This is a genomic window from Corallococcus sp. EGB (genome assembly GCF_019968905.1).
Classification (GTDB): Bacteria; Myxococcota; Myxococcia; order Myxococcales; family Myxococcaceae; genus Corallococcus.
This window is the reverse complement of the sequence record NZ_CP079946.1, coordinates 9137971-9253313: the sequence shown is the minus strand read 5'-3', so window position 1 is coordinate 9253313 and position 115343 is coordinate 9137971. Positions and strand designations below refer to the sequence as shown.

At 71.5% G+C, this 115343-nt stretch carries 89 protein-coding genes and 1 pseudogene (2 of these 90 only partly in view); 49 read left to right on the top strand and 41 right to left on the bottom strand.

Annotation, left to right across the window (positions count from 1 at the left end):
- Positions 1-593: the 5' end (the start) of a GMC oxidoreductase gene (locus KYK13_RS37865; protein ID WP_223640157.1), read on the bottom strand. Its footprint begins 931 nt before the window's first position; only the first 593 of its 1524 coding nucleotides appear in the window; it begins with the start codon at positions 591-593; its stop codon lies beyond the left edge, outside the window.
- 171 nt (positions 594-764) lie between these two features.
- Here KYK13_RS37865 and KYK13_RS37860 point away from each other — a divergent pair, with 171 nt between their 5' ends.
- Entirely contained in the window at positions 765-1655 is an 891-nt protein-coding gene (locus KYK13_RS37860; RefSeq protein ID WP_223640154.1) for an alpha/beta hydrolase, read from the top strand.
- Between the two features lies 1 nt (position 1656).
- Here KYK13_RS37860 and KYK13_RS37855 read toward each other — a convergent pair whose 3' ends face one another.
- The 10 genes from KYK13_RS37855 to KYK13_RS37810 all read right to left on the bottom strand — a co-directional run bounded on the left by KYK13_RS37855 (position 1657) and on the right by KYK13_RS37810 (position 25983).
- Positions 1657-3105, bottom strand: coding sequence for a reverse transcriptase family protein (locus KYK13_RS37855; protein ID WP_223640151.1), 1449 nt, complete (start codon positions 3103-3105; stop codon positions 1657-1659).
- Positions 3106-3504: 399 nt separating this feature from the next.
- Positions 3505-5364 carry an SWIM zinc finger family protein gene (locus KYK13_RS37850; RefSeq protein ID WP_223640148.1) on the bottom strand — a complete coding sequence of 620 codons (1860 nt, stop codon included), beginning with the start codon at positions 5362-5364 and terminating at the stop codon, positions 3505-3507.
- The gene (locus KYK13_RS37845; protein ID WP_223640146.1) at positions 5361-11894 is read right to left on the bottom strand and encodes a HEAT repeat domain-containing protein; all 6534 of its coding nucleotides are present in this window, start codon (positions 11892-11894) and stop codon (positions 5361-5363) included. The genes KYK13_RS37850 and KYK13_RS37845 overlap by 4 nt, the downstream gene beginning before the upstream one ends.
- A gap of 12 nt (positions 11895-11906) precedes the next feature.
- Positions 11907-14636 (bottom strand): hypothetical protein, encoded by a 2730-nt coding sequence (locus KYK13_RS37840; RefSeq protein ID WP_223640143.1) that lies wholly within the window; start codon positions 14634-14636, stop codon positions 11907-11909.
- A gap of 54 nt (positions 14637-14690) precedes the next feature.
- Complete coding sequence (locus KYK13_RS37835; RefSeq protein ID WP_223640140.1) at positions 14691-18065, bottom strand: carboxypeptidase regulatory-like domain-containing protein; 3375 nt, start codon at positions 18063-18065, stop codon at positions 14691-14693.
- A 394-nt stretch (positions 18066-18459) separates the two neighbouring features.
- Complete coding sequence (locus KYK13_RS37830) at positions 18460-21651, bottom strand: AAA family ATPase (RefSeq protein WP_223640137.1); 3192 nt, start codon at positions 21649-21651, stop codon at positions 18460-18462.
- The gene (locus KYK13_RS37825; protein WP_223640134.1) at positions 21648-22898 is read right to left on the bottom strand and encodes a DNA repair exonuclease; all 1251 of its coding nucleotides are present in this window, start codon (positions 22896-22898) and stop codon (positions 21648-21650) included. The genes KYK13_RS37830 and KYK13_RS37825 overlap by 4 nt, the downstream gene beginning before the upstream one ends.
- A 234-nt stretch (positions 22899-23132) precedes the next feature.
- On the bottom strand, positions 23133-23537 hold the full coding sequence (locus KYK13_RS37820; protein ID WP_223640132.1) for a hypothetical protein: 405 nt from the start codon (positions 23535-23537) through the stop codon (positions 23133-23135).
- A gap of 137 nt (positions 23538-23674) precedes the next feature.
- Entirely contained in the window at positions 23675-24628 is a 954-nt protein-coding gene (locus tag KYK13_RS37815) for a cyclopropane-fatty-acyl-phospholipid synthase family protein (protein ID WP_223640129.1), read from the bottom strand.
- The gene (locus KYK13_RS37810; protein WP_223640127.1) at positions 24625-25983 is read right to left on the bottom strand and encodes a sensor histidine kinase; all 1359 of its coding nucleotides are present in this window, start codon (positions 25981-25983) and stop codon (positions 24625-24627) included. The genes KYK13_RS37815 and KYK13_RS37810 overlap by 4 nt, the downstream gene beginning before the upstream one ends.
- Before the next feature lie 295 nt (positions 25984-26278).
- Here KYK13_RS37810 and KYK13_RS37805 point away from each other — a divergent pair, with 295 nt between their 5' ends.
- Entirely contained in the window at positions 26279-26899 is a 621-nt protein-coding gene (locus KYK13_RS37805; RefSeq protein WP_223640124.1) for a hypothetical protein, read from the top strand.
- Positions 26900-26903: 4 nt separating this feature from the next.
- On the opposite strand, the gene KYK13_RS37800 is transcribed toward KYK13_RS37805, so the two are convergent.
- Positions 26904-27638, bottom strand: a complete 735-nt coding sequence (locus KYK13_RS37800) for a site-specific DNA-methyltransferase (RefSeq protein WP_223640121.1) — start codon at positions 27636-27638, stop codon at positions 26904-26906.
- 201 nt (positions 27639-27839) lie between these two features.
- Here KYK13_RS37800 and KYK13_RS37795 point away from each other — a divergent pair, with 201 nt between their 5' ends.
- Both KYK13_RS37795 and KYK13_RS37790 read left to right on the top strand, forming a co-directional pair.
- Entirely contained in the window at positions 27840-28628 is a 789-nt protein-coding gene (locus KYK13_RS37795) for an alpha/beta fold hydrolase (RefSeq protein ID WP_223640118.1), read from the top strand.
- Between the two features lie 13 nt (positions 28629-28641).
- The gene (locus KYK13_RS37790) at positions 28642-29076 is read left to right on the top strand and encodes a hypothetical protein (RefSeq protein ID WP_223640116.1); all 435 of its coding nucleotides are present in this window, start codon (positions 28642-28644) and stop codon (positions 29074-29076) included.
- 14 nt (positions 29077-29090) lie between these two features.
- Here KYK13_RS37790 and KYK13_RS37785 read toward each other — a convergent pair whose 3' ends face one another.
- Both KYK13_RS37785 and KYK13_RS37780 read right to left on the bottom strand, forming a co-directional pair.
- Entirely contained in the window at positions 29091-29786 is a 696-nt protein-coding gene (locus tag KYK13_RS37785; protein WP_223640114.1) for a molybdopterin-dependent oxidoreductase, read from the bottom strand.
- Positions 29779-30438: a cytochrome b/b6 domain-containing protein gene (locus KYK13_RS37780; RefSeq protein ID WP_223640112.1), complete on the bottom strand. Its 660-nt coding sequence runs from the start codon at positions 30436-30438 to the stop codon at positions 29779-29781. The genes KYK13_RS37785 and KYK13_RS37780 overlap by 8 nt, the downstream gene beginning before the upstream one ends.
- Positions 30439-30742: 304 nt before the next feature.
- On the opposite strand from KYK13_RS37780, the gene KYK13_RS37775 reads away from it, so the two are divergent.
- The 6 genes from KYK13_RS37775 to KYK13_RS37750 all read left to right on the top strand — a co-directional run bounded on the left by KYK13_RS37775 (position 30743) and on the right by KYK13_RS37750 (position 43028).
- Entirely contained in the window at positions 30743-33343 is a 2601-nt protein-coding gene (locus KYK13_RS37775; RefSeq protein WP_223640110.1) for a right-handed parallel beta-helix repeat-containing protein, read from the top strand.
- Positions 33344-33549: 206 nt separating this feature from the next.
- Positions 33550-35475: a penicillin-binding transpeptidase domain-containing protein gene (locus KYK13_RS37770; protein WP_223640108.1), complete on the top strand. Its 1926-nt coding sequence runs from the start codon at positions 33550-33552 to the stop codon at positions 35473-35475.
- 204 nt (positions 35476-35679) lie between these two features.
- Positions 35680-38175 (top strand): magnesium-translocating P-type ATPase, encoded by a 2496-nt coding sequence (mgtA, locus tag KYK13_RS37765; protein ID WP_255654127.1) that lies wholly within the window; start codon positions 35680-35682, stop codon positions 38173-38175.
- 78 nt (positions 38176-38253) lie between these two features.
- The gene (locus KYK13_RS37760; protein WP_223640105.1) at positions 38254-40848 is read left to right on the top strand and encodes an RND family transporter; all 2595 of its coding nucleotides are present in this window, start codon (positions 38254-38256) and stop codon (positions 40846-40848) included.
- A 33-nt stretch (positions 40849-40881) separates the two neighbouring features.
- Complete coding sequence (locus tag KYK13_RS37755) at positions 40882-42369, top strand: serine hydrolase (RefSeq protein ID WP_223640102.1); 1488 nt, start codon at positions 40882-40884, stop codon at positions 42367-42369.
- Between the two features lie 86 nt (positions 42370-42455).
- Positions 42456-43028, top strand: coding sequence for a glutathione S-transferase family protein (locus KYK13_RS37750; protein ID WP_223640099.1), 573 nt, complete (start codon positions 42456-42458; stop codon positions 43026-43028).
- A 3-nt stretch (positions 43029-43031) separates the two neighbouring features.
- On the opposite strand, the gene KYK13_RS37745 is transcribed toward KYK13_RS37750, so the two are convergent.
- The gene (locus tag KYK13_RS37745; protein WP_223640097.1) at positions 43032-43904 is read right to left on the bottom strand and encodes a LysR family transcriptional regulator; all 873 of its coding nucleotides are present in this window, start codon (positions 43902-43904) and stop codon (positions 43032-43034) included.
- A 140-nt stretch (positions 43905-44044) separates the two neighbouring features.
- Here KYK13_RS37745 and KYK13_RS37740 point away from each other — a divergent pair, with 140 nt between their 5' ends.
- From KYK13_RS37740 to KYK13_RS37720, 5 genes are all read left to right on the top strand, one after another.
- Complete coding sequence (locus KYK13_RS37740) at positions 44045-44800, top strand: SDR family oxidoreductase (protein ID WP_223640095.1); 756 nt, start codon at positions 44045-44047, stop codon at positions 44798-44800.
- A 92-nt stretch (positions 44801-44892) separates the two neighbouring features.
- Entirely contained in the window at positions 44893-46137 is a 1245-nt protein-coding gene (locus tag KYK13_RS37735; RefSeq protein ID WP_223640093.1) for a GAF domain-containing sensor histidine kinase, read from the top strand.
- A 29-nt stretch (positions 46138-46166) separates the two neighbouring features.
- Positions 46167-46451, top strand: a complete 285-nt coding sequence (locus tag KYK13_RS37730) for a hypothetical protein (protein ID WP_223640091.1) — start codon at positions 46167-46169, stop codon at positions 46449-46451.
- A 46-nt stretch (positions 46452-46497) separates the two neighbouring features.
- Entirely contained in the window at positions 46498-47295 is a 798-nt protein-coding gene (locus tag KYK13_RS37725; RefSeq protein WP_223640089.1) for an ABC transporter ATP-binding protein, read from the top strand.
- A gap of 90 nt (positions 47296-47385) precedes the next feature.
- Positions 47386-48327 (top strand): ferritin-like domain-containing protein, encoded by a 942-nt coding sequence (locus KYK13_RS37720; RefSeq protein ID WP_223640087.1) that lies wholly within the window; start codon positions 47386-47388, stop codon positions 48325-48327.
- A gap of 26 nt (positions 48328-48353) precedes the next feature.
- Here the strand turns inward: KYK13_RS37720 and KYK13_RS37715 are convergent, their stop codons facing one another.
- A complete protein-coding gene (locus KYK13_RS37715; protein ID WP_223640085.1) occupies positions 48354-49271 on the bottom strand; it encodes a CPBP family intramembrane glutamic endopeptidase in 918 nt (305 codons plus the stop codon).
- Positions 49272-49465: 194 nt separating this feature from the next.
- Here KYK13_RS37715 and hflX point away from each other — a divergent pair, with 194 nt between their 5' ends.
- On the top strand, positions 49466-50941 hold the full coding sequence (hflX, locus tag KYK13_RS37710) for a GTPase HflX (protein ID WP_223640083.1): 1476 nt from the start codon (positions 49466-49468) through the stop codon (positions 50939-50941).
- A 3-nt stretch (positions 50942-50944) separates the two neighbouring features.
- Here the strand turns inward: hflX and KYK13_RS37705 are convergent, their stop codons facing one another.
- Entirely contained in the window at positions 50945-51751 is an 807-nt protein-coding gene (locus KYK13_RS37705) for a hypothetical protein (protein WP_223640079.1), read from the bottom strand.
- Positions 51752-52283: 532 nt separating this feature from the next.
- Positions 52284-53996, bottom strand: a complete 1713-nt coding sequence (locus tag KYK13_RS37700; RefSeq protein ID WP_223640076.1) for a R3H domain-containing nucleic acid-binding protein — start codon at positions 53994-53996, stop codon at positions 52284-52286.
- Positions 53997-54148: 152 nt separating this feature from the next.
- On the opposite strand from KYK13_RS37700, the gene KYK13_RS37695 reads away from it, so the two are divergent.
- Together KYK13_RS37695 and KYK13_RS37690 are read left to right on the top strand one after the other, a co-directional pair.
- A complete protein-coding gene (locus tag KYK13_RS37695; protein WP_223640073.1) occupies positions 54149-55711 on the top strand; it encodes an ATP-dependent DNA helicase RecQ in 1563 nt (520 codons plus the stop codon).
- 182 nt (positions 55712-55893) lie between these two features.
- Entirely contained in the window at positions 55894-56379 is a 486-nt protein-coding gene (locus KYK13_RS37690; RefSeq protein WP_370645242.1) for a response regulator, read from the top strand.
- Here the strand turns inward: KYK13_RS37690 and KYK13_RS37685 are convergent.
- The gene (locus KYK13_RS37685) at positions 56313-56891 is read right to left on the bottom strand and encodes a GNAT family N-acetyltransferase (protein ID WP_223640070.1); all 579 of its coding nucleotides are present in this window, start codon (positions 56889-56891) and stop codon (positions 56313-56315) included. The two genes, KYK13_RS37690 and KYK13_RS37685, sit on opposite strands and share 67 nt — an antisense overlap.
- Positions 56892-57025: 134 nt before the next feature.
- Between KYK13_RS37685 and KYK13_RS37680 the strand changes: the two genes are divergently transcribed.
- The 10 genes from KYK13_RS37680 (at position 57026) to KYK13_RS37635 (ending at position 68515) form a co-directional block, all read left to right on the top strand.
- Entirely contained in the window at positions 57026-58336 is a 1311-nt protein-coding gene (locus KYK13_RS37680; protein WP_223640067.1) for a DUF2185 domain-containing protein, read from the top strand.
- An 80-nt stretch (positions 58337-58416) separates the two neighbouring features.
- Positions 58417-59127 carry a class I SAM-dependent methyltransferase gene (locus KYK13_RS37675; protein ID WP_223640064.1) on the top strand — a complete coding sequence of 237 codons (711 nt, stop codon included), beginning with the start codon at positions 58417-58419 and terminating at the stop codon, positions 59125-59127.
- Between the two features lie 133 nt (positions 59128-59260).
- Entirely contained in the window at positions 59261-59614 is a 354-nt protein-coding gene (locus tag KYK13_RS37670) for a hypothetical protein (protein WP_223640062.1), read from the top strand.
- 170 nt (positions 59615-59784) lie between these two features.
- Positions 59785-60870 (top strand): outer membrane beta-barrel protein, encoded by a 1086-nt coding sequence (locus tag KYK13_RS37665; protein WP_223640060.1) that lies wholly within the window; start codon positions 59785-59787, stop codon positions 60868-60870.
- Positions 60871-60987: 117 nt separating this feature from the next.
- The gene (gene kdpF / locus KYK13_RS37660) at positions 60988-61077 is read left to right on the top strand and encodes a K(+)-transporting ATPase subunit F (RefSeq protein ID WP_223640058.1); all 90 of its coding nucleotides are present in this window, start codon (positions 60988-60990) and stop codon (positions 61075-61077) included.
- 9 nt (positions 61078-61086) lie between these two features.
- Positions 61087-62805 carry a potassium-transporting ATPase subunit KdpA gene (kdpA, locus tag KYK13_RS37655; RefSeq protein ID WP_223640056.1) on the top strand — a complete coding sequence of 573 codons (1719 nt, stop codon included), beginning with the start codon at positions 61087-61089 and terminating at the stop codon, positions 62803-62805.
- A 2-nt stretch (positions 62806-62807) separates the two neighbouring features.
- Positions 62808-64868, top strand: coding sequence for a potassium-transporting ATPase subunit KdpB (gene kdpB / locus KYK13_RS37650; RefSeq protein ID WP_223640054.1), 2061 nt, complete (start codon positions 62808-62810; stop codon positions 64866-64868).
- A 26-nt stretch (positions 64869-64894) separates the two neighbouring features.
- The gene (gene kdpC, locus KYK13_RS37645) at positions 64895-65518 is read left to right on the top strand and encodes a potassium-transporting ATPase subunit KdpC (RefSeq protein WP_223640051.1); all 624 of its coding nucleotides are present in this window, start codon (positions 64895-64897) and stop codon (positions 65516-65518) included.
- A 1-nt stretch (position 65519) separates the two neighbouring features.
- Positions 65520-66683, top strand: coding sequence for a sensor protein KdpD (locus KYK13_RS37640; protein WP_223640048.1), 1164 nt, complete (start codon positions 65520-65522; stop codon positions 66681-66683).
- Positions 66680-68515 carry an ATP-binding protein gene (locus KYK13_RS37635; protein ID WP_223640046.1) on the top strand — a complete coding sequence of 612 codons (1836 nt, stop codon included), beginning with the start codon at positions 66680-66682 and terminating at the stop codon, positions 68513-68515. Before KYK13_RS37640 ends, KYK13_RS37635 begins: the two co-directional genes overlap by 4 nt.
- A 13-nt stretch (positions 68516-68528) precedes the next feature.
- On the opposite strand, the gene KYK13_RS37630 is transcribed toward KYK13_RS37635, so the two are convergent.
- Together KYK13_RS37630 and KYK13_RS37625 are read right to left on the bottom strand one after the other, a co-directional pair.
- On the bottom strand, positions 68529-68993 hold the full coding sequence (locus tag KYK13_RS37630) for a hemerythrin domain-containing protein (protein ID WP_223640044.1): 465 nt from the start codon (positions 68991-68993) through the stop codon (positions 68529-68531).
- A 108-nt stretch (positions 68994-69101) separates the two neighbouring features.
- Entirely contained in the window at positions 69102-70451 is a 1350-nt protein-coding gene (locus KYK13_RS37625; RefSeq protein ID WP_370645463.1) for a sigma-54-dependent transcriptional regulator, read from the bottom strand.
- Positions 70452-70680: 229 nt separating this feature from the next.
- Between KYK13_RS37625 and KYK13_RS37620 the strand changes: the two genes are divergently transcribed.
- The 4 genes from KYK13_RS37620 to KYK13_RS37605 all read left to right on the top strand — a co-directional run bounded on the left by KYK13_RS37620 (position 70681) and on the right by KYK13_RS37605 (position 73921).
- Positions 70681-71055: a hypothetical protein gene (locus tag KYK13_RS37620; RefSeq protein WP_223640040.1), complete on the top strand. Its 375-nt coding sequence runs from the start codon at positions 70681-70683 to the stop codon at positions 71053-71055.
- Positions 71056-71085: 30 nt separating this feature from the next.
- Positions 71086-71409: a hypothetical protein gene (locus KYK13_RS37615; protein ID WP_223640038.1), complete on the top strand. Its 324-nt coding sequence runs from the start codon at positions 71086-71088 to the stop codon at positions 71407-71409.
- A 180-nt stretch (positions 71410-71589) separates the two neighbouring features.
- Positions 71590-71943, top strand: a complete 354-nt coding sequence (locus KYK13_RS37610; protein WP_223640036.1) for a hypothetical protein — start codon at positions 71590-71592, stop codon at positions 71941-71943.
- A gap of 385 nt (positions 71944-72328) precedes the next feature.
- On the top strand, positions 72329-73921 hold the full coding sequence (locus tag KYK13_RS37605) for a methyl-accepting chemotaxis protein (protein ID WP_223640032.1): 1593 nt from the start codon (positions 72329-72331) through the stop codon (positions 73919-73921).
- 67 nt (positions 73922-73988) lie between these two features.
- On the opposite strand, the gene KYK13_RS37600 is transcribed toward KYK13_RS37605, so the two are convergent.
- The 3 genes and pseudogenes from KYK13_RS37600 to KYK13_RS37590 form a co-directional block, all read right to left on the bottom strand.
- On the bottom strand, positions 73989-74294 hold the full coding sequence (locus KYK13_RS37600; protein ID WP_223640029.1) for a helix-turn-helix domain-containing protein: 306 nt from the start codon (positions 74292-74294) through the stop codon (positions 73989-73991).
- A pseudogene (locus KYK13_RS37595) lies at positions 74291-74560 on the bottom strand (type II toxin-antitoxin system RelE/ParE family toxin); the annotation flags it as partial. The gene KYK13_RS37600 and the pseudogene KYK13_RS37595, both read right to left, overlap by 4 nt.
- Before the next feature lie 249 nt (positions 74561-74809).
- Complete coding sequence (locus KYK13_RS37590; protein WP_223640026.1) at positions 74810-76462, bottom strand: formate--tetrahydrofolate ligase; 1653 nt, start codon at positions 76460-76462, stop codon at positions 74810-74812.
- Between the two features lie 176 nt (positions 76463-76638).
- On the opposite strand from KYK13_RS37590, the gene KYK13_RS37585 reads away from it, so the two are divergent.
- On the top strand, positions 76639-77418 hold the full coding sequence (locus tag KYK13_RS37585) for a hypothetical protein (RefSeq protein WP_223640023.1): 780 nt from the start codon (positions 76639-76641) through the stop codon (positions 77416-77418).
- A 177-nt stretch (positions 77419-77595) separates the two neighbouring features.
- On the opposite strand, the gene KYK13_RS37580 is transcribed toward KYK13_RS37585, so the two are convergent.
- From KYK13_RS37580 to KYK13_RS37570, 3 genes are all read right to left on the bottom strand, one after another.
- Positions 77596-80292 (bottom strand): AsmA family protein, encoded by a 2697-nt coding sequence (locus KYK13_RS37580; RefSeq protein WP_223640020.1) that lies wholly within the window; start codon positions 80290-80292, stop codon positions 77596-77598.
- Between the two features lie 245 nt (positions 80293-80537).
- Positions 80538-80999: a fibril protein gene (locus KYK13_RS37575; RefSeq protein WP_223640016.1), complete on the bottom strand. Its 462-nt coding sequence runs from the start codon at positions 80997-80999 to the stop codon at positions 80538-80540.
- Positions 81000-81162: 163 nt separating this feature from the next.
- Entirely contained in the window at positions 81163-82080 is a 918-nt protein-coding gene (locus KYK13_RS37570) for an iron-containing redox enzyme family protein (RefSeq protein WP_223640013.1), read from the bottom strand.
- A 61-nt stretch (positions 82081-82141) separates the two neighbouring features.
- Between KYK13_RS37570 and KYK13_RS37565 the strand changes: the two genes are divergently transcribed.
- The gene (locus tag KYK13_RS37565) at positions 82142-83080 is read left to right on the top strand and encodes a dimethylarginine dimethylaminohydrolase family protein (protein ID WP_223640010.1); all 939 of its coding nucleotides are present in this window, start codon (positions 82142-82144) and stop codon (positions 83078-83080) included.
- 66 nt (positions 83081-83146) lie between these two features.
- Here the strand turns inward: KYK13_RS37565 and KYK13_RS37560 are convergent, their stop codons facing one another.
- Positions 83147-83899 carry a sterol desaturase family protein gene (locus KYK13_RS37560; RefSeq protein ID WP_223646946.1) on the bottom strand — a complete coding sequence of 251 codons (753 nt, stop codon included), beginning with the start codon at positions 83897-83899 and terminating at the stop codon, positions 83147-83149.
- Between the two features lie 358 nt (positions 83900-84257).
- Here KYK13_RS37560 and KYK13_RS37555 point away from each other — a divergent pair, with 358 nt between their 5' ends.
- Entirely contained in the window at positions 84258-84596 is a 339-nt protein-coding gene (locus tag KYK13_RS37555; RefSeq protein ID WP_223640007.1) for a hypothetical protein, read from the top strand.
- 43 nt (positions 84597-84639) lie between these two features.
- Here the strand turns inward: KYK13_RS37555 and KYK13_RS37550 are convergent, their stop codons facing one another.
- From KYK13_RS37550 to KYK13_RS37540, 3 genes are all read right to left on the bottom strand, one after another.
- Positions 84640-85746 (bottom strand): hypothetical protein, encoded by a 1107-nt coding sequence (locus KYK13_RS37550; protein ID WP_223640004.1) that lies wholly within the window; start codon positions 85744-85746, stop codon positions 84640-84642.
- 30 nt (positions 85747-85776) lie between these two features.
- Entirely contained in the window at positions 85777-87300 is a 1524-nt protein-coding gene (locus tag KYK13_RS37545) for a VWA domain-containing protein (protein ID WP_223640001.1), read from the bottom strand.
- 138 nt (positions 87301-87438) lie between these two features.
- Positions 87439-90291: a PAS domain S-box protein gene (locus KYK13_RS37540; RefSeq protein WP_223639999.1), complete on the bottom strand. Its 2853-nt coding sequence runs from the start codon at positions 90289-90291 to the stop codon at positions 87439-87441.
- Between the two features lie 206 nt (positions 90292-90497).
- On the opposite strand from KYK13_RS37540, the gene KYK13_RS37535 reads away from it, so the two are divergent.
- On the top strand, positions 90498-92252 hold the full coding sequence (locus KYK13_RS37535; RefSeq protein WP_223639997.1) for a HAMP domain-containing sensor histidine kinase: 1755 nt from the start codon (positions 90498-90500) through the stop codon (positions 92250-92252).
- A gap of 12 nt (positions 92253-92264) precedes the next feature.
- Here KYK13_RS37535 and KYK13_RS37530 read toward each other — a convergent pair whose 3' ends face one another.
- Positions 92265-92780, bottom strand: coding sequence for a GreA/GreB family elongation factor (locus tag KYK13_RS37530; RefSeq protein ID WP_223639995.1), 516 nt, complete (start codon positions 92778-92780; stop codon positions 92265-92267).
- An 87-nt stretch (positions 92781-92867) separates the two neighbouring features.
- Between KYK13_RS37530 and KYK13_RS37525 the strand changes: the two genes are divergently transcribed.
- Together KYK13_RS37525 and KYK13_RS37520 are read left to right on the top strand one after the other, a co-directional pair.
- A complete protein-coding gene (locus KYK13_RS37525) occupies positions 92868-93149 on the top strand; it encodes a rhodanese-like domain-containing protein (protein ID WP_223639993.1) in 282 nt (93 codons plus the stop codon).
- 16 nt (positions 93150-93165) lie between these two features.
- Positions 93166-94053: a DMT family transporter gene (locus tag KYK13_RS37520; RefSeq protein WP_223639991.1), complete on the top strand. Its 888-nt coding sequence runs from the start codon at positions 93166-93168 to the stop codon at positions 94051-94053.
- A 14-nt stretch (positions 94054-94067) separates the two neighbouring features.
- Here KYK13_RS37520 and KYK13_RS37515 read toward each other — a convergent pair whose 3' ends face one another.
- The 3 genes from KYK13_RS37515 to KYK13_RS37505 form a co-directional block, all read right to left on the bottom strand.
- Positions 94068-95000 carry an alpha/beta fold hydrolase gene (locus KYK13_RS37515; RefSeq protein WP_223639989.1) on the bottom strand — a complete coding sequence of 311 codons (933 nt, stop codon included), beginning with the start codon at positions 94998-95000 and terminating at the stop codon, positions 94068-94070.
- 158 nt (positions 95001-95158) lie between these two features.
- Positions 95159-95731, bottom strand: coding sequence for a class I SAM-dependent methyltransferase (locus tag KYK13_RS37510; RefSeq protein ID WP_223639986.1), 573 nt, complete (start codon positions 95729-95731; stop codon positions 95159-95161).
- Between the two features lie 34 nt (positions 95732-95765).
- Positions 95766-96569, bottom strand: coding sequence for a prolipoprotein diacylglyceryl transferase (locus tag KYK13_RS37505; RefSeq protein WP_223639983.1), 804 nt, complete (start codon positions 96567-96569; stop codon positions 95766-95768).
- A 534-nt stretch (positions 96570-97103) separates the two neighbouring features.
- Here KYK13_RS37505 and KYK13_RS37500 point away from each other — a divergent pair.
- Both KYK13_RS37500 and KYK13_RS37495 read left to right on the top strand, forming a co-directional pair.
- Positions 97104-98516 (top strand): S8 family serine peptidase, encoded by a 1413-nt coding sequence (locus KYK13_RS37500; protein ID WP_223639980.1) that lies wholly within the window; start codon positions 97104-97106, stop codon positions 98514-98516.
- A gap of 110 nt (positions 98517-98626) precedes the next feature.
- Positions 98627-99037: a hypothetical protein gene (locus KYK13_RS37495; RefSeq protein ID WP_223639977.1), complete on the top strand. Its 411-nt coding sequence runs from the start codon at positions 98627-98629 to the stop codon at positions 99035-99037.
- Between the two features lie 319 nt (positions 99038-99356).
- Here the strand turns inward: KYK13_RS37495 and KYK13_RS37490 are convergent, their stop codons facing one another.
- On the bottom strand, positions 99357-99959 hold the full coding sequence (locus KYK13_RS37490; protein ID WP_223639974.1) for a malonic semialdehyde reductase: 603 nt from the start codon (positions 99957-99959) through the stop codon (positions 99357-99359).
- Between the two features lie 132 nt (positions 99960-100091).
- Between KYK13_RS37490 and KYK13_RS37485 the strand changes: the two genes are divergently transcribed.
- On the top strand, positions 100092-100481 hold the full coding sequence (locus KYK13_RS37485; protein ID WP_223639971.1) for a helix-turn-helix domain-containing protein: 390 nt from the start codon (positions 100092-100094) through the stop codon (positions 100479-100481).
- Between the two features lie 24 nt (positions 100482-100505).
- Here KYK13_RS37485 and KYK13_RS37480 read toward each other — a convergent pair whose 3' ends face one another.
- The 3 genes from KYK13_RS37480 to KYK13_RS37470 all read right to left on the bottom strand — a co-directional run bounded on the left by KYK13_RS37480 (position 100506) and on the right by KYK13_RS37470 (position 103104).
- Entirely contained in the window at positions 100506-101252 is a 747-nt protein-coding gene (locus KYK13_RS37480; RefSeq protein ID WP_223639968.1) for an SDR family oxidoreductase, read from the bottom strand.
- A 155-nt stretch (positions 101253-101407) separates the two neighbouring features.
- Positions 101408-102631 carry a PLP-dependent aminotransferase family protein gene (locus KYK13_RS37475; RefSeq protein ID WP_223639965.1) on the bottom strand — a complete coding sequence of 408 codons (1224 nt, stop codon included), beginning with the start codon at positions 102629-102631 and terminating at the stop codon, positions 101408-101410.
- A 2-nt stretch (positions 102632-102633) separates the two neighbouring features.
- Positions 102634-103104, bottom strand: a complete 471-nt coding sequence (locus KYK13_RS37470) for an Lrp/AsnC family transcriptional regulator (protein WP_014400605.1) — start codon at positions 103102-103104, stop codon at positions 102634-102636.
- Positions 103105-103452: 348 nt separating this feature from the next.
- On the opposite strand from KYK13_RS37470, the gene KYK13_RS37465 reads away from it, so the two are divergent.
- From KYK13_RS37465 to KYK13_RS37445, 5 genes are all read left to right on the top strand, one after another.
- On the top strand, positions 103453-104178 hold the full coding sequence (locus KYK13_RS37465; RefSeq protein ID WP_223639962.1) for a TetR/AcrR family transcriptional regulator: 726 nt from the start codon (positions 103453-103455) through the stop codon (positions 104176-104178).
- Between the two features lie 9 nt (positions 104179-104187).
- On the top strand, positions 104188-105183 hold the full coding sequence (locus KYK13_RS37460) for a 3-oxoacyl-ACP synthase III family protein (RefSeq protein WP_223639959.1): 996 nt from the start codon (positions 104188-104190) through the stop codon (positions 105181-105183).
- 42 nt (positions 105184-105225) lie between these two features.
- On the top strand, positions 105226-106782 hold the full coding sequence (locus tag KYK13_RS37455) for a long-chain fatty acid--CoA ligase (protein WP_223639958.1): 1557 nt from the start codon (positions 105226-105228) through the stop codon (positions 106780-106782).
- Between the two features lie 51 nt (positions 106783-106833).
- Entirely contained in the window at positions 106834-107889 is a 1056-nt protein-coding gene (locus tag KYK13_RS37450) for an alpha/beta fold hydrolase (RefSeq protein ID WP_223639955.1), read from the top strand.
- Between the two features lie 131 nt (positions 107890-108020).
- Entirely contained in the window at positions 108021-110009 is a 1989-nt protein-coding gene (locus KYK13_RS37445) for a triacylglycerol lipase (RefSeq protein WP_223639953.1), read from the top strand.
- Positions 110010-110060: 51 nt separating this feature from the next.
- Here KYK13_RS37445 and KYK13_RS37440 read toward each other — a convergent pair whose 3' ends face one another.
- Entirely contained in the window at positions 110061-110654 is a 594-nt protein-coding gene (locus tag KYK13_RS37440) for a DUF4276 family protein (protein WP_223639950.1), read from the bottom strand.
- Complete coding sequence (locus tag KYK13_RS37435; RefSeq protein ID WP_255654120.1) at positions 110651-111814, bottom strand: AAA family ATPase; 1164 nt, start codon at positions 111812-111814, stop codon at positions 110651-110653. Before KYK13_RS37435 ends, KYK13_RS37440 begins: the two co-directional genes overlap by 4 nt.
- A 223-nt stretch (positions 111815-112037) precedes the next feature.
- Between KYK13_RS37435 and KYK13_RS37430 the strand changes: the two genes are divergently transcribed.
- The 3 genes from KYK13_RS37430 to KYK13_RS37420 all read left to right on the top strand — a co-directional run.
- Complete coding sequence (locus KYK13_RS37430; protein WP_223639944.1) at positions 112038-113528, top strand: long-chain fatty acid--CoA ligase; 1491 nt, start codon at positions 112038-112040, stop codon at positions 113526-113528.
- A gap of 216 nt (positions 113529-113744) precedes the next feature.
- Positions 113745-114482 carry a response regulator transcription factor gene (locus KYK13_RS37425; protein WP_223639941.1) on the top strand — a complete coding sequence of 246 codons (738 nt, stop codon included), beginning with the start codon at positions 113745-113747 and terminating at the stop codon, positions 114480-114482.
- Positions 114479-115343, top strand: the 5' portion of a protein-coding gene (locus KYK13_RS37420) for a HAMP domain-containing sensor histidine kinase (protein WP_223639938.1). Its footprint extends 584 nt past the window's final position; only the first 865 of its 1449 coding nucleotides appear in the window; the start codon lies at positions 114479-114481; its stop codon lies off the right edge, out of view. The genes KYK13_RS37425 and KYK13_RS37420 overlap by 4 nt, the downstream gene beginning before the upstream one ends.

The window sequence follows — 115343 nt, the reverse complement described above, 5'->3', positions numbered from 1 at the left end:
TTCACCTTCTCGCGCAGGCGGACCTCGCCGGGGGACAGCGGGGCGGGGCCGGAGAAGACGGAGTCCGGCAGCGTGTCCACGCCGTCCGGGTTGCCCTTCAGCCCCATCCACCGCTCCACGATTTCGTAGGAGGGCGCCAGGTCCGCGTGCGACAGCGGCCAGTCCGGGCTCAGCCCGTCCAGGCTGCCCGCGTGGAAGTTGAAGTCCGACAGCCGGTAGAACTGGCGGCCGTGGCTCTTCACGCTGGTCCGGCCGCCGACCTGCCTCGCCCGGATCCACGCGAAGGGCGCGTCGTCCGGCGTCGTGTAGGGGTTGTCCACGTCATCCACGAAGGCGTGCGGATGGAACGGCCAGGCGAAGCTCGTGGACTGCACGGACTGACGTGACTTGCGCGATGCGTCCGACTCGATGCGGTAGCCCAGCTTCTGCTTCACGCGGTGCACCAGGTGAAGTGCCCGGTCCGCCTTCTCACCGCGGCCCGCCTCCAGTACCAACACCTGGAGTCCGGCCTCCGTCAGCTGCTTGGCCGCCCATCCACCACAGGCGCCCGAGCCCACCACCACTGCGTCATAGACCGTCTTCGACGTCTTCATGCCTGCTCACCCAGGACGGTCTTGTCTGCCGCCGCTGCTAAAGTTTGGCTAAACTGTAAACGAGGAGCCCGTTGGCGCCTATAGGGTCTAAGTGTTCGGGCGGTGCCAACACAAGCCGGGCCCGAGGCCCTGGCCCCGGTGCAGCTCGCTTGCTGTCGAAGAGGGACGGACATGGCTGGTGGGGTGTTGAAGCGGATCCGGTGGGGGCGGGTGCTGGGGGTGTTCGTGTTGCCCTGGCTGCTGGTGGCGCTGGCGCTGGCAGGCCGCGCGGCGTGGCGCTCGGAGCAGTACTTCCACTACGCGAAGCCCGCGGCGGTGCTGCCCCCGGACTTCGGTGACGCTCGCGAGGTGACGCTGCGCACGGATGACGGGGTGGAGCTGCGGGGCTGGTACCTGCCGTCCCGGAACAGGGCGGCGTGGGTGCTGGCGCATGGCCTGTCCCAGACGCGCATGGACCTGATTCCAGAGGCCCGCGCGCTGCGTGACGGGGGCTATGGCGTGCTGCTGTTCGACCTGCGCGCGCATGGACAGAGCGGCGGCGAGACGTCCACCTGGGGCGACAAGGAGCGCCAGGACGTGCGCGCGGCGCTGGCGTATGTGCGGGCGCAGCCGGAGGTGGATCCGGCTCGCGTGGGGGCGCTGGGGTTCTCCATTGGCTCCGCGGCGGTGGCGGAGGTGGCGGCGAAGGACCCGCAGGTGGCGGCCGTGGTGCTGCTGTCCCCGTTCAACACGCTGTGGCTGGCGGCGGCGTATGACTTCCGGCGCTTCGGCTTCGTGACGCAGACGGGGGCGCTGGTCCCGTTCTGGCGGCGGGGGATTGCCTTGGAGGAGGTGCGGACGCTCGACGCGGTGGACCACATCAAGCCCCGGCCGCTGTTCGTCGTCGCGGGGACGGAGGAGTCCGGCCAGCCGCTGTTGGATGAGCTGTTCACGCACGTCGCGCCGTACGCGCAGACGTGGCGCATCGCTGGCGCGTCGCATGGCAACTTCGCCGCGACCGCGCCCACGGAGTATCCGCGACGGTTGCTGGAGTTCGCGGATGCGGCGCTGAAGCCCCGCTGAGCTATGCCTGGGGGGGCGGGGCGGCTTCGAGCTTCGCGAGCTCATCCAGGTACATGCGGCCCTTCACCGGGTCCGTCATGTGGATGAACGCCGCCATGCCCTTGAGCTGCTCCAGCGACTCACCGTCGCGGCCCGGCTTGCCCTTCAGGCGGTTGTGGATGGCCGCGCGCAGGCGGCGCACCACGTCGCGGGGGACTCGGGCGGCGGGCGTGCCTTCCTTCGCCTCGTTCACCACGAGCCCCGTGACGCGCTGACGGCTGCCCTTGCGCGCGACCCGCGTCTTGTCCGGGTGCACCGTGAAGCCCTCGGCTTCCACCACGTCCTTCACCCTCGCGAGCAGCACCGCCACCGGGGCTCCCTGCGCCCGGCGCGCCTTGGGCGCCTTCGCCTTCGTCCAGGAGAAGGTCAGGTCGTCCGCGTAGCGCGTGTAGGTGAAGCCCAGCTTGCGCGACAGCGCCGACAGCCGCTTGTCCAGGCGCAGGCACAGCGCGTTGGTGATGGCGGGGGAGGTGGGGGCTCCCTGTGGCAGGGCCCGCGGTCCCTTCGCCACGTGCAGCGTCTTGCCCCGGAAGGACATGCGCTCGCGCGGGGCCTCCGTGGACATCAGCGCCAGCAGCGTGGAGGTGTTCTCCGGCAGGCCGCCCTTGCGCAAGAGGCCCTTCACCCGGCGCCACGTCACCGAGGGGAAGAAGTCCTTCAGGTCCACCTTCACCACCACGTCCGCGCCCTGGTGCGCCAGCGCGTTGGTGAGGATGGAGCGCCCCGCCACGAAGCCGTGCGCCGCGCCGTGCACCGGCAGCCGCTCCACGACGTTGGAGAGCACCCAGCGCTGAGCTTCCTTCAGCTCCGGCTTGGGCGAGGTGATGGTGCGCTCGCCGCCCGTGCGCTTGGGGATGCGCCACGTCACGTAGTTCGAGCCCGTGTCCACGTCGCGGTGGAACGCGAAGCCGCGCAGCTTGGACACGCTCAGGCCCAGCGCCTTCGCCAGGTCCTCCGCCGAGCCCAGCGCGGGCATGCCGTTCTGGCGCGCGCGCTCCTCGCGGTGCTCCAGGTCGAACTTGTCCGGCAGGCCGGCTTCGTTCCAGTAGATGCCCACGCCCAGGTGGTTCACGTGCGTGGCCTTCCACGCCTCGTGGGCCTGGCGCTCCAGCGCGCGGCGCTCCACCGCTTCGGCCTTCTTCTTCGCCTTCCAGGCGGCCTTCTGCTTCTCGTTCAGTGAGGAGAAGTCCACCTCGTCCGCGAGCGCGCCCTGCGACTGGAGCTGCGCGCGCACCCATTCGTCCGTGCCGCCGGCCTCGGTGATGGCCTTCCAGCGCGTGACGAGGGCGTCGTGCGCGGCCTTCGCGGCCTCGCGCTTCGCGACGGTGTTGGGGGCTGCAGCCGCAGGCGTGACTTCGGGAGCGGCCTGCGGCGGGGCGGCGGGGACGAACGACTCCATCTTGGCGGTCATCGAGTTACCTTCGACGGGCGCGGCGGCTCAGGGAGGGGCGACGGAGACGAATTCGAGCGGTCGAGGGAGGCCAGGAAGGCACCACCAGCTCACCTGGGGCACGGTAGCCTCACCGGCTCTCCCCTCCCGAGCACTACCGTCGGGGTGGGAAAACGGCGGCTGCGTCGTTGGTTCCGCTTCCCGCCCCGACGGTAGTGCTCGGGAGGGAGAGAGCCAAGAACAGGCTACCTTGCGGAGAGTGTCCAGCATTCCAACCAGAACGGCGCAACGCCGTTCCCACGCTCGAGGCGTTGAGGCTGATGCGGTCCAGACCTCTCTCGACCACTCGCTATTCGATTTTCGTCCGGCGCCACCATCCTTCCGGCCGCCCCGTCGGCGGCCGGGCCGTTGAGTGAGTGTTTACACCAGAGTCGAGGCCGCGTCGATGTAGCCGTCCGCGGTGAGTTTCTCCAAACGGCTGAAGTACGCCGTCCGGGCTTCCGTATCCGTGTCGAACCAGAGGCGCTGGTGGCGCGAGTCGCCCAGGCGGGGCCCCCAGGTGAGGGCCACCACCTTGCCGTCCAGCGACACGCGATACACCTGCTCCAGGCCCGTGTTCGGGTCGCGGCGCACGTAGGCCCGCGTCTCCGCGCGGATGAGCTTGCGGCCCTCCGGCGTCTGACGGAGCGCCTCCTCCTCGGCGCGGCGGCGCGCGTACGCCAGGCGCAGCGCGAGCATGTGCTCGCAGGGGCCTTCGCGCAGGCCGGAGCGGCGGAAGTGCGGGCAGCCGCAGCTCGCGTCCTTCACGCGGCCCTCCAGGTCCAGGGTGAAGCTGGGGAAGAAGCTGCGCACCGCCTCGCGGTCCACCACTTCGCCCTGGATGCGCGTGCCCTCGCCGACGAGGTCGTGCACCTGGGTGAGCTTCACTTCGCCGGCGCCCGGGCCGCCGTCGCCCAGCAGGCGGTGGGCGCGGGCCTCGCGCTCGTTGCCGTAGCGCAGCGCGGCCTCGTCCACCGGGGTGGGCATCAGCTCGCGCGGGCGGTAGGCGCCGCGGGCCACGTCGAAGAGGACGCGGCCCCGCAGGCATTCGAGCTGGAGCGCGGCGCGCACCTGGTCCTTCGGTGCTCCTGCGTCCTTCGCCAGCACCTCGAACGCGAGGGGCCCGTCCTTGCGCAGGCGGTTGCGCAGCGACTCCGCCAGGCCTTCCGGCACGTCACGCGGCATCAGCGCGTCGAAGGCGGCGGCGCTGGACCAGCCGCTCTCCGTCCAGCCGGTGAGCCCCAGCGTCAGCGTGGCCGCGCCCAGGTCGATGACCCAGAACACCGGCAGGCCCGGACCCAGGAGCTGCACGTGCACGCCCTTCGCGTGGGGCAACAGGCGCGCGAGCGCGGCGAGGCGCTGACGGCCGAAGGTGCGCACCACCGCGGGCGCGCTGCCCGTGTACGCGCCGCCGTGGCACTCCAGCACCTGCTCCCAGGGCTCCAGCACCAGCCGGGGCGGCGCGCCGGGGACCAGCTCGAAGCGCAGCGCGCGGGGCGCCTTCTTCGAGCGGCGGGTGCGCAGCGCGAAGAGCAGGTTGTACAGGTCGATGGGGGCGATGGAGCAGGTGGTGGCCGGCAGCGTCGCGGCGGACTGCACCTGGAGGAAGCCTCGCAGCCACGCGTGGGGGACCTCCACCGTGCGCGGGGCGCGGGGCTCCGCGACGGGCGTGGGCTTCGCCGTGGGGGCGACGTGGGCCTCCAGCATCACCGGGGCGTAGGCGCGCAGGCGATCCAGCCGGGCGGGCAGGTCCTGCGGCACGTCCAGGAAGGTGGAGCCGTGCGCGGCCTGGCGCTGGTCGAAGAGGCTGTTGTCGAAGGCGAGGCGCGCGTAGGCGCTCTCGTCGCGGGAGAAGACCTCCAGCGAGACCTGATCCGGATCCACCGTGAGGACGGGGTCCAGGACGGCGTCCTTCTTCTCCTCGCCCTCCAGCGCGTTGTCGAGGAAGGCCTTCTGGGCCTCCCAGATCTGCGCGCTGGCGCGCTTGCCCTGCTTCATCAGGTACGCGAGGTACGCGGTGCGGTCGCGGCCCCGGTAGCGCAGGTCGCTGGAGAGCACCGCGAAGGCGGCGGCCAGCGCGTCGCGGAAGAGGGTGGGGTCCTTCACCTGGCCACTGACGCCCACGGTGCCTCGCGAGCCCTCCAGGGCCAGCTGCACGCGCGAGGCGTCCGGCGTGACGACCACGTCGCTCTGCGCGGCGTAGCTCAGCGCGACGGGGTGACGTGCGGTTGCGGTGCTCACGACGGTTGACCTTCCTTCCGGGCGCGCTCAGCGGCCCGGCGTGCACGTTTGTGGGCGCGGTAGGCCGCCTTGCGCAGCTCCACCGACTGCGACTTGTCGAACGCCGCCGTCTTCAGCAGCGCCGCGGCTTCGTCTCCGCCCAGGCGCCCCAGCGCGGCCCAGGCGTCCTGCCGCACCTCCGGCTTCGGGTCGGAGGCCACGGTCTGGAGCGGCTTCAGGTCCTTCTTCGCCAGCAGCGCGGGGACCGCGAGTCGGCGGGCCTCGCTGGACGTGAGCGCGGACGGGGCCACCTTCTCGCCCGTGGGGCCCAGGGCCACCGGGTCGAAGGGCTTCACCTCCAGCGCCCAGGTGGCCGCCTCGCCAGGCACCAACGCGGCCAGCACCGACGCGGCGGCGGCGCGCACGGCGGCGTCCGGGTCTCCGAGCGCGGTGCGCAGGGCCTGCGCTTCGTTCGTGGCCTTCAGTCGTCCCAGCACTCGCGCCGCCTCCTGGCGCACGGCGGCGGGGGCCTGGGCCTCGCCCTTGCGGAGGATTTCGGCGGAGGTCGCGACCAGCTCCTTCGCGCCCAGCCGTGAGCCCGCCCAGAGCAGGCGCTCCCAGGCGGCGGCCAGCGGCTCCCTCTTCGAGGGCTGCGCGGTGGCCCACGCGGTGGCGGTGCGCCGTTCCGCGGCCACGAGCGCGCGGGTCAGCCCGGCGGTGTCCACGGCGCCAGCTTCGCGCGCGTCACCCGTCCAGGTGCCCACGAGCCGCGCGGCCTCCTCGCGGGCCTCCGGCTTGTCATGGCCGAACAGGGCGATGACCTCCGGCACGGGCATGGCGCCGCGACGGGCGAGGCCCCGGCGCAGACGGAGGCGCAGCTCCCGGTTCTCCAGCGTGGCCAGGCGGGGCACGAGCAGCGCCGGGTCGCCTTCGCTCGCCAGGTAGGTGGCGGCGGGCTCGGAGATGTCCTCGTGCTCGCTCTGCACGGCGAGGAACTCCACCCGCGTGCGCTCCTTCGGGAAGAGGACGTCCAGCGCCTTGCGGGCAGCGGCGCGCAGGTCGTCGTCGGCCTCGTTCAGCGCGGCGGCCAGCGCGGGCTCGGCGGCCGGGTCCCCGAGCTTGCCGAGCTCCTCCGCCACCGTGCGGCGCACGTCGTCGTCCGTCTCGATGTCGGCGAGCAGGGCCTCCAGCTTCACCCGGGCGCGCTCGCCGCCCAGGGCGCGCAGGCCGCGCACACCGGCTTCCTGGCGCAGGAAGACGTTGCCGTCCGTGGCCGCGGCTTCCACCTTCTCCTCGATGCGGCGGCGCTCCTCGCCGTCGGGCATCCGGTTGGCGAGCCGGCCCAGGGCCTCGATGGCGGCGACCACCATGTCCTCTTCCGCCGGTGCGTCCGGGGTGCCTCCGGCCGCGACCGTCTCCAGCTCGGAGAGGGCGCGCACGTCGCCCAGGGTGCCCAGGCCGAGCAGGGCCCGGCCTCGCTCGTGCGGCTCACCGGCGCGCGCGTACAGCAGCAGGGGACGCAGGGCGCTGGCGCGGCGCTGGTGGGCCACGCCTTCCGCGGCGGGCAGCATCAGCTCGCGGGCTCCGGCGCGGAGGATCTCCTCCAGCGGCTCCACCGCCGCGCCCTGTTCCACCACTCGCTTCGAGTAGTGCTCCACGGCCGCCGCGCGCACGGTGACGTCGCGGTCGTTGAAGAGCTGGACGAGCAGCGCGTCCTGGCCCTCGTTCCTGCCGTGCTCCAGCTCCTGGGCGGCGGCCCTGCGGACCTCGGGGTCCTGGCTCTTCACCGCCACGCGCAGGAAGCGCACCGCGAGCGCCGCGTCGCGCTTCTTCAGGTCGCGCTCGTGCTCCTCGAGCTTCTCCTGCTCCGGCGGCCACGTGAGCTCCATCGCGGCGGTCACGCAGGCGAGGCGCACCGACGGGGCCTCGTCCTCCACGCTCTGGCGCGCGAGCACGTCCAGCGCGTCCGCGCGGTGCGTGCGTCCCAGCGCCGCCACCAGCCGGGTGCGCTCCGGGCTCTCCGGGGCCACCGTCAGGCGCGCGGCCAGGGCGGCCACGGCGGCGGAGGTCCCCAGACGGGCCAGCGCCTCCTGTGCGCGGCAGGCCACGGCCGTCGTCTCCGAACGCAGGAAGGTGCCCAGCACCTCCACCGCCCGGTCATCGCCCCGGAACGCGAGCAGCTCCGCGGCGCGCAGCCGCAGGTCCTCGTGCTCGCTGCCCATCGCGCGGCCCAGGGCGTCCGTGACGCGCGGGTCGTTGGCGCCCGCGAGCCGCTCAATCACACCGACGCGCAGGTCCGCGTGCTCGCTGCCCAGCGCGGCCAGCAGCGGCTCCAGGCTGCCCGGCGGGCTCAGCTTCTCCAGCAGCTCGAAGGCGGACTTGCGCACCTCCGGCAGCGGCGAGTTGAGCGCGGCGGCCACTCGCGGACGGGCCTTGTCCCCGCGCTCCGCCAGCTCCTCCAGCGCCGCGCGCGCCACGTCCGGCGACAGCGAGGCCAGGGCCAGCGCCAGCGGCTCGTCGCTGCCGGCGGGGTACAGCTCCTTGAGGCCCGCGAGCGCGGCCCGGCGCACCAGTTGGTGCGGATCCTCCAGCGCGCGCAGCAGGGCGGCCACGGCGGCGGACGTGCCCGCGTAGCCCTCCTGCGTGAGCTTCACCACGCGGTCCACGGCGTCGCGGCGGACGCGGTGGCCTTCCTCGTCGCCCGCGGTCACCTGCCGCAGCAGGCCCACGTAGGCGCCGAAGGCGAGGCGGCGCAGGTGCTGACGCTCCGCCTGGGTCGCGCTCTGCGGCGCGCCGGTGCCCGCGCCTTCCGCTGGCTTCACCGCGGAGAAGAGGCGGCGCAGCCAGCTCTTGCCCGTGGCGGAGGCCGTGCCCTGCTTCTCCGGCGTGGACGGCTGGATGACGTGCGCGGCGCCGTCGGCCGTCTCCGGCTTCCAGGGGGCCTGGAGCGAGCTGGGCCGCGCGACCTTCTGCGCCTCGCGGAAGTAGTCCAGCGGCTTGTTGCGCAGCAACAGCACCTGGGCCGCCGCGTAGCGCTGCTCCGGCTGACCGCTGGAGAGCGCCTCGGCGAGGCCAATCACGCGCTTCGCCCGCTCTTCCTCCGCGGGCCAGTCCTTCATGTCGCCGGCCTTCTCCGGACGCGGCGGCAGCAGCACTTCGACCAGGTGCGCGCGGTAGGCCTCCGGCTCCGTGCGCAGCTCCAGCGCGCGGGCCGCGGCGTAGCGCACCTCCGGACGGCCGCTGGACAGCGCGCTCGTCAGCAGGTCCGGCGGTCCGCCCTCGCGGCTGGCGCGCAGGTCTCGCGCGAGCACGATGGCGAACACCATCTCCTGCACCTCTCGCGAGGAGTCCTCCAGGCCGTGCAGCAGGCCGCCGTCGCCCTCGTGGCCCAGGGCCGCGAAGGCGAGGATGGCGCCCAGCCGGATGGGCAGGTGCTCATGGCGCAGATTTCCCGTGAGCACCGGCAGCGCGCGCACGTCACCCAGGCGCGCCAGGCCGTCCGCGGCCCACGAGCGCGCCGCCACCAGCGAGTGGCCCAGCGCGTCCAGCAGTGCGCCCTCGTCGCCCCGGCGGCTGGCCGTGGCGAGGCCGCGCGCTCCCTGCTCCTGGAGCTCCGTCAGCTCGTTGGGCAGCAGCGTGGTGGCGTAGAAGCCCAGCAGGCGCCGCGAGCCGAGCGTGGCAAGCGCGCGCGACGCGCGGATGCGCAGGGGGACCAGGAAGCCGGGCGGGTACATCCGCTCCAGGTCCTTGTCCGTGATGAGCCCGCGCATGGGCTCGATGATGTCCTCCGCGCCGCGCGGGGCGAGCAGCTCCGCGGCCCGCACGCGCACCGGCAGCGCCGACGCCGCGATGCCCGCGAGCAGCGGTCCGTTCTCGTGGGGGATGAGCTTGTCCAGCGCCTCGAGCGCCGCGACCGCCACCTCCAGGTGTTCGTCCTGCACGCGCTTGAGGAGCGCGGAGCGCAGGGGCTCCGCCGGGGCGTGCACGGAGGCCTTGGCGGCCTTCTCGCGAAGGGCCGGGTGCGTGGTGTTGAGCGCGGCCAGGTGCGGCTCCGGCTTCTCCTTGCCGGCCAGCTTCACCCACGCCTCGTAGGCGGCGGTGGCCACGCCCACGTCGCGGTCCTCCACGGACTTCTTCAGCCGCTCCAGCGCCCAGTCTTCCGTCCCGCGCTGCGCGAGCACCTCCACCGCGCGGGTGCGCAGGTCCGGGAAGCGGCCCGCCAGCGCGCGGTCCAGCGCCTTCACCGGCTCCTGGTCGTTCCAGGCCCAGAGCGTGCGGAAGGCCTCGCCGCGCACCTTGGCGGACTCGTCCTCCAGCGCGTCGCCGAGCAGTCCCTCCGCGCCCTCCGCCTTCGCGCCCAGCTTCACCAGCCGGTCCAGGCCGCGCACGCGCACGTCCTCGTGACCGGAGCGCAGCGCGGCCTCCGCGGCGGACAGCGGCGCGTCCGCGTCCAGCGCCACCACGGCCGACAGCGCCGCCGCGCGCACGTCCCCGTCCGCGTCGTCCAGCATCCACACCAGCCGCTCGCGGGCTCGCGGATCCTGCAGCGCCTGGAGCGCGGTGGCCGTCTCGCGGCGGATGGTGGCGTCGGCCTCGCGCGACAGCTGGAGCAGCGCGCCCAGGGCGCGGCCGTCACCGAGCTGCGCCAGCACGCGCGCGCCACGCACGGCCGTGTCCGGCATGCGGCAGGCCATGGCGGCGAGCAGCGGCTCCAGGTCCGCCTCCGTCAGCGCCGCGCCCGCGGCCGCCTTGCCGAAGAGCTGCTCGCGCGAGGCGGCCATCTCCGCGTCGGTGGTGAACTTCGCCTCCGCGTCCCCGGCCGCGCGCTTGCGCTGGACCGTCAGCATGCGGGTCACCTCCCGCACCGTGCGCGCGAACTCCTCGTCCCTGGCCTCCAGCGTGGCGGCCAGCGCGCGGCGCTCCAGCACGCGCACCGCGAAGGCCACGCGGCGCACGTCCCGGTCCGCGTCGTCCAGCGCGCGCGCCACCAGCGGCTGCAGGTGCGGATCTCCCAGGAGGCCCGCCACGGACGCGCGCAACAGCACCTCCACCTTGAGGGCCGCGGGGCCGCGCTCGAACGCGAGCTTCAGCGGCTCCGTGCTGCCCTTGGGCGACACGGTGGTGAGCGCGTCCAGCGCGGCGGTGCCCACCTCCGGGTGGGCGTCCGGCAGCTTGCTGGCGATGAGCCCCGGCACCAGCGGCGACGCGCTGCCCACCTTCGCCAGCAGGCGCAGGCCCTGCACGCGCGTGTCCACGAAGCGCGAGTCCAGCGCCGCGCGGGGGGCCGCGAGCGGGGACTCCGTCTCCAGCTTCACCAGCGCGTCCAGCGCCGCGGCGCGCACCGTCTTGTCGTCGTCGTTGAGGCGGTCGCGCAGCTTCGGCCGCGCGGCGGTGCGGCCATGGTTGCCCAGCTCCGTGGCCGCCAGCCGGCGCGCCGCGATGTCCTTGTCCGAGGCCAGCACGCCCAGGACGAAGTCCAGCGCCTCCGGCTCCTGGAGCGCCACCGCCTCCTTCACCGCGGCCTCGCGGCGGGGGAGGGCGGCCTTCAGCGCCTCGTTGAAGGCGTCGAAGCCGTGGCCGTACGCCGTCGTCTCGTCCGTGGGCTTGCCGTCCGTGCCCAGCGTGATGCGGGTGACGCGGCGGTCCTCGCCGCCCACGAAGAGGTAGCCCAGCAGCTGCTTCGCCTGGCGCGGGTTCGCCGGGGGCGCGAAGGCCACCGCGTGGAGGGCCTTGCTGCCCAGCTCGAAGGTGCGCGGCTTGCGGCGCTCGTCCAGCCGCCAGACCTTCAGCCTGCCGTCGCTGCCCACGGACGCGATGCGCTCCGCCGGATCCTGGCCGGGCTCCGCCTGCGGCGTGGGCGGGAACACCAGCCCCAGCACCGCGCCCGCGTGGCCGCTGTCCTTGTCGCCGCGGACCTCGAACTCCACCGCGCCGACGAGGTAGCCGATGCGCAGCTTGCCGTCGTCACCCGCGGAGACGAGCCGCCCGTCGCGAGGCGTGAAGGCCAGCGCCCGCACCGCGCCCTCGTGGCCCGGCATGTCCCGGCGCGCGTCCGTCCCCACCGTGAACGAGCGCACCACGCCGTCGTCGCCCGCGCAGGCCACGTACGTGTGCGTGGGGTCCACCGCCACCGCGCGCAGCGGCTGCGAGGACGCGCTCCACTCCTTGAGCTTGCGCGTGCTGTCCCAGTCCCACGCGCGCACGAAGCCGTCCGCGCCGGCCGTGTAGAGCGTCTTGCCGTCGGGGCTCGCCGCCACCGCCGTGCAGCCGCCCGGGTGCGCGTTGTGGAGCTGGAACTTCACGGTGCCGTCGGTCAGCGAACCGAAGCGCACCGTGCCGTCCGCGCCCGCCGCGGCGAACTGCTCGCCGGAGAGCGCCACGCCCAGCACGTGGGCGGGCAGGGGGCTGGTCCACAGGACCTTGTTGTTCGCGGCGTCATACGCGGTCAGGCGGCTGTCCGCGGCGGCGCGGGTGCCGCCCACGATGAGCAGGCGCGCATTGGCGGCGAGCGCACGGACCTTCTCGATGTTGCCGATGGAGAGGTTGGCCATGGTGTCGTTGTCCTAGATGCCGCCGAGCTGCACGCCCGGGTGTGCCGCACGCAGTTGCACCAGCGAGGCCAGGCAGCTCTGCCACTCGCCCTTCGCCACGGAGCCGGTGAACTCGCCCAGCACGGGCGCCACCACGCGGGCGAAGCTCTCGTCTTCCAGGCCCAGGTCGCGCACCAGCTCCACCACGCGGCGCTTGGCCACGCTCGCGGACAGCCGGCGCTGCACGTCGCCTTCACGCGCTTCCTTCGCGCGCCCGGGCGGCAGGCCGAACATCATGCGCCGGAGGAACGTGCGCAGCGCCTCCACGTCGCTGAAGCGCGTGGTGCCGCCCGCCTCGCGTTCGTCCTTGCCGCCACCTGCGGGCTTCCAGCCCTCCGGCAGGTGCAGCGGCCGGTGCTTCTCCCAGAGCAGGCGCACCGCGAACAGGCCCACCTCGCGGTCCGCGCTCTGCATCAGGCCGGACAGCCGCTCCGCGCCGCCCAGCCGCGCGTAGTGCCGGCGGATGAGCTCCACGGCGACCTCGCGCGTGCTGCGCTTGGTGGACTCCGTGAGCGCGAACACCTTGCCCGCGTCCAGCTCCTCCGGCTGGAGCGTATGGCGCGCGTCCGCGCCCGGCTCGCCCGCGTTGAGCAGGGCGTCATAGGCCAGGTTGCGGATCTCCTTCGCGTCCGAGTCCGCCAGCTCGTACACGCGCGTCTGGTAGCCCCATGCGCGCAGCTCCGAGCGGGCGATGGTCAGCGCGAAGCGGCGCACGTCGTCGCGCGCGTCGAAGAGGGCCGGCCACAGCCGCTCGGCCGTGTACGCCTTGCGCGGCGCGCGGGGGCGCAGCTCGTAGGACTTGGACTCCGGCTGCTCCGGCCCGATGCCCGGGTGGTGGCAGCGCAGGTACATCTGCGCGAACGCGCGCACCGGCGGCGGCTGCTTCGCGCCCAGCGCCAGGTCGAACAGGCGCTCCAGGCCCGCGTCCGCGTCGCCCGTGTCGCTGAAGTCCGCGGGCACCACGTTCGCCAGCAGGTAGCGGTGCGCGAAGTCGTGCAGCTGCGGATCCGCCCGCCGCGCCAGCGCCAGCAGCCAGGGCACCGTGAGCTGCCGCGCGGTGAAGAGCTTGCGGTTGCCGAGCAGCTCCAGGGCCGTGCTCCGGTACTTCCCACTGAAGACGAGCGCCTTCACGCGCTCCACGTCCAGGCCCGGCAGGCTGTCCGCGCGGGTGAGCCACTGCGCGGCCTGACGGCCCAGGCGCGGGTGCGCCACCAGGTCCAGCAGCCACTGCGGCCCGATGTCCGCCGGCTTGTAGGTGGACAGGGCCTTCATCGCCACGTCCTCCACGATGCGCTGGCGCGACGAGCGCTCCTTCGCCTCCGTCAGCGTCACCTTCCAGAAGTCCGCCGGCAGCTCCCCGGCCGCGTACTTCGTGGAGACGTAGTTCTTCGCCCAGTTGAGCTGCTCCTGCGTGCCCCAGAGCAGCTCGCGCAGGAAGTCGTGGGTGATTTCGGCGCGGTCGAAGGACTGCTCCAGCGACCTCGCCGCGAACGCGGCGGTGGGCTTGGAGTTGAGCAGCCGGCCCAGCAGCGGCAGGCCCAGGTCGCGCGGCTTGTGCTTCTCCAGGGCGGCGGCGGCGAACTTCTTCACGTCGTCCTCGCCCTTCTCCACCAGGTCCGCCAGCCGGTCCGCGGGCAGGTCCTGCGCGTGGCCGCGCGCGTACTCGATGGCGTAGGCGCGGGCCTTGTCGCTGGGGGAGAAGAGCAGCGCGAGCACCGCCTCATGCAGCCCGGCCGCGCGCAGCTTGCCCTGGTGGAAGTCCGGCGAGCCCTGGAGCGTCTCCACCAGGAAGTCGTGCGCGCTGCCCAGCGGACGGCGCGCCAGGCGGTCCAGCCACGCGGGCGTCACCTTGCGCAGCGCCTCCGGGAAGTCCTTGCGCAGGCCCTGGATGGCGAACTTCGCGGCCGGGTCCGACTGGCACGTGTCCAAGAGGCGCATCAGCGCGTCCGGCGAGCGCTTCCACGCGTCCGGATACATGCGGTGCTTCACCATGTCGGCGGGCGGCTGGATGGAGAAGCGCGACGCCGTGTAGCCCTTGGTGTTGTGCGCCCAGACGTGGTGCGCCACCCAGCACTGCGACCACGTCGTCTCCGGGTCGTAGTGCCGCAGCACCTCCACCGCGAACTGCGGGTAGAGCTCCGGCACGGCCGCGCCCAGCTGGCGCAGGAAGCGCCAGGCCCGGCGCTGGAGGTAGGTGAGGGTTCCGCCGCCGACCTCGCGGTTGCGGCGGCCGCCGCGCTCGGTGTCGAAGCGCCAGGCCAGCACGCCGAACATCTCCGCGTCGTGGCGCGTCTCCGACAGCTTGTAGATGCGCTTGAGGCCCGCCCACAGGCCGAACCTCAGCGGCGCTTCCTTCACCAGCGTGATGAGGGCGGCTCTCGCGGGCTCGGTGTTCTTCTCATAGAGGGACACCAGCAGGTCCGCGAGCAACAGGCGCGGCGGCAGCGGCACGTCCTTCTGCGCGAGGAAGCGCTGCCACGCCTCATGCGACCCCTGGCGGCGGCCCGGCTTGTCGTCGCGGGCGCGCGCCTGCTCCAGGAGCTGCTTCAGCGCGTCGAAGGAGAGCGCGCCCTGCGGCAGCGGCGTGTCCGACGGACGGTCCGGCTGCTCGAGGAAGGCCAGCACGGACTCGGCCAGGTCCGGTGCCTCCGCCCTGGCCAGACGTTCGAGGTCTGCTGCGCTCAGCGCGTCGCTCGGGGTCATGCGTGGGGTTTAACACAGCTTCCCAGCCCCGCGAGGCATGTCGGACCCGCCGCCTCACCACGGCAACGCGGGGACCTCCACCTCCTGCACGTCGCCCGCGCCCACCGTCACGTCCTCGCGGAAGGACAGCCAGCGTCCCTCATGTTCTCGCAACACGAGAAGCGTGTAGGTCCCGGGAGGGAGGAAGCGCCAGACATTCCCGCGCAAGGTCTCGGGCATGACCGCCAGTTCGCGCAGCCACTGCACCTCCACGGCCGAGGTTGACTCGGAGGGGGCCGGGATGCGGCCCGGGATGAGGTAGGGCGTGCCCTGCGCTCCGCGCTCGCTCCAGCGCAGCGTCAGCCGGGTGCCCTTCGTTGATACCGGCAGGTCCATCCGGGTGACGCGTTGAGGCTCGACGTGCACGAGCTGGGGGAGGGCGGTGATGAAGTTCCTGCCCGCGAGCTTCACCGCGTAGTCGCCCGGCTTCAGGTCCCGGAACAGGGCCATGCCGTTGCCTGCCTGGGCGAACTGTAGTTCTGCCGGGTCCGTTTTCGAGATGGCGCTCAGGGTGGACGACACCGGGTTGCCCTGGGCGTCCCGCACCGCGACCTCCAGGCGGGTGGCGGCCGGGAGGCGCAGCTCGAGCGTGTCCTCGGTGGGGCCCACCGTGCGCTCCAGTGACGCGTGGGTCGACTCCTGCACGGTGAGCACATAGGGCCGGGGCTCCACGGCGGGCAGCTGGAAGGTGCCGTCCGGGCCGGTGAGGGTGTCCGCGAAGGACTCGGCGTGCTCCGCGTTGGCGACGTCCTGCTGGGGCAGCGACAGCGAGACGGTGACGCCGGCCAGCGGGGTGCCGGTGGCGTCGTCCACCACGCGGCCCTTGATGGCGTGGCCGGTGTCCACGCGCACCGTGCCCAGGTCCACGTCGCGGCCGGCGGGGACGTCCACGTCGCGCTGGGTGAGGGCGTGACCGGGCACCTCGAAGGTGAGGTGCTGGGGGCCGGGCTCGTTCACGAAGAGGGTGAAGGCGCCCTTCGGGTCGCGCACGGCCTCCTCGTTCACGGTGAAGCGGGTGATGGGCGTGCCGTCCTGCCGCACCAGCCGGCCGGTGACGCGGCCCTGGTAGGCCATGACGATGCGCACGTCCATGTTGCCCGCGCGGGCCATGACCTTGGGGCCCTCCTGGTCCTCCATCCACCGGTCGATGCGGTCGCTCATCTCCTCCGCGGTCTCGTCATGTGGCCCGAGGACGGAGGTGTCGTCATGGGGTGCGCCGGGCGGCCGGGGAATGGCGTAGCCCCGCTTCATCGCCACCAGCTCGTAGTCCCAGTCGCGCGCCAGCGGCTCCAGGACGAAGCGGCCGTCCGGGCCGGTCACCGCGGAGAGGGGGGAGTACGAGCGGCCGTCGCTGTCTGGGTCCTCCTTCGCGGTGGCGTCCACGGAGACGCCCGCCAGGGGCCGGCCTTCCGTGTCCACGACGATGCCGCCCACCCGGCCGTCCAGGTCCATGCGCAGCGCCAGCTCCACCGTCTCCGAGCCCCGCAGCACCACGCGGTCAGGCACGCGGCGCTCGTAGCCGCCGGTGGTGGCGCGCATCCACGCGATGTAGGTGCCCGGGGGCAGGCCCTGGATGACGAAGCGGCCGTCCTCGCCCGTGGTGCCCGCGAAGGTGCGGCGTTCATCCTCGTCGTCCGGGGCTTCGTCTGGAGCTTCGTCCGGACTTTCGTGAGGGCGCCTCGGCGGCGCTTCCTCCTGCTGTCTCACCAGGGAGACGTCCACCTCGTTGACGGGCGTGCCGTGCGAGCTCGTCACGGTGCCACGCACCGTGGCGCCCGAGTCCAGGACCAGCTTCAGGCCGGACGTGGGGGCCCGGGCCTGGAGCTGGCGCGGCAGGTAGCCCTCGGCCTCGACGGTGAGGGTGCCGGAGAGGGGCTGGTCCACCTTGATGGCGAAGTGGCCTTCCGCGTCGGTGGTGGCGTCGAAGGTGAGGGGCGCCTCGATGCGCGGGTGCATCACGATGAAGGAGCGCTCTTGCAGGGGCGGAGGCGCGCCCTCCGGACGCTTCCGGGGCGGTGGACGCAGCGACAGGGAGACTTCCGCCAACGGCTTGCCCGCGGCGTCGGTGACATGGCCCTCCACGAGGACGGCGGGGGAGAGGACGAACTCCAGTGGGGGGCCGCCCGCGGTCACGGTGCGGACCGCGGTGAGGTCCAGCATCCGGTCCGCCTCCACCTTGAAGGTGTAGTCGTGGGCCTGGAGGGGGCCCAGGCGCACGCGGCCGTCCGCGCCGGTGGTGCCGAGCTCCTGGAAGACGAGGGTGCCGAAGTGCTCGGTGAGCTCATGGGGAAGTTCGGTGCTCACCTCGGCGTTGGCCACGGGGGCGCCGGCGGAGTCGCGCACGGTGGCCTCCACGAAGAAGGAGGTGCCCAGGCGCAGCGTCACCTGGACCTCGCGCTGGTCCTCCGTGACCTTCACCGCCTCGCGCGCCTGGAGGCCGCCCTGCTCCGCCTCCAGGGTGTAGTCGTCAAGGGACAGGCCGTCGAAGGTGAAGTGCCCCTGGGCGTCGGTGGTGGCGACGCGCTCACCGCCGACCTCCGTGACGGTGGCGCCGGCGACGGGCTGCTCCCCATCCACCACCGTGCCCACGATGCGCCGGGGCGCGAACAGCACGATGTCCTCCGGCAGGGCGGCCGGGGCCACGTCCTCCATCCACTCGGAGAGCGTCCCGGGGTGGGCGGCGAGGAGGCTGTAGGTCTCCTCGGTGGGCAGCGGGCCCAGGGAGAAGCGGCCGTCCGCGCCCGTTTTCGTCTCGAAGGAGCGCGCCGTGCCCGTGTGCAGCAGGGTCACCCGGGCCTGGGCGAGCGGGGCGCCGTCCTCGTCCACCACGCGGCCGGTGAGCGTGTGGCTGGACTGGAGTTCCAGCGTCACGTCCCGGGTGCCGGTGACGACGCCCTCCAGGAGCCCCGCGCCCTGCGAGCCCAGGGCCCAGAGGGCGACCTTTCCCTGGGGCAGTCCCTCCAGGGTGAAGGTTCCGTCCCCGGCGGAGGTGGTGCGCGACAGGACGAAGGCGCCGCCCCGGCGGGCCTCCACCAGCTCCCGGACCCAGCGGAGGGCGGCGGCGGATTCGCAGTCCGCTGAGACCAGGGAGACGCCAGGCGAATCCGGGTCGCACGGCAGCTCCGTCAGGGTCTCCCCGGGGAGGCCCACGGAGGCGGAGACTTCGATATTGGCGACGGGGTTTCCCTGGAGGTCGACGACGCGGCCCCTGACCTGGAGGGCGCCCTGGGGAGGCGGGGGCGGTGTGGCGGGGAGCTGCCGGCGGTCGGCGCGGGGGGCGGGGGGCGGGCTGGACGCCGGTGGGGTGGGGCGCAACCCCCAGAAGGCCCCGGCTCCAATGAGGAGCAGGAGCACGCCCCCTCCGATGACCATCGCCGACGGCTTCCGCATGGCGCCCCTCCAGGGTGGGCGACTGTAGCAGGAGGGCTGACGCAGGCCTTGGCGCGGCCCGTCAGGTTGGTCGCTTCAGAGGCGACGGCGAAAAAAAGCAGGCCCACGCCAAGGTTTTTGGCGGCCGACGTATTTGAAGTCGAGGTGGGGATGCTGGGGGCAGAGCCACCGGGATCCAAGGGCTCGGGACGCAGAGCGGACCGGGCAGAGGGGGACACGGGTTTCGGGGGTCGATCTTCCGGGACTCAAGGTTTTTGGCAGTCGACGTCTTGAAGGAAAAGCAGGACGGATGCGGAGCTTTGGGGGCCGCATCCGAGAGGGGGACCCCTCGGGGGAGGGGTTGAGTTACTGGGAGCGCGTCGAGGGGGCGCGCTCCCAGTATTTTTTTGTGCGCCTACCCACCGGAGACGACCCGCAGACCTTCGCGGGGCGACTTCGAGGCGCCGGGCAGCTCCAGGACGTGGGCGCCCTCCGCTTCGAAGTGCTCGCGCAGCCACGGGTGGCAGGTGAAGGCGATGACCTGGTGGGCTTCCGCCAGCCTCGCGAAGAGCCGCACCGCGCCCCGGGCCCTTTCCGAATCGAAGTTCACCAGGACGTCGTCCGTGATGAGCGGCAGCGCGCCCCGCGTCTCTCCGAAGTCACGGATGACGGCCAGCCGGAACGCGAGGAACAGCTGCTCCCGCGTGCCTCGCGACAGCTGCTCCGCGCCCCAGTCCTTCGTCCCGTCGCTCACCCTCAGCTCGCGCGCGTCGCCGGCCGGGATGAAGACGCGGCGGTAGCGCCCCGCCGTCAGCTCCGAGAACAGCTCGCTGGCCCGTTGGATGACGCGCGGCTGCTGCTCCTCCTCGAACCTCCGGCGCGCGCGGCCCAGCAGCGCCAGCGTCAGCCGATCCGCCGCGTAGCGCGTGGCCAGCTCCGCCGCCTTCGCCCGCAGCGTCTCCTCCTGGATGCGCAGCCTCGCTACGCGGTCGTCGTTCTCCCACTGCGACAGCTGCGTCTTCAGGCTGCCCTGCTCCGTGAGCACCGCCTTGTGCCGTTCGCCTTCCGTCCGGTGGCGCTCGCGCAGCGTGGCGAGCTGGTCCTTCAAGCCCGCCTCACCGCCCGCCGCGTGCACCGCTTCGCGGGCTGCCGCCTCGTCCAGCCCCGTGAGCGCCTGCACGCGCTGGCCGTGCTCCCGGACCCGGCCCATCAGCTCCGTGTACCTGCGCGCCTGCACCGCGCGGCGGCGGAGGGTGGCTTCGTCCTGGCATCCGCCTTCCGCGAGCAGCGCCTCCCAGGCCTGGTCCTCGTCCAGCACCAGTTGGTCCAGCCGCGCCTTCTCCGCGAGCAGCTCGCCGCGCTGGCCGTCCAGGTGCCGCTGATCCGCCGCGCGGGAGCGCACCTCCTCCAACGCCACGGACACGCGCGCGGCCACGGTCTCCGCGGGGCCCGGCGGCAGGCCCGCTGCCCGGGCCTCCTGGAGCAGCCGCGCCGTCACCGCCTCGCACGCGGTCTCCGCCACGGTGAACTCCTCTTCGTCCGTGCGCAGGTCCAGCAGCCGCTGCCGCAGCGCCGCGGCGTCGTGCCACAGCGTCAGCGCCGAGGCCGCGGAGAGGGTCTCCGGGAAGCTGCGCGCCACCAGGAACGCCGCCCACTCCTCGCGCAGCACCTCCTCGCGCTGGCTCGCGCGCAGCCGCGCCTCCTCCGCGCGCTGGTCCTCGTGCACCGCCGCGTCCCAGGCCGTGCGCAGCGCGTCCTCTTCGCGCAGGAGCAGCTCGCGCCGCTCGGCCTGCGTCAGCAGCTCCGCGAGCTGTGACTCCTGCGCGGCCAGGTCCGCGAGCGACGCGCCCGGAGACAGCCCCGCCGCGCCGGAGGCATGCAGGAGCTCCCGCTGGAGCAGCTCCTCGCGCGCGCTCATCGCCGCCTGCGTCGAGCGGAAGCGCTCCTCCTCCTGCTGCCGCCAGCGGTGCCGCGCCGCCTGCGCCTCCAGGCTGGCCTGCCGCGCCGCCTCCACGCGATGGCGCACGAACAGCAACAGCCCCACCAGCAACAGCCCGCCCACCGCGCACAGCCCGCCCACCGACGGACCCGCGAGCCACGCCGCGAGCGCCGCGAACCCCAGCGCCACCAGGGCCGCCGCCACCACCCACGACAGCGGCAGCAGCGAGCGCATCGGCACCGCGTCCGTGGGGGCCCGCACGCCGTCCATCTGGCGGCGCTGCTCCATGCGCTGCTCGGCCAGGCGCTCCAGGTCCCCGCGCGCCGCGCGCATCCGCCCCACCGCCGCCTGCCGCTGCCGCACCTGCGCGGGCCGCGCATCGGGAAGGGTCTCCACCTCCGCCTGGACCCGCGACAGGGCCGCCGCCAGCCGCGCCCGCTCCTCACGCGTGCGCGCCTGCTCCGCCTCCGCCTGCGCGAGCGCCGCGTCCGCCGCATCCAACCGCGCCGCGAGCGACTCCAGCTCTCCCCGCGCCCGCGAGCCCAGGTCCAACGCGAGCAGCCCGCCCGCGTCCACCGCGAGCCCCAGCTCTCCCAGCGACTGCTCCAGCTGCCGCCGCCGCGACGTGAGCGCCGCCCTGCGCGCGGGCAAGCCGCGAAGCTGCTCCGAGTGGCCGGAGTACGTGGCCAGCGCCGCGCGCAGGGACTCGGCGCGTTCACGCACGGGCCAGGGCGCCGCCAGCCGCTCCCGGGCCTCCTCGATGGGGGTGAGCCTCTCGTGCAGCTGCGCCTGCTGGGCGCGGTACATCTTGCGCCGCTGGAGCACGTCCTCCAGCCGCGTCTCCGCGCCCGGCGGGAAGGTGTCCAGCGCCGGCAGCGTGGCCAGCTCCGCCCGGTCGCGCGCGAGCACCGCCAGGTCCGCCAGCGCGGACTCCAGCCGCGAGGCGTGGTCCAGCGCGTGCTCGGTGTGCTTGCGCGCCACCTCCAGCGCGTGGCCCTCCGCGACGCGCTCCGCCAGCAGGTCGCGCGTGGAGAAGTAGAGCGCGGGCCGGTCCCCCGCCTCTCGCAGCCTCTGCTGCACCTCCTCCAGGTCCTTCATCACCAGGTTCAGTTCCTTCTTCTGGCCGCGCGGCAGGTACAGCGCTTCCGAGTCCTTGCGCAGCCGCTCCACCGCCTCCGGCAACCGCCGGGCGCCCTGCATGCCCGCGGCGAACAGCGCCTCCGACACGCCTTGCTGCTGCGCGAGCCGCTGGAACGAGGACAGCTCGTCCAGACGGAAGGCGAACACCTCGTAGAACAGCTCGCGCGGCACGTCCGCCAGCGCCTGCTCCAGCAAGGTCTCCGGCAGCGGCTGGCCCTCGGGGCCGCGCACCGTGAGCGCGCCCTCCGACGCGCGCTTGCCACCGTGGCGGCGCACCACCAGCGGGCCGGCCGCCGTGTCCAGCCACAGCTCTCCGCCGAAGAGCGCGCCCTCCGGTTCGTAGCGCTCCGGCTGGCCGCGCTTCTCGAAGCCGAACAGCACGCCGCGCAGGAACGCCAGCAGCGTGCTCTTGCCCGCCTCGTTGGGCCCGTACAGCAGCGTGAGCCCCGGGCCCGGCGTCCCCGAGTAGCCCCGGAAGTGCCCGAAGCCGTCCACCTGGAAGCGGGTGATGCGCAGGCCCGGCTTCATGATGCCTCCTCGTGGAGCTGCTCCACGCCGCGCTGCCCGGCCTGCGCCACCAGCTCCGGCCGCGGCGCCTCCAGCGCGTCCACGCCCAGCCGCTTGAGCCGCTGCCCCAGCGTCGTCAGGTCCTCGTCGTCCCACAGCGCCGCGAGCGCCGCGCCGTCGTGGGACAGCGCCTCCGCCTCTTCCAGCAGCGTGCCCAGGAAGCCGCCTCCGGCGCGCACCGCCTCCAGGTCCACCTCCGGCCGGCTGCCATCGCGCAGCGACTCCAGCAGCACCGGCGGATGCGCCCGCGCCAGCCGCTCGCGCAGGTCCGCTTCCAGCTGCGTGCGCGCTCCGGGCCGCGCAAGCTCCCGGTGCAGCGGCCCGCGTCCGGCCAGCGTGAGGCGCACCGCGTGCCCGTCGAAGTCCTCCGCGCACCGCGACTCCACGACCTCCGTGGCCACCGCCTGGAGCATGTCCAGCGACGTGACGCCCGCGAGCGGCACGTCCAGCCGGTGCCACCGCACGCGATCCACCGGCACGAACCGCCTGCGCGCGACGCCGTCCTCCACGTCCACCACCACGCAGCCGCGCTCGCCCGTCTCGTGCACGTGCCGGCCCTGCGGGTTGCCCGGGTACACGGCCACGCCGCCTCCGGGCAGCAGGTGCTCCGCGCGCGTGTGCACGTGGCCCAGCGCCCAGTAGTCCAGCCCGCCCGCCGCCAGGTCCGCGGCCGTGCAGGGCGCGTAGTTCGCGTGGCCCGCGTCGCCGCCCAGGTTCGCGTGCAGCAGGCCCACGCTGAAGTGCTCGCCGGTGCGGCGGAACCTGGCGGACAGGTTCTCGCGCACCTCCACGTCCGGATAGGACACGCCCTGCACGTGGCACAGGCGCCGGCCCTCGCGTCGCACCTCCACGTCCTCCCACTCCGGGCCGAACACCTTCACCGACGCGGGCAGCCCCAGCGTGCCGGTGTCGCCGCTCAGCGGATCATGGTTGCCGTGGACGATGAAGGTCTGGATGTCCGCGCGGTCCAGCCGCGCCAGCTCCGCGCGCAGCGCCAGCCGGGCGCGCACCGAGCGGTCCTTCACGTCGAACAGGTCCCCGGCCAGCAGCAGGAACGTCACGCGCTCGCGCAGGCACACGTCCACGATGCGCGCGAGCGCATGGAAGGTGGATTGCTGGAAGCGCTCCAGGAGGGGGCCGTGCGTGGCCACTCCTCGGAATGGCGTGTCCAGGTGGAGATCCGCGGCGTGCACGAAGGAGAAGCGCATCGTGCGCCCACCGTACCCGAGTCCTGCCGCCTGCCCGACTTTCCCACCCCCTGGGGTGATGCGCTGGTGGACACGGAAGGTGTCCCCCGGTCCTACGCGGCGTCCGCCGGTGGAAACCCGGCGCGTGGGACGCGCGTCCAGGCCACTTGCGCTTCGCGCGAGGCTCCGCACGGAAAAGGTTCGAGGAAAGAGGGCGCGGGCGCGCCACGGAGGCCGCCCGCGCCGCTTCACGGCCTAGTGGGTGGTCTCGTTCCCCGAGCCGCCCATGCTGCCGCCGCCCCCCGTCCCGGTGCTGTTGTTGCCGCCGGACGAGTTCATGTCATTGCCCTGTGTCGAGGAGCCGCCCGAGCCGCCGGTGCCCTCCATGCCGGAGCCACCCGTGCCCGCGTCGTAGCCGGAGCCGCCCGTGCCCGCGTCGTAGCCGCCGCCGCCCGTGCCCTGCTCCATCGTCGAACCGGATCCGCCCGTGCCCTGCTCACTCCCCGAGCTGGTACTGGAGCCCTTGGTGCTGTGGCTGCTTCCGGATCCGCCCGTTCCGCCGCCCATGCTCTCCTGCGAGCGGTCGTTGCTCCGACACCCGGTCAGGGCCATCGCCCCGGCCACCACGCCCAGCACCATCCATCGCGTGAAACCCATCATGATCGACCCCCATGTTGGTGTGACGAACCGAAGGCTGGGGGCGGGGCGACGCGAGGGCATCGTCCGGGGACCCGGCTCCGCCAGGCCGTCCGCCCCACCGGCCGGGGAGCGGGCGCCTGGAGGGATGCTCGGGCGGATCACCCTTCGCGGCGCAGCACGAGCAGCGCGTACTCCAGGCCGCCATCGAGCAGCCCCTGTTGCAGCCACACGTGCTCGCGGCGCGACTCGGCGCGGGCGGCGTTGAGCGCGGCGCGCAGGCTGCGGGCGTCCGCGGGGCCGCGGGCCAGGTGTTCGTGGACGCGCAGCTCCGAGCTCAGCGTCCAGAAGCCCACCGCCCGCGCGGACACGTCGTCGTGGGCCTCCAGCTCCAGGCCCGCCTCGCGCGCGTCGGCGAGGAACGCGTTCACGCTGCCCAGGTGCCGGCTCCACGCATCCGCGGACGGGTGCACTGCGTCCGGGCGCACCCAGAAGCAGTCCGCGACGGCCAGCATGCCGCCGGGCCGGAGCCGGGTGTGCATGCCGCGCAGCCACTCCGCGCGGGGCGTGGCGCAGGTGTTCTCCACGGCGATGACGGCGTCATAGGCCTCGGGGTGGCGGGGCGGCTCGTTCGTGCACAGCCGGGGCTGCACGCGCGAGCCCACGCCGGCCTCGTGCGCGAAGCGGCGCACCTGCTCCAGGTGCGTGGGCACGGTCACCATCGCCGTCACACGCGCGCGGTGCTCCTGGGCCCAGTACAGCGCGCTGCCGCCCAGGACGCTGCCCACGTCCAGCACCTCGCCGCCGTCCGGGAAGGTGCCCATGGCGCGCGCCAGCTCCGCGAGCAGCGCCTCCTGTGAGCCGCGCAGGTGCTCGCGCAGCTCCGGCCCCGGCGTGCCGGGCGATGGCAGCCGGTCCACCAGGCCCGTGTGGCAGTACACGCGGGAGCTGGAGCCCTGGCGGGCGAGGCCTCGCGCGGCGAGGGCTTCATGCCAGGTCCAGACGTCGCCCGGGGTGAGGGGCGCGGGGCTGGCGGAGGACTCCGCGCCGTTCGCGTCCCGCGCGCGAGCGAGGAGCGGGGACGGCAGGAGGGTGGAGGCGCAGAGGGGCTTCATGGGTACTCCCGGGGCAGCAGGATGCGGAGCAGGGCGCCGCCTCCCGGTCCGTTGTGGCGGTGCAGCAGGCCGCCACTGGCGCGCAGCAGGCACTCGCTGGTGTAGAGGCCCAGTCCTGTTCCCTGGGGCTTGGTCGTGTAGAGCTCCTCCGCGGGCGCGTTGAGCCGCTCCGGAGGGAAGCCGGGGCCGTCGTCCTCGATCTCCACCTCCAGGCGTCCGCTGAGCGGTTCGGTGCGAGCCCGGATGAAGACGCGGGTGGCGCCCTGGTCGCCATTGCCCTCGCATGCGTTGACAACCAGGTTCTCCACCACCCGGCGCAGCGTGAGCGGTCCGCCGCGCACGAGCGCGCGAGGCGGCCGGGACGGCGCCAGCTCCAGGTGGATGTCCACGTCGGGGAAGCGCAGGGACACCTGGGCCTGCACGGACTCGAGCACCAGGGCCAGGTCCACGGCCTCCGGCTCCGTGCCGGCGAAGCGGCGGCTCTTGGCGCGCACCTCCTTCACCATCTGCTGGAGCTGGCGCAGGCTGTCCTGGAGCTGGCGGGCCTGGTCCTCGAAGCCGGTGCGCGCGAGCATTCCGCGCTGCGCGCCGAAGGCCTTCATCATGTCCGCGGCGGTGCCGGCCTCGTGCAGCGCCTGGTCCATGCCCTGGTGGTGGCCGAGGATTTCGGCCATCGCCTGGGTGAGGCGGCCCACGTCGCGCTCCTGCTGTTCGACGAGCTGCGCGTGCACGGCGGCGCGCAGGCGGTCCGCGTCCATGCGCGCCTGGGCGTAGCGCACGGCGAGCGAGCCCACGTAGAGCTGCGCGACCAGGGCCGAGGGGCCCACGATGGCGAGCGGCACCTTCCCAGGCTGTCCATTCCACGCGAGGGCCGCGGCGCCCAGCAGGGCCGCGAGCGTGCCCAGCAGGAGGAAGGGCTCGCGCCAGGTGACCCGGTAGTGCTGGCCGTGCACGGCCGAGGTGCCGATGAACAGCACGCCGAGGACGAGTGCCCCGGGGAGCACGGCGAGCGCCACGAGGCTGGCGAGGAAGAAGTGTTCCAGCGCCAGGCCGGGGAGCCATGCGAGCCAGCTTCCGGCCACCACGCGACGGCGGCGCGAGTACACGAAGGCGAACGCGACGCGGTGGATGGCGCAGGGAAGGAAGCACGCGAGCGCGGACGTGAGGGGCACGGCGAAGAAGGCGTGGACGCCGGGAGCCCACGCGACGAGGCCCACGAGCGCCGAGCCCCGCAGGAGGAAGCCCACGACGGGGCGCACGCGCAGGGACGCGAGGAGCCGGCTTGCGTCCTGGGCGCGCATCCAGCGGCGGAAGGCCACGACGCCGGGAGGGAAGGCCATGGGCAGGGCCTTCATGCGCGCGCTCCGGTGCCGGACCGCCATGGCGCGGCGCGGGCAGCACGGTGCCCGGACGGACGCGGTTCTCCACGGTACGGACGCATGCTGGTCAACCCCCCGGTACCAGGCACAGCCCTCGACACGGGAAGCAAACGGTGGCGGAGGCCTCCCGGTCAAACCGGGGGCACGGACATTGTTGGCCAGTCCTCCGTCCCTGGCTTCCTGGCCAGGGCGGAGTGGTGGCTGGAGGATTCCTCCTGGCTGGTGCGACAGTGCTTGGGAGGGCGTCCGGGGCGCGATAGAGGGGCGCCCCATGCGTGACAGAATCCAGACGGTGTTGCGGCAGCTGGCCCAGTCTCCCGAGTTGGAAGTGCGGTGGCTGCACACGGTGTCGCTGCTGGAGTTCATCGGCGCGCGGAAGATTTCGCGCACGGTGGCGGACCGGCATCCGTCGCTGGAGGTGCTGGGGCACCTGGCGGACGAGACGCGCCATGCGTTCACGTTCAAGCGGCTGGCCTGTGAAGTGGCGGGCCGAGAGGACGTGACGGAGTTCCTGAGCGTGGAAGCCGCGGCGACGTGGTTCCAGTCGTTGGACCGGCAGCTGGCCGAGTGGGTGACGTCGGTGACGGGAACCGCGGACGTGTATCTGCAGTACCTGCTCACCACCGCGGTGGTCGAGCGCCGCGCGATGGTGCTCTACCCGCTCTACAAGGCGGCCACCCGGCACGCGGTGGTGCGCGAGGAGCTGGGGCGCGTGGTGGTGGAGGAACAGTCGCACCGCCGCGCCATCGAGGACGCGTGCATGGAGCGCCTGACGAAGGCGGGCACGACGCTGGAGCCCGCGCTCGCGCTGGAGGAGCGCCTGTTCGAGACGTTCCTCACCCAGCTGGAGAAGGACGTGGCCCAGGCGCTCGCGGGAACGCAGGCGGCCTGAGCCCTTACGCGCCGTCGTCCCCGTCCGGCGGCGCATCCTCTCCAGCGCTGGACAGCACCAGCTTCCCGCCCGCCCACGCCGCCTGGAGGTTCCTCGCGCGGCGTGCGCGCTTGCGGCTCAGCTCCACGCCCACCGCGTCCAGTCCCAGTGCGTTGGCCACCGCGAGCGCCGTGCCGTGGCCACAGAACGGATCCACCACCGTGCGCGTCCGCGTCTGCTCCAGGATGAAGCGGCACGCCACCAGGCACGCGTTGAGCCCCATGCCCCGCGTCCACGTCACCTCGCCGGCTTCCGGCAACACGTCCGCCGTGGACTTCGCCGCGTCCGCCTTCAGCCCCCGGCTGAAACACAGCAGGTGCGAGTACGCCGGCCTCCCGAACGTCACCGTGCCCGGCGTCCGGCGGCACACCACCTTGTGCCAGAGCGTGTCGAAGCCTTGCGCCTCCGCCGCCTTCGACACCAGGTAGCCCTTGTCCACCCAGGCCCCGTCCTTCTTCACGTCCGACTGGTAGAACACCGCCACCCCGTCCGCCGGCACCCGCGACAACACCTTCGCCGCCGCCCCCACGAACCAGTCCTTCCACTGGGGCACCGTGAGCGACGGGAACTCGGAGACGTCCGGCATCGACGCCACCACCGAGCACCCCTCCAACACCGGCCGCGCCTCCAGCCACGCGAGCGCGTCCTCGCAGTACACCGTGCGCTTCGCTCCCGCCGTCCCGCTGCGTCCGTCCGTCATGACGCCCCCGAGTCTGCCGGAAGCGCCCACCCGCTCCCACCTCTCATTCCGCTCGCGCGCACCTACCCGCCAGGACTGCCCGCCTCCTGAACCCCCAGGCAACCCCCGAGCATGTGGACGGCCATGCCCCAATCGTGGCTTGCTACGCCTCCCCCGTAAGCCAAGACTTCTCAGTCTTTTCCCCCGAAAAGGACAGCCCCCATGCCCACGACGAACGCGACGGATGGAACCCCCCTGCACTACCGGGTGTTCGGGGACGGCCCTCGCGACGTGGTGCTGGTGCACGGGTGGATGGTGTCCGGCGCGGTGTGGGACGCGATGCTGGAGAAGCTGGACCTGACCGGCCTGCGGCTCATCGTCCCGGACCACCGGGGGACCGGACAGTCCGGACGTCCGTCGTCGGGGTACACGCTGGAGCAGTACGCCAGCGACGTGCTGGCGGTGGCGGACCACGCGAAGGCGCAGCGCTTCGCGCTCGTGGGCCACAGCATGGGCGGGCAGATCGCCAAGTGGGTGGCGGCGGATGCCCCCTCGCGCGTCAGCGGCCTGGTGCTGCTCAACACGGTGCCCGCGGCGGGCCTGCCGCTGCCTCCGGACGCGGCCGGGCTGTTCCGCACCTCCGCGGGTGACCGCGAGAAGCAGAAGACCATCCTGGGGCTGGCGTGCAAGCAGCTGCCGCCGGAGTCGCTGGAGGTCCTGCTGAAGGACTCGGCCGGCGTGTCCAAGGACGCCATCGAGCAGTGCTTCGATTCCTGGACGGCGGGCGGCTTCGCGCACCGGCTGTCCGCCATCACGGCGCCCACGCTGGTGGTGGCCACGGATGATCCGTTCCTGCCGCCGGTGTTCCTCAAGCAGGCGGTGGTGGGGCTCATCCAGAACGCGCGCATGACGCACCTGCCGGGGCCGGGGCACTACCCCCAGGTGGAGCGCCCCGCGGAGACGGCGGCGCTGGTGTCTGCGTTCCTCGCGGGCAACGCCGCGCAGGCCTGAAGGAGGACGTGCCATGGCCTGGGGGATGTCCTTCGAGCGCGATGCCGAGCACGACGTCGTCACCGCGACCTTCACCGACTGCATCCTGGCGACGGACGAGGACGTGCAGCGCTGGCGCCGCGACGTGGAGGCGCAGTTCGCGAAGTTCAACGGCCGCGTGGACCTGCTCATCAACCTGGATGGGCTCATCGTCCGCCACACGGCGGGGCGCACCTTCGGCAAGGTGCGCCGCGAGGTGCTGGAGCGCAACACGCACCGCTCGTACCGCTACGGCGGCGACGACACGACGCTCGTGTTCATCAACACCAGCGGCGCCATCGACGGCGCCGCCGTGAACCACTTCGCCACGCGTGAGGAGGCCCTGGCGGCCCTGCTCGCCGAGCGCGAGGGCCTGCGCAAGCGCGGCTTCACCCCGTTCCTGCCGGGCGTCATCAGCTCCAAGCGCTGAAGGGGGCCTCGCGGCTACACGCCGGCGAACCACTCGTAGCCGCGGTCCTCCCAGGTGCCCCCCGTGGCCTCCGGGAGGAAGCGCACGGTGGTGAGGTACTTCACCATCTTGTAGCCCAGCTTCACGCCCGAATAGAGGCGCAGGGGCGCGCCATGCCCGGGGATGAGCGGCGCGCCGTTCATGCCGTACGCGAGCACGGTCTGCGGGTGCCACGCGCTCGGCGCGTCCCAGGATGAGTAGTAGCCCTGGTCGAACGAGCGGAACTCCACGAACCCCGCGCGCGGATCCGCGCCCACGACCCGGGCCAGGTCGCTGATGCGCACGCCGTGCCAGGACGCCACGGCGCTCCAGCCCTCCACGCAGTGGTGGCGGATCCGATAGTCGGTCCGGGGCAGCCGCTGCAATTCCTCCAGCGAGAAGGCGCGCGGCCGGGCCACCAGTCCGCCCACCTCCAGCCGCCAGCCCTCGGGAGCCAGGGGCACGGACTCGGAGATGAAGTAGTGGGGGAAGTCGCCGGGCGGGGTGAGCCGTTCGACGGGCTCCTCGGGGGCGAGCCGGGCGGGGTGGAAGAGGGTGGATTGGGCGCGTTGGTTGAAGCGGTCCATGACGCCGAGAAAGCCTTCCCGCGGGCGCTGGGAATCGCAGGCGCTGGTGGCGAGCGCGGCGGCGCCGAGGAGGACGCGGCGGCGGGTGAGGAGGCGCTCAGGCATCGGGCTTCCTCCCGCCGGTGATCATCTCCCCGAAGGTGCGTGGGTGCAGGGCGACGAGGACGACGTGGCCCACGGTGAAGAACGCGAGCAGGGTGAGCATCAGCAGGTGCACGAAGCGCGCGGTGTCGTAGCCACCGAAGAGGGGGGTGAGCCACTGGAGCTGCACGGGCTTGTAGAGGACGAGGCCGGACAGGACGGACAGCGCGCCCATGAACAGGGTGGTGGTGTAGGCCAGCCGCTGGAGACCGTTGTAGAGCCCCACCTGCGCGGGAGCGGGGCGGAGCCGCAGATAGTACGCGAGCGTGGCCACGGCATCGCGGGCGTCCCTGCGTGGGAGGAACAGGCGGCGGCGCCACTCGCCACTGAGCGCGAGATAGAGCACGTACACGAACCCGTTGAGGGCCAGGAACCAGCCGAACGCGAAGTGCCAGCTCCGCGCGCCCGCGAGCCAGTCCCCCAGCCGCAGCCACGATGGCGGCACGGCGCCCTGGAAGGGATAGAGCGAGAAGGGCCGCCCCCGAGGCCCCATGCGCGGAAACGCGACGAGGATCTGCAACCCGCTGCCCGCGAGGATGGCGAGCAAGGGCACGTTGGCCCAATGCGTGAGCCGGATGGGCCAGGGCTGTGGACGGCGAGGCTCGGACGGGTGCACGCGGTGGAGACCATCACCTGGACACGGCCACGGGCCATCAGGCGGGAGGGTGGCGCGAGCGCTCATGGGAGCACTTCGCCGTCAGGGGGAATCAGGCATCCACGGGGGATTGCCCGGGTCGCCGAATGAATCGAGCAGTGCGGCGCTGAGCAAGGATTGCGATGACCCCGGCCCTCGGGTCGCGGGGGACTGGCCGGCATTGGACGGCGTGTAGCGCACACAGATGCGGCACTTCCCGTGGATTGGACGTGTGGGAACGACCCGGTATCGTCCTCCTTCCCGTCCGCCTTCCCCCGAGGATGCCGTGACCCTGAAGCCTGCCCATGCGTTGCACCTCGTGGGGTTGCTGTTGCTGAGCACGGTGGGTTGCGTGCAGGAGGAGCCCGAGTTCACGGCGCCGTTGTCCGGCGGAGTGCGGGTCGTGGTCGTGGCGCCCCGTGCGGTGACTCCCCTTCAGGTAGGTGCCATGGCGCTCACGGCGTCACGCACCGCGGGGGGCGTGGACCTGACGCAAGATCCGGAAGGGAGCCGCACCTGGGCCGGTAGCTTGAGGCCGGACGCCCGCGGGGAAGAGGTCTTCCTGGGCGCGAGCATCCTGGACGCTCCAGGCTCGATCACGGCCGAGATGAGGCTGGATGAGGGAATGCAGGTGCCCGTGTATGGCGAAGCGCTCGCGGTCCTGGTGCCCATGCTGGCGAAGCCGGGGCCCCCGGGATTGTCGAACCATGCGCCGAACATCCTCGGGGTGACCGGACCGACCGCGGTCGTCAAGGATGGAGCGACGGTGGCCCTGCTCGCGCACGTGAGCGACCCGGATGCGGACGCGCTCACCTACGCCTGGACCGCCTCCTCGGGCGTGCTCGACTGCGCGGAGGCTTCGTGCAAGTGGACGGCGGCCCTTCCCCAGGACGCCGATGCGCGCAACAAGGGCGCGTTGATCGGCTTGCGGGTCACGGACGCGCGAGGCGCGGAGTCCATGCTCCAGTTCCGGATCGCCGTGGGCTCCGTGCGCGGGCCGGGCTGGCTGGGCGACACGCGCTACAACCGCTCCCCCATCCCCTCCGAAGCGGGCGCCGCCCGGGACGTCAAGCTGAACGAGCCCTTCCAGGTCCAGGCGGCGGTGACGGACGAGGACGGCCCCCAGGACGTGCTGACGTACGCCTGGAGCGCGACGTGCGAGGGCACCTTCAATGACATCCATGCGGCCAGCCCCGTCTTCACTCCGACGGCGGAGCCCGCGAACTGCGGCTGCCAGCTGAAGGCCGCCGTGACGGACGGCTTCGGTGGAAGCACGGAGCAGCTGGTGAACCTGTGCGTGCGCGCGGAGGCGCCGCCGGTGGTGGACACCGTGTCGCAGTCCGCGACGGGCGCGCTCGCGGGTGAGCTCGTGACGTTCTCCGTGACGGCGACGGATCCGCGCGGCGAGGCGCTGACGTTCGCCTGGACGTCGAACGTGGGGGCGCTCGGCACGGCGGTGGGGAACGGCTCGACGAGCACGGTGGATTGGACGGAGCTCTCCTGCCTGCCCAAGGACGTGACGCCCACCGTGGAGGTGGTGACGACGAACGCGTCGGGCGCGAGCACGCGGCGGTCCTTCTCCGTGGCGTGGGCTGGCCGGCGCTGCGGCCCGGGCGAGTCTCCCTGCCCCGTCACGCTGTCACATGGCCAGGTGACGCTGCGCGAGGACTGCGTGGTCCAGAGCGCGATGTTCATCCCGGACGGCTACACGCTCGACGGCGCCGGCCACACCCTGACCGCGTCCGAGGAAGGGGCCGGGGACCACTACAAGGGCGCGGTGCTGCGCAACCGGGGCACGGTGGCGAGCGTGCGCGGCGTCACGGTGACGGCGCGGGGCCTGTCGGACGTGTGTGACGGGGATGCGGACCGGCTGCGCGGCATCCTGCTGGACGGCGCGAGCGGTACCCTCGAGGACACGGTGGTGGAGGACCTGAACCAGGCGGGCAACCTCGGCGGCTGCCAGGAGGGCTTCGCCATCGATGTGCGCAACCTCGGGCCGGGCGCCACGCCGGTGTCGGTGACCGTCCGGAACAACCAGCTGGTGGGCTACCAGAAGGCGGGCGTGGTGGTGCTGGGGCGCGTGGAGGCCACGGTGGAGGACAACGTCATCGACGGCCTGGGCCCCACGGAGCACATCGCGCGCCTCGGCATCCAGTTGGCGCACGGCGTCTCCGGTCAGGTGGTGCGCAACCAGGTCCGGGGCAACGCGTACCTGGTCGAGCAGGACTCCGGCTCCGGCATCCTCGTGTTCGGCGGCGAGTACTACGGCGCGGGCCGCGAGCTGTGCCACGACCTGCGCATCGAGGACAACGTGGTCACGGAGAACGACGTCGGCGTCAGCCTGCTCCAGGCGGTGGACCTCGACTTCACGCCACCCCCCGAGTCCCAGAACATCCAGGTGGTCGGCAACACGCTGACCAAGTCGGGCCTGACGAACGGCTACCAGGCCGCCATCTCCGACAACGGGACCGCGAACCTCTTCAGCCGCAACCGGATCAGCGGCGACGGTTACGACCCGGACGTGTACCCGGACAACGCCGTCTCCCTGGACGTGGCGACGCAGGGCGACGAGCGCCAGGTCGGCTTCGCCACCCCGGCGAGGACGCTGGACGTGGGGGCATGCTCGCAGGTGCTCGCGGTGCAGGGCTGGGACCTGGCGGGCAACCTGGCCCCGCTGTCCGTGCCGCAGGTGGCGTTGTCCGCGTCGGCTCCAGGCACGACCTTCCACCTGCTGCCGGACTGCTCGGACGCGCCCGTGACGGTGGTGAGCCTCAAGAACCCGCAGCGTGAAGGCCTCTTCTACCTCCGCGCCACGACGGCGGGCCCGCTGACCGTCACCGCGACGGGCGACGGGACGAGCAAGACCCAGGAGCAGACGGTCCGTTGAGCCACGCGGCGCGGGCGGGCATCCCGGTGGTCGTCACCAACCCCGGATGCTCGCCTCGGTGCGAGGAGCGCGGTGCCCGGCGCGCTCCGCGTGTGCACGGGTGGTGACTTCGGGTCCGGGTGGAGGAGTCGAGCGCCGGATGTTCGCCTCGGCGAGGCGGGCGCGGTACAGGGGGATGCGTGTACGGACGGGCGTTCAATTCCTGGGTGGGGCTCTGGCTCCTGTTGCTGCTTCCCGCGTGCGCGCCGCGAGCCACGAAGCCCACGGTGCCCGCCGCTCCCCCCGCGCCTGCCGCGCCCGCGGTGCCCGTCCCTGGCGCCGTCGAGGCCCTGGCCCGGTGGTACCTGGATGCCTGGGCGCGCAATGACGTGGCGGCGCAGCGCCAGGTGCTCGTGGAGGCGCCTCCGGACTTCGACGCGCAGCACGCGCGCTGGAGGCAGGACCTGGGCGTCATGGCCTCGCGCTTCGACCCGCCGACGCTCGAATCCCAGACGGGCACTGCGGCGGTGGTGAGGTTCCACGGCGTGCACACGCTGCGGGGACTGGGGGACTGGGAGGTGGAGTCCCGGCTGCGCTTCGAGCTTCGGGGCAGGCGCTGGGGCCTGCGCTGGACGCCGGAGGTGTTCCATCCCAACGCGCGGCCCGGGGACCGCTTCGGACGCACGCGGAGCTGGGGCCCTCGCGCCGCGTTGCTGGATGCGGGTGGGAAGCCGCTCACCCTGCCGGGCGAGGTGATCCGCGTCGGCGTCATCCCCGGCCGGGTGAGGGACCGCGCGGCCGTGGCCAACGTGCTCCAGGCGCAGCTGGGCGTGGACCCCGCGAGGGTGCTCGCCGCGCTCAATGCCGCGAGCGCGCAGCCCGAGAAGTTCCTCCCGTTCATCGACGTGCGCCAGGAGCGCTACCAGCAGGTGCGGGCCGTGCTCACGCCCGTGCCCGGCATCTTCTTCCGCAAGGTCCCCGCGCGGCTCACTCCGGCGGAGGGCTTCGCCGCGCACACGCTGGGCCGGGTAGGGGAGGTGACGGCGGAGGTGCTCCAGGCGCTGGGCCCGCCGTATCAGCCGGGCGACATGGTGGGGCTGTCCGGCCTGGAGCGCGCGCAGGAGCGGGCGCTGGCGGGGCTCCCCTCCGGCGAGGTGCGGCTCCAGCGCCGGACGGGCGGCAGCGAGGTGCTGTACCGCTTCGCCGGTGAGCCGGGGCGCGATGTCCGCACCACGCTGAGCCGGGGCGTGCAGGCCGCGGCGGAGGCGGCGCTCGCGGACGTCTCCCGTCCCGCCGCGCTGGTCGCGGTGAACAAGGAGACGGGCGAGGTGCTGGCGGTGGCCAGCCGGCCGCTCGGAGAGGGGTGGCACCGCGCGCTGATGGGGCGCTATCCGCCGGCGTCCACGTTCAAGCTCGTGACCGCGGAGGCGCTGCTCGAAAGCGGCCTGACGCCGGACTCCCGCGTCGAGTGCCCCCTGGAGATCACGGTGGGCCGCAAGCGCTTCCGCAACTTCGAGTCGGAGGTGCTGGGCACCACCACGATGCGCCGGGCGTTCGCGATGTCGTGCAACACGACGTTCATCCAGCTGGCGTCGAAGCTGGCCCCCCACGCGCTGGAGGACGCGGCCCGGCGCTACGGCTTCGGTGTCCCCTACGACGTGGGGCTGCCATCCCCGGGCGCCACCTTCCCCGTGACGGACGACGCCGCCGAGCGCGCCGCGGCCGCCATGGGCCAGGGCCGCGTGCTGGTCACGCCGCTGCACATGGCCACCGTCGTGTCGGCGGCGGACACCGGCGTCTGGCATGCGCCTCGCCTGCTGGCGGACGCGGACGCGGGCCCGGAGTCGCTGCTGGGCCCGGGCACGTCGGAGTCGCTCCAGGACCTGATGCGCGCGGTGGTGACGGAGGGCACGGCGAAGTCCGCCGCCAACATCATCGGGCTCCGGGGCAAGACGGGCACCGCGGAGTTCGGCATGGACGTGCCGCCGCAGACCCACGCGTGGTTCGTCGGCGTGCGCGACGGCATCGGCTTCGCGGTGTTCGTGGAGGGCGGCGGCGTGGGAGGCCGCGTCGCCCTGCCAATCGCGGTGCGTTTCCTCCAGGCGCTGGACACGTCCGGGGCCCTCACCTCCAAGGGCGACAACGCCAGCTAGCCCACGGAGCCGTCCCTCGGAGCGCCGTGCTCCTCCTCGCACGAATGGCTGGCCACGCCGCGGAGGACTGCCCACGTTGCGAGGATGGGCGGTGGAGGCTCGAGCGGCCAGGGGGCCAGGCCCGTGGCGCGGACCCTGCTCCATCCTGGTGGGCGACAGAGGTCCGCACCGGCGCGTGAAGGCCCGCCCGCCTGGAGCGAGCCGGTGGAGTCCCTCCGCGCCCGGCTGGGCAGCACGCTCCAGGGACTGCCGGAACAGGAGGCCGCGTCACGGCTCGAGTCCCTGGGCCCCAACGCACTGGAGGCCCGGCGCCATCGGCCGCTCCCCCTGGAGCTGCTGCTGCGGCTGGGCAACCCGCTGGTGCTGGTGCTGCTGGTGGCGTGCGGCGTCTCGGCCGTGGTCCATGACCTGACCAGCTCCGCCATCATCGCCGTCATCGTGTTGATCAGCGTGACGCTGGACTTCGTCCAGGAGCACCGCGCCAGCGATGCGGCGGAGCGCCTGCGCGGGGCCGTGGCCCTGCGCGCCCGCGTGCTGCGCGACGGCGTGGAGCAGCTCCGGCCCGCCACGGAGCTCGTCCCCGGAGACGTGGTCCTGCTGGCGACGGGCAGCCGCGTCCCCGCGGACGCGCGCCTCCTCGAATCGCACGAGCTGTCCGTGAACGAGTCGCCGCTCACCGGCGAGCCCTACCCCGTGGAGAAGGCGCCGGGCCTCGTCCCCGCGGAGGCACCGCTCGCGGAGGCGGGCAACACCGTCTTCGCGGGGACGTCGGTGCTGGGAGGCACGGGCCGCGCGCTCGTGTTCGCCACCGGCCGCGACACCGAGGTCGGTGGCATCGCCCGGGGGCTGGAAGCGCCCGGGCCCTCCACCGCCTTCGAGCGGGACACGCGCCGCTTCTCCCTCATGCTGATGCGGCTCACGGTCCTGATGGTCCTGTTCGTGCTCCTGGTGAACCTCACCCTGGAGCGGCCGCTGCTGGAGTCCTTCCTCTTCGCCATGGCCCTGGCGGTGGGGCTCACGCCGGAGCTGCTGCCCATGGTGGTCTCGGTGACGCTGGCCCGGGGCGCGCTGCGCCTCGCGGATCAAGAGGTCATCGTCAAGCGGCTGAGCGCGGTGCACGACCTGGGCTGCATGGACGTGCTGTGCACCGACAAGACGGGCACGCTCACGGAGGCCAACATCCGGCTGGAGCACACCGAGGACGCCGACTCCCAGCGCAGCGAGCGCACCCTCGCGTGGGCCTACCTCAACAGCCACTTCGCCACCGGCCTGCGCAGCCCCATGGACGAGGCCATCCTCGCCCGGCGATTGGCGTGCACGGAGGGCTGGCGCAAGCAGGACGAGCTGCCCTTCGACTTCGAGCGCCGCCGCGTGTCCGTGCTGCTGGAGAAGGACGGCCGCCGCGTCCTGGTGGTGAAGGGCGCGCCGGAGTCCCTGCTGTCTCGGTGCGAGGCGCGCGAGGCGGCGGACGGGACGGTATGGGCCCTGGACGAGGCCGCGCGCGGGCGCCTGCAAGCCCGCGCTGATGCCCTGGCCGAACAGGGCTTCCGGGTGCTGGGGCTCGCGTGGCGCGACGTCTCTTCGCAGGACGCGCCGATGTCTCCGGAGGACGAGGCGGAGCTCGTCTTCGCGGGCTTCGCCTCGTTCCTGGACCCGCCCAAGCAGAGCGCCCGGCTCGCGTTGGCGGGGCTCCGCGACGCGGGCGTCGAGGTCAAGGTGGTGACGGGCGACAACGCGCGGGTGGCGGTGCACGTCTGCCAGGAGCTGGGCCTGGAGGTGCGGGGCGTGCTCACCGGCTCGGAGCTGGCCCTGCTGGACGACCCGGGCCTGCGCGCCCGGGCGGAGGACACCACCATCTTCGCGCGCGTGTCCCCCTCGCAGAAGAGCCGCATCCTGCGCGCGCTCAGGCAGCGCGGCCGCGTGGTGGGCTACCTGGGGGACGGCATCAACGACGCGCCGTCGCTGCACGAGGCGGACGTGGGCATCTCCGTCGCGGGCGCGGTGGACGTCGCGCGCGAGGCCGCGGCGCTGCTGCTCTTGCGCCAGGAGCTGGGCGTCCTGCACGACGGCGTCCAGGAGGGGCGGCGCACCTTCGGCAATGTCATGAAGTACATCCGCATGGGGACCAGCTCCAACTTCGGCAACATGTTGAGCATGGCCCTGGCGTCGCTGGTGCTGCCGTTCCTGCCCATGCTGCCCATCCAGATCCTCCTCAACAACATGCTGTACGACGTGTCGGAGCTGGCCATCCCGCTGGACACGGTGGACGCCGAGCAGCTCGCGCGGCCCACCCGCTGGGACCTGCGCTTCGTGCGCATCTACATGGCGGTGTTCGGCACGCTCAGCTCGGTCTTCGACGCGGCGACGTTCATGGTGCTGCTGCGCGGCTTCCACGCCGACGCGACGCTCTTCCAGACGGGCTGGTTCATGGAGTCGCTGACCACGCAGGTGCTGGTCATCTTCATCATCCGCACGCGGGGCGGCGTGGCGCGCAGTCCTCCCGCGCGGCTGCTGCTGGTGTCGTCGCTCGGCGTGGTGGTGCTGGCCAACGTGCTGCCCTTCACGCCGCTGGGGCACGTCTTCGGCTTCGTGCCGCCGCCGCCCGCCATCCTCGTGTCGCTGGGGGCGCTGGTGGCGCTGTACCTGGGCTGCGCGGAGGTGCTCAACCGCGCGTTCTTCCGCCGCTTCGACACCGCCTGACCTCGTTCGCCGGGGCAGGGAAGCGCGCGGGGGCGGACAGCCGCTGCGACGGCGTGTCGGGTAGAGGGCCGCGGTCCCATGGCGCCCGGGCGCGCGGCGCCGGGCGTGGGCAAGCTCGGCCAGGCGGCCCCGGTCATGCGCGGGCCGCGGAAAAGGGGGGCGGCGGTGCATGCACGGCACGAGGACGCGGGGAGCTCCTCCCGCGACCGGTTCGCGCGCGCCTTCGTGGGCGCGCTCGTCCGCCATCGCCGCGCCATCCTCGTGTTCGCGGCGGCGCTCACCCTCGTGGGCGGCGTCCTGACGGTCTTCCTCTACGGCGACCTGCGCAGCGAGGTGGAGGAGCTGCTTCCGGCCAGCGCGCCCAGCGTGGTGGCCGCACACGTGCTCGGCCCCCGGCTGTATGACGTCACCCACCTGTCCGTGGTGCTGGAGGGCAAGGACCCGGAGGGCCTGCGGCGCTTCGCGGACGCGCTCGCGGCCCGGCTGCGCGCGCTGCCTCCGTCCCAGGTTCGCGAGGTGGAATACCGCGCGGACGCGGAGCTGGACTATGTGCGCCGCTTCGGCCTCTTCTATCTCTCCGTCAACCAGCTCGAGGTCCTCCTCCAGCGCGTCCGCGCGCGGATCCAATGGGAGGAGCGCCACGCGAACCCCTTCGTCGTGGACCTGGTGGGCGACGACACGCCCCCGTCGCTGGACCTGTCGTCCCTGGCCGGAGGCGTGGGCGGCGGGGCGCTCGCGACCGTGGAGCGCTTCAAGAGCGGCTATTTCCAGAGCGCGGATGGCCGGCGGCTGGTGCTGCTGATCCGCCCCCCGGAGGCCACCACCGGCTACGCCTTCAACCGTGCGCTGCTGGACCGGGTGGAGGCGGAGACCCGGGCCCTGGCGGCCGGCTTCCCCGGGGGGCCGGAGCGCATCGGGTTCGACGGTGAGGTCGCCACCATGACCGAGGAGCAGGCGTCGCTGCGCGAGGACCTGGCCGTCTCCGGCACGCTGGTGCTGCTGGGGGTGACGACGGTGCTGTGGCTGTACTTCCGCCGCTGGCGGGCGCTGGCGGCCATCGCGGGCTCGCTGGCCGTGGGGTGCGCCGTCACCTTCGGCCTGGCCCAGCTGCTCATCAGCTACCTCAACGCGAACACGGCCTTCCTCGGCTCCATCGTCGTCGGCAATGGCATCAACGCGGCCATCATCTTCATGGCCCGCTACCTGGAGGAGCGCCGCGCGGGACTGACCCTGGACGAGGCCCTGCCCCGGGCCTGGGCGGCGACGCTGGCGCCCACCTTCGTGGCGTCCTTCGCGGCGGGGCTGGCGTACCTGTCGCTGTCGGTGACGCACTTCCGGGGGTTCAACCAGTTCGGCGTCATCGGCGGGATGGGCATGGCGCTGTGCTGGGTCTCCACCTACGTCATGCTGCCGCCGCTGCTCGCCTCACTGGAGGGGCGGCGCCCCATGGACTTCTCCAACGTCCGGGGCGCGGCGCGGCTGACGTCGGTGCTGGCCCGCGCCGTGGAGCACCGCCGGCGCATCGTCCAGGGCACCGCGCTGGCCCTGCTGGTGGCGTCGCTCCTGGCCGTCATCACGTACCCGGGGCCGCTGGTGGAGGCGGACTTCAACAAGCTCCGCGCGCGAGAGAGCCAGCGGAGGGGCTCCCTCTACTGGGGCAAGCAGGTGGACGCGGTCTTCCAGACCTACCTCACGCCCATTGCCATCGTCGCGGACACGCCCCAGGACCTCCAGCGGGTCGTCGCGGCGCTGGACGCGCGGCAGCGGGCCTTCGGTGCCGACGCTCCGCTGGGCGAGGTGCGCACCGCGGAGACGCTGATGCCGCGGGACGTGGGCGCGAAGCTGCCGCTCATCCACGAGCTGCGGCGGCTGCTGCCGGAAGAGCGGGTGGCGCGGCTGTCCCCGGCGGACCGCGACCAGGCCGCTCGCTTCCTGCCCCCCGCGGATGCGCGTCCCCCCACGTGGGAGGACCTGCCCGCCGTGCTCCGGCAGCCGCTCACCGAACGGAACGGCACCGTGGGGCTCGTCGCGCTCGCCTTCCCCCGGCAGGTGGGCACCATCGACGCGACGTACGGGCGCCAGCTCACGGACCTCGTCCGGGGCGCCATCCATGACGCGGGCGTGCCCGCGCTGGCCACGGGGCGCCCGCTGCTCATCGTGGACATCAACGACTCCGTCCTGCACGACGGGCCCCGGGCCACGCTGCTCGCGTTCATCGCGGTGACGGTGTTGGTGTTCGCGGTCGTGCGGCAGCCGGCGTTCGCGGGGGCGGTGCTGCTGGGGCTGCTGATGGGGGTGGTGTGGCTGGTGGGGCTGGCCGCGGCGCTGCGGCTGCGGCTGAACTTCCTCAACTTCGTGGTGCTGCCCATCACCTTCGGCATCGGCGTGGACTACGCGGCGAACCTGGTGCTGCGCTACCGGCGCGAGGGACCGGGCTCGTTCACCCGGGTGATGGACGACACGGGCGGCGCGGTGGCGCTGTGCTCCTCCACGACCATCATCGGCTACGCGTCGCTCCTCTTCTCCGACAACCAGGCCCTGGCGGGCTTCGGCCTGTTGGCGACCCTGGGCGAGGTGTCCTGCCTCGCCGCGGGGCTGCTGGCCCTGCCCGCGTTCTTCTTCGTGCCCTCCCTGCCTCCGAAAGTGTCCGTGACGCAATCGCCCCGCGCCTGAGCCGTCTGGAGTCTCATGCGTGGGAGAAACCGGATGACCTGGAACCCGTCGCGCCTCCTGGGCGTGCTGGCCGTGGCCCTGCTGTGCGTCCCTGTCGCCGCGGGCGCCGCGACGCGGCAGCAGGAGCTGGACAAGTTGCTGACGCAGTACCACCAGCTGCGCCAGTTCAACGGCGCGGCGCTCGTGGCCAATGAGAAGGGCATCGTCCTGAAGAAGGCCTACGGCCAGGCCAACTTCGAGTGGAACGTGCCCAACACGCCGGACACGAAGTTCCGCATCGCGTCCATGACCAAGCAGTTCACCGCCATGGTCATCCTCCAGCTGGTCGCGGAGGGGAAGCTCAAGCTCGACGACACGCTGGTGTCGGCCCTGCCGGACTACCGCAAGGACACGGGCTCGCGCATCACCATCACCCACCTGCTCAACCACACGTCCGGCATCCCCAACTACACGAGCGCGCCGGACTTCTTCCCCAAGGTGTCGCGCAACCCCTACGCCGTCGCGGACTTCGTGAAGCAGTTCGCCAGCGGGGACCTGGAGTTCGAACCCGGCTCGAAGTTCGCCTACAGCAACTCCGGCTACTACCTGCTGGGCGCCATCATCGAGCGCGTCACCGGCAAGACCTACGCGCAGGCGGTGCAGGAGCGCATCTTCACGCCGCTGGGCATGAAGGACTCTGGCTACGACGTCGCCGCCACGGTGCTGCCCAAGCGCGCCAGCGGCTACGAGCTCACGCCGGGCGGCTACGCGAACGCCGCCTACCTGGACATGTCCCTGCCGTACGCCGCCGGGTCGCTGTACTCCACGGTGGAGGACCTCTACCGCTGGGACCGCGCGCTCTATGAGAACAAGCTGCTGCCGGAGGCCCTGAAGCAGAAGATGTTCACGCCCGGCCTGGAGAACTACGGCCTCGGCCTGTCCATGGACCCGCTGCCGCTGAACGACGGCAAGACGGTGCTCGCCACCATCGGTCACAGCGGCGGCATCAACGGGTTCAGCTCGCGCATCTACCGCGTGCCGGAGGGCCGGGAGGTGGTCATCCTCCTGGACAACACGTCGCGCGGCGACAAGCTCAGGGAGCTGTCCGCGGGCCTCCTCGGCGTGCTCCATGGTATTGCGCCCAAGGCGCCCCGGCAGGGCATCCGGGAGCTGCTGAGCATGCGGCTTTCCCAGGAGCCCATCGCGAAGACCGTCGCGCACTACCGCGAGCTGAAGGCCACGAAGCCGGATGCGTATGACTTCTCCGACAGCGAGCTCAACAGCCTGGGCTACGACCTGCTGCGGAAGGGACGCGCGGCGGACGCCGTCGAAATCTTCAAGCTCAACGTGGAGATGTTCCCGAAGGTGGGCAACGTCTACGACAGCCTGGGCGAGGCGTACCTCGCCGTCGGTGACAGGGATCAGGCGCGCGTGAACTACCGCAAGGCCGTGGAGCTGGACCCGAAGAACACCAACGCGGCGGCCGTGCTCCAGAAGCTGGGGGAGACTTCAGGGCAGCCCGCGACGAAGGCCGTGCCCTGACGCGCCGGATGTGAGCGAATGCGGCCCGCGCCCCGGGCGTCGTGTCCGGGGGGCGGTCCCACGTGGTGCTGACGAGAGGTGCCTGCATGAAGCTCTATTTCAATCCGCGCAGCCGGGCGGTCATTGGCAAGTGGATGCTCGACGAGGCGGGGGTCGAGTATGAAATCGTGCCCATCGACCTGGAGAAGCGGGAGCAGAAGTCGCCGGAGTTCCTCAAGGTGAACCCGGCCGGCAAGCTGCCCGCGCTGGTGGACGGAGCTGCGCGCGTGTTCGAGAACACGGCCCTCTGTCTCTACATCGCGGACAGGTATCCGCAGGCGAAGCTGGCGCCCGGGATTGATGCGCCGGAGCGCGGCCGGTACCTGTCGCTGATGGTGTACTCGACGTCGCAGCTGGAGCCGTCCATGGGCGACCACATGGCGAAGCTTCCCCTGCTGCCGCAGCGCGGGTGGGTGGAGTACCCGCAGGCGCTGGATGCCGTGGAGCGCGAGCTGGGGGACGGGCCGTATCTCTTCGGCGACTGGTTCACCGCCGCGGACGTGATGATCGGCTCCATGTTCATCTACCAGCGCATGCTGGGCGGTGCGACGGGCCGGCCCAGGCTGGAGGCCTACGTGGACCGCCTGATGGCGCGTCCCAAGTGCATGAAGCTGCGCTGAAGCTCAAGGCGTGGTGAAGACCCGCGACACCCAGTCGATGAAGACGCGCACGCGCGGGGACAGTTGCCGGTTGCGCGGGTACATCAGGGACACGGGCGTGGGCGTCGGCGGGTGCTGGGGAAGCACGGGCACCAGCGTGCCGCGCCCGAAGTCCTCCTCCAGGCGGTAGCGCGGCGCCTGGATGAGGCCCAGGCCCAGACGCGCGGCCGCGACGAAGCTCTCCGCGCCGTTCACGGTCATGGGGGTGGGCAGCACGACGTAGCGGACCTCGCTGCCCACCTGGAACTCCAGCGGGATGAGGCTCCCCGTCAGCGAGGAGCGGAAGCCCACCATGCGGTGCCCGCGCTGGAGCGCGTCGAGGCTCTCCGGCACCCCGTGCCGCGCCAGGTAGGCCGGCGACGCGCACGTCACCTCCTCCATCAGCGTCACCCGGCGGGCCACCATGTCGCTGTCCCGGGGCTCGCCCGCGCGCAGCACACAGTCGATGCCTTCGCGCACCAGGTCCACCAGCCGGTCGCCTTCGCTCATGTAGAGCTCGATGCCCGGGTAGCGCTCCAGGAACTCCGGCAGCCGGGGCAGCACGAAGCGGCGCGCGAGCGTCCCCTGCACGTCCACGCGCAACAGCCCCTTCGGCTGCGTGCCCGCGAACGCCCCGTCCGCCTCCTCCAGGTCCGCGAGCAGCGCCACGCAGCGCTGGTAGTACGCCTCGCCATCCAGCGTGGGGCTCACGTGCCGCGTGGTGCGCTGGAGCAGCCGCACGCCCAGCCGTTCCTCCAACTGCTTCACCGCGTCCGTCACCGACGAGCGCGGCAGCCCCAGGTCCTTCGCGGCCTGGGTGAAGCTCCGGCGCTCCACGATGCGCGTGAAGGCCTTCATGGCGTCGAACCGGTCCATTGTCCGCCCTGTCGAACAGTGATGCCGGAACAGAGCTGATTATCCGCGACGTGGAAAGGTCCATCTTGTCCTCACCTGACGCCCCGGCTCGGACGGAGGCGGACCCCGGAGGAGAAGACCCCATGATCCAGACGACGACCCAGACCCAGCAGAAGAAGACGGCTCTCGTGACGGGCGGCTCGCGCGGCATTGGCGCCGCGGTGTCGGAGCGGCTCGCTCGCGATGGCTTCAACGTCATCGTCAACTACGCGGGCAACCGCGACGCGGCGGAGGCCGTGGTGCGCAGGATTGAAGCGGCGGGAGGCCGTGCCTTGAGCATCCAGGCGGATGTCGCGGATCCGGCCGCATTCCCCCGGATGTTCGACCTGGCGCAGGAGGTGTTCGGCGGCGTGGACGTGCTGGTGAACAACGCGGGCGTCGGGAAGTTCATCCGCTTCGCGGACTTCGACGACGCGCTGTTCGACCAGCATGTGGCCGTCAACATCAAGGGCACGTTCAACGGCCTGCGTGAGGCCGCGCGCCGGCTGCGCGACGGGGGACGCATCATCAACTTCTCCACCAGCGTCCTGGGGATGCGGATGGAGAACTACGGCGTCTACTCGGCCACCAAGGCGGCTGTGGAGACGATGACCGGCGTCCTCTCCAAGGAGCTGCGCGGCCGGAACATCACGGTCAACTGCGTCGCGCCGGGCCCCACCGCCACCGAGCTCTTCTTCGACGGCAAGTCCCCGGAGCTGGTGGAGCGCATGGCGAGGCTGAACCCGCTGGAGCGGCTGGGCACGCCGGAGGACATCGCCGCGTCCGTCGCGTTCCTCGCCGGGCCGGAGGGCGGGTGGATCAACGGCCAGACGCTGCGTGCCAATGGCGGCATGGTGTGAGCGTCTGACCGCGCGGACGAGGGCCCGGGTGGCGTTGGGGGCGTGGCCCGCCGGGGGTGGTTGCAGGCGAAGGGCGTCCCCACTGTTGCCACATGGGGGATGCGAAGTCAGGACCGGACGGGAGCGCCTGGGGCGACCTGCGGCTGCGGGCGCTGGAGCAGCTGCTCGCGCTCCCTGCCGCCGAGCTGCGGCCCACGTTGGACTTCGCGGGACAGCTCATCGCGGAGCTGCTGCGCGCGGACAAGGTGGACGTCTTCATCATCGAGCACGCCACCCAGTGCCTGGTCGCGCAGGGCACGAGTGACACGCCCATGGCCCGCCTGCAGAAGTCGCTGGGACTGGACCGGCTGCAGCTGGCCAACGGCGGCCGCGCCGTGCAGGCGTACGAGACGGAGCAGCCCTTCCTCTCCGGGGACTTGAAGGACGACCCGGAGGAACTCCCCGGCATCAAGCACCGGCTGGGCGCGCGCTCCTCCCTGATTGTCCCCCTGCCCATCGGCATGGAGATCCGCGGCGTCATCAACGTCGTGTCGGCGCGCGAGGACTTCTTCACCGAGCACGACCTGCGCTTCCTCCAGGCCGTGGCGCGCTGGGTGGGCATGGTGGCCCACCGGGTGGAGCTGGTGCAGGAGCTGACGAAGCTGGCCGTGAAGCAGGCGCGCCGCAAGGCGGCCGAGGAGCTCATCACCGTGCTCGCGCACGACCTGGCCAACCACCTGCGGCCGCTGGAGGCCCGCCTGCTGCTCATCCAGCGGCGGGCGGAGCGGCAGCAGGCCGTGGATGACCACCGGGACGCGGAGGCCGCGACTCAATCGCTGCGCTCCCTCACCCGGCTCATCAACGACCTGCTGGACGTGGGGCGGTTGGACCAGGGGCTCTTCAGCCTGCGTCCCCAGCCGGTGGACCTGGCGGGGCTGGCCCGGGAGCTGGCTGCCACCGCGACGACGCCGGAATATCCGGTGCGCGTCGAGGCTCCCGAGGAACTGGTGACGGTGGTGGACCCCGCCCGCGTGCGGCAGGTGCTGGAGAACCTGGTGGCGAACGCGCGCAGGCACTCGCCGCCGGGCCGGCCCGTGGACGTGGCCCTGCGAACGCGGTCGCGTCCGGAAGGGGAGTGGGTGGAGGTGACGGTGTGCGACCAGGGGCCGGGCATTCCGGCCGAGCAGCTGCCCACGCTCTTCGAGCGCTTCACGCGGGGGACGGGCTCCTCGGGCCTGGGGCTGGGGTTGTTCCTCGCGCGGCGCCTCGCGGAGGCGCATGGCGGCACGCTGGAGGTGGTCTCCACGTCGCGGGCTGGGACGTGCTTCGGGCTGTCGCTGCCGGTGGTGGCGGGGTAGCGCGGACGCGGTTCTTGGAGGGCAGGACCATGGCTTCGGATTGGGCGGAGGAAGCGGAGCGGCAAGCGAAGGCGATGACGCGGGACCTGGTGGAGGTGGGCCGGTCCCGGGGCTTCCGCGTCACGTACCAGCGGCGCGAGGCGCGGTTCGCGCTGCGCGCGGGGACGGTGACGGCCTACTTCCCGGCGCACGACTACGAGGGACCGCAAGGCATGGACTGGCTGCGGCTGCGCATCGACGTCCTGTCGAGCGCGCGTCCCGGGCAGGCAGGCGGGCACGTGGAGCCAGCGGGGCTGGGGCCGGCGCCGCACTGAGGGAGGTCTCGCGTGCCGGGAGGGCTCGCACTAGGGTGCCGGGGCGATGAGTGACGCGAGCCGTGAGCCGGCGCCGAAGCTGACCCTCGAGGTGCGGGACCTGCACAAGTCGTTTGGCGGTCAGCCGGCGCTGCGGGGCGTGGACCTGGTGGTGCCGGAGGGCACGACCTGCGTGCTGATGGGGGTGTCCGGCTCGGGCAAGACGGTGCTGATGAAGCACATCATGGGCCTGATGCGGCCGGACCGGGGCGTGGTGCTGGTGGAGGGCGTGGAGGTGGCGAAGATGAACGAGCCCGAGCTCAACCAGATGCGCCGCAAGCTGGGCATCCTCTTCCAGGCGAACGCGCTGTTCGACTCGCTGAACGTCTACGACAACGTGGCGTTCCCGCTGCGCGAGCGCACGAAGATGTCCGAGCCGGACATCACCAAGACGGTGAATGAGACGCTGGCGAAGGTGGGCCTGTCGCACGCGGCCACGCGCTTTCCGGGAGAGCTGTCCGGCGGCATGCAGAAGCGCGTGGGCTTCGCGCGCGCGACCATCCTCCAGCCGAAGATCCTCCTCTACGACGACCCCACGGCGGGTCTGGATCCGCTCACCACGGCGGCGGTGAATGAGATCATCACCACGGGCAAGCAGCAGCTGGGCGCCACGTCGCTGGTGATTACACCGGACGTGGCATCCGCCTTCGGCATGGCGGACCACCTGGCGCTGATGCACGAGGGGCGCGTGGTGGAGTACGGCCCGCCGGACCACTTCCGTCAGTCGCAGCACCCGGAGGTGAAGGCCTTCCTGCGCAACTGGCTGCGGCGGCGTTCCGCGCAGGCGCAGGCGCCCCAGGCCTGACGCGCGAGCGTGTTAGGCTGCCGGGGCCCGAGGGCCGGCGGGTTCATGATGGAAGCAGGAGTCCGCATGTCTCGCGGCAGGTTGCGCCCCGTGTTCAAGCGTCTGTGGTTGCTCGCGCCCGTGGCCACGCTGGGGGTGGGGTGTTCCTCGACGTGGGGCTGTGACCCGGATGACAACTGGGAGCAGCGGCCTTTCTACCTTCCCGACAGGCTGCGGGACGGAAGCGTCCCCACGCAGGACACCTCCTGCGAGGCGCTATGCGACGCGGTCGGGAGCGGGGCCAGGGCGCCGTGCTCCCGCGTCACGCAGCCAGGAGATGATGGCGGCGTCGTCGAGATGGTGAGCTGCGAGGCGCCGTTCATGTGTGAGGGACGGAGGCCGGAAGGGCTGTGCAGTGATGGCGCGGTGGCCCAGGGGACGCCTGTGCTGGGAGCGCTGTTCGCGAGGATGGCGCACCTGGAGGCCGCGTCCGTGCCGGCCTTCGAGAGGCTCGCGGACGAGCTGGCCGCGCACGGGGCCCCCGAGCACCTGGTGCGGGCCGCGGAGCGTTCCGCGAAGGACGAGGTGCGCCACGCGGAAGCGATGGAGTCCCTGGCCCGGCGTCACGGGGCGCCCATGCCGGAGCTGAACGTGGCGCCGTTCCAGGCCCGCTCGCTGGAGGCGCTGGCGATGGAGAACGCGGTGGAGGGCTGCGTGCGAGAGACCTACGGCGCGCTCCTGGCGGGCTGGCAGGCCAGGAGCGCGGAGGACGCGCAGGTGCGCGAGTCCCTGGGCACCATCGCCCCGGACGAGCTGAGGCACGCGGAGCTGTCCTGGGCCATCGACGCGTGGGCGCTGGCACAACTGTCCCCCGAGGCCCGCGAGCGCGTGGAATCGGCGAGGCGCGAAGCCTGGCGTCAACTGGAGCAGGACGCGGCGGCCAGCCACCTCCCGGACGACGTGGCCCGCGTGTCGGGACTGCCCTCTGCGGAGGTGGCCCAGAGGCTGGTGCGAGAGCTGGCGTCCGAGCTGATGCCCGGAGTGTTGGCGTAGTCCGCGGGCCAATGCCGTTCCTCACTTCAGAGGGACGGCAGCTTCTCCAGCAGGCCGGAGCGCGTCAGCCAGAGCATCAGCGCGAAGCTGATGGTGTTGAAGGCCGTGTGGGCCACGATGAGCGGCAGCAGCCGTCCCCGGTACCAGAGGACGAAGCCGAGCCAGGCGCCCATCACGAACGTCTGGAAGACGGCCAGCGTGCCCTCGTAGAAGTGGCCCACGGAGAAGAGCACCGCGGCGCCCAACACCGCCGGCACCCAGCCTCCCAGCACCACCTTCAGCCGGGGCACCAGGAAGCCTCGGAAGACGAACTCTTCGAAGCCCGTCACCACCACCATGATGGCCGCGAAGGCCGGGATGCCCAGGCCCGTGTCCAGGAGCGCCGTCGCCACGCCCTTGCGTGCCTCCAGCTCCTGGCCCGCCAGCTTCAACGCCACCGCGACCGCCGCCAGCGGCACGGATGCCGCCAGGTGCACCACGTACGTCCCCACGAGCACCAGCCCGCCCAATAGCAGCTCTCGCGCCCAGCCCTCGCGCACCAGGCCCACCTGCGCGGGGCCCTGGCCGTTACGCCACAGGAGGACCGCCACCAGCAGGCACATGCCCAGCGCCCGGACGACCAGCGGCGCCATGGACAGCGAGAAGCCCTTCGTCATCTCCGCGTCCGACGCCACCCACGCGCCCGCGCCCGCGCCGGACAGCGCCACCACCAGGCCCAGCACGCCCCACCACGCCCCACGGCGCGAGGACTCCCAGGGCCGCAGGAGCATGAACCCCCACGCCAGGAGGGCCAGCTCCACGGCCAGGGCCGCTCCACGGCCCAGCCGGGCCACGGACGACGGCCCCAGCACCGCGAAGAACACGAACGCGGCCTCCGCCAGCGCCTGGCGCTTGGGAGGGGCATTCTCCAGCAGGACAGCGACATCACCACGCAGGGGCGTCATGAGTTCTCGGCGGGCGTCGAAGCGGACGCGCTTTCTCGCATGCATACCGTCGCACGAAGGCGCGTCCCGGTCCTTTCCGTCGTGAGCGTCGAACAGCGGATAGCCACCCGCCGCTTCCCTGGGGCCCGAGCAGGGCCCGTGAACGGCTCCACCCACCCGCTCATCCCGGCGCCCGACGTGTTACGAGCCCAGGCATGGCGAAAACCCTTCCCGAGCGCCCGCGCGCCGTCCTCGTCGGTGTCCAGCTTCCCGGGGTGACGGACGAGGCGCATGCCGCGGACCTCGCGGAGCTGAAGCGGCTGGTGCACACGCTGGGCTTCGACGCGGTGGCGACCGTGTCTCAGCGCCGGCAGCGGCTGGCCACCGGCACGGTGCTCGGCTCCGGAAAGCTCAAGGAGCTGGCCGCGCTCACTGGCGGCTCGGGCGTCATCCCCTCCGGCGCCCAGAGCAAGACGTCGAAGGCGCGGGAGAAGTGGGAGGCCGAATCCGAATCCGAGGACGAAGCCTCCGACGCCCTGAACGCTCCCGATGACGCGGGCGCGGACGCTGCGCCCGACGAGGACGACGGCGACCTCCCGGACGCGGACATGGCGCTGGACACGGACGCGGACGCGGACACGGGCGCGGAGGCCCCTGCCATCGAGCCCGGTCCCCGGCCCACGGTGGTGGTCGTGGACCACGAGCTGTCGCCCAGCCAGCTGCGCAACCTGGAGCGCGCCACGGGCGTGCAGGTGCTGGACCGCGCGGGCGTCATCGTGGACATCTTCCACCGGCATGCGAAGAGCCACGAGGCGCGCATGCAGGTGGAGATCGCCCGGCTCAACTACCTGGCCCCGCGCCTGCGTGAAGCCCCCGGCGGCCGCGAGCGCCAGCAGGGCCGAGGCTCTGGCGACTCCGCGCTGGAGCTGGACCGCCGCCGCATCCGCGACCGGCTGGCGGAGCTGCGCGAGGGTCTGGCGGCCATCCAGAAGGACCAGGACCAGCGCCGCTACGCACGTCGTGATCAGCTGCGCGTGGCGCTGGTGGGCTACACGAACGCGGGCAAGTCCTCGCTGATGCGCGCGTTGACGGGCAGCGCGGTGCTGGTGGCGGATCAGCTCTTCGCCACGCTCGATACGACGGTGCGCGCGATGCAGCCGGAGACCCGTCCGCGCATCCTCGTCTCCGACACGGTGGGCTTCATCCAGAAGCTGCCGCACGACCTGGTGGCGTCCTTCCGCTCGACGCTGGACGAGGCGCTGGAGGCGTCGCTGCTGCTGTACGTGGTGGACGCGTCCGACCCCACCTGGGCCGCGCAGCTGGAGGTCACCCGCACGGTGCTCCGGGAGATTGGCGCGGACGTCGTGCCGGGCAAGCTGCTCTTCAACAAGGTGGACCGGCTGGACGAGGCGGCCCAGGAAGCGCTCCGGACCGAACACCCCGAAGCCATCCTCCTGTCCGCGCACCGGCCGGACGACGTGGCCCTGCTGCGCCGGGAGATCATCGCCTTCTTCGAGGCCTCGATGGTGGAGGCGGACCTGGTGATTCCCTACGCGCGGCAGGCCCGCATCGGTGAGGTGTACGAGCACACCACCGTGGTGTCCCAGGCCTACGATGAGATGGGCAGCCGGCTGCGCGTGCGAGGACTGCCGGGCGCCATCGCCAGGCTCACCCGGTCATTCCAGGAGTAGGCCTCAGCGCACGACGGGCACGGTCACCGGGTCCTTGTCATCCACGGTGACCTCCACCTTGCCCACGCGCCACAGCACGGGCTGGAACGAGAGGCTCAGGCGGTGTCCGTCCGCGGTCTCCACCAGGGCCGTGCCTTCCTTGGGCAGGTAGTTGCCCACTTCATAGAGCAGCGACGTGAGCGTGATGCGGTCCGTGCCGTTCGGCCCCTTCAATTCTCCCGGACCATCGAAGACCAGCGTCGTGCCGCCGATGATGGGCAATCCGTCGCGCTTCCCGACGCGACTGTTGATGTGGAAGGAGTGCTCCTCGCGGCCTGGGACCTGGCCCTCGACGTCCGCGAACAGGCGTGTCTCATCCGAACACGTGCCGTAGCCCACCTTCGCCTGGAGGGTCCGGCCGTCCACGGCCAGCTCGCGCAGGTCCGCCTGCATCTCCAGCAGGTCCTCGCCGCCGCGGTACTCCAGCACCGCGCGTCCGGTGAAGCGCAGGCCGTGCACGTCACAGCCGCTGGACGGGAAGGACACGACGACGGCGTCGGTGACGGCGTCCACGGCCTCCACGCGGGCGGTCGCGCAGGCCACCGTGGAGGACAGTCCTGCCACGGCCTGATTCAGGAACGAGCGCCGGGGTTCGCCGCACGTGTACACGGGCATCAGGCCCAGCATCTCCAATGCGCCGCGCACCTGGTGCGTGGAGGCCGCCAGGCGTTCCACACGGGCCTTCGCGTCGTCGATCTCCTCCGGGGTGGGCAGGTTGTCCCCACAGGCGGTGGCAAGGGCGGCGAGGGCAAGGCAGGCGATGCGGCGCATGAAGGGCTCCGAAAGGCGGTGCGGCTCCCTCGCGCCATCGCGAGGGACCGGACCCCGGGCCTTCAGCAACCGTCATGCCCCCCACAACCCCGCGAATCCCCAGGGAAAGGGGCACCCATGACCTCATGCGGCATGTGCAGCGTGCTGCGCACTCGATGGCGCCCCTGTCCGGGCCCGACTGGTCCAAACCTGTCCGACAGTCGGACAAGTTGGAGCGGTCCGCCTCCCGCCGGCCCTGGTCCAAACCTGTCCGACAGTCGGACCGGTTCGGGTAGGGCCATCGTCCGCCCGGCTTGGTCCAAAACCTGTCCGACAGTCGGACCGGTTCACCCGGTTCGCATCTCGCCCGGCTCCGGGCCAAAACCTGTCCGACAGTCGGACCGGTTCACGTGGCCCGCCTCCCGCCAGCCCTGCTCCAAAACTTGTCCGACAGTCGGACAAGTTGGAGCGGTCCGCCTCCCGCCGGCCCAGGTCCAACCCTATCCGACAGTCGGACCGGTCCGCGGGGTCCGCCGCCGGCAGGGGGCAGCGCTCAGTTCCGAGAGGGCTGAGCCTCACCTTCAGCCGGGGCAGGCGCCGCTGGATCCGAGTCCTCGTCATCCCCGGCTTCTTCATCCGCGGACAGGACGCCGTCATCCTCCAGGTCGTCATCCTCCGGCTCTGGCGCGTCCTCGTCCTCCGGCTCGGTGCTGGAGACTTCCGTGAGGGCGGTGCCCAGCGGGTAGATGACCAGGTGGCGCAGGGGCTCGCTGCCCACGCTCACGGCCTCCAGGTGGTTCTTCACGACCAGGGTGTGCTGCACCTTCCGCAGGCGCGACGGGCGCGGCGCCAGCGGCAGGTGGATGCCCTCCTCGAGCACTCGCCGGATGCCCTCCTCCGCATCCGCGACCGCGGCGTGCACATCCGCGGGATCCACGCCCTCCAGCAGGTGGAACTCCGTGCGCAGCGCGCGGCGGATCTCCGAGGAGCTGTTGCGCTTGATGGCCACCACCCGCGCGCCCACGCGCTCCGCCGCGCGGCGCAGCCGAGGTGAGTTCGCGCGGCTCCGCAGCGTGAGCACCACCTCCGCGTTCTCCGGGCGGCCCACCACCACGGCTTCTATCGGCAGGTCGCGCAGCACGCGCTCCAACAGCTCGCGGCTCACCGAGTGCGCGGCGATGCGCGTGGGGCCGGGCCGGGGGGCTCCCAGCGCGGGCGTCCCCCGGGGCACATGGCCTCCCGGGGGCGTGGCCTCCACCACCTCGGGCGCGGCCTCCACGTGCACGGCGCCGTCCTGCTGCCGCCGCTTCTCGCCGCCCACCTCCGCGCCCGTGAGCAGCCGGTCCACCGCGCCGCCCGTGTCGCGGTGCACGCGCACCTCGTCGCGGCTCACCATCTCCACCACGATGTCGAACGTGGGCGTGCCCTTGCGCTCCGTGACCGTCTTCTGCGTGCCCCGGCGCCGGGCCTCGTCGTCGCTCAGCGTGACCGTCTGCACGCCGCCCACCAGGTCCGACAGCGTGGGGTTCAACACCAGGTTCTCCAGCGTGTTGCCGTGCGCCGTGGCCACCAGTTGCACGCCGCGCTCCGCGATGGTGCGCGCGGCGGCGGCCTCCGCGGCGGTGCCAATCTCGTCCACCACGATGGCCTCGGGCATGTGGTTCTCCACCGCCTCGATCATCACGTCATGCTGGCGGTCCGGCCGGCTCACCTGCATGCGCCGCGCGCCGCCAATGCCCGGATGCGGGATGTCCCCGTCGCCGCCAATCTCGTTGGAGGTGTCCACCACCATCACGCGCTTGCCCAGCGTGTCCGCGAGCACGCGCGCCACCTCGCGCAGCTTCGTCGTCTTGCCCACGCCCGGCCGCCCGAGCAGCAGCAGGTTGCGCCCGGACTCCACCAGGTCGCGCAGCATGTCGATGGTGCCCTGGATGGCGCGCCCCACGCGCAGCGTGAGCCCCACCACGCGGCCCTGACGGTTGCGGATGACCGACACGCGGTGGAGCGTGCGTTCGATGCCCGCGCGGTTGTCGCCGCCCACCTCGCCAACGCGGGAGAGCACCGCCTGGAGCGCGTCCTGTTCCACGGGCGCTTCCGAAAGGCGCGCCACGCCGTGCACCAGCCGCGCCTCCGGAGGCCGCCCCAGGTCCATCACCACTTCCAGCAACTCCACCTGGGGCAGTGCCCGCACCGCCTCCTGGAGCGGAGGCGGCAGGACCGCCACCAGCAGGTCGAAGTCAGGGTCGACAGGAATTCCCGAAGCCATCCCCCAAACGTGCCTCGCCACGCCCCTCCGCGCACGGCTTTCCTTGCGCGGGTTCGCGAGGCGAACGCCCGGGACGGCACTCCTTCCCCGCCCGGCAGGCGGACAGGCGCACCCGCGCGTGACGGAGCGGGCGTCATCCCTACCTTCAGGCCATGTCCATCGCGACGCAGGAGCGCTCTCCCCTCTGGCCCCAGCTCGAGCAGGAGGCGCGCGAGCGCTTCGGCGTGGAGGACTTCCGCCCCGGGCAGCGGGACATCATCGAGGCGGTGCTCGCGGGGCGCGACGTGCTGGGCGTGCTGCCCACGGGCGCGGGAAAGAGCCTCACCTTCCAACTGCCCGCCCTCTTCGTGCCCGGCGCCACCGTCGTGGTGAGCCCGCTGCTCGCGCTGATGCGTGACCAGCGTGAGCACCTCACGGAGCGCTACGCCCTGGACGCGGCGAAGCTGGACTCCACGCTGAAGGCGCGCGAACTCAAGACGCTCCAGATGCAGATCCGCCGTGGCGAGCACGAGTTCATCTACGTCACCCCCGAGCAGCTGGAGAACCCGGAGCGCCTGGCGCTGCTCCAGCGCGCGAACGTGAGCCTCTTCGTGGTGGACGAAGCGCACTGCGTCTCGCAGTGGGGCCACGACTTCCGGCCCGCGTACCTCGCGCTGGGGGACGCCATCCGCGCGCTCGGCCGGCCCCGGGTGCTCGCCCTCACGGCGACCGCCACGCCCCGCGTGCGCGAGGACATCCGCGCGCAGCTGGGCCTGAAGGCTCCGGTGGTGGTGTGCACCGGCATCCAGCGCGACAACCTCACGCTGGAGGTCCACCGCACGGTGAACCCGGAGCTCAAGCGCCAGAAGCTGCTGGAGCTGCTGCGCGCCAACGACGGCAGCGCCATCATCTACACGGCCACCGTGCGCAGGGCGGACGAGCTGTGGCGCTGGCTGCGCGCGGAAGGACTGGAGGCGGGCCGCTACCACGGCAAGCTCAAGGCCACCGAGCGCGAGGAGAACCAGCGCGGCTTCATGGACGGCACCACGCCGGTGGTGGTGGCGACCAAGGCCTTCGGGATGGGCATCGACAAGCCGGACCTGCGGCTCGTGGTGCACTACCACTTCCCTGACTCGCTGGAGAGCTACTACCAGGAGGCAGGCCGCGCGGGCCGGGACGGGCGACCCGCGAAGGCGGCGCTGCTGTACCGGCTGGAGGACCGGCGCATCCAGGGCTTCTTCCTCGGAGGCAAGTACCCGCGCCGCGACGAAAGCCGGCGCCTCTACCAGGCCGCGAGCTCGCTGTGCGCGGAAGGCCGGAGCGTGGCCCTCAAGCGGCTGTCGGAAGCGAGCGGCCTGGGCGACAAGCGAACCCGCGTGCTGGTGGCGCAGCTGGTGGCCGCGGGCGTGCTGGAGAAGGGCGCGCGAGGCGTGAAGCAGCTGCGCGCCTTCGAGACGCCCGAGGAGCTGGATGCGTACCTGGGCGCGTACGAAGAGCGCCACCAGGGAGACCGCGAGCGCCTGGACGCGATGATGCGCTACGGGAGCACCACCGCGTGCCGCTGGAAGGTGCTGGGCGCGTACTTCGACGAGCCGTTGGAGGACGACTGCGCCCGCTGCGACAACTGCCGCGCCCGCGCCGAAGGCCGCTTCGACGCCCGTCCCGCCCCTCGTTCCCAACAGTCAACACTTCACCACGAGTCTCAATCCGAGGTCTTGACGGCCCCAGCCGCGTGAGGCTTTTTGCCCCAGGGGCGGGTGACCGCAAAAGCCGACATCCGCACTCAGAGTCCGGTTCTCCCAGGTCTTCAGGCCTAGGGGCATTGTGCATGAATACAGTTATGACGTATATTGCACAGCCTACCTGGACGTAAGGCACTTCAGACCTTTCCCCCGAGGTCCTGAAAGGCGGAGACGCGATGGCGGAAGGCAAGTTGAAGGCGCTTGTGGTGGATGATGACCCACTGGTGCTGGAGCTGGTGGAGCGGTCCATCAGCCGCTACGGCTTTGATGTGGTCACCACGCGCGCGGCGCTGGGGGTGGCCAACCTGCTGAGGACCGAGCAGCCGGACATCGTGCTCCTGGACGTGAACATCCCGGCGCTGAGCGGCGACCGCATCCTGGGCGTGGTGCGCCAGTTCGCGGGGCCGGACACGCTGTTCATCCTGTACTCGTCCATGGACGAGTCGCGGCTGCGCGAGCTGGTGCGCGCGTCCGGCGCGGACGGCTACATCCCCAAGGGCGTCACGGGGCCGGAGCTGGCGCTGAAGCTGTCCGGCATGCACCACAAGCGGATGGCGAACCGGCCTACGCCGGCGGCGCGCGTGGACCCCTTGCTTCAGCGCGACGTGTCCGCGCCCCAGTCCCAGAGCACCACGGCCCAGGTGTCGCTGGCGTCGCGGTAGGTGTGGATGGTCTCGAACCCGACCCGCGCGTGCGCGCGCAGGGAGCGGGCGTTGCGCACCGAGACCTCCGTCACGACGCAGTCGAAGCGCGAGCGAAGCTGCTCGCGGTGCTGGTGGTAGAGCGCGTCGAACAGGCCCTTCCCCCGGTGGGCCTTGTCCACGCAGACCTGCCCCATCACGTAGAAGCGCTGGTCCCTGAGCGGCCGGCCCCGGTGTTCGAGCCCTTCCAGGAGCGCGAACATCGGGTCCAGGACCGGGACCCACGGGCGGCACTCCCGCGGCATCACCAGCGCGTACGCCACCACGTCGGCGCCCTGCACGGCGATGATGCTGGGGATGAGCGCGTGCATGCGCTCCAGCGTGGCCAGGTCATGCTGGACGGTGACGAAGCCCTGGGCGTGCTGCTCCTCGGGCGACAGCGAGGGCGGCAGGTTGCGGCGCTGCAGGGCCAGCACCTGCTCCAGCTCCTCGCGCGACTGCACGGACCTCACGACATACGGATGTGAAGGCATGGCGCGGGAGCATAGGCCGGCGCCGTGCCTTGGAGCGTCGGTGCGTGACGCCTGCCGGCCCCGACGGAGGCTTGTCCGGCAGGTCGTGGTGTGGCGCGTCGCGAGGGGCCGCCGCGTCGCATAGGGTCCTCGCCATGGCGCGAACCGCGAAGACACCGAAGCCCGTGCTGCTGGGGGAGCTCGACCTGCCGGAAGGGGAGTTGCTCATCCTGGATCCGGGGCTGGGGCGCTTCTGGAGGCACGACGGTGAGCCGGCGTCGCCCCGGAAGAAGGACCCGCCGGAGCATGACCTGCGCATCGTCGGGCCGGACGCGGACGCGGCGGGCAAGGCCTACGACCGGGAGTTCGACCCACGCTTCCTCTTCGACCGGAAGGACGCGGCGGACGCGGCGGCGCACTTCGCGGAGTTCGCCCGGGAGCGCGGCTTCGACGCGCGGGCGGAGGTGTTGTCCGCGCGGCTTCCCCACACGGAGCGGGCGCGGCTGGCGTTGGAGCATGGAAGGGGGTTGGGGGTGGTGAAGTACAACGGACTGTGGGCGGTGGTGGTGGGAGACCTGCCCTCGAGTCGCGGTTTGAAAGTGATTGGAATGCCCATGCCACCGGGCGAGTTCGGCGGGCGTTGGCGGTCCATTGACGTCGTCGTGGAGGAAGGGGCGGAGGCGGTCCGGTCGGAGGAGGTGGCCGGGGTGATGGTGGACCATGGCCAGCTGTTGTTCACCGGGCTGGGCCCGATGGGACGGTTCCGCATGTGGGAGCCGGAGGACGGCCTGGCGGATTATGTGTTTCATGGCCGGGACGCGCCGAAGCTCGCGAAGGAGCTGGGCGCGAGCGACCTGGGCGACGGGCTGTATGGGTGGAAGGACCTGCCCATGGAGCGGGTGGGGGAGAAGGCGACGCCGTTGCAGGAGCGCATCGACCGGGAGGGGCTCGCGGTGGGCGTGGACTACCGGCCGCACTGCGACCTGGAGAGGTTGAACGCGGGGCTGCGCGCGAGCGAGGAGGACGCGGCGTCGCTCGTGCTGGAGGGGGCGCGCGCGGTGGGGTGCGGGAACCGCTGGGGAGACGGAGTCTTCACGGTCAGCCGGCACCTGGACGCGGAAGGGCGCACGGTGCGCGTCCGGGTGGAGCTGGGCACGGAGGAGCGGCAGCGGATGATGCGCGGCCTGCGGCTGCGTCAGCGCAAGGCGCTGGTCACGCGGTTCATCTCGGAGAATGGGGAGCCCATCCGCTTCGCGGAGCGCGTGGAGCCCGCGGCGGAGGAGGACAGCGGTTGGCTCTTCACCTCGGGGCTGGAGACCGAGGAGTACATGGAGGACAGCGACAACGCGGTGATTGTCCCCCTGCGGCCGTTGTTGAGCCGGTACAAGGAATTGGACGCCATCCTGGACGCGCCGGTGGGCGCGGTGTTCCGGCGCGAGGGGAACGGGTTCGTGCCGGAGGAGTAGGCCGCATCGAAAGAACCGCCGACTCCGTCTGAATTCCCGCCCTGTCCTTCCGCGGAGGCCGGGAGCATCTTCCAGGCATCATGACCCACGACCCTCTCGCGCATGCGGCGGTGCATGGCTTTGGCGCCGACCGCGCGCCCCATTACGACGCCCAGGCGGCGGTGAACCTCGCTGGCTACCAGGCGGCCTACGAGCTGGGCATCAGTGCCCTGGCTGCGCTCCTGGACGGCCAGGACACGGCGTCACTGCTTCACGTGGGGTTGGGCACGGGCGCGGAGCTGTTGCCCTACGAGCGCTTCAACGTCCCGGGCTGGCGCTTCACGGGAGTGGAGCCCTCCGCGCCGATGCTCGCCGTCGCGCGCAAGCGTCTGGAGGAGGAGGGGCTGCTCTCGCGCACGCAACTGCACGAAGGCGAGCTGCGCACCCTGCCGCAAGGCGCGCCGTTCGCTGGCGCGCAGTTGATGGGCGTCCTGCACCACGTGGAGGGCGAAGAGGCCCGGCTCGAATTGCTGCGAGAGGTCGCGAGGCGGCTGAAGCCCGGAGCGCCCCTGGTGTTGGGGTGCCGCATCGGCCAGGACCCCGAGCTGACGAAGGTGGAGTTCCGGCGGCTGCGGGCCTATGGCGTGACGCAGGAGAAGCTGGAGGCCCGGCGTCAGGCCACCGCGAAGATGCAGCCCATCGCGTCCGACGCCGCCCTGTTCGCGATGTTCGAGCGGACCGGCTTCGTGGAGCCGAAGACGCTCTTCGTCTCGCTCCAGTACAAGGTCTTCCTCGCGCACCGCGCGGTGTGAGCCGCCAGGGATTCGAGGCGGCATCAGATTTCCGAGGCGGCCTCCATCCGCCAATCGTGCGGAATCCCTACGACGCGCTCCTGGTCCATGCCTTGCTCCAGGCGTGAAGCTTCAAGTCTCGCAAGGAGCCACGATGCGCTGGATGCGGATGCTGGGCGGTGGTCTGACGGTGATGGCCCTCGTGGCGTGTGGGTCGGACGGTGGGGGAGGGCAGGGGAGACTGAAGCTGCGGGAGGGGCAGTCGCTGGACCTGGCGCAGGAGTGCGGCGTGGACCTGCCCCAGTGTCCGCAAGGCCTGTCCTGCCTCGTGCTCAAGCTGGACGGCGCGTCGAAGGCGCGCTGCGTGGACGCGTCCAAGGTCTGCAGCGAGCTCGTGTCCTGCACGGGAGGCACCGAGTGCGCCATCCTGGACTCGTACCCAGGCCAGGTCGCCTGCTCCGGGAGGTGCACCTCGGACTGTGATTCATCCGTGTCCCACACGCCGTAAGCGTACGGCAACCCGTCCGCCGTCGCCCCCTTTCACCTCGCAGGGGCGCACGAAGCCGGTTCGTGCACATTGCAATCCGGACCGGAGGCGGACCCCCGCAACCCCGCGGAACGCCTGGGCCTGATGGCGGCCCGCTCCGGTACGCCGGATGCTCATGAAGGGAGCCCGGTATGGCTCCCGACCTCGCTCCCCACCTGCTTCACCTGCTGCTCACCCAGGCCTCACCCGAAGCGCCCTCGCCGCTCTCCCGACTTCACGTCGAGGGCGGCGTGGACGCTTACTACGCCTACAACCTCAATCGCCCCGACAGCGATGTGAACTTCCTGCCGGGCACCGGCACCACCGCCCGGCGGCACGATGAAATCACCGTCAACCTCGCGTCGCTGGGCGTGAGCCTGGCGCCGGAGCCCGTGGGCTTCCGCGTCCTGCTCGGCTTCGGCACCGGCATGGACGTGCTCCACCGCGCGGAGCCCGAGGAGGACGCCACCGGCCCCGACGTCTGGCGTTACGTGCAGCAGGCCTCGCTGTCCTTCGCGCGAGGCCCGCTCACCCTGGAGGCGGGCATCTACCCGAGCCACATCGGCTTCGAGTCCTTCCAATCCCAGCTCAACTGGACCTACACCCGGTCGTGGATGGGCGAGTTCTCGCCCTACTACCAGACAGGCCTCAAGGGGACCTGGCGCTTCGATGACCACTGGAGCGCGCAGCTCCACCTGCTCAATGGCTGGCAGACCATCGGAGACAACAACGGCGGCATGGCCCTGGGCACCCAGGTCGCCTACGCGGGCGACCGGCTGAGCGCGGCCCTCAACACCTTCGTGGGCAACGAGGGCTCCGGTGAAGCGGAAGCCCTGCGCCTGTTCGTGGACACCGTCGTCACCCTGAAGGTCACCGACGCCGTGAGCATCGCCGCCACCGCGGACGGGGGCCGGCAGGCCCGCCCGGGGACCTCCGCCGCCCTCTGGTACGCGGCCGGCGCCAACGTACGCATCCAGGTCGCGGAGCCCGTGGCCGTGACCGCGCGCGCGGAGGTGTACCGCGACCGCGAGGGCCTGCTCAGCGGCACCGCGCAGACCCTCGCGGAGGGCACGCTCACCCTGGAAGTGAGGCCCGCTGAACACCTCGTCCTCAAGGCCGAGGCCCGCCACGACCACTCGACCCAGAACGTCTTCGACGGTCCGGCGCGCGGAGAGCAGTCACCCCTCCCGCGCCAACACCAGACGCTGGTCGTGGTCGGAGCGGTCGCCACCTTCTGAACCCTGAAGCGGAGCTTTCACTCATGGACCTCGTCCTCATCCTGGTGACCATCGGTTTCTTCGCGCTCTGCGCGGCCTACACCCACGGCTGCGAGCGCCTGTGAGGAGTCCCCCGTCATGACCTTCGAATACGTCGCCGGCATCGCGCTCGCGGTGCTGCTGTCCGTCTATCTCGTCTACGCCCTGCTCCAGCCCGAGCGCTTCTAGGACCCCGCCATGACCCTCGTCGGCTGGTTGCAGACCCTGCTGTTCTTCGCCCTGGTGCTCGCGTTGACGAAGCCCGTGGGCACCTACCTCTTCCGCGTCTTCGAATCCGGGACGCCGCCCCTGCCGCGCGTGCTCGGTCCCGTGGAGCGCGTCCTCCTGCGCCTGTGCGGCGTGAGCCAGCATCAGGAGCAGCGGTGGGGCCAGTACGCGGCCTCCCTGCTCGCCTTCAGCCTGTTCAGCGTGCTGGGCGTCTACGCGCTCCAGCGCCTCCAGCACGTGCTCCCCTTCAATCCGCAGGGGCTGCCCGCGGTGGGCCCGGAGCTCGCCTTCAACACCGCCGCCAGCTTCACCGCCAACACCAACTGGCAGTCCTACGCGGGCGAATCCACCATGAGCTACGCCACCCAGATGCTGGGGCTGACGTGGCAGAACTTCATGTCCGCCGCCGTGGGCCTGGGCGTCGCGCTCGTCTTCGCGCGTGGCCTCACCCGCCGCCCCGGCCCGGAAGGCCGCAAGACCTTGGGCAACTTCTGGGTGGACCTGGTGCGCGGCACCCTCTACGTGCTCGTGCCCCTGAGCTTCGTCGTGGCCCTGTTCTTCGTGTCCCAGGGCGTGCTCCAGAACCTGGCCCCCTACCACGACGTGTCCACCGTGGAGGGCGCGAAGCAGACGCTCGCCTTCGGCCCCGTGGCCTCCCAGGAGGCCATCAAGATGCTGGGCACCAACGGCGGCGGCTTCTTCAACGCCAACAGCGCCCACCCCTTCGAAAACCCCACGCCGCTCACCAACTTCATCCAATTGCTGCTCATCTTCGTGCTGCCCGCGGGCCTCACGTACACCTACGGCAAGATGACCGGCGACACGAAGCAGGGCTGGGCCCTCTTCGCCGCCATGTCCGTCCTCTTCTTCGCGGGCGCCGCCGTCAGCTACGCCGCGGAAGTCCAGCCCAACCCCGCGCTCGCCGCCGCGAACGTCGCGCAGGCCGGGAACCTGGAGGGCAAGGAGACGCGCTTCGGCGTCGCGGCCTCCACGCTGTTCGCCACCGTCACCACCGACGCGTCGTGCGGCGCGGTCAACGCCATGCATGACAGCTTCACGCCGCTGGGCGGGCTGGTGCCCCTGGTCAACATGCAGCTGGGCGAGGTCATCTTCGGCGGCGTCGGCGCGGGCCTCTACGGCATCCTCGTGATGGCGGTGCTCGCCGTCTTCATCGCGGGCCTGATGGTGGGCCGCACCCCGGAGTTCCTCGGCAAGAAGATCGAAGCACGCGAGATGAAGCTCGCCATGCTGTACGTGCTCATCTTCCCGCTCGTCATCCTGGGCCTGTCCGCCGTGGCGGCCGTGATTCCGCAGGGCACGTCGTCGCTCAACAACGCGGGCCCGCACGGCCTGTCGGAGATCCTCTACGCGTTCACCAGCGGCGTGGCCAACAACGGCAGCGCCTTCGCGGGCCTCAACGCCAACACCCCGTTCTGGAACATCAGCCTGGGCATGGCGATGCTCGCCGGCCGCTTCCTGATGATGGTGCCGGTGCTGGCGCTCGCGGGTTCGCTCGTGGGCAAGAAGGTCGTGGCCCCCGGGCCGGGCACCTTCCCCACCCAGGGCGCCCTCTTCACCGGCCTGCTCGTGAGCGTCGTCGTCATCGTGGGCGCGCTGACGTTCTTCCCCGTCCTGTCCCTCGGTCCCATCGTCGAGCACTTCCTCGGCGCGGCCGGAAAGGTGTACTGACCATGGCTCCCGCCTCCAAGCCGGCCTCCCTGTTGGATCCGGCGCTGCTCAAGCCCGCTGTCTGGGAGAGCCTCAAGAAGCTCCACCCCCGCGACGTGGCCCGTAACCCGGTGATGTTCGTGGTGTGGGCCGGCAGCCTGCTCACCACCGTGTTCGTCCTCAAGGACCTGGTGGCCCGCCAGCCGGACAGCGCGCCGGTGTGGTTCACCGTGTCGGTGATGCTGTGGCTGTGGTTCACCGTCCTCTTCGCCAACTTCGCCGAAGCGGTGGCGGAGGGGCGCGGCAAGGCCCAGGCGAGCGCGCTGCGCCGCATGCGCCAGGACACCCAGGCCCGCCGGCTCACCGACGACGGCCGCGAGGAGCGCGTGGGCGCCCCCGCCCTGCGCAAGGGTGACCGCGTGGTGTGCGAGGCCGGCGACGTCATCCCCGGCGACGGCGAGGTCATCGAGGGCATCGCCAGCGTGGACGAGTCCGCCGTCACCGGCGAGTCCGCCCCCGTCATCCGCGAGTCCGGCGGCGACCGCTCCGCCGTGACGGGCGGCACGAAGGTGCTGTCCGACCGCATCGTCATCCGCATCGGCGTGGATCCGGGCGAGTCGTTCCTCGACCGGATGATCGGCCTGGTGGAGGGCGCGGCGCGCAAGAAGACGCCCAACGAAATCGCCCTGCACATCCTGCTGGTGGGCCTGACGCTGGTGTTCCTGCTGGCGTGCGTGACGCTGGTGCCCGTGGCGCTGTACTCCGGCGTGCCCCTGTCCGGCACGGCCGTGGTGGCGCTGCTGGTGTGCCTCATCCCCACGACCATCGGCGGCCTCTTGAGCGCCATCGGCATCGCGGGCATGGACCGGCTCCTGCGCAAGAACGTGCTCGCGCTCAGCGGCCGCGCGGTGGAGGCGGCGGGCGACGTGGACACGCTGTTGCTGGACAAGACGGGCACCATCACCCTGGGCAACCGCATGGCCACGGAGCTGGTGCCCATGCCCGGCGTGCGCATGGAGGAGCTGGCGGAGGCCGCGCAGCTGGCGAGCCTCGCGGACGAGACCCCGGAAGGGCGCTCCGTCGTCACGCTGGTCAAGGACACGTACAAGATGCGCCCGCGCGAGCTGCGCGCGCACCAGGCCACCTTCGTCCCCTTCACCGCGCAGACGCGCATGAGCGGCTGCGACCTGGTGGACCCGCATGCGCGGTGCATCCGCAAGGGCGCGGTGGACGCCATCGTCCGCTACACGCAGGCACAGGGCGGGACGGTGCCGGAGGCGCTGACGCAGACGGCGGGCCGCATTGGCGACGCGGGCGGCACGCCGCTCGCGGTGGCGGAGGGGGCTCGCGTGCTGGGCATCATCCACCTGAAGGACGTGGTGAAGGGCGGCATCAAGGAGCGCTTCGACCGCTTCCGCGCCATGGGCATCCGCACGGTGATGATCACCGGCGACAACCCGCGCACCGCGGCGGCCATCGCGCGCGAGGCCGGCGTGGACGACTTCCTGGCGGAGGCCACCCCGGAGGCCAAGCTCGCGCTCATCCGCGCGGAGCAGGGCAAGGGCAAGCTCGTGGCCATGACGGGTGATGGCACCAACGACGCGCCCGCGCTGGCCCAGGCGGACGTGGGCGTGGCCATGAACACCGGCACCCAGGCCGCCAAGGAGGCCGGCAACATGGTGGACCTGGACTCCAACCCCACCAAGCTGCTGGAGGTGGTGGAGGTGGGCAAGCAGTTGCTGATGACGCGCGGAACGCTGACGACCTTCTCCATCGCCAATGACGTGGCGAAGTACTTCGCCATCCTCCCGGCGCTGTTCATGGGCGTCTTCCCGCAGATCGCCCCGCTCAACGTGATGGGGCTGAAGTCGCCGTTCAGCGCCATCCTGTCCGCCGTCATCTTCAACGCGCTGATCATCGTGGCGCTCATCCCGCTGGCGCTGAAGGGCGTGCGCTACCGCCCGCTGGGCGCGGCGGCGCTGCTGCGGCGCAGCCTGCTCCTCTACGGCGTGGGCGGCGTCATCATCCCGTTCCTGGGCATCAAGGTCATCGACGTGCTGCTCACCACGGTGGGGCTGGCATGAGCGCGCACGAAGAAAGGAACCCTTCCATGGTCTCCACCCTGCTCGTCGCCCTGCGCGCCAGCGTCGTCACGCTGGTCCTCACGGGCGTGCTGTATCCCCTGGCCGTCACCGGCGTGGCGCAGGTGCTGTTCCCCCATGAAGCCAACGGCTCGCTGGCGAAGGACGGCCAGGGCCGCGAGGTGGGCAGCGAGCTCATTGGCCAGGGCTTCACGCAACCCGGTTACTTCCAGCCGCGCCCGTCCGCCGCCGGCGCGGGCTGGGATGCCTCGGCCTCGGGCGGCAGCAACCTGGGGCCCACCTCCCAGAAGCTCCGGGAACGCGCCATGGCGGAAGCGGACCGGCTGCGCAGGGAGAACCCGGACGCTCCCGGGCCCGTACCCGTCGAGCTGGTCTCCACGACAGGCTCCGGCCTGGATCCGCATGTGTCGCCGGAGGCGGCGCTGTGGCAGGTGCCCCGCGTGGCCAGGGCGCGCGGCGTGGAGCCGGCGCGGCTGGAGGCGCTGGTGCGCTCGCGCGTGGAAGGCCGCACGTTCGGGGTGCTGGGCGAGCCCCGGGTCAATGTGCTGATGTTGAACCTGGCGATGGACCGCCAGTTCGGCGTCCCCGTGCCCCCGACCGCGCAGGCCGTGGAGCCCCGCCCGAGGCCCTGACATGACGACGCGGCGCCCGCGAGCGGAGGACTTCCTGGAGCTGGTGGAGCGCGGCCGGCGCGGCCGGCTGAAGCTCTACATCGGCTTCGCGGCGGGCGTGGGCAAGACGTTCCGCATGCTGGAGGAGGCGCACGCGCTCAAGGCGCGCGGCGTGGACGTGGTGCTGGGCTTCATCGAGACCCACGGCCGTCCGGAGACGGCGGCGCTGGTGGAGGGGCTGGAGGTCGTGCCCCGCCAGCGCGTCACCTACCGCGACGTCACCGTGGAGGAGATGGACCTGGATGCCATCCTCGCGCGCAAGCCGCAGGTGGCCATCGTGGACGAGCTGGCCCACACCAACCTGCCCATGTGCCGCCACCGCAAGCGCTACCAGGACGTGCAGGAGTTGCTGGTCGCGGGCATCAACGTCATTGGCGCCTTCAACGTGCAGCACCTGGAGAGCCTCAACGACCTGGTGGAGCGCAACACCGGCGTCACCGTGCGGGAGACGCTGCCGGACAGCTTCCTCAAGTCAGCGGATCAGGTGGTGAACCTGGACCTCGCGGTGGAGGACCTGCACGAGCGGCTCAAGGCGGGGAAGATCTACGCACCCGACAAGGTGCCGCACGCGATGGAGCGCTTCTTCACCGGTGACAACCTCTCCACCCTGCGCGAGCTGGCCCTGCGCGAGGTGGCGGAGAGCCTGGACCGCGCCACCGCGGGACGGCTGGCGCTGGCGGGCGAGGACGCGTCCCAGAAGGGCGGCGCGTGGGGCCGGGTGCTGGTGGCGCTCTCCAGCTACCCGCCGCGCGCGGCGACACTGCTGCGCCGCGGTTCGCGCATGGCGGGCCGGCTCAACACGGACTGGTTCGTGGTGTACGTGGAGACGCCGCGCGAGGCGCCCAACCTCATCGACGCGGAGGCGCAGCGGCACCTGCTGAACAACATCGAGATGGCCAAGGAGCTGGGCGCGGAGGTGGTGCGCCTGCGCGCCAGGGACCCGGTGGCGGCGCTCCTGGACTTCGCCCGCTCGCACGGCGTGGGGCACATCATCGTCGGCCGCTCCAACCAGGCGAAGTGGCGCCAGCGGCTGGGGCTGACCGCGGACGCGCGCCTGCTGCGCGAGGCGGAGGGCTTCGACATCCACGTCGTATCCTTCGAGTCCCATGAGGAGAAGCGCCCATGACCCTGCGCGCGCGGCTGCTGCTGGCCCAGGCGCCGCTGGTGCTGGCGCTGCTCTTCCTGGGCGCCACGGCCGTCTTCACCCTGGCGCGCGTGGGGCGCTCCGGCCAGCAGGTGCTGGAGGACAACTACCGCAGCGTGCTCGCCACCCAGCGCATCACCGAACAGCTGGAGCGCATGGACAGCGCGGCGCTGTTCATCATCGCGGGCGAGCGCGAGCGGGGCTTGGCCCAGCAGGCCGCGCAGCGCCCCGCGCTGGAGCGGGAGCTGGGCGTCCAGCAGCGCAACATCACCGAGCCCGGTGAAGCGGAGGCCACGCAGCGGCTGCACACCGCGTGGAGGAGGTACCGCGAGGCATTCGATGCCTTCCTCCAGGAGCGGGACCTGGAGGCCGCGCGCAGGCGCTACTTCGGCTCACTCGCACCGGACTTCCAGGAGGCGAAGGCGGCCGCGTCGTCCATCCTCGCGCTGAACCAGGACGCGATGGTGCGCAAGAACGACCAGCTGCGCCAGCAGAGCGAGCGCGTGAACACGCTGATGGCGCTGGCCGTGGTGGCGGCGCTGGGCTTCGGCCTGTTCTTCACCACGTCGCTGGTGCAGCGCGCGCTGCGGCCGGTGTCCGTGCTGTCGCAGGCCGTGCGCCGCCTGGGGCAGGGCGACGTGGAGGCGCGCGCGGCGGTGGAGGGGCGGGACGAGATCGCCCAGCTCTCGCGGGACTTCAACACCATGGCGGAGCGGCTGGGGCAGTACCGCAAGAGCAGCCTGGGGGAGCTGCTCCAGGCGCAGGCGGTGTCCCAGGCGGCCATCGACAGTCTGCCCGACCCGGTGCTGGTGCTGGGCGCGGACGGCGGGCTGCTCAACGTGAACGCCGCGGCGGAGCAGATGCTGCGCCTGCGGCTGGATGAGGGCGGAGACGCGCTGGGCCGCGTGGAGCCGGAGGTGCGCACCGTGCTGGAGCGCGTGCGCGCCCACGTCGTGGGCGGAAGGGGCGCGTACCAGCCCCGGGGCTACGAGGAGGCCGTGCGGGTGGAGGTGTCTTCGGAGGGCGACCGGTGGCTCCTGCCGCGAGGCAGCCCGGTCCACGGAGAGACGGGGGACGTGGTGGGCGCCACGCTCATCCTCCAGGACGTGACGCGGCTGCGGCGCTTCGACGAGCTGAAGAACGACCTGGTGGCCACGGTGGCGCACGAGTTCCGCACGCCGCTCACGTCGCTGCGCATGGCCATCCACCTGGTGGCCGAGGGCGTCGTGGGCCCGGTGACGGAGAAGCAGGCGGACCTGCTCTTCGCGGCGCGCGAGGACTGCGAGCGGTTGCAGGGCATCGTGGACGATCTGCTGGACCTGTCGCGCATCCAGTCCGGGCAGCTCCAGCTGGACGTGCGGGAGGTGCGCACGGAGGACCTGGTGGAGCAGGCGCTGGCCGCGCAGCGCACGCTGGCGGAGGACCGGGGCGTGCGCCTGTCGCGAACCGTGTCACCGGACGTGGAGACGGTGCGCGTGGATCCAGAGCGGCTGCAGCTGGTGCTGGGCAACCTGGTGGCCAACGGCGTGAAGCACACGCCGCACGACGGCGAGGTGTCCGTGCACGTGTCGCGAGCGGGCACCCACGCGCGCTTCGAGGTGCGCGACACCGGCGAGGGCATCCCCGCCCAGGAGCAGGCGCGCATCTTCGAGAAGTTCTACCGGGCCCCGGGCGCGCCCGCGGGAGGCGCGGGGCTGGGGCTGTCCATCGCGCGCGACATCGTCCAGGCCCACGGCGGCGAGCTGGGCGTGGTGAGCACGCCCGGGCAGGGCAGCACCTTCTGGTTCACGTTGCCGCAGCCTGAGCAGGGCTGAAGGCCCGCGCGGGTCACATCGGTGACGCGGGGGCCTCCAGCTGCCGCATCGCCTCGTTCCGCGCGTCGGACGCGGAGCGGATGATTTCATCGCTGGACAGGCCGAACGCGCTCGCGTCCATCTTGCGCAGGCGCGGAATCACCTCGCGCTCCTCCTCCGACGTGTGCTGGGCCACCACCGCCTCCAGTTGACGCACCGTGGCCTCGCGGCGGCGCGCGTCGTGGCGGACGTGCAGCAGCTCGGAGAGCAGCTGGGTCATCTCCCCGTGCTCCTCCACCGCGAAGTCGATGCGGGGCCCGTCCACGACGCTTCGCGCGACGGGATACACCCAGCCCTCCTCGAGGGTGCTGTGCAGGGTGAGCGTTTCGGCCAGACGCAGACACAGCTTCTGCTTCTCTTCGTCCGGCGCATGGTGCCAGGCCTCGAAGAGGGCCTCGGCGTCGCGATGCTGCTGGATGAGCACGTCGATGAGGTTCATGACGGGCCAGGGTTCGCACGCGCGCGCAAGGGTGCAATCCACTCGGAAGGACGAGCGCCCCTGGACGCCCCGGCCCCCGGTGCCGGGCCTGCATGCACTGGCGCACAGTCACGCCTCCGGCTTCGCGTCCGCTTCGTACTTCTTGCGCTTGCGCCACAGCGTCGACGCGTCGATGCCGAGCAGCCGGGCCGCTTCATCCAGCGTGGGCACGGAGGCCATCACCCGCAGGATGTGCTCGCGCTCCACCGCCTCCAGCGTGTGCGGCCCGCCCAGCGTCACCCCCGGCCCCACCGAGGACGCGATGCGCTCCGGGAACGCCTGCGGCTCCACCACGCCGGACGCCCCCACGATGAGCGCCCGCTCCAGCGCGTTGCGCAATTCGCGCACGTTGCCGGGCCACGGGTACGCCCGCAGCATCGCCTCCGTGGCGGGTGACAGCTCCGGGGCCGGACGCTGCGCGGCCTTCGCGAAGAAGGCGATGAAGCGGCGGGCCAGCGGGAGCAGGTCCTCCGGCCGCTCGCGCAGGGCGGGAAGCTTCACCTCCAGGACGTTCAACCGGTACATCAGGTCCTCGCGGAAGCGGCCCTCCGCCACGTCCTTCTCCAGGTCGCGGTGCGTGGCCGCCACCACGCGCACGTCCGCCTTGCGCGTGCGCCCCTCGCCCAGCCGCTCGAACTGCTTCTCCTGGAGGAAGCGCAACAGCTGCGCCTGGAGCGCGGGGCTCATCTCCGCCACTTCATCCAGGAAGAGGGTGCCCCCTTCCGCCTGCTCCACGCGGCCCGGCTGGTCCTTCACCGCGCCCGTGAAGGCGCCGCGCGCATGGCCGAACAGCTCGCTCGCCAGCAGTTGCTCGGACAGCGTGGGACAGTTGATGGTGACGAAGGGCCGCTTGCGCCGCGCGCTCATCGAATGCAGCGCCCGCGCGAGCACCCCCTTGCCCGTGCCGCTCTCCCCGCGCAGCAGCACCGCGGCGTCGGACGCGGCCGCGCGCTGGATGAAGCCGATGGCCGCGTGCATGGCCGGCGACGCCGTCTCCAGCGTCGCTTCCGGTACGGCCTGCGCCAGCTGGCCCTCCAGGTCCCCCAGGTGCGAGGTCAGCTCCCGCTGCGCCTTCGCGCGCTCCAGCACGTGGCGGATCTGCGCGGGGGTGAACGGCTTGGGCAGGTAGTCGCGCGCGCCGCGCTTCACCGCCTCCACGGCCGTGTCGAAGGTCGCGTAGGCGGTGATGAGGATGACGTCCAGCGCGGGGGACTCGGCGAGCAGGCGGGGCAGCAGCTCCAGGCCGGAGGCGTTGCCCAGCCGCAGATCCACGAACGCCAGGTCCGCCGGCCCCTGGGCGAGCGCCGCGAGCGCGGCCTCGGGCGTGGCGGCCTCGCGCACCTCGCAGCCCAGGCCCTCCAGGCACACCCGCAGGGTGTGGCGGATGTTTCGCTCGTCGTCCACCACGAGCACCCGCATGGGGCGCTCCGCCGCCTCGGCACTGGTCCGCACTTCCATGGCCACAGTCTAAGAGCACGCCGTGTGCCGGGCCCGTCTGTCGGATGCCGGGCGGCGCAAGCCATGGAGGGCGCATCGCATCCTGCACGATGCGCCCCGGATGGCGGTTGCAAGGTGCAACGTGGAACGGGCTGGTGTCTGCTGCGGCACGGCCGTGCGGCTGGCACGCGCCATGGATGGAAGGGAGCCCATGGGCAACGAAGGGACGCCTCCGGAGAACGGGGGCGACGACAAGAACATCTTCTCGAAGGAGCTGGCCCCCCCGCCCAGCATCTGGCTGCGCAAGGGCACCTGGCTGGGCCTCGTCTTCCTGATGCTGGTGGGCGCCTTCATCTGGCTCCAGGGCGGGGAGAACCGCGCGCTGGAGGCCATGTCCCCTTCGCAGCGGGAGGCCCTCTTCGCGGACACCCGCGACGAGTTCCGCCTGCTCTGCCTGGCGGATGGCGGCGCCTCGCGCTGGCCCCGGAAGTGCGCGAAGCAGGCGGAGTTCCTCAGCCACTTCCCCGAGTGCGACGACGCCTGCCGCGCCGAGGTGGGGCCCTTCGTCCCCCACCCCGAGCGCTAGCGCGGCACGCCCCTTGCCCCGGGCGAGGGCATGGTGGCTCTGAAACCGCGCCCTGTCGTCGCGAAGCAAGGGTTGGCCCGCCCCTGGTGGCGGGACCTGCCGGGCTGGCTGCTGTTGTGGACCCTGGCTGCGGTGGCGCTCGTCAGCACGTGCTCCGACCGCCGGGGGCTCCAGAGCGCTCCAGCCGAGGAGCGGGCCGTCCTCTTCCAGCAGACCCTGGAGCACTTCCACACGCTCTGCGAGGGCCCGAGGGCCAGCGCTTTCGTGCCGCGCTGCCGCGAGCAGGCCCGCTTCCTCCGGGAGTTTCCGGAGTGCGAGGCCGCCTGCCGCGCTCGCCTGGAGCCCTGGCGGTAGCGCGGCCGCTTCCGCACCGCGTCCTGCAAGGCGTCAGGGTGCAGAATGAAACCGACCCGGCGGGAGCCGCGAGGGCGGGCCAGCAAGAACAATGGGTTGGCGCGCCCGGAGGGAGGCACGCGGGATGCTCCTGGAGGGGGGGCCGGCGGGAAGGACGCCGGCAACCAGGAGTGAGACACCATGGGAATCGTCGCCATCTTGAACACGTGGGCCCTGCCTTGGAGGCCCGCGGTACGTCGCGAGCAGGGCCGGGCGGAAGGGTCGCTCAAGGCGGTGCGCATGCTGGGAGCGCGGGGGCTGGAGGACGCCCGCCGCCAGGGCGCACGGGCGCTGGAGAAGGCGTGGCGCTGCACCTGCTGCCGCGGCCTGCTGGCGCACGTCTTCGAGCGCGTGGGCTCCACGCTGTTCCTCGACGACGACCCGGAGGTGCTGGCGCAGGCGTTCGAGGACAGCGAGCGCGACCGCTTCAGCGCGCGGGTGCTCGCGGCCTGCATCGTGCTGGTGGGCCGCGAACGCGTCGCCGTCGCCGTCTGAGCGCGGGGCGCGCGCCTCACCACCATCACCCGGAGTGAACCCGCCCTGCCGGGGCGCTGGAATGATCGCGCCAGGGTGCCTTGAAGTGGCCTCACGGGGGACGTGAAGCGTCCTCCAGCGCGAGTCCCACCTGACAGGGCGAAGTGTCGTGCGTGACCCTGAGGGGCAATGCTGACCCGTTTCCAAGACAATTCAAGGGACGCGGGCTTGAGTCGGGGGGTGAGGTGTTGTCTATCCTACGAGTCCTGACGGAGCCCCGGCCCCCGGGAGTGCTCGTGGGGGCCGCGGAAGGATGAGCGACAATGAGCTGGCGCAGCAGGCCCGGCGCGGGAGCACGACCGCGCTTCATCGGGATGGGTGACGTGGGCGCGCGAGGGGGTGTGCGATGGCCTTGAGGCTCAAGCAGAAGATGATGGTGCTGCCGACGGTGGCGGCGGTGTTCCTGGTGGCCATCGTGGCGGTGACGGTGGTGCTGGGGGCGCGCACGCGGAACGCCTCGGAGCGCATCGGCTCCAGCCTGGCGCCGTCGGTGAGTCAGGCGCAGACCGCGCGCGCGGGGTTCGCCGCGTTGCACCAGGACGTGGGCGACGCGGTGGCGCTGCGCGCGGTGAAGCAGCAGACGGTGGACGCGGAGGTGGCGGCGCTCCAGAAGGAGTTCGAGACGCTGCGTGCGCTGCCGGACGTGGACGGCCCGAAGGTGGAGGCGCTGCAGGGGGCCTTCGCTCGCTACTGGCAGGAGGCGTCGAAGGTGGTGGCGCTGGCGGCGCGCGATGACGCGGCCGCGGAGAGCGCGCTCGCGAAGCTGGAGCCGACGTACCGCGCCGTGCATGACGGCCTGGAGTCCGTGACGGCGCAGCAGGAGGCGTCGCAGCGCGAGGCCTTCATGGAGGTGTCCTCGCTGCACGGCACGACGCTGACGTGGGTGCTGGTGCTGGCGGTGGGCTGCATCGCGGCGCTCGGGGTGGCCACGGTGTGGCTGCTGCGCGAGGTGACGACGCCCCTGGCGCGGCTGACGGCGACGGCGACGCGCATCGCGCGGGAAGGCGACCTGTCGCTGAGCATCGACACGAGCGCGCAGGACGAGGTGGGTGAGCTGGCGCGCAGCATCCAGACGCTGATGACGCGGCTGGGGTCGGTGCCGGGGACGCTGCACTCGGTGGTGACGGAGTTGACGGCGGCGGCGGCGCGGCTGAACGCGGCGAGCCACGAGCAGCTCAACTTCCTGACCAGCCAGTCGCGCAGCCTGACGGAGGCCAGCTCCACCATCGCGGAGATCGCGCAGACGTCCGGCATGGCGGCCAGCCGCGCGGAGATGGTGTTGAAGGTGGCGGCGCAGGCGGACGCGTTCAGCTCCTCCGGGCAGCTGTCCATCGAGCGCAGCGCGGAAGGGTTGCAGCAGATCCGCGCGCGGGTGGGCGCGCTGGTGGGGAGCATTGGCGTGCTGTCCGAGCAGGCGGTGCACGCGGGTGAAATCATCGGCAGCGTGAAGGACCTGGCGGACCAGTCCAACGTGCTCGCGTTGAACGCGGCCATCGAGGCGGCGCGGGCGGGCGAGGAGGGCCGGGGCTTCGCGGTGGTGGCCAAGGAGATGCGGGCGCTGAGCAGCCAGTCGCTGCAGAGCACGCAGCGCATCGGGAAGATCCTCCTGGAGATCAACCAGGCCATCCGCGAGACGGTGGGCATCGCGGAGGGGGACAGCCAGAAGATGGAGGAGGGCATCGAGCAGGTGCTCGCCTCGGCGACGACGCTGAAGGACATCACCCAGGTGGTGCAGGAGAGCAGCCAGGCGGCGCGGCAGATCGTCGCCTCCGTGACGCAGCAGAATGCGGGCATCACGCAGATGACGGAGGTGGTGACGCAGCTGTCGGAGATGATGAGCGACGTGGTGGCGGCCACCAGCAATGCCGAACAGGCGGTGGGGCAGATCAACGCGTCCCTGGGCAAGCTCCAGGAGCTGTCCACCGCCTTCCGCGTCTAGCCATCCGCGTAGGCGTCCAGCAGGGCCCACGGGCCGCTCCGGAGTCACCGGGGCGGCCCGTCGTGCATCAGACGCCCTTGAGGATGATTCGCTTGTTGCCGAAGACCGCGGCCACTTCGATTTCTCCTCCCATGGCCTCGACCGCGCGCCGGAGGGTGGAGAGCCGGTGGTCCTCCCGGGCTTCGGTCTGGGAGAGCTGACCCTGGGAGATGCCCATCCGTTCCGAGAGCTGCGTCTGCGTCAGCCCCGCGAACTCGCGCACCTCTCGCAGGCTCATCTCCAGGAGGTCCTTCCGGACGCGCTCGTCCTGTTCCTTGAGCTGCGCAGGCGTGAACTTCTCCCGGCGCATCCCCTTCCAGCTGTGGACCTTCATGACTCCGTCTCCTCGCGGTCGTTCTTCGAAGTGTCGTGGAGTCCGGCGGCGCTTTCCCAGAGGTAGCGCAGCCAGATCTTCTCGGCCTGGGGGATCATCCGCTCGTAGAAGCGCGCGTCTCCGGTCTTGTCTCCTCCCAGGAGCAGGACCGCGTCGCGGGTGGGGGCGAAGGCGTAGAAGACCCGGATGGGACGCCCACCGGATTGAATGCGGAGCTCCCGGAGCGGCTGGGGCGTGCCCTTGAGCTGGCTGCAGTACGGGTACCCAAGTGCGCCCCCTTCGCGGCCAGAAGCTCCACCCCATGGTCCACGGACCGTGCAGTGTCATCGTCGGGCGCGAGGAACCAGTCCCTGAACTCGTCAGTTCCAACGACTTCAACCTGTGAGGATGAAATATCATTCTTGGATGATATTTCGTCAAGATGATGGGGAGATGATCGGGTGCGCTTCCGGTGGGGCAGGGGGGTGGACTCCCGTCGAGTGAACGGCGGGAGACGCTAGGCCCTGGCTCTGACGTCACTCGCCCTGCATCAGGCCCGTGATGCTGCCGTCCGGGTGGACGGTGACGCGGCGGGCAGCGGGTTCGCGTGGCAGGCCCGGCATGGTGAGCAGCTCTCCGGTCAGCGCCACCAGGAAGCCTGCTCCCGCGGACAGGCGCACCTCTCGCACCGTCAACGTGAAGCCCCGGGGCCGGCCCGTCTTCGTCGGGTCGTCCGACAGGGACAGGTGCGTCTTCGCCATGCACACCGGCAGCCCCGCGCCTCCCAGCGCCCGCGCCGTCTCCAGGTCCTTGCGCGCCCCAGGTGTGAAGGCCACGTCGTCCGCGCCGTACACCGTGCGCGCGATGGCGCGGATCTTCTCCTCCGGCGTCTGCTCCAACTCGTAGAGGAAGCGCGGCTTCGGCGGCGCCGCGTCCGTCGCGTCCAGCATGGCGAGCACCGTGTCCGCCAGCTCCAGCGAGCCCTCTCCGCCCTTGCTGAAGCCGTCGCACACAGCGATGCCCACGCCCCGCGCCTTCGCGAACGCGCGCAGCTCGTCCAGCTCGGCCTCCGTGTCCTGCGGGAAGCGGTTCACGCACAGCACCGCCGGCAGGCCGAACGCCGCCACCGACTCCAGGTGCTTCTCCAGGTGGTTGAAGCCCTTCAAGAGCGCCTCGCGGTCCGGATCCGCCACCTTCGCCGCCGCCGCGCCGCCGTGGTGCTTGAGCGCCCGCAGCGTCACCACCAGCATCACGCCCCGGGGCCACACGCCCGCGCTCCGGCACTTGATGTCCAGGAACTTCTCCGCGCCCAGGTCGAAGCCGAAGCCCGCCTCCGTCACCACCTCGTCCGCGTAAGCGAGCGCCATCCGCGTGCCCACCACCGACGAGCACCCGTGCGCGATGTTGCCGAACGGCCCCGCGTGGACGAGCGCCGGTCCGCCCTCGCGTGTCTGGGCCAGGTTCGGCATCAGCGCGTCCTTGAGCAGCGCCACCATGGACGCCGCCGCGTTCACGTCGTTCGCGCGCACCGGTGAGCCATCCGGCGCCTGCCCCACCACGATGCGCCCCAGCCGCGCCTCCAGGTCCTTCAGGTTCTCCGCCAGCGCCAGGATGGCCATCACCTCGCTGGCGGCCGTGATGTCGAAGGACGTCTCGCGCGGCACGCCGTGCGCCTTGCCGCCCAGCCCCACGATGACGTTGCGCAGGAACCGGTCGTTCATGTCCAGCGCGCGCCGCCAGCGCACGCGCGTGCCCTCCAGCGCCACCGGGTGGCCGTAGTACACGGCGTTGTCCACCAGCGCGGCCAGCAGGTTGTGCGCGCTGGTGATGGCGTGCAGGTCGCCGGTGAAGTGCAGGTTGATGTCCGCCGCGGGCTCAAGGCTCGCCTGCCCGCCGCCGGTGCCGCCGCCCTTCACGCCGAAGACGGGCCCCAGGGACGGCTCGCGCAGCGCCGCCACCGCCTTGCGGCCCCGCTTGCGCAGGCCCATGGCCAGCGCCACGGACATGGTCGTCTTGCCCTCGCCGGGGGGCGTGGGGTTGATGGCCGACACCAGCACCATGCGGCCCTGGCGCGAACGGCGGCCCAGGGCGTCCAGGGACACCTTGGCGCGGTCGCGGCCCCAGGGGAGGACGTCTTCCGGCGCGAGGCCCAGCTCGGCGCCGACTTCAGTGATGGGACGGAGCGTCATGGCCGGGGACTCTCCGTGTCGCGCAGGAGCAGGTCAACGCTTGTGACACGGGGGCAGGCAGGCGCGCGGGGCGGGACGGTTCCCCGGGAGGCGGCCGGGTGGGAGGATGCGCGCGCGAGGCGGGTCCCGGGAGCGCGATCGAATAGGCGGCCGGGAGTTCCGTCAGGGAGAGCATCATGAACCGCATTCTCGGCATCGCATCGGTGGGTTTGTCATCGCTGGCGCTCGGGGTGGCCCTGTGGGGGCCTGGCAAGGCGGAGGCCCCTGCTCCCCAGGAAGCGCCCCGCGTGCAGGACTCGACGGCGGACGTCCGGGCGCTCCAGAACCGCGTGAAGGCGCTGGAGGAGACGGTGCAGCTGCTCTCCCGGCGGATGATGGCCTTCGAGCAGGGCGGCGGCACGGCCTCGGCGGGCACGGGCGGTCCTCCGCCCGCGGGCCTGGAGGCGGAGGTCGCGAAGCTGCGCGAGGAGCTGCGCGGCGTGATGGTGGGCGAGGCGCTGAGCAACGACAGCGCGAAGCAGTCACTGAAGGACCTGATGCGCACGGTGCAGGAGGAGCAGCGCACCGAGCAGCGCCAGCAGTGGCAGCAGCAGGTGGACCAGATGCGCGTGCAGGCGGAGTCCGAGCGCGCCCAGCGCCTCAAGGCCTTCGTCACCAACGCGCGGCTCAACTACACGCAGGAGCAGACGCTGACGAAGCTGATGCAGGCCGAGGACGCCAAGCGCCAGGAGCTGGCGGCGTCGATGGCGGGAGGCCGGCCGGGGCGTGACATGCGCCAGCAGATGCGCGACCTGCGTACGCAGACGGACGCGGAGATGCAGAAGGTGCTCAGCGCGGAGCAGATGACGCAGTATCAGGAGATGCGCCGCGACGACATGGGCCCGCGAGGCGCAGGCGGCCCCCGGGGCGGCCCCATCGGCGGTGGCTGGGACACGCGCGCCGCCGGGGGGCAGTAGCCGCTTCAGCCGCCGGGGCCGGAGCACGGCGTCGCGGAGTGGGCGGAAGCCCTCTGCCTGGATGCGAGTGAGCCAGATGGGCAGGGGCCGTGAGCCTACGTCAGCCCTTGAAACAGCCACGCCGCGAAGCTCCCGGAGGAACCTCGCGGCGCGCGTGATGCCCGGTTCTCCCAGCGGCTACTTCCCGCCGAAGAGACCCTTGAGCCGCTTCTTCGCTTCCTCCTCGGCGCGCTGCCTGGCCTTCTCCTGCTCGGCGCGGGCCTGGTCCTCCAGCTTCTGTTTCTGCTCGTTGGCGCGCGCCTCCGCTTCGGCCTTGGCCTTGTCCTGACCGCCCGTGATGATGTCCTGCACGGCCTTGCCCTTCTCACCGAGCAGGTTGCCCGCCACGGACGCCCCGGCCAGCTTCAGGATGGTCGTCGCCGCCGGCTTCACGTCCACGCCCGTCACGTCCGGGCTCCACGCCTTGCCCGCGATCTTCAGCCCCACCGGGATGGACTCCGTCGGCGTCACCTTTCCCATCGTCAGCGTCTTGATGGTCGAGGGCGTCAGCGACACGCCGCCCGTCAGGTTCAGCGTGCCGTCCAGCCCGATGCCGCCGTCGAAGCTCATCGCCGCCTCCGGCCGCGTCCAGGTGATGGGCTTGCTCAGCTGCGCCACGCCGTTCTTGATGGTCACGCTGAAGGGCAGGTCCCCGCCCAGCGACGTCACCTCGCCGCTCTTGAGCGCCTTCGACGCGAAGGGCAGCGCCTTGGACAACGGCTCCGTCACGGACGACACCAGGTCCTTGCCCAGGAACGTGCCCCCCAGCAGGTTGCCGTTGATGCCGCCCAGCAGCGTCTGCTTCAACTTGTCCGGCGTGTAGCCCACGCCCTGCACGTCCACGTTGCCGTTGAACTTGCCCGTCAGCACCTGCTTGGGCGTGCGCTGCGCCAGCGCCTGCGCCATCTCCAGGTTCTGCACCTGCACCTTCGCCGTGAAGGGCCGGGCCTCCGGCGCGGGCCCCAGGCGGATGGTGGTTCCGTCCGCCACCACCTTGCCGCCGTAGATGCCCGTCGAGAACTTCTCCACCGTGATGAGGTCGTCCACCATCTTCACCACGCCCGTCACGTTGGTGAGGTCCATCGCCGTGTAGCGCAGCGACCCGATGTTGAACTGGATGTCACCCCGGTAGCCGTTGAAGCGGTTGGGCGGCTCCGGCGGCGGCTCCGGCGGGGGCTTGCCGCCCGTGCGCGCCAGCACCTGCTCCTCGCTCATCAACAACTTCTCCGCATCCAGCTTCGCGGCCTTCACGTCCGCCTTGAACGTCGTCGTGGCCTTCTTGCCCGTGCCCGCGAGCGTCACCGAGGCGGTGCCCGTCACCGTGTCGTCCAGCGCGCCCAGGCTCATGCTGGAGACGTTCACCGTCATCCCGCTGCCCGTCTTCGCCGGCGCGTAGGTGCCCGCCGCCGCGACCTCCAGCCGCTGCCCCGGCGCCTTGTTCACCAGCAGGCCCGGCCGCATGTCCACGCCGTTCAGGTCCGCCTTCGCGTCGAAGCGCAGCGCGCCGCCGCTCGCCGCCGCGCCCGTCACCTTCGCGTTCAGCTTCATCACGCCGCCAGCATCCTTCGTCAGCTGATCCGGCACCCGCAGCCGCACCGGCGTCAGGTCCACCGCGATGTTGAGGGCCTGCGCGTCCTGCGTGCCGCTGCCGCGCACGTCCAGCCCAATGGGGCCGGCGATCATCCCGTTGAGCTGCTTGCGCAGCGGCGGGTAGTACTCGGCGAGCACGGCGGGGTCCAGGTTGCGCCCCGTCAGCTCGAAGCCCTCCACCGCGGGCTTGTCCGTGAGCAGCCCCTTCACCTTGCCCTTGCCCGTGATGGCCGCGGGGCCCAGGTCCAGGTTCAGCTTGTCCAGCGCCAGGTCACCCGTGGCCATGTCGCCCGTCACGTCCGTGTCGAGCACCACGTCCAGCGCCTTGCCGCCCTCGGAGCCCGCGAACTTCATCCCCAGCGCCTTGATGACGCCCACCAGCTTCGTGGGGCCCTTGCCGCCGGGCACCGCGCCGCCCAGGTCCGCCTTCCAGTCCGCGTCCAGCGTGCCCGCCTGCAGGCCCACGTCCGGGGGCAGGAACGGCCCCAGCGGCGACAGGTCGATGTGCTCCGCCTTCAGCGTCACCTGCTCCGGCGTGGGGATGAGCGTCGCCGGCAGCGGCGCCGCCGCGAGCGTCATCTTCAGGTTCTGCTTCTCCGCGAGCACCGCCGCCGCCAGGTCCACCTTCAGCGGCTGGCCCACGCGCAGGTCCTTCACCTCGATGTCCAGGTCCTTCACCGCCAGCTCGCGCGCCTGCGCGCCGCCCGCGCGGTCCACGAAGCGGATGACGCCGTCGGTGAGCGCCGCGCGCTCCACGTGCACGCCCGACAGGTCCATGGGCTGCTTCTCCTCCTCCGGCGGCTCCTCCTTCGGCTGCTGCGCGGCCAGCTTCTCCTGGAGGCGCTGCACGTTGGTGGTGCCGTCCGCCAGGCGGATGACGTTCACGGTGAGCCCGGTCACCTCCGCGTTCTTCACGCGGATGTCCTTGCCCTTCGACGTGAGCAGCGGCATCGCCTGCACGCTCACCGTCACGTCCTTCAGCTCCGCGAGCGGCAGGCCCTCGCCCTCGGCCGCGCCCACGCTGACGTTCTGGATGCGAGCGCCCACGTAGGGAAAGAGCTTCGTGGAGACGTCGCCAATCTCGATGGGGCGCCCCAGCTTCTGCGAGTACGTCGCGGCCTGGTCCCGCGCCGTCTTCAACAGGATGGCGTCCAGGCGCGACAGCACCACCGCCACAATGACAATCAGGAGGACGAGGATGCCTCCCAGCACATACGGCCAACGCCTCTTCTTCACAGCCGCCACGGTTCCTCCTCCGTCGGGAGAGCGGTCGAACGCTTAGCGCAGCGCCAAGGGAGCCGCACCTCCCATGCTCACGGGGAGGTTGTCAGCGCGACGGTCAACCGCCGGGGGAACGGCATACTCCCGTCGACCCTGCATCTACGCACGACCCGCTCCACTCGGAAGGGGGCCACATCCTCGGGGATGCAAAAGTCCGCCCGCTTTCAATGAATCACGGGATTCGAGCGGGGCCGTGGCGCCCCAGCTCCTCAGAGGTCGATGATTTCCGGCTCGGTCCCGGACGCGGGCGGCGCGTCGCCCTGGCCCTCCAGCACGAAGCCCCAGGGCGCGTACACGCTCCCGCCCGTGAACGCGTCCAGGTAGAGCACCACCGGCGTGTCCAGCCCTTCGTAGGTCACCTCGAAGATGGACAGCCGGCCCTTCCCCTGGCCGTGTTCGTCCACCTGGGTGAACTCGCAGCAGTCCCCCATGCGGCGCCACGCCACCGGCTGGCCTTGCGGCCCGCGCAGGAGCTTGAAGTACGCCATCACGCCCTTGTCCCCCCAGCCCACGCGCACCGGGTTCTCCGGCCGCGTGCCGTAGGTGAGCGGATCCGGCCGCGTCGGCTTCAGGGGATTGTTCTGGCGCATCACCTCCTCGAAGGACGTGCCCGGAGAAGCGCACGCCGTCAGGAGCAGCACCGCCGCGGGGATGATTCGCAACAGGGACATCGGGGACCTCCGGCTCGGCCTGGGGAAAACCCCCCAAGCTGACGTCCGCCCGGGCCCTGGCGCATCCCGTCCTCCCCGCGGACCGTCCTCCCGGAAACGCACCCTCGGGGCCAGCGCACACGCGCAAGGTCCCGAGGGGAAGGACAGCCAGGCTCCGCGCTCTTCAGCTGAGCGTCTTCAGGTCCAGGCCCAGCTCATGGCGGTAGCGCTCGAAGCAGCGCGCGCCCGCCGTCAGCCGCAGCAGCGCGCCCTCCGCCAGGGGCCGCGCGCACGCGGGGTTCGCCGCCACCAGCGGATGAAGCACTTCCTTGTTCCACGTCTCGGAGTGCTTCACGTCCAGCGTGGAGTGCAGCGCGTAGTAGCGCCGCACGCGCATGTCGAAGCCCAGGCGCTTCAGGCCCTCGTTGACGCACGCGGTGCGGCCCGGCGCCGTCTCCTCCACGATGCCCAGCGCGCCCACCGCGTGGTACGCGTAGCGGCGGTTGAACGCGAACGCGCAGAGCAGGTTCGCCAGCGCGTGCGCTTCCCACACGGTGTCCTCGTCCGTGGGCTTCAGCCCCAGCTTCCGCGTCATCTCCGCGAGCATCGGCCCGTGCATCGCGTCCTCGCGCCCGCGGCCCATCTCGTCCCAGTAGTTGCGCGCCAGCTCCAGCTTCGCCTGCGTGGGCAGCTGCAACTGCGTCAGCGCCACCAGGTCATCGAAGCCCGCTTCGCCCGCGACCTCCTGCGTGAGGAACCAGTCCATCTGCTCACGCGTGGCCTGCGTCGCCAGCCACGGAAACAGCGGATCATGCTGTCCGGGACCGGACTCCTTCAGGTCCTCGAACCACGCGATGAACCCGTCCGTGTCCTCCGGCGCCTCGGCGGCCCAGGCGGCCACCCGCTGGCGCTCCGCCTCCACGTACTCGCCCTCGAGCAGGCGCAACTGCGTCTCCTCCTGCACGGCTGCTCGCCAGCCCTCGGTGGGAAACCCGGGAGCCAGTCGCGCGCGGTTGAAGCGCAAGAGGCTCCGGTGAAGCCGCTCGGACAGGCGTGCGTCCTCCCTCCCTGTTACCCCAGCCACCTCGCCAGGCCCGCTCATGGTGCGCACCCTCTCTACACGTTCCGGAAGGCGGGAGTGCCTTCCGGTCTCATGTATGGGGATGACCTTGCACACCGGCCACAACGCTCCCGCCACCTTCGCTGTCAGTCAGGTGCGCTGCGAGAAGGACCACGTCCGCTCCCGCGACTGCGCGTATCAGGTCGCCTGGAACATCAACCCGCATATGAAGCCCGGCGCCGTCGCGTGGCGGCGCGCGTGCACGCAGCACCGCGAGTTCCTGCGAACGCTGCGTGACGCGGGCGCGAGCTTCTTCGAGCTGCCCTTCGTCCATGGCGCGTTCGACTCCGTGTTCGCCAAGGACAACGCGGTGCTCGTCGCCCAGGAAGGGGAGCTGCGCGCGCTGCTCGCGACCATGCGCCACGGCCAGCGGCGCAGTGAGCAGCTCGCGCGGGCCCGGTGGCTGGCGGCGCGCGGCTTCGACGTCATCGAGCCTCCGCGCGTGCACATCGAAGGGGGCGACGTGGCCATGCTGCCCTCGGGGCGGGGCGCGCTCCTGGGCTGGGGCATGCGCTCCACGCAGCGCGCGGCGGGGGTGTTGGAGGCCTTCCTCTCCGCGCCCGTCACGCCGCTGGAGCTGTGCGACCCGTACCTCTACCACCTGGACACCGCGCTCACCGTGCTGTCGGACGGCACCGCGCTGGTGTGTCCGGAGGCCTTCACGCCGGAGTCGCTGCGCGTGCTGACGCGCACGGAGGGCATCCAGCAGGTGATTCCCATCGCGCGCGAGGACGCGCTCGCGTTCGGGCTCAACCTGGTGGAGGTGGGCGACACCGTCATCATCGGCGCGCGCGTGCCCCGCGTGGAGGCGGTGCTGCGCGGCCTGGGGCGCCGGCCCGTCAGCGTGCGGTTGGAGCAGTTCCACCTGGCCGGCGGCAGCGCGGCGTGCCTCGTGGCGCGCGTGCACACCCTGCCTCCCATGTCCTCCCGGCGCTTCCGCGAGGAACAGGCACAGGACGAGGCCCGGTCGCTGTCCGCATAGAAAAACGAAGACCTCCCCGGGCGACGAAGCGCGCGGGGAGGTCCGGGGTGAAGCGGGGGAGGACGCTCAGGACTGCTGTTCGCCGGAGGTCTCCGGCGCGCTCAGCCCTTCAGCGCCCCAGAAGCGGCGCGGGTGACCGTCACCGCGGGTGCCGCCGGAGAGCTTGTCCACCCAGGGGTACTTCTTCGCCTCTTCCGCCGTGTAGCCCAGGTTGAAGACGGTGGCGCTCTTGGGCTTGTCGGACGCCTTCTCGTAGAGCGTGCCGAACACGCGGTCCCAGAAGTAGTTCGTGATGCCGTAGTTGCCCTGCTCGTTGTGGAAGTGGTGGGACATGTGCAGGCGCTTGATGTCCTTCAGCCACTTCTGCTGGGGCGCGTAGTTGAGGTGCTGGATGCAGTGGCAGAACTCGTAGAAGCACGTGGTCACCATGCCCCAGCCCAGCGCCGCCGCCGCGCCCGCCTTGCCGCCGATGAGGTAGCCGATGGGCGTGAGCACCAGCGCGATGGTGGGCAGCGTGGTGTGCAGCGCGCCGAAGAGCACGCGCAGGTCGTGCGGGTCCTGGTGGTGGTCGAAGTGGATGCGCTTCCACGTCACCGCCGTCGCCGCGGACTTGTAGAGGAAGCGCCCGTGCAGGATGTACCGGTGGATGAGGTACCACCCGAACGGGTACGCCACCGTGGCCAGCAGCACCGCCGCGCCCATGCGAACGGGCGCCTCGAACCACTTCACCGACAGCACGATGCAGGTGATGCCGATGAGGATGTAGGCGACGACGGCGTAGTAGGTGAAGAACGAGTAGACCAGGTCGCGCAGCGACATCCGGTCCAGGTTGTGTTTCCGGTTCAGGAAAGAGACCGCCACGGAGATTTCCTCACTGTTCGCTTCGGCGCATATCCCAGGCCGCCGGGTACGCAGGGCACGAAGGCTTGCTCGCATCCCGGCCCTGGGGTGATGCGGCGGTTCCTGAGCTATCAGCCCGGAGGGCTCCTGGCTCAAGAACGGTGAAGGCCCTCTTAGCGTCTTCCTGGAAGCATTGAGAAGCCCCTCTGTTGACGCCCCCGCACATTGTCTGGCTGGCCGCTCCCCTTCCGACCCGGGGCCGGACTTCCGTGCTGGATGCCCACACCCCACCTTTCCGCCCACGGACGCGAGAGCGTTCGCACGAGGGGGCAGACAGATGGCGCGCAAGGAACAGGGACAGCAGGGCAGCGGGACCCAGGCGGGGGAGCGTCCGCCGCGGCGGAAGACGGCCACCCGGAAGGCGGCCGGCACGGCGAACGCCCGCGAGGGCCGCCTGGAGCTGCGCCGGGACATCGCGGAGTACCGCGCCGCGGCGGAGGCGCAGGCGGACGTCGTCCGCGAGCGCATCAACGCCGCGCTGGAGGTCAGCCGCCGCACGCGCGAGGAGATCGAGGAGCGCATCGCCAACCAGCTGCACACGCCCCGCGTCGCCGTGAAGAAGGCCGCCCCGGCGCGCAAGCGCACCCGCGCCTCCACGCGCACGTCGACGAAGTAGGGAAGGGGCACACGCCGCCAGGCCCCACAGGCCCGGCCGGTCCCTACGAGCGGACCGCCGGGGCCCGCACGGACTGGGGTGCCGGGCCTTCGCCTCCAGAGGACTCCAGGTCCAGGGCGGAGAGCTTGTCCGCCAGCGCCTGGATGCGGTCGCTGTCGCCGGCCAGCGGGGACATGGGCCGGGCGCCGATGAAGCACACGCGGGCCCGCTCCAACAGGGCCACCTGTGCGTGCAGCTGCGCGAAGAGGCGCTCCTGCTTGCGCGACAGCGCGTCCAGGTGGTTGAGCTCCTCGCCCAGCGACGCGGCGGCGCGCTCCAGCTGGCGCCGGGCCACGCCGTCGTGCGCGTCCTGGGCGCGCTTCTTCAGCTCCTGCACCTGGGAATCCACGCTGCCCTGGGACGCGGCGGACAGCTGGGCCTCCATTTCGGTGTGGGACTCGGCCAGGGTGAAGGCGTCCCGGGCCAGCTTTCCGAGCACCTTCTGGAGCTTCTCCAGGCCCGGGCCCCGGGCCACCTTGCGTGCCTCCTCCTGGCACTGGCGGTAGAGGGTGAGCGCCCGGGTCACCAGGTCGCGCACCTCACCGGACAGCGTGGCCTCCAGGCGCATGCCCCGGGCCGTCACCGCGTCCAGGTCCATGGCCAGGTTCGCCGGCAGCGTGCTGATGCTCCAGAACAGCGCCACCACGGCGTAGTCCACCAGCAGCGGGAGGTAGCCCCGCGTTGGCAGGAAGCGCGCGTGGAGCACCTGCGCCACGTACAGCCCCAGCGCGGTGGTGACGGCGGCGGCCCCGGCGCTCAGCGCGACCTGGGATGGCGTGCCCACGCTGTCGCGCCCGTTGCCCCGCCACGCCAGGAACCCCGCGGCGATGGCGCCCGCCACCGCGTCCCGCCAGGACGCCGTCAGCCCCAGCAGGTAGGGCAGGCCGGGCAGCAGCACCATCGCCGCGCGCACCAGGACGTTCTCCGACGCCTTGGGCTTCACCGCGGTGACGGCCGCCGCCATCAGCGCGAAGTAGCCCGGCTCCACCGACACGCGCAGCACCTGCCGCGCCACGCCGGCCACCATCGCCATGGCCCCGGCGCCCACGAGCGCGGACAGGCAGCGCGACTCGAAGTCCTCCCGCCGGAAGAATTGGATGGAGAGCGGCATGGCACACCGTGTCCCGGACGAAGGGAGTGACTAGTAGCTGTTGTTCTGCCCGAAGTTCTTCATCGTCTTCTTCTTCAGGTTGAGCGCCTCGCGGCGGACGTCGGAGTCGCTCAGGGCATTGTCATAGGCTGCCTGGGTCTGGTCCACCTCCGCAAGCTCGCCCGAGAGCGCGGCGGCCGAAGCGCCGAACAGCTTACGCGCGTTGCTCAGGAGGTTGAGCGCGCTCTCGCGGTTGCCGCTCTGCATCTGTTCCGCGGCCGCGCGCAACTGTTGGGTGCCCAGCGCGCGGATGGCGTGGACGCGCACGTCGCGGTCCAGGTTCGCGTGCACCACCTGGGCGTCGTCCGTCACCTTCGCGCTCAGGGCCAGGGCCACCCGCGACGGCAGGTCCGCCGCCACGTCCACGTACGACACCGCGGCGTCCAGCACGCCCATGGACGCCGTGTTCGCGGGCGCGTCCAGCGTGAGCTTCACCACCACGCGCGCGGACTGGCCGCCCGTCAGGTCGTAGAGGGGGATGCGCACGGTGTTGCCGTCGCGCGCGGACGGCAGGCCCATCACCTCCAGGCCGCTCACGCCGGGCGGGAGGGTCAGCGTCAGGCTCACGTCGCGCGCGACGGTGCTGGCGGCCTGCTCCAACTCGCGGGTGAAGATGGCGGCCAGCTGCGAGGAGTCGCTGACGAAGCCGGAGAAGCCGCCGCCGCGCTCGGCCATGCCGCGCATCAGCGTGTCGTTGAAGCCATCGCCCACGCCCAGCGCGCTCACGGTGATGCCCCCCTCGCGCAGCTTGCCCACCAGGGAGAAGAGGCCGTCGCGGGACGTCGTGCCCTCGGTGGGCTCGCCGTCGCTCAGCAGGATGGCGCGCGTCACCCGGTACTGCTTCGAGTACGCACGCACCGCGTCCGCGCCCGCCATCAGCCCGCCGCTCATGTGCGTGCCGCCGTTCACCTGGATGGCCTCGATGGTGCTCAGGAGCTCGCGGCGCGTGCGCTCGTTGATCTCCACGCTGGGCACCACCTTCACGTCGGAGCCGTAGTGCACCAGCGCCAGCCGGTCCCCCGGCTGAAGCTGCTTCACCAGCTCCTGGGCGGCGCGCTTCGCGTCCACCAGCTTGGCGCCATCCATGGAGCCGGAGCGGTCCACCACCAGCGCCAGGTTCACCGGCACGCGCTGATGCTTCTCCGGCGCGCGCGCGGACAGCTCGAACACGGCGAAGGCCTCACCCGGGCCCGCCTTCACGTACGCGCCGGACAGCTTGCCGGTGAGCTCCACCGCGCCGGCCTTGCCGGAGGCGGACTGCCCCAGGATGACCGGCAGCACCATCTCGACGGGCAGCTCCCCCGGCTGCACCACGGTGTGCGTCTGGTCCACGGCGCTGGTGGGCACGGCCTCCTGTGGGATGGACGTGCCCCGGCGCAGGTGCCCGTTGGGCAGCCGCTCTTCGGTGATGGGCGGGCGCGACGGCGCCCTGCCGAAGTAGGAGCGCGCGTCGAGCGCGAGCGCGCCCACGAACAGCAGGCCGGCAAGGGTCAGCAACAGCTTGGTGCGGTTCATGCGCGACGGACCTCCCCCTAAGGGTTCGAGCGGACGGGCCCACGCTCGCAGACCGCCCTCCCGGCCGCATCGGTCAGTGGGAGGACCCTCCTCCCGATGACCGATGGAGCGGATCCGCGCCGCGGCGGCCCCGCCGCGTCAGGCGGTGTCCGGCGGCCCGTGCCGCACCAGCTCCTCCACGGCGCCGCGCACGCGCGCCTCGTCGAAGGGCTTCTCCAGCAGCGGGTTGGGGATGCGCTCCAGGAACTCGCGGGCCCCCGCGGTGAAGGCGCCGCCGGACACGAAGACGAAGCGGCGCTCCAGGCCCGGGTATTCGCGCCGCACGGCCTCGTACACGTCGCGGCCCGCGAGGTCCGGCATCATCACGTCGCACAGCACCGCGTCGAAGCCCGGCGCCCGGGCCATGCGCTCCAGCGCCTGCCGGCCGCTGGTGGCCACCTCCACGTCGTGGCCGCGCAACAGCCGCTGCAGCACGCGTCCCACCGCGGGCTCGTCGTCCACCACCAGCACGCGGCCTCGCGGTGCCACGGGCGCGACGGGCGCGGGGGCCTCGGGCGGGCGGAGGAGGGGCTCGGGCGGGGGGCCAGGCAGCAGCACCCGGAACGTGCTGCCCCGGCCCAGGGTGCTCTCCACCTGGATGTCGCCGCCCAGCCCCGTGATGATGCCGTGGCAGATGGACAGCCCCAGGCCGGTGCCCACGCCCACGGGCTTGGTGGTGAAGAACGGATCGAAGATGCGCCCCATCATCTCCGGCGCGATGCCGCAGCCCGTGTCGCGCACCTCCACCACCACCTGTCCGCCGGACGCGCGCGTGACGAGCACCACCTCGTGCTCGTGCGCGGAGCCCTCCGGAATGGCCTGCGCCGCGTTCACCACCAGGTTGAGGAACACCTGGCAGAGGCGGCCCTCGTTGGCCATCACCTGCGGCACCTGGCCGTAGTCCCGCCGCAGCCGCGCGCGGTGGCGGATCTCGTTGGCGGCCATCATCACCACCGAGTCCAGCACCGCGTGCACGTCCACCGGCGTCATGCGCTCTTCATCCGGCCGCGAGAACGTCTTCAACTGGCGGACGATCTGGCGCACGCGCTCCGCGCCCTCGCACGCCTCGCCCAGCACCTCCTGCCACTCCGCCACGTCCGGCGGGCGCAGGCCGCGCACGCCGGAGCCGGAGCTGGGGGACAGGTGGTGGCGGAACTCGTCGGACAGGAAGGCCAGGTTGGAGAGGACGAAGGCCAGCGGGTTGTTGATCTCGTGCGCGATGCCCGCCGCGAGCGTGCCCACCGACGCCAGCCGGTCCGCCAGCGTCAGCCGCGCCTGCAACTGGCGCTGCTCCGTCACGTCGCGCGCGATGGACACCACCGCGGGCTGCCCGTCGAAGCGCAGGGGCAGCGACGCCAGCTCCACCACGCGCGTGCGCCCGTCGCGCAGCACCAGCCGCCGCTCGCTGGTGAGCGGCGTGCTGTCCCCGGACGCCACGCCCGTGCCCGGCACGTCCGCCAGGAACTCCGACAGCCGGCGGCCCACCAGCTCCTCCGCGCGCGCGAAGCCCAGCGTGGTGACGAGCACCGCGTTGGCGTAGACGATGTGGCCGTCGCGCTCGATGGCCGCGGGGTCGGGGAAGCCCTCCATCAGCGCGCGCAGGCTGGCCTCGGAGCGCTTCAGCGCCTCCTCCACCTGCCGCCGCTCGGTGATGTCGCGCGCCAGCCCCTCCACCGCCACCGCGCGGCCCGCCGAGTCCATCACCGGCGCCACCACGTGCTCCATCCACAGGAGGCTGCCGTCGGGGCGCAGGAAGCGCAGCTCCATCGGCGCGCCGGCCACGGACTGGGGCGACTCCAGCAGCCGCTCCAGCGAGGCCCGGTCATCCGGGTGCACCTGCCGGTACCACAGCTCCGGATCCGCGTAGTGCGCCTCCGGCCCCAGCCCCAGCTTCGCGTGCGCCACGCGGCTGACGTACGCGAAGCCGCGCGGCGCCTCCCGCCGGTAGAGGTACAGCACGTCCGACGCGTTCTCCGCGAGCTGGCGGAAGCGGTGCTCGTGCTCGCGCAGCGCCCGCTCGGACGCGCGGCGCTCCAGCGCCACGGAGATGGCGCCGCTGGCCGCGGACAACAGGTCCACCTCCAGCCGGTCCCACTCGCGCGCCTCGTAGCAGTTGTCGAAGCCCACGAACCCCACCAGCCGCCCCTGCACGCGCAGGGGCAGCACCAGCAGCGACAGGATGCCCTGCGGCTCCAGCAGGTCCCGCTCGGCGGAGGGGAAGGTGGCCACGCGGCCGGTGATGACCTCGCCGCGCTCCAGCACCGACGCCCAGCGCCCCAGGATGGGCTGCACGGGCAGGTCCTGGAGGAGCGGGTTGTCGATCTCCGCGGGCACGCCGGGCGCGCACCACTCGGCGCGCTGGCTGCAGAGCAGGACTCCCTTCGCGTCGGTGTAGATTTCGAAGACGTAGACGCGGCTGGCGCCGGAGGCCTGCCCCAGCGGCGCGAGCGCGGGGCCGTACAGGTCGCCGCCCTCCTGCACCGACAGCAGGCGCTGCTGCATGTCCACCAGGGCGGTGAGGTAGCGCTCGCGCCGCGCGAGCGCGTCACTCGTGCGCTTGCGCTCGGTGATGTCGTTGAGCGTGCCCGCCATGCCCAGCAGCGAGCCATCCTCGTCGACGGTCACCCGCACGAAGATCTCCACCCAGCGGAAGCCGCCATCGCGCGTGAGGTAGCGCACCTCGTGTTGGACGGAGTCGCGCTCGCGCGTGAACAGCGAATGACAGACGTCCAGCACGCGCGCCCGGTCGTCCGGGTGCACGAAGTCCATGGTGTTGCGCCCCAGGCTCTCCTCCACGGGAAAGCCCGTCACCTCCGTCCACGCGGGATTGAGGAACACCCACCGGCGCTCCGTGTCCGTCTGGAACACGACCTCCTGGAGCGTGTCGATGACCTGACGGAAGCGGCGCTCGGTGGGGGTGGTGCCTTCAGGCCGGGGGAACGGCATCTGCATTCAGGTGACTCGCGGTGGAAGAACTTGGCCGTGCGGGCGGAACGGCCGGGACGCGGACGTGGACAGGCGAACGATTGAGGATCGCCGCCATGCAGGCAAGGGGGCCCGCGGGAAGAGCGTGGAGGCGGAGAGCATTCCCTGTCCTTGAGGATGCGGTGGGCTTCGGGTCCTGTCTTCCTTTCATCCCGGGAGGCGGAGATGACACCATGATGCGTGCGCAAAGCCCTGGCATGTCCGGCATCACCTCTCCTGCCTTGGAGGCCCGCGTGACGGATGGGGATGACCCACCCCTGCCGACGCGCGTCATGGACGCGGAAGGCATGATGCTCGTCGAGTCCACGGGCCGTGTGACTGTTTTCAACGCGCAAGCCGCGGCGCACTTCGGCATCCCCGTTCCCCTGCGCATCGAGCACGCTCGGCTGCCTGGGTGCGAATGGGTGCGTGATGACGGCACACCGCTGCCGCCGCGCGAGTCCCCGCTGGGGCGGGCGCTGGCGGGCGAGCCGGTGGAGGCCTCCGTGTGGCACGTGCTCCGCCCGGATGGGACGCGCGTCGCGCTGCGCTGCACGGCGGCGCCGGTGCGGGCCAGGGACGGGCAGGTGGCGGCGGCGCTCCTGCGCACGCACGCGGTGGAGCCGCTGCCGGCGCCGGCGCTGGATGCGTCGCGCCTCCTGGCGGAGGCCGGAGCGCTGCTGAGCACGTCGGTGGACGCGGAGGCGCAGCTGGAGCCGCTGCTCGAGCTGCTGGTGCCCGCCTTGGGCGAGGCGGCCCTGCTCATCCTCCGGACGCCGGGCACCCTGGGCGAAGAGGTCCTGCGCGTGGCGGCGTCACTGCACGCGGACGCGCGGCGGCACGAGCTCCTGCGCGACCTGCTCACGCGCTACCCACCGGATTCGTCCATGCCGGGCGGGGTGCCCCCGGCGCTCGTGTCCGGAAGGGTGGGGCGCCTGCCCATCCTGACCGAGGAGCACGTGGCGGCCATCGCGCGCGACGCCGAGCACGCGCGGCTGTTGCGCGAGCTGGGGCCGCACGGCTGCCTGAGCGTGCCGCTGGGCGCGCGAGGCGGCATGCTGGGCGCGTTGGTGGTGCTGCGCTCCAACGTGCTGCGCGCCTTTGGTCCGGACGAGGAGCGCTTCCTCACGGAGCTGGCCCACCGCACCGCGCTCTACCTGGAGAACGCGAGGCTGTACCGCGAGGCGCGCGAGGCGGTGCGCCAGCGCGACGAGTTCCTGGGCATCGCGAGCCACGAGCTGAAGACGCCGCTCACGCCGCTGAGCCTCAAGGTGCAGCTGCTGCAGAAGCAGGTGGTGTCGCTCGCGCGCGAGGGCAAGGACGTGCCCACCGAGCGCGTCGCGGAGGCGCTGGACGTGGTGCAGCGCCAGGTGCGCCGGCTGTCGGGGCTGGTGGACAACCTGCTGGACGTGTCGCGCATCACCGCGGGCCGGCTGCGGCTGGAGCTGGAGGAGCTGGACCTGGCGAGCGTGGCCGCCGAAATCCTCTACCGCTTCTCCGCCGCGGCGGCGCAGGCCGGCACGGAGCTGGGCCTGGAGGCGCCGGTGCCGGTGGTGGGCCGGTGGGACCGGCTGCGGCTGGAGCAGGTGGTGACGAACCTGGTGTCCAACGCGCTCAAGTACGGCGCGGGCCGCCCCGTCGTCGTGGGCGTGGAGGCGCACGGCCCGCTGGCGCGGCTCACCGTGAAGGACCACGGCATCGGCATCGCGCCGGGCGACCTGTCGCGCATCTTCGAGCGCTTCGAGCGCGCGGTGAGCGACCGGCACTACGGCGGCCTGGGCCTGGGGCTCTACATCACGCGCCAGATTGTCGAGGCGTTCGGCGGCACGGTGAGCGCCGTCAGCGTGCCCGGCGAGGGCGCCACGTTCATCCTGGAGCTGCCCCGCGGAGACATCCCGGAGGAGTGGCTCACCGCGCACGCGGCGCCGGGCCCCCTCCAGGATGCGTAGGCCCGGAGCGGCTCAGGCCACTTCCAGCACCGTCCACTCGCGCACCTCCCCCGCGAGCGTCACCTCCACGGTGTCGCCGGCCTTCTTGCCCAGCAGCGCGCGGCCCACGGGCGAGTTGGGCGTGATGACGGAGAGGAAGCCGTCACCGCCGGGGCCGGTGAGCTCGGTGCCCGCGCCGGCGGGGAGCACGAAGAAGGTGCGCTCGGCGAAGCCCTCCTCGTCCTCGGTGCTGACGTCCACCAGGGCGCCCAGGCCCACGGGCCCCTGGCGCGGGAAGCGCGGCAGCTCCTTCTGGCCAAAGGCGTTGAGCGCCTGGAGCTCCTCCTGGAGGCGGCGGGCGCGGTGGGCCTGCCCGGTGGCGAGGCTGCCGTACTCGATGGCGGCGCGGCCGTCTTCCTTCTTCTCGGACTCGGTGGCCAGGCTGCGGGCGGCCTCGCGAGCGTCGGCCTCCGCGCGGTGGGCCAGCCGGTCGCTCTGCTGGAGTCGCTCGGCCAGTTGGTGGAGCAGGGTGAGCTTGTCGAGTCGCATGGGTATCGATACAGGACTGTAGCGCCCGGCGCGACGGCCTCCAGTTTTCAGCCCGGGACGGCCCCGGGCTGGGGTTGAATGAAGACCATGACGCCTCAGGAACGCTCTCAGAAGGCCCACGAACTCGTCGCCCAGGGCGCGGTGCTGCTGGATGTGCGCACCCCGGAGGAGTTCCAGCAGGGACACCCGGAAGCCGCCCGCAACATCCCCGTGCAGGTGCTGGCCCAGCGCCTCTCCGAGGTCGGCCCGGTGGGCACGCCCGTGGTGGTGTACTGCGCCGCGGGAGGCCGCAGCGCGGTGGCCGCGGAGCTTTTGCGCAAGGGCGGCTTCCCGGACGTGTTCGACCTGGGCTCCGTGAAGAACTGGTAGGCGCGCGCCCGGGCGCATGCAGACCCGCACCGCTGGATTCCTCCTCGTCGCCCTGTCCGGCGCCTCGTTTGGCGCGCTGGGCCTGTTCGCGCGCCTGGCCTACGCGGCGGGCACGGACATGCCCACGCTGCTCTTCCTGCGCTTCTCGCTGGCCGGGCTGGTGCTCACGGGCGTGATGGTCGCGAAGGGCGGCACCTGGCCTCGGGGCCGCCTCCTGGGCGGCCTGATGCTGCTGGGCGCGGTGGGCTACTTCACCGAGGGCAGCGTCTACTTCATCGCGCTCCAGCACGCGTCCGCCGGGCTGGTGGCGCTGCTGCTCTACCTCTTCCCCGCGCTGGTGGCCGTCATCCAGGTGGCCCTGGGCCGCGAGCACCTGAGCCGCCCGCGCTGGCTCGCGGTGGCCCTGGCCCTGTGCGGCACGGCGCTGACGGTGGACCCGGGGCCGGACGCGGAGCCGCTGGGCATTGGCCTGGGCGTGCTGTCGGCGGTCATCTACGCGCTCTACGTCCTGTCCAGCGCGAGGGTGGCGGGGCCGGCCGGGCCGCTCGCGGCGAGCACCGTCGTCCCGCTGTCCGCGGGGCTCGCCTTCGGGACGCTGATGCTGGTGAAGGGCCCGTCCTTTCCCCAGACGTTGGGCGGCTGGGGCGCGGTGGTGGGCCTGGCGTTGCTGTCCACGGTGGTGGCCATGCTCACGTTCTTCGCGGGCCTCAAGCGCATTGGCCCGGTGAACACGTCGCTGCTCTCCACGCTGGAGCCGGTGATGGCGGTGGTGCTGGGCGCCATCTTCCTCGGCGAGCGCCTGTCGCTCCGGCAGGGCCTGGGCGGCCTGCTCATCCTGGTGGCGGTGGTGGTGCTGGCCCGGAGCGACTCACGCCGCCCGGAGGCCGGGGCGGCCGGAGCCTGAAGCGCGCGCAGGGACTACAGGCGCTCGAGGAACTGCTGCACATCGCTCATGAAGCGGCGCGGGCGCTCGGCGTGCGGCGCGTGGCCGGTCTCCGGATAGAGCAGGTACTTCGCGCCGGGGATGGCGCGGGCCAGCGCGCGCTGCTGTTCCACGGAGAAGAAGCCGTCATGGTCCCCGCCGATGATCAGCGTGGGCACGCGGACGCGGCCCAGGCGCGCGGAGTGGTCCTCCGCGATGAGTCCGTCCAGCGTGTCCTGCCACACGCGCGCGGGCAGCTTGGAGCTCTCCGACACGAGCGTGTCCAGATACGACGCGGGCACGGGCGCGTAGAAGGTGCCGGCCTGGAACTCGTGGATGAAGGCGGGGTCCACGGGGTCCGTCTGCAGGTCGACGACCTCCTTGAGGCCCAGGGCCACTTCATTGCCGGCCACGGTGGGCGCGGAGCCCACGAGCACCAGCCCCTTCACGCGGCTGGGGAAGTCCAGCGCCACCTGCTGCGCGATGAAGCTGCCCATGGAGTGGCCCATCAGCACGGCGCGCGACACGCGCTTCGCGTCGAGGAACGCCACCACGTCCTTCGCGAACGCCTGCTGCGTGTAGCAACACGCCGGGCGGGACGAGTCCCCGTGGCCACGCTGGTCCAGCGCGTACACGTGGAAGTCGCGCGAGAAGCGGGGCAGGTCCAGGTCCCAGGTGTGATGCGAGTCCGTATAGCCGTGCAGCAGGACGACGACGGGCCCGTCCTGGCGGCCCTGCTCCACGTAGCGGAGCGTGACGCCGGTGGACAGCCGCACGGAGCCCTCGCGCGGCGTAGTGCCACCGGCGCGGTCGGCGTCCGCCAGCGCGGCCGGAGCACTCACGAGGTCGGGCGAGGACCCCGACGTGATGTCGGATCCACAGCCGGCGAACAGCAGCACTGCGACGAGGGGACGAAGGGCTCTCAGCATGGGTCAGGGCCTCACGGGATGGGGCGCGGCGGGTCGGTCCGCCGCGCGAGGAATGCCATCCTAGGGAGACCTCTGACATCCTGTTTGTGAATCCATCCTGAAAGGTCGGAAGCGACCCTCGGGACGGAGCTGACCCGCCCCGTCCGGGGAAGCGGCTCTCAGGGCCGCCGGGCGAAGATGAGCTCACCCACGCCGCCCAGGCGCTGCTCGCGCTTGAGGATGTGGAAGCCGGCGCTCTCCACCAGGCGGAAGGTGTCGCGGTTGAGGCGGCAGCCGCCGGACAGCCGCCGCCACGCGGGCGTCAGCAGGTCCTGCGCGGTGGCCACGGTCCGGTTCGGCGCTCGCACGTGCTCCAGCAGGCGCAGCTCCCCGCCCGGCCTCAGGACGCGCATCACCTCCGCCAGCGCCGTGGCCGGCGCGTCCACGCAGCAGAACACCAGGCTGGACACCACCGCGTCGAACGAGCCGTCCGTGAACGGCAGCGCCTGCGCGTCCGCCTGGAGCAGCGCCACGCCGCCGCGCCGCGTCCGCGCCCGCACCAGCGCGCCCAGGTCCACGTCCACCGCCGTCACCGACGACACCGTGTCCGGGTAGCCGGGCAGCGCCAGGCCCGTGCCCGCGCCCACCTCCAGCACCTTGCCGGAGAGCCCCTCCACCAGCTGCCGCCGGGCGGCGTTCAGCCCCACCCAGCCCAGCGGCGCCATCAGTGCGTCGTACGCCAGTGCCCTCACGTGTGAACCCCCCTGGAGCGAAACGTGGACGCTGCTACCGCGCCGTCTCCACCCGGCCCTGCGGCGCGGGCGGCTTCTGGGAGGACGTGCTCGGCGCCTGCTTGCGCAAGAGGCCCCACAGTCCGTACACCACCAGCAGCAGGCTGCCGTACTGCGCCGGCGTCAGGCCGAAGTAGCGCGCGTCCACGTAGGACAGGTCCGTGGCCCGCAGGAAGTCCAGGCTGAAGCGGCACGCCGCGTACAGCAGCGCCAGCAGCGGCAAGAGCCGCCCCTTCATCTTCGGCAGGTCCCGCACCGCGTACAGCAGGCCGGTGATCGCGAAGAGCACGATGGCGTCGTAGAAGCCCAGGTCGTGCCGGTTGCCGTTGGGGAACTGCACCGCCAGGAAGAAGTCCGTCAGCTTTCCCGGATGGTCGTGCACCGCGAAGCACCCCAGCCGCGCCACCGCCCAGCCCGGCGCCACGCCCAGCGCGAAGCTGTCCGCGTAGTCCCGGAAGCGCAGCTTCTTCAGCCGGAAGAACACCACCGCCGCCAGGATGCCGCCCAGCAGGCCTCCGAAGGACGACAGGCCGTCCCAGAACTTGACGATCTGGTACGGGCTCTTGGACAGCTCCTCCGGGTGGTAGAAGAACAGGTGCACCCAGTGGCCGAAGAGCATGCCGGCCGCCACCCCCCACATCGCGAAGTCCGCCAGCGGGTTCGGATCCAGGCCCTCGCGCTCCGCCTGCTTCGTCAGCAGCCGGGCGGCCAGCAGGATGCCGGCCGCCACGAAGACGTTGAAGGGGTTCAGCTCCAGGGGCCCCAGCTTGAACGAGGGGGCGTGCCAATAGGGAATCAAGGGGGCTCCAGAAAGGCCAGCGTCCCGCGCGGACTGACTCCGGGCGGATGGAACACGAACAATCGGCGCATCCCGGGCTTCCCTCCACCACTTTTTCACCCCCTCGCATGCCGGGCTCGCAAGCCCCGCCCGGACGCCCTCTCGCGCCCCCGCCCCTCCTGCCTGCCCCATCCCCACATCCGCTGGCCGACAGAACCCGTGTGCGCCCCGTGCCACTGCCCTCGTCCCGCGGAGGGAATCCGTTGTGTTTCCGGAGGTTCGGGGAAGCCAAGCGAGGACCGAGACACCAGACAATGGGTGTCTATTACGGGAATCCCGTGATTTTTTGTCAGGGGGCCGGGGTCAAATCCCCCGGATGAAGCCCCCGGTCGGGGGGAGAGGGGAGGGCAGACGATGAGACGGCTCCGGGCGACGCCCGTGGGCCCGACCCACCGGATCCGAAGGGCTTGTCAGGGTCCCCAGGTGGGCGCGGTCGTAGCGCGGGTGCTCTCCCTTCGGGCCCGGCGCGGATTGAGCGGTTCAAGGAGCACAGCCATGAAGTCGTTCCTGTTGGTCCCCAAGGAGTCCATCGAGACGCAGGCCCGGCCCGGAGTGCGTGGCACGGCGCAGGGCGAGCGCGTCCTCAGCCGCAGCACCGCGCTGCGCTTCAGCGCGGCCCAGAAGGCGCCGGAGGCCCTCACCGCGCTCGGCCTGCGGTCCGCCACGCTGCCCGGCATGAAGCCCGCGGTCAGCGGCCAGGAGCCGCGCGCCCGCAGGAGCGGCCGGGGCAAGAAGGCCGCGAAACAGGCCGCCGCCACCCCGATGCCCGGCGCGCCCGTGTCCGAGCCCACCGGCGCGGAGGCCGGCAGCTACCGGTTCATGCCGCTCATCGGCGCCACCATGGCGCACTTCTACTCCCCGGACGCGGAGAAGGCGGCCCGGGGTGAGCTGGCCGGGGATTTCGAGTTCATCCCGGACGTGGTGCCCCTGTCCTTCCCCGGTCCGGTGTCCGCCGGACAGACGGGGCCGCGCAACCGCGGCATGAGCTCGCTCGCGCAGCGCGAGTGGCCGGACGAGTCCGGCGTCCCCCTGGCGCACGCCCAGGGCATCCGGGGCGCCGGCGTGATGCTGGGCATCCTGGACACCGGCGTGGACGCGGACCACCCCGAGCACGCGAGCAAGACCATCCAGTTCCGCTACGTCTCGCTCTTCCCCAACTCGCCGCACAACCCGGCGCGGGACGTGCGCGGCTTCGACCCGGACGGCCACGGCACCCACGTGTGCGGCATCGCCGCGGGCGTGCACCACGGCGTCGCGCCGGAGGTGGACCTCTACGCCGCGTCCGTCATCGAGTCGGAGACCATCCGCACCAGCCTGGGCCGCGTGGCCGCCGGCATGGAGTGGCTGCTGCACCAGTTCAGCCGTCCGGAGAACGCGTCGCGTCCCGCCGTCGTCAACCTGTCGCTGGGCTTCCCGCTGCAGCCGCCCCCGGGCATCTCCGAGGCGGACTACCTGCTCAACCAGCGCGCCCTGCAGGCCATGTTGCGTCGGCTGTTGGACAGCAACATCCTGCCCATTGTCGCGGCGGGTAACAGTGGACCCAATACGGTTGGTTACCCAGCGGCCTTTCCCGAGGCCCTGGCTGTGGGGGCAGTCGACTTCGAGCGCAACGTGGCCACCTTCTCCGCCAGTGGCGCCGTGGGGCGGCGCGTCGTCCCTGACGTCATGGGCTACGGGGTGAATGTGTATTCGTCTACTGAACGCCGCTGCAACAATCAGGCGTTCTATGAACGAATGAGTGGCACGAGCATGGCGGCGCCCTATGTCGCAGGCATCGCTGCGTTGTATCGTTGTCGTGCCCCTGACTTGACGGCATTGGAAGTGAGGGATTTGATTCTGGCCAATGCCATCAAGCTTCCTCGCTCGGCGGACCACCGGACGGGGAAGGGCCTGGCTGTTTTCAGGTGACTGGGGAGTTGCCGGGGCCGGTGCCACGTGAGCACCGGACCTGGGGGAGGATGTGAGCCATGCGCAGGAAGAGCGGCGTACCGGGCGGACCTCAAGAGATATCGGCCCGGATGTCCTCCGTCGCCGCCGTGCGTCCGCTGCCGGGCAGCGGAGGCGCGGTGCGCGCGTTGCCGGGCGCGGGTGGCCAGGAGCGTGACGCGCAGCCGGGCGGCGACATCGACGTCACGGTGATGCCGCGGGAGTCGGCCGCGCCCAGGAGCGCGGCCCCATCCTCACGGGCACCCATGCGTTCGCGTGCGGAGATCTACAAGGAAGGCCAGGCGGAGAACGCCCGCTTCCGCGAGAGCTTCCTGCGTTGGTTGGAGGCACACCAGCTGGTGGGCTCCGTGCGCGCCATGAGCGAGCCGGGCGGTTCCCTGCCCATGCTCCACCTCAGGTGCGCTCCGCGCGTGCTGGACCAGTTGCGCCGCGCGCCGGAGTTCGAGGCGGGCACCATGATGCCGCTCGAACAGCTGTACTAGGTCCGCTGCACCGCGATTGCCTCCCGTCACAAGCCCCGCACCCGTTCGGCGCGGCCGGCATGCTCCCGTCAGCCTCCCGGGCCCCGCTCCCCGTTGAACGGAAGGCGGCCCTCCTGCGGTCTAAAAAAACCGCCTCTCGAAGGACAGCGCCCACGTCGGGAGCGCTCGCGCTGTCGCACCGGAAGACGCTTGCTTGCCGGAGTTTCTCCTGTGGAACCGACGGCGGAGCGGCTTCTTCCTGATTAGCATAGAAAATCAGGATTGTGGTCAGCTAATGCCATTGAACGGGGGGCCAATGCATTGTCTGTGATTGGACACCTCAATCCATCCGGCAGGCATCCTCGAAGGACAGACGCGGGTTGCGCGGGAGGAGCCTGGCCGTGTCGCCGTAACCCAGGTTGAGGAGGAGGTTCGACTTCCAGCCGGTGCCCTGGAGGAAGGCCTCGTCCACCCTGGCCTTGTCGAAGCCGCCCATGGGGCCGCAGTCGAGCCCCAGCGCGCGCGCCGCCAGGATGACGTAGCCCGCCTGCAGGGTGCCGTTCATGAACGCGGACTGCTCGCGCGCCTCCGGCGTCATGGCCGAGAAGACGCTCTTCAGGTCCCGCGAGGGGAACAGCCTGGGCATCTGCTCGTGGAAGGCGGTGTCATACGCCACGATGACCGTCACCGGCGCCTGCATCGTCTTGTCCACGTTGCCCGGGGACAGCGCGGGCTTGAGCCGCTCCTTGGCCTCGCGGCTCTTCACGAACACCAGGCGCAGCGGCTGGCTGTTCAGCGCGGTGGGGGCCATGCGCGCCAGCTCATAGACCTGGCGCAGCGTCTCGTCCTTCACCGGCCGGTCCTGCCACGCCGGGTACGTGCGGGCCTCGGTGAAGAGCTGCTCCAGCGCGTCCGTCCCCAGGGCCGTGTTCTGTGTCGCCATGCGTGCCGTCCTTCCGTTGCGAACACCCCATGGCTATCCGCGTCACTTTTATTTCGCAAGTTGCTTCCAAAAAGTAAGTGAGTGCGGATGGGAGGGGGCGGGCGCTATACTCGGAGTGGAGGCGACCTCGCGATGCATGACGACCTGCGCCCGCTGTGCGCCCGGTTCCTGACGGCGGCCGAGCTGTTGGGCCGGCGCTGGACGGGCATCATCCTGCGCATCCTGATGGACGGGCCGTGCCGCTTCGGGGAGCTGACGGAGCGCATCGGCACCATCAGCGAGCGCGTCCTGTCGGAGCGGCTCAAGGAGCTGGAGGCGGAGGGCATCATCGAGCGCCACGTCGACCCGGGCCCGCCCATCCGCTCCGAGTACCGCCTGACGGAGAAGGGGCAGGCGTTCTGGAAGGTCATCGACGAGCTGGGCCGGTGGGCGGAGCGCTGGGTGGACGTGAAGCCCGCGGCGCCCAAGGCCGCGGGCGTGAAGTCCACGCGGGCCGCGCCCCGGAAGCGCAAGAGCGCCTGAGGTCCGGGGCGCGGGTGGAGCGGCCTAGAAGTTGTGGCCGCCGTCCACGTCGATGGTGCGGCCGTTGAAGTAGTCGCACTCCACGATGAACTTCACGGCCTGCCAGATGTCCTCCGGCTCGCCGATGCGGCCCACCGGGATGGCGGCCACCAGCGCGTCGCGGGCCTTCTGGTTCATGCCCTGCGTCATGGGCGTTTCAATCATGCCCGGGGCGATGGCGCCCACGCGGATGCCGAACGGCGCGAACTCGCGCGACCAGGTGACGGTGTTGGCGGCGAGCGCGGCCTTGGCGGACACGTAGTTGGACTGGCCGCGGTTGCCGTGCCGCGCGATGGACGACATGTTCACGATGACGCCGGGGCGCTGGTCCGTCTCCACCATCTTGGTGACGACCTCGCGCACCATCAGCGTGGCGCCGGTGAGGTTCACGCCGATGACGGCGTTCCAATCCGCCGTGGACAGCTTCTTCACCTGGCCGGTGGTGCGGTCCTTCTTCACGAGCAGCGCGTCGCGCAGGATGCCCGCGTTGTTGATGAGGCCGTTGAGGCCGCCCATGGCGCCGTGCGCCCACTGCACGAAGTCCGTGACGTCCTGCTCGTTGGACACGTCCAGCTTGCGGCGGTGGATGCCCGCCGGCAGCGCCGCGAGCTTCTCCTCGTTGACGTCGCCAACGGCCACCTGGCCGCCCGCCTCGTGGATGCGCTGGGCGAAGTGCGCGCCCATGCCCTGCGCGCCGCCGGTGACGATGATCTTCAGGTCCTTCAGCTGCATGTGCCTCTCCTGGGCGTCTGGAAAAAACGCGCGCAAGGGTACGCACACCGCACGGGCGCTGGCCAGCGCCGCGGAGGCTGAAACCTGAATCAAGCTTCAACTTCTCATGAGGCCTCCGCCCCCGACGCGGTGCGTTGGGGGCGGGGCGCTGGGCGCTACAGCGCGTCGGCGATGACGGAGCCCAGCCGCTTCATGCCCTCGACGATGAGCTCGGGCGGGCGGTTGGAGTAGTTCAGGCGCATGAACTGGGGCTTCTGGTCGTTGGCGAAGAAGGGCGCGCCGGGGACGAAGGCGACCTTCTGTTCGACGGCGCGGGGCAGGAGCGCGGCCGCGTCCAGGCCCTGGGGCAGCTCCACCCAGAGGAACATGCCGCCGTCCGGACGGGTCCACTGGGTGCCCTGGGGCATGTGGGCCTTCAGCGCGTCCAGCATCGCGTTGGCGCGCTGGGCGTAGATGGGCATCAGCGCCTGGATGTGGCCCGCGTAGTCGAAGGTCTCCAGGAGCCGCGCGGTGGCGCGCTGGGCGAGCGTGGCGGTGTGCAGGTCCGTGGCCTGCTTGGCGATGGTCAGCGGCTTGAGCAGCGCCTTGGGGCCGGTGATCCACCCCAGGCGCAGGCCGGGGGCCAGCGTCTTGGAGAAGGTGGACAGCGACAGCACCACGCCCTGGTCATCCAGCGCCGCCAGCGACGGCAGGTGCACGCCCTTGAAGCGCAGCTCGCCGTACGGGTCGTCCTCCAGGATGAGGAAGTTGTGCTGCTGGGCCAGGCGCACCAGCGCCTTGCGGCGCTCCAGCGACAGGGTGGTGCCCTTGGGGTTCTGGAAGTTGGGGATGACGTAGAGCAGCTTCGGCTGGCGCTTCTTCAAGAGCTCCGCCAGGTCATCCGTGTCCATGCCCGCGTCGTCGCTGCGCACGGTGGCGAACTCCACCTCGTAGCCGCCGAAGGTCTGCAGCGCCGCCAGGTAGCTGGGGTCCTCCACCACGACGAGGTCGCCGGGGTCGAGCACCACCTTGCCCACCAGGTCCAGGCCCTGCTGCGAGCCGCTGGTGATGAGCACCTGGTCCGCGTGGACGCGCTGGCCCTTGCGGGTCAGGTGCCCGGCGATCCACTCGCGCAAGGGGGCGAAGCCCTCCGTGGTGCTGTACTGGAGCGCGGAGCGCCCGTCCGCGTCACTGGCGAAGGTCTCCGCGAACGCCTTGGCGATGGCGTCCTTCGGGAAGAGCTCCGGGGCGGGCAGGCCGCCAGCGAAGGAGAGGATGTCCGGGCGCTCGGCGATCTTGAGGATTTCGCGCACCGCGGACGTCTTCATCCGGGACATGCGCTTGGACAGCCGGTAGGCCGTAGGAGGGGGCAGGGGGGCACTCATCGCGTCCGCGCTCATGTTCATTCTCCGTTCAACAGCTCATCCGGGACACGCACGTGCGTGTCCTCCTTCAATGTCGACAGGACGATGGTGGTGCTCGTGCGGGTGACACCTGGAATGGTGCGCAGCGTCTCCACCAACAGCGAGTCCAAGGTCCGCGTGTTCGCGGTCTTCACCTTCAAGACGTACGAGTCCTGCCCCGCGACCCGGTGGGCCTCCAGCACGTCCGGCAGCTCCGCCACCTTGCGCGCGAAGCCCTCGAAGTGCTTGGGGTGCTCGATGCTCACCCCGATGAAGGCGGTGATGTCCTTGCCCAGCTGCGTCGCGTCCACGCGCGCCGTGTAGCCGGTGATGATGCCCTTCTCCTCCAGCTTGCGGATGCGCTCCGCCACCGCCGGCTGGGACAACTTCACCCCACGTGACAGCTCCAGCTGCGTGGCTCGGCCATCGCGCTGAAGCATGTCGACGATGCGATAATCCAGGGCGTCCATGGGGTGGGAAACCTTATTTTTATAAGCAGTCTTGGCGGTCGACGGTGAAGTTATATGCACTTGGTTGGAAGTGCAAGTCCGTTTGCATCCAAAAGGGTTGGAGCGGGCGGAGGGTTGTCCACCTGACCTCCCGGGTCCCCCGCGCCGTCGAGCAGAAGGTGGTGGTGGCAAGGCCCCGAGGCATTTCTTCCGAGGGGAAGGCCAGGGGCGGTGGACACTCTCCGCGCTCCCGGTCCGAGCGCGTCACGCGAAGTGTTTGACGCCTCGCGTCCGTGTCTGTCTTTGACGCAGGGAGCCATCCGTCCGCTTTTGACAGGGCGGTCGGCCGGGTGTTACCCGTCCTGAAAGATGAATCGCCCTTCAACTTCAGAACGCGTCCCCGTCACGCCGCGCGGTCAGCGGACGCGGCAGAAGTTGTTGAAGGCCGCGGAGGCGGTGTTCGGCGACAAGGGCTACGAGCGCGCGTCCATCGCGGACCTCACGCGCAAGGCCAGCGTCGCGCTGGGCACGTTCTACGTGTACTTCCCGGACAAGCAGTCCATCTTCGTGGAGGTGGTGGACGAGCTGGGCGCGCGCCTGCGCCGCCTCATCGCGGAGTCCACGGCCTCGTGCACCACCCGGCTCGAGGTGGAGCGCGAGGGGCTGCGCGCCTTCTTCGAGTTCGTGCGCCAGCACCCCAACCTCTACCGCGTGGTGCGGCAGGCGGAGTTCGTGGACGCGGACTGCTACCGCCGCTACTACGACCGCTTCGCCAAGGGCTACGTGCGCGGCCTCACGCAGGCCATGGAGGCCGGCGAGGTGCGCCGCATGGATCCGGAGGCGCTCGCCTACTGCCTGATGGGCATTGGCGACTTCCTGGGCATGCGCTGGGTGCTCTGGGAGGAGGACATGGGGCTGGAGCGCGTGCTCGACACGGCGATGACGCTCCTGTCCCACGGCCTGCCGCCCCACCTCCAGGCCGTCCCTGCCCCGAAGGCCGCGGCGCAGCCCACCCCCCCGAAGCCCGCCGCGAAGTCGTCGAAGCCCACCCCTGCGAAGTCCCCTCGCCGTCCGTCACGCGGTCCCCGGAGCTGAAACACCGTCATGCGTTACGCGAACATCCTGTCCACCGGCCGCTACGTCCCCGAGAAGCTCCTCACCAACGCCGACGTGGAGAAGATCCTCGGCGAGAAGGTGGACGAGTGGCTCCAGCAGAACGTGGGCATCAAGCAGCGCCACGTGATGGCGGACGACCAGGCCACCAGCGACCTGGCCGTGGCCGCCGCGAAGGAGGCGCTGGCCCGCGCGAAGGTGGACCCCAGGGAGCTGGACCTGGTGCTCGTGGCCAGTGACACGCCGGACTACCTCTCCCCGGGCACGTCGTCCGTGGTGCAGGCCAAGCTGGGCGCGGTGAACGCGGGCACCTACGACATCAACGCCGCGTGCGCGGGCTGGGTGACGGCGCTGGACGTGGCGTCCAAGACGATTGCCGCGGACGACAGCTACCAGCGCATCCTGGTGGTGGGCGCCTACGGGATGACGCGGTTCGTGAACTGGAAGGACAAGAAGACCTGCACGCTGTTCGCGGACGGCGCGGGCGCGGTGGTGCTGGGCGCGTCCGACAAGCCGGGCTTCCTGGGCGCGAAGCTGCTCGCCAACGGCGAGTACCACGACGCGCTGGGCATCTACACCGGCGGCACCCACCGTCCCGCCACGGCGGAGACGCTGGCGCTGACGGACGGCAAGCCCGCGGTGCAGTTCGTGCGCAAGTTCCCCTCCACGTTCAACACCGAGCGCTGGCCCATGCTGCTGGACACGCTGCTCAAGCGCGCGGACCAGACGCTGGATGACGTGAAGCTGTTCGTCTTCACGCAGCTCAACCTGCGCACCATCGAAGCCACCATGAAGGCGCTGAACCAGCCCATGGAGAAGGCGCACTACACGATGGACAAGTGGGGCTACACGGGCTCCGCCTGCATCCCCATGACGCTCGACGACGCGGTCCTGCAGGGCAAGGTGAAGAAGGGCGACCTCGTGGCGTTCTGCGCCAGCGGCGGTGGCCTGGCCATGGCGTCCGCCCTCTACCGCTGGACGGCTTAGTTCCCCCCAACACCCCGCCTCATTCAGACAGGAGTTCTTCGCATGTTCATCGGAGACTGGATGGGGCGGGGTGCCCTCTACTGGCCGGACGCGGTGGCCGTGGTGGACGTGGCCCGCAGGGACGCGGGCCGCTTCACGTACCGGCAGATGAACGCGCGCGCCAACGCGCTCGCGGGCTGGCTGCGGGACGTGGCCGGCGTGCAGCGTGGCGACCGCGTGGCCATCGTCGCGCACAACGGCGTGGAGTACCTGGACACGCTGTTCGCGTGCGGGAAGCTGGGCGCCATCTTCGTGCCCTACAACTGGCGGCTGCACGCGGCGGAGCTGACGGAGGGCGTGCGCGCCATCCACCCGCGCGTGCTCCTGTTCGGGGACGACTTCAAGGACGCGGTGGCCCAGGTTCGCGAGCACGTGGGGGACGGCCTGCGGCTGGTGTCGCTGGAGGCGCAGGGCCTGCCGGGCGCGGCTCCGTACGAGAAGGCCGTGGCGTACGCGCCCCCGGCCCCTGTCACGAACGCGGCGGTGAGCGAGGAGGACATCCTCTGCCTGCTCTTCACCGGCGGCACCACCGGCCGTTCCAAGGGCGCCAGGATTTCGTACCGCATGGTGGCGTGGAACACGCTCAACACGCTGGTGCACGAAATCCGTCAGGGCGACGTGACGGTGACGCACACGCCGCTGTTCCACACGGGCGGGCTGCTCGTCTACACGCTGCCCCTGCTCACCGTGGGCGGCACCGTGGTGCTGATGCGCCGGTGGGATCCGGACGAGATGCTGGGCCTGGTGGCGAAGGAGAAGGTGACGCTCTTCTTCGCGGTGCCCACGCAGTACCAGCAGCTGATGGATTCGCCGCGCTGGAAGGGGACGGACTTCTCCTCCGTGCGCTTCGTCACCAGCGGCGGCGCGCCCCTGCCGGTGCCGCTCTTGCAGGCGTGGCAGGCGGTGCACCCGGTGCCCTTCAAGCAGGGCTTCGGCATGACGGAGTTCGGCCCGGGCATCTTCAGCATGGGGCCGGAGTTCGCGGTGTCCAAGGCGGGCTCCATTGGCCGGCCCAACTACTTCATCGACGCGAAGCTGGTGGACGACGCCGGCAATGCGGTGCCGGTGGGCGAGGTGGGGGAGCTGGTGCTGAAGGGCCCCTCCATGTGCTCCGGCTACTTCGAGGACGACGCCGCCACGAAGGAGGCCATCAGCGCGGACGGCTGGTTCCACACCGGGGACCTGGCGCGCGTGGACGCGGATGGCTTCTTCACCATCGCGGGCCGCAAGAAGGACATGTTCATCTCCGGCGGAGAGAACGTGTACCCGCTGGAGCTGGAGACCGTCCTCTACGAGCACCCCGCCGTGCAGCAGTGCGCGGTGGTGGGCGTGCCGGACGCGAAGTGGGGCGAGTGCGGCCGGGCCTACGTGGTGCTCAAGCCGGGGGCCGAGGCCTCGGCGGACGCGCTGCTCGAGCACCTCAAGGGCCGGGTGGCGCGCTTCAAGGTCCCCAAGCGGGTGGAGCTGGTGAGGTCCCTGCCGGTGTCCGCCGCCGGGAAGATTCTCAAGCGCGAGCTGCGCGAGGCGGCCAGCGCCGCGGACGCTCGGGCCGCTTCGTGACCCACGGGTTTCCTTCTTTCAAGTTCAAGCAACACCAAGAGGAGCGCGCACATGGCTGATTCATCCAGGAAGGTCGAGATCCGCGACATCCCCACGCAGCGGCTCCGGGTGCGCGCGCGGCTCGTGGGCGAGGACGGCTTTCCGGTCATCTTCGTGCACGGCAACTGTTCCTCGTCCGCGTTCTTCGAGTCGCTGATGAAGACGCTGCCCCAGGGCTTCCGGGGCATCGCGCCGGACATGCGCGGCTATGGCCACACCGAGGAGAAGACCATCAACGCCACGCGCGGCATGCGCGACTTCAGCGACGACCTGGCGGCGCTGATGGACGCGCTGTCCCTGAAGCGCGCGGTGTTCGTGGCGCACTCGGCGGGCGCGGGCATGGTGATGCAGCTGTCCATCGACCATCCGGAGCGGGTGGCCGGCCTGGTGGTGGAGGCGCCGCTGTCGCCCTACGGCTTCGGCGGCACGAAGGACGCGGACGGAACGCCGTGCTGGGCGGACTTCGCGGGCTCCGGCGGCGGCACGGCCAACCCGGACTTCGTGCAGCGGCTGAAGACGAAGGACCGCTCCACGGAGTCGCAGACGTCGCCGCGCAACGTGATGAACGGCTGCTACGTGAAGCCGCCGTTCCGTCACCCGGACGAGGAGATGCTCCTGGACTCCGTGCTGGATACGCACGTGTCCGACGAGCTGTACCCGGGCAACTTCACGAAGTCGCCGAACTGGCCGGGCGTGGCGCCGGGCACCACGGGCATGAACAACGCCATGGCGCCCGCCTTCTACAACACCGCCTCCTTCGCGACGCTGGCGAACGGGCCGGACGTGCTGTGGATCCGCGGCGCGGAGGACGCCATCGTCTCCGACACGTCGCTCTTCGACTTCGGCTTCCTGGGCAAGCTGGGCGTGGTCCCGGGCTGGCCCGGGGACGAGGTCTATCCGCCGCAGCCCATGGTGTCGCAGATGCGCAAGGTCATGGAGCGCTACAAGGCCAACGGCGGCCGCTACCGCGAGGTCGTCCTCCCGGACACGGGCCACAGCCCGCACCTGGAGAAGACGCAGGAGTTCCACGACCTGCTCGTCCCGTTCCTGCGCGAGCACGCCCGCTAGCCGTTCCTGACGCGCGGTGAGTCACGCGAGGGCCTTTCCGGGGAGCCCCTGGGGCCCTTCGTGTGTCCCGTGCGTCCTCTTCCCCTGTCGCAGTCCGCTGTCGCCGCACCCTTCACCACCCGGAGGTCCGCATGCGAAGCACCTGGAGTTTGTCGCTCACGGCCGCATTGCTGATGGCAGGTTGCGGGGCTGAGAACCCCGCGGAAGCACCTCAGGCGCAGGAGGCCCTCGGGACGGCCGAGGCTCCGCTGGACGCGGACCTGGCGCCGTACTTCGACGCCATCCCCACCAACTTCACCGGCAACTACCGCGTGGTGGGCACGTACACGCCCCCCTCGTGGTCCTGGGGGCAGATCGAGCTGCTGGAGGGCCGTCAGCGCTTCCGCACGGAGTACTACAACCCGCGCACGCTGAAGCTGCGGGACCAGGACACGTACCAGTCCAGCGACTACCCGCTGAGGACGTACTTCGGTTCGCTGAACCAGCAGCTGGTGAACGGGTTCAACCTCTACTACGGGAACAGCTGTGCCACGACGGCCGGGGCCACCTGTCCCACGCCCGGTCCCACCAAGCCGGAGGCGCGCTTCGTCCTCTTGCACAAGGGGCGGGCCACCGCGGCGCGCACCTGTAACGTGAACCTGACGCCCACGCTGCTGGTGCACGGCGCCATCCAGGACGCGAACGTGTGGCTGTTCCCCAACGGCAACAACGGTTCGGGAGGCACCTACGGCGGCGCGGCGCAGCTGACGGGCATGGTGCAGGACCTGGAGTCGAAGGGCCGCTGCGTGTACGCGCTGACGTTCGGCTCGTTCCACGGCGACAACTTCAACCACGCCATCCACGTGGCCAACGCCGTGCAGCGCATCAAGGCGCTGCACCCGGGCGTGGCGCGGGTGGACGTGGTGGCGTGGAGCAAGGGCGTGCTGGCGGTGGACCCCTGGCTGGAGAACGCGGCCACGTGGGGCGGCTTCAGCACGACGCGCTTCTTCGAGCGTCTGGCGAAGGAGCAGGCATCGCAGGTGCCGGCGTATGACGACTCGGTGCGCGTGTACGTGCCGCTGTCCGGGCCGCACAAGGGCATCGACCTGAACTTCCGCCACCCCATCCACACGCTGACCATCGCGAGCACGGCCGACAACGCGCCGGTGGGCCGTGGCCCGATGCCGTGGACGTACTTCTCCGCGTTCCAGTGCGTGACGTTTGGCTATGACACGCCCTGGTTCAAGAATCCCTACGCGGAGAGCGTGTGCAAGGGTTCTGGCGGTACGTGGCCGGACTACTTCCGCCGCATCTACCTGTCGAACATCACGGGCCTGTCCAGCACGGGCACGCCGGTGTCCTCGAGCACGCTGCAGACGCTGAACACGAACCAGGGGCTGTCCGCGTCGTCGTTCAAGTTCGACGACTACAACATGAGCCTCTTCGGCGCCGTGAACGACAGCGGCAAGTACGTGACGGCGTACCCGGGCCAGCTGCAGGCGGCGTATGACCTGCGTGGCTCGTACCCGATTCCGGACCGCAGCTCCTCCTCGTGGAGCAACATCGATCCGGACGAGAACCGCTACTTCCCCTGGCTGGACACGAAGCTCATCTACAACCCGCTGAACCCGTTCATCGCGGCGGGCTACATGGCGTCCAGCGACCACCGCGTGTGCCGCACGACGGCGTTCGACCCGGTGGGTTCGCCGTGCTTCGCGTACCACGCGTACAACACGAACCAGAACCGTGAGGCGTACGACTCGCTGATGTACGGCAAGTACCGCATCATGGACGGCCTGGGCATGGCCACGGCGATGGAGATGGGCGGCAAGTTCATCACGCGCCTGGCGGAGCACGGCCTGGATTCGCGCCTGCCGTCGCTCTACGTGTTGTACGGCACGGCGGGTGGGTCGCAGCCGTTCGAGACGGACGGCATGACGTCCACCACGTCCGCGCTGCGCAGCGACGGCGTGCTCTTCGAGGAGAGCATCGCGGCGATGACCCAGCTGACCCAGGGCTGGACGGCCGCGAAGAAGACCGCCGACGCGAAGCAGGAGGGCATGGCCTATGACCACCTGAGCATGGGCATCACCCCGGCGGTGTGGAACAAGATCTCCGCGCACTTCGTTTCGCGGGATTGATGACGTGACGTGAGGCACGGGCGCGTTTGGGGCGCGCCCGTGCTTCGCGGGTCAGGGGCGCGGTGGGACGGAGACGCCCAGCAGCGTGCCCATGTCCCGGACGAGCTTGTCGAAGGAGTCCGCGCGGCGGGCGGCTTCGAGGTCGAAGACGCTGGTCAGGGCGGGTTGATCGATGGTCTCGCTGTAGCCGCTGGGCATGTGGTTTCCGAGCCAGCCCTTCGCGTCGCGGATGCTCTCCGGTTCGGATGGAGCCCGCAGCACGGAAGGAAGGCCGCGCTGGCCGCTCAAGGACTCGGCCGCCGCGAGGAACCACGCTTCGTATTCACACTGCGCGACGACCACGGAGATGGTCCGATGGGAGCGTCGTGCCCGTGCCCAGCTCAGGAGCCTGGGCCCGAGCACGCAGGGCAGGTCCTTGTCTGCGTCCAGCAGGACGAGGATGCGGCCTGCATCGCCCACCTTCCGGGCCGTCAGCTCGATGGCTCGGCGCAGCTCGTCTTCCTTGACCAGCTGGCCTCGTGGAATGCGATGGGGAAGCAGGACCTCTGGATGGACCGTGGGAGCCAACCACTGCGTCAGTCGCCTGACGAGGATGGGCGCGGCGATGACTTCACCGTGTCCTTCGACGATGAGCCCCAGCTTCATTCGGTGCCGAGCTCCCAGAGCTGGAGTTGATCCGCTTGGGGAATCGCCTGCCGATCGGGAGACAGCTGGTTGGCCTTCAGCAACTCTCCTACTGTGTAGAGCCGCTCCTTCAGTGCGGAGCGGGTCTCCTTGTCGACTGGTGCGATGAGGCTGTGACCCTGCTCCGCTACTACTGAGAGAATCTCGTCACTATCGATGCTCGGGGCATCGAGCAACTCCGGGCTGTGACTGGTGACGATGACCTGAGCGTACTGGGCCGCCTCTCGGAGTGCATCACGCAGGACACCTGAAGCTGCCGGATGAAGTGCGACCTCGGGTTCCTCGATGCCCACGAGTTGGATCCGCGGCTCGGCCCGCGTTTGGAACAGCGCGACGAGGATGCCCAGGGCGCGAAGGGTGCCGTCGGACATGCTGATGGCTGGAAAAGGCTCGTAGACTTCTCGCCCCTCCATGATGCGCTGCCGGAACTGCAAGGTTTCCAGGTGCTCAAGGCGCTTGTGACCAACGCTGGAAAGGCCGGGCACGATGGCTCCCAGATATTCCTCCACGCGCTTCTTGCCATCGCCGTCTCGCTTCTCCAGTCGTTCCAGGACACTTGGGAGATTGGAACCATCTCGGAGCAGGAAGTCTCCCTTGTCGGCAGGCTGTGCTGTTCGAAGCTGATCGGGGTTGAGGTTGTAGAAGCCCATGTTCGAAAGCGCGTCGAAGATGGGACGGAACGCAGGCAGCCCTGACGCATTGACCAGGTAGAGGCGGTCATCCGCGGCGGGGGGGGAGACGGGGCCAGGAGGAATGAGAATCCGTCCTTCCCGAACGTGGTACCTCGCTCGCCCGACGACGCATTCCTCCTCTTGAACCACATGGTCCCCGATTTCGGGGATGGCGATGCAGACGGAGTAGTGACCGGCAGTGCCATCGGACAGCACGAAGTCGAGTCGAATCTCGAATTGGCTCGATCCACTCAATCCACGGCGCACGATGAGGGCGGCCCCGCCCCGAGTCCGGAGCGCTTGGTCCAATGATGTCCGCAAGGCATCCGTGATGAGCCGCAACGCATCCAGGAAGTTGCTCTTGCCGGAGCCATTGGGGCCCACGAGGAACGTCAGCGGCCCCAAGGCGACGTCGCAGACCTCGATGCTGCGGAAATTCCGCAAGGTCACGCGCGAAAGCAGGGGAGGTCGAGGCCCATGGGGATTGTGGGACGGCCCGGGACTCTCAGCGGAAGGCATCGGACGTTCTCCAACAGGGCGGCGGCCGCTTCATCGTGCCGCTCGCCCCGGGCAGGAGTAGATCTGATACCAGACCGAGTAGCCAGATTGAGCAGCCAGATTGAGTAGCTAGAGTCCGATGCAGGAAGCGCATCGTGGTCTAGCCTGGAACCGCATGCCCATCGTCCACGACTGGCTGGCCCGGCGGGCTTTGCTCGCCCCGGAGCGCACGGCGCTCGTTGATTCGCTCCGGGGTGGGCGGCGTGTCTCGTGGGCGGAGTGGAATGACTCCGCCCATCGGACCGCGCTGCTGCTTCGCGGCCTGGGCGTGGGCGTGGGAGACCGCGTCTCCGTGCTGGCCTTCAATGGCGTGGAGACGCTGGACCTCGTGTTCGCCTGCGCCAAGCTGGGCGCCGTGCTCCAGCCGCTCAACTGGCGCCTGGGCGTCGAAGAACTGCATGGCCTGCTCTCCGACGTCGCCCCATCCGTCGTCTGCTTCGGACCGGACTTCCGTTCCCAGGTCGATGCGCTGCGTCCCCGGCTGACGACCCGGTGGATTCCCCTCGCGGATCCGCTCTTCTGCTCCCGGGAGACCCTGTCCGGAGACCTGCCCTCCGTCGAATTGGAGGCGGATGCCCCCTGGGTGCTTTGCTCCACCGGCGGGAGCACCGGCCTTCCGAAGTCCGCCGTGCTCACGCATGGCTCGCTCACCGCCAATGCCGTGAACACCGTCGTCAGCTGGGGCCTCTCCCAGGACGACGTGGCGCTGCTCAACGCGCCCCTGTTCCACACCGGCGGCCTCAACGTCTTCACGCTGCCGCTGGTGTACGCGGGCGGCGCTTCCGTCGTGTGCCGCGCCTTCGACGTGGAGCAGACCTTCGGCCTCATCCACTCGGGCTCCGTCAACCTCGTGTTCGGCGTGCCCACCATGTTCATCGAGATGCAGCGGCATCCCCGCTTCGATGACGTGGACTTCTCCCGCCTCAAGCTGCTCATCAGCGGCGGCGCCCCCTGTCCCGCTCCCGTCTTCGAGCGCTTCTTCGCCCGCGGCATCCCCTTCCGCACCGGCTACGGCCTCACCGAGGGCGGCCCCAACAACTTCTTCCTCCCCGACTCCGTCATGCGCTCGCACGCGGGCTTCGTCGGCGTGCCCCTCTTCCACGTCGAAGCGCGCATCGCCGGCGAACAGCGCCCCGGTGACGTGGGCGAGCTGCTCCTGCGTGGGCCCCACCTGTGCGCCGGCTACTGGCGCCGCCCCGAGGAGACCGCCCGCACCTTCGTGGAGGGCTGGCTGCACACCGGCGACCTGGCCTCCCGCGATGACCGGGGCTTCTTCCGCATCGAAGGCCGCGCCAAGGACCTGATCATCTCCGGCGGCGAGAACATCCACCCCTCCGAAGTGGAGAGCGTCCTCGCCGGCCACCCCGACGTCGCAGAGGTCGCCGTCATCGGCGTCCCCGACCCCAAGTGGGGTGAAACGCCTCGCGCCCTCGTCGTCCCCCGGCCCGGCGCCTCGCCCACCCTGGAGGCGCTGACGGCCTTCTGCGCGGACCGGCTGGCCCGTTACAAACGGCCTCGCACGCTGCGGCTCCTGGACGCGCTGCCTCGCACCCCGGCGGGCAAGGTGGACCGGCGGGCGCTCGCCCGGTCATACGGCGAGGGTTGAATTTCGGCCTGTTGCGGCCGTCCCCCTGGATACCCCTGGGATGTGCCTCCGGGCCTTCGTCCGTAATATTTCGTCATGGGCCTGTAGCCCCCTGGAAATGTAGGGGTGAGAGGTTGCAGGTCGCGGCCCGGAGGCGGACCGCGAGGGCCGGACTTAACGGAGAGAAGCCCGGGCCTCGTTCGCCTCCGGTCCGCACCCCACGCGGAGACCGACCCCATGGAGACGACCCCACGCCCCACGACCTCCGAGGACGCCACCATCCAGGTGCTCCTCGTCGAGGACGATGAACGCCTGGCGCGGCTCACCGCCCGCTACCTCCAGGAGCACGGCATCATCGTCACGGTCTCCGCCTCCGGCACCGACGCGCTCCTCCAGACGTCCCGCCACGCCTTCGACGTCATCCTCCTGGACCTCATGCTCCCCGGCCGCGACGGCCTGGAGGTCTGCCGCGAGCTGCGCACCCGCACCGACGTCCCCATCATCATGCTCACCGCGCGCGGCGAGGAGGCCGACCGCGTCCTCGGCCTGGAGTCCGGCGCGGATGACTACCTGCCCAAGCCCTACTCGTCCCGTGAGCTGCTGGCCCGCATCCGCGCCCAGGTGCGCCGCGCGCGCGGCAAGGTGGGCCCCACCAGCCACCCCGTGCACGCGGGCCGCCTCGTGCTGGACCCCCGCAGCCTCAGCGCTTCCCTGGACGGCAAGCCGCTGTCCCTCACCACCTACGAGTTCAGCCTGCTGCGCGTCCTGGCCGAGCGCGCCGGGCGCGTCCTCAGCCGCGAGCAGCTGCTCGACCTGGTGAAGGGCAGCGCGGACGAGGTGTTCGACCGCTCCGTGGACGTGCACATCTTCCGCCTCCGCCAGAAGCTGGAGCTGGACCCCCGCAACCCGCGCCTGCTCAAGACGGTCCGCGGTGCCGGCTACATGCTGGCCACCGAGGCCGAGGCCGACCCGTGAAGGGCCGCCGCTTCTTCCGACTCCCCATGGGCCTGCTCCCCCGCATCTACCTGGTGGGGGTCATCCAAATCCTGCTCGTGGTCGTGTCCCTCATGCTCGCGCGCGACCTCCTGCGCAACGAGTCCTGGCGCAACCGCTTCGATGACGAGCTGTCCTACTTCGTCGAAGAGTGGTCCGCCCTGCGCGATGAGCCCGACGCGCTCCAGGCGTCGCTCGACCGCGCCCAGCAGCGCATGGGCATGCGAGTCACCCTGCGCGCCGCGGACGGGACGCTGCTCGGCAACACGCGGCCGGACCCCGCGCCCGCGCTCAGCGCGGAGGACCTCGCCGCCGTCAATTCACGCGTCACCCGCAGCGGCCCGCATGGACCGTTCCCCGGGGCCGGTGGCGGCCCGGGCCGCATGCTGGTGGTGAGCCCCTACCCGGGCCCCATCCAGGTCTACGCCGCCGTATCCCTGCCCCCGCCGCCTCCGCCGCCAGACGGCGACCGGCAGACCGCCATCGTCGTGGGGCTCGTGCTGGCGTGTACCGCCATCACCTCCGTCGCCTTCGCGCGCACGCTCGCGGGCCCGCTGGAGAAGCTGGCCAGCGCGGCTCGCGCGTTCGGCGCCGGCCGGTTGGACGTGCGCGCGGGCCTGCGCCGCACGGACGAGCTGGGCCTGGTGTCCGAGGCCTTTGACGAGATGGCCGTCCGCATCACCCAGCTCCTGCGCTCGCAGAAGGAGCTGCTCGCGAACGTGTCGCATGAGCTGCGCACGCCGCTGTCCCGGATCCGCGTGGCGCTGGACCTGGCCGCCGAGGGCGACGCGCAGACGGCGCGCGAGCTGTTGCCCGACATCACCGAGGACCTGTCCGAGCTGG

Coding starts and splice junctions, on each gene's coding strand:
- KYK13_RS37860 (WP_223640154.1), top strand. CDS start 765: ATGGCTGGTGGGGTGTTGAAGCGGATCCGGTGGGGGCGGGTGCTGGGG.
- KYK13_RS37855 (WP_223640151.1), bottom strand. CDS start 3,105: ATGACCGCCAAGATGGAGTCGTTCGTCCCCGCCGCCCCGCCGCAGGCC.
- KYK13_RS37845 (WP_223640146.1), bottom strand. CDS start 11,894: ATGGCCAACCTCTCCATCGGCAACATCGAGAAGGTCCGTGCGCTCGCC.
- KYK13_RS37840 (WP_223640143.1), bottom strand. CDS start 14,636: ATGACCCCGAGCGACGCGCTGAGCGCAGCAGACCTCGAACGTCTGGCC.
- KYK13_RS37835 (WP_223640140.1), bottom strand. CDS start 18,065: ATGCGGAAGCCGTCGGCGATGGTCATCGGAGGGGGCGTGCTCCTGCTC.
- KYK13_RS37830 (WP_223640137.1), bottom strand. CDS start 21,651: ATGAAGCCGGGCCTGCGCATCACCCGCTTCCAGGTGGACGGCTTCGGG.
- KYK13_RS37825 (WP_223640134.1), bottom strand. CDS start 22,898: ATGCGCTTCTCCTTCGTGCACGCCGCGGATCTCCACCTGGACACGCCA.
- KYK13_RS37820 (WP_223640132.1), bottom strand. CDS start 23,537: ATGATGGGTTTCACGCGATGGATGGTGCTGGGCGTGGTGGCCGGGGCG.
- KYK13_RS37815 (WP_223640129.1), bottom strand. CDS start 24,628: ATGAAGCCCCTCTGCGCCTCCACCCTCCTGCCGTCCCCGCTCCTCGCT.
- KYK13_RS37810 (WP_223640127.1), bottom strand. CDS start 25,983: ATGAAGGCCCTGCCCATGGCCTTCCCTCCCGGCGTCGTGGCCTTCCGC.
- KYK13_RS37805 (WP_223640124.1), top strand. CDS start 26,279: ATGCGTGACAGAATCCAGACGGTGTTGCGGCAGCTGGCCCAGTCTCCC.
- KYK13_RS37800 (WP_223640121.1), bottom strand. CDS start 27,638: ATGACGGACGGACGCAGCGGGACGGCGGGAGCGAAGCGCACGGTGTAC.
- KYK13_RS37795 (WP_223640118.1), top strand. CDS start 27,840: ATGCCCACGACGAACGCGACGGATGGAACCCCCCTGCACTACCGGGTG.
- KYK13_RS37790 (WP_223640116.1), top strand. CDS start 28,642: ATGGCCTGGGGGATGTCCTTCGAGCGCGATGCCGAGCACGACGTCGTC.
- KYK13_RS37785 (WP_223640114.1), bottom strand. CDS start 29,786: ATGCCTGAGCGCCTCCTCACCCGCCGCCGCGTCCTCCTCGGCGCCGCC.
- KYK13_RS37760 (WP_223640105.1), top strand. CDS start 38,254: ATGGCGCCCGGGCGCGCGGCGCCGGGCGTGGGCAAGCTCGGCCAGGCG.
- KYK13_RS37755 (WP_223640102.1), top strand. CDS start 40,882: ATGACCTGGAACCCGTCGCGCCTCCTGGGCGTGCTGGCCGTGGCCCTG.
- KYK13_RS37750 (WP_223640099.1), top strand. CDS start 42,456: ATGAAGCTCTATTTCAATCCGCGCAGCCGGGCGGTCATTGGCAAGTGG.
- KYK13_RS37745 (WP_223640097.1), bottom strand. CDS start 43,904: ATGAAGGCCTTCACGCGCATCGTGGAGCGCCGGAGCTTCACCCAGGCC.
- KYK13_RS37740 (WP_223640095.1), top strand. CDS start 44,045: ATGATCCAGACGACGACCCAGACCCAGCAGAAGAAGACGGCTCTCGTG.
- KYK13_RS37735 (WP_223640093.1), top strand. CDS start 44,893: ATGGGGGATGCGAAGTCAGGACCGGACGGGAGCGCCTGGGGCGACCTG.
- KYK13_RS37730 (WP_223640091.1), top strand. CDS start 46,167: ATGGCTTCGGATTGGGCGGAGGAAGCGGAGCGGCAAGCGAAGGCGATG.
- KYK13_RS37725 (WP_223640089.1), top strand. CDS start 46,498: ATGAGTGACGCGAGCCGTGAGCCGGCGCCGAAGCTGACCCTCGAGGTG.
- KYK13_RS37715 (WP_223640085.1), bottom strand. CDS start 49,271: ATGACGCCCCTGCGTGGTGATGTCGCTGTCCTGCTGGAGAATGCCCCT.
- hflX (WP_223640083.1), top strand. CDS start 49,466: ATGGCGAAAACCCTTCCCGAGCGCCCGCGCGCCGTCCTCGTCGGTGTC.
- KYK13_RS37705 (WP_223640079.1), bottom strand. CDS start 51,751: ATGCGCCGCATCGCCTGCCTTGCCCTCGCCGCCCTTGCCACCGCCTGT.
- KYK13_RS37700 (WP_223640076.1), bottom strand. CDS start 53,996: ATGGCTTCGGGAATTCCTGTCGACCCTGACTTCGACCTGCTGGTGGCG.
- KYK13_RS37695 (WP_223640073.1), top strand. CDS start 54,149: ATGTCCATCGCGACGCAGGAGCGCTCTCCCCTCTGGCCCCAGCTCGAG.
- KYK13_RS37690 (WP_370645242.1), top strand. CDS start 55,894: ATGGCGGAAGGCAAGTTGAAGGCGCTTGTGGTGGATGATGACCCACTG.
- KYK13_RS37685 (WP_223640070.1), bottom strand. CDS start 56,891: ATGCCTTCACATCCGTATGTCGTGAGGTCCGTGCAGTCGCGCGAGGAG.
- KYK13_RS37680 (WP_223640067.1), top strand. CDS start 57,026: ATGGCGCGAACCGCGAAGACACCGAAGCCCGTGCTGCTGGGGGAGCTC.
- KYK13_RS37675 (WP_223640064.1), top strand. CDS start 58,417: ATGACCCACGACCCTCTCGCGCATGCGGCGGTGCATGGCTTTGGCGCC.
- KYK13_RS37670 (WP_223640062.1), top strand. CDS start 59,261: ATGCGCTGGATGCGGATGCTGGGCGGTGGTCTGACGGTGATGGCCCTC.
- KYK13_RS37665 (WP_223640060.1), top strand. CDS start 59,785: ATGGCTCCCGACCTCGCTCCCCACCTGCTTCACCTGCTGCTCACCCAG.
- kdpF (WP_223640058.1), top strand. CDS start 60,988: ATGACCTTCGAATACGTCGCCGGCATCGCGCTCGCGGTGCTGCTGTCC.
- kdpA (WP_223640056.1), top strand. CDS start 61,087: ATGACCCTCGTCGGCTGGTTGCAGACCCTGCTGTTCTTCGCCCTGGTG.
- kdpB (WP_223640054.1), top strand. CDS start 62,808: ATGGCTCCCGCCTCCAAGCCGGCCTCCCTGTTGGATCCGGCGCTGCTC.
- kdpC (WP_223640051.1), top strand. CDS start 64,895: ATGGTCTCCACCCTGCTCGTCGCCCTGCGCGCCAGCGTCGTCACGCTG.
- KYK13_RS37640 (WP_223640048.1), top strand. CDS start 65,520: ATGACGACGCGGCGCCCGCGAGCGGAGGACTTCCTGGAGCTGGTGGAG.
- KYK13_RS37635 (WP_223640046.1), top strand. CDS start 66,680: ATGACCCTGCGCGCGCGGCTGCTGCTGGCCCAGGCGCCGCTGGTGCTG.
- KYK13_RS37630 (WP_223640044.1), bottom strand. CDS start 68,993: ATGAACCTCATCGACGTGCTCATCCAGCAGCATCGCGACGCCGAGGCC.
- KYK13_RS37625 (WP_370645463.1), bottom strand. CDS start 70,451: ATGCGGGTGCTCGTGGTGGACGACGAGCGAAACATCCGCCACACCCTG.
- KYK13_RS37620 (WP_223640040.1), top strand. CDS start 70,681: ATGGGCAACGAAGGGACGCCTCCGGAGAACGGGGGCGACGACAAGAAC.
- KYK13_RS37615 (WP_223640038.1), top strand. CDS start 71,086: ATGGTGGCTCTGAAACCGCGCCCTGTCGTCGCGAAGCAAGGGTTGGCC.
- KYK13_RS37610 (WP_223640036.1), top strand. CDS start 71,590: ATGGGAATCGTCGCCATCTTGAACACGTGGGCCCTGCCTTGGAGGCCC.
- KYK13_RS37605 (WP_223640032.1), top strand. CDS start 72,329: ATGGCCTTGAGGCTCAAGCAGAAGATGATGGTGCTGCCGACGGTGGCG.
- KYK13_RS37600 (WP_223640029.1), bottom strand. CDS start 74,294: ATGAAGGTCCACAGCTGGAAGGGGATGCGCCGGGAGAAGTTCACGCCT.
- KYK13_RS37590 (WP_223640026.1), bottom strand. CDS start 76,462: ATGACGCTCCGTCCCATCACTGAAGTCGGCGCCGAGCTGGGCCTCGCG.
- KYK13_RS37585 (WP_223640023.1), top strand. CDS start 76,639: ATGAACCGCATTCTCGGCATCGCATCGGTGGGTTTGTCATCGCTGGCG.
- KYK13_RS37575 (WP_223640016.1), bottom strand. CDS start 80,999: ATGTCCCTGTTGCGAATCATCCCCGCGGCGGTGCTGCTCCTGACGGCG.
- KYK13_RS37570 (WP_223640013.1), bottom strand. CDS start 82,080: ATGAGCGGGCCTGGCGAGGTGGCTGGGGTAACAGGGAGGGAGGACGCA.
- KYK13_RS37565 (WP_223640010.1), top strand. CDS start 82,142: ATGACCTTGCACACCGGCCACAACGCTCCCGCCACCTTCGCTGTCAGT.
- KYK13_RS37560 (WP_223646946.1), bottom strand. CDS start 83,899: ATGTCGCTGCGCGACCTGGTCTACTCGTTCTTCACCTACTACGCCGTC.
- KYK13_RS37555 (WP_223640007.1), top strand. CDS start 84,258: ATGGCGCGCAAGGAACAGGGACAGCAGGGCAGCGGGACCCAGGCGGGG.
- KYK13_RS37550 (WP_223640004.1), bottom strand. CDS start 85,746: ATGCCGCTCTCCATCCAATTCTTCCGGCGGGAGGACTTCGAGTCGCGC.
- KYK13_RS37545 (WP_223640001.1), bottom strand. CDS start 87,300: ATGAACCGCACCAAGCTGTTGCTGACCCTTGCCGGCCTGCTGTTCGTG.
- KYK13_RS37540 (WP_223639999.1), bottom strand. CDS start 90,291: ATGCAGATGCCGTTCCCCCGGCCTGAAGGCACCACCCCCACCGAGCGC.
- KYK13_RS37535 (WP_223639997.1), top strand. CDS start 90,498: ATGATGCGTGCGCAAAGCCCTGGCATGTCCGGCATCACCTCTCCTGCC.
- KYK13_RS37530 (WP_223639995.1), bottom strand. CDS start 92,780: ATGCGACTCGACAAGCTCACCCTGCTCCACCAACTGGCCGAGCGACTC.
- KYK13_RS37525 (WP_223639993.1), top strand. CDS start 92,868: ATGACGCCTCAGGAACGCTCTCAGAAGGCCCACGAACTCGTCGCCCAG.
- KYK13_RS37520 (WP_223639991.1), top strand. CDS start 93,166: ATGCAGACCCGCACCGCTGGATTCCTCCTCGTCGCCCTGTCCGGCGCC.
- KYK13_RS37515 (WP_223639989.1), bottom strand. CDS start 95,000: ATGCTGAGAGCCCTTCGTCCCCTCGTCGCAGTGCTGCTGTTCGCCGGC.
- KYK13_RS37500 (WP_223639980.1), top strand. CDS start 97,104: ATGAAGTCGTTCCTGTTGGTCCCCAAGGAGTCCATCGAGACGCAGGCC.
- KYK13_RS37495 (WP_223639977.1), top strand. CDS start 98,627: ATGTCCTCCGTCGCCGCCGTGCGTCCGCTGCCGGGCAGCGGAGGCGCG.
- KYK13_RS37490 (WP_223639974.1), bottom strand. CDS start 99,959: ATGGCGACACAGAACACGGCCCTGGGGACGGACGCGCTGGAGCAGCTC.
- KYK13_RS37485 (WP_223639971.1), top strand. CDS start 100,092: ATGCATGACGACCTGCGCCCGCTGTGCGCCCGGTTCCTGACGGCGGCC.
- KYK13_RS37480 (WP_223639968.1), bottom strand. CDS start 101,252: ATGCAGCTGAAGGACCTGAAGATCATCGTCACCGGCGGCGCGCAGGGC.
- KYK13_RS37475 (WP_223639965.1), bottom strand. CDS start 102,631: ATGAGCGCGGACGCGATGAGTGCCCCCCTGCCCCCTCCTACGGCCTAC.
- KYK13_RS37470 (WP_014400605.1), bottom strand. CDS start 103,104: ATGGACGCCCTGGATTATCGCATCGTCGACATGCTTCAGCGCGATGGC.
- KYK13_RS37465 (WP_223639962.1), top strand. CDS start 103,453: ATGAATCGCCCTTCAACTTCAGAACGCGTCCCCGTCACGCCGCGCGGT.
- KYK13_RS37460 (WP_223639959.1), top strand. CDS start 104,188: ATGCGTTACGCGAACATCCTGTCCACCGGCCGCTACGTCCCCGAGAAG.
- KYK13_RS37455 (WP_223639958.1), top strand. CDS start 105,226: ATGTTCATCGGAGACTGGATGGGGCGGGGTGCCCTCTACTGGCCGGAC.
- KYK13_RS37450 (WP_223639955.1), top strand. CDS start 106,834: ATGGCTGATTCATCCAGGAAGGTCGAGATCCGCGACATCCCCACGCAG.
- KYK13_RS37445 (WP_223639953.1), top strand. CDS start 108,021: ATGCGAAGCACCTGGAGTTTGTCGCTCACGGCCGCATTGCTGATGGCA.
- KYK13_RS37440 (WP_223639950.1), bottom strand. CDS start 110,654: ATGAAGCTGGGGCTCATCGTCGAAGGACACGGTGAAGTCATCGCCGCG.
- KYK13_RS37430 (WP_223639944.1), top strand. CDS start 112,038: ATGCCCATCGTCCACGACTGGCTGGCCCGGCGGGCTTTGCTCGCCCCG.
- KYK13_RS37425 (WP_223639941.1), top strand. CDS start 113,745: ATGGAGACGACCCCACGCCCCACGACCTCCGAGGACGCCACCATCCAG.